The organism is Streptomyces sp. H27-H1 (genome assembly GCF_026627445.1).
Taxonomy (GTDB): Bacteria; Actinomycetota; Actinomycetes; order Streptomycetales; family Streptomycetaceae; genus Streptomyces.
Genome location: NZ_JAPNLJ010000028.1, coordinates 1 through 105,594 on the forward strand (window position 1 = coordinate 1; position 105,594 = coordinate 105,594).

Annotated in this window: 102 protein-coding genes, 4 tRNA genes, 1 pseudogene and 1 riboswitch; of the genes and pseudogenes, 67 read left to right on the forward strand and 40 right to left on the reverse strand. The window is 71.3% G+C overall.

All coding sequences use genetic code 11. The features are described 5' to 3' along the window. The first annotated feature begins 97 nt into the window (after window positions 1–97). The 5 genes from OTB20_RS26525 to OTB20_RS26545 all read left to right on the forward strand — a co-directional run bounded on the left by OTB20_RS26525 (window position 98) and on the right by OTB20_RS26545 (window position 5,991). Entirely contained in the window at window positions 98–1,555 is a 1,458-nt protein-coding gene (locus OTB20_RS26525) for an MFS transporter (RefSeq protein WP_267821167.1), read from the forward strand. 356 nt (window positions 1,556–1,911) lie between these two features. Further along, window positions 1,912–2,115 (forward strand): type II toxin-antitoxin system death-on-curing family toxin, encoded by a 204-nt coding sequence (locus OTB20_RS42885; RefSeq protein WP_420716495.1) that lies wholly within the window; start codon window positions 1,912–1,914, stop codon window positions 2,113–2,115. 168 nt (window positions 2,116–2,283) lie between these two features. Continuing rightward, window positions 2,284–4,068 carry a DEAD/DEAH box helicase gene (locus OTB20_RS26535; protein WP_267758415.1) on the forward strand — a complete coding sequence of 595 codons (1,785 nt, stop codon included), beginning with the start codon at window positions 2,284–2,286 and terminating at the stop codon, window positions 4,066–4,068. A 392-nt stretch (window positions 4,069–4,460) separates the two neighbouring features. Further along, window positions 4,461–5,102, forward strand: coding sequence for an IclR family transcriptional regulator (locus OTB20_RS26540; RefSeq protein ID WP_054222485.1), 642 nt, complete (start codon window positions 4,461–4,463; stop codon window positions 5,100–5,102). A 91-nt stretch (window positions 5,103–5,193) separates the two neighbouring features. Then, window positions 5,194–5,991: a S16 family serine protease gene (locus OTB20_RS26545; RefSeq protein WP_267821169.1), complete on the forward strand. Its 798-nt coding sequence runs from the start codon at window positions 5,194–5,196 to the stop codon at window positions 5,989–5,991. Here OTB20_RS26545 and OTB20_RS26550 read toward each other — a convergent pair. The 8 genes from OTB20_RS26550 to OTB20_RS26585 form a co-directional block, all read right to left on the reverse strand. Then, window positions 5,921–7,213 carry an MFS transporter gene (locus OTB20_RS26550; RefSeq protein ID WP_267821171.1) on the reverse strand — a complete coding sequence of 431 codons (1,293 nt, stop codon included), beginning with the start codon at window positions 7,211–7,213 and terminating at the stop codon, window positions 5,921–5,923. The genes OTB20_RS26545 and OTB20_RS26550 overlap by 71 nt on opposite strands. Beyond that, the gene (locus tag OTB20_RS26555; RefSeq protein ID WP_267821173.1) at window positions 7,210–7,455 is read right to left on the reverse strand and encodes a hypothetical protein; all 246 of its coding nucleotides are present in this window, start codon (window positions 7,453–7,455) and stop codon (window positions 7,210–7,212) included. The genes OTB20_RS26550 and OTB20_RS26555 overlap by 4 nt, the downstream gene beginning before the upstream one ends. 37 nt (window positions 7,456–7,492) lie before the next feature. Continuing rightward, window positions 7,493–8,125, reverse strand: coding sequence for an ArsR/SmtB family transcription factor (locus tag OTB20_RS26560; protein WP_267821175.1), 633 nt, complete (start codon window positions 8,123–8,125; stop codon window positions 7,493–7,495). Window positions 8,126–8,211: 86 nt separating this feature from the next. Beyond that, on the reverse strand, window positions 8,212–9,195 hold the full coding sequence (locus OTB20_RS26565) for a glycine betaine ABC transporter substrate-binding protein (protein ID WP_267821177.1): 984 nt from the start codon (window positions 9,193–9,195) through the stop codon (window positions 8,212–8,214). Next, window positions 9,196–10,062, reverse strand: a complete 867-nt coding sequence (locus OTB20_RS26570) for an ABC transporter permease (RefSeq protein ID WP_267821179.1) — start codon at window positions 10,060–10,062, stop codon at window positions 9,196–9,198. Continuing rightward, window positions 10,059–11,351 (reverse strand): betaine/proline/choline family ABC transporter ATP-binding protein, encoded by a 1,293-nt coding sequence (locus OTB20_RS26575; RefSeq protein ID WP_267821181.1) that lies wholly within the window; start codon window positions 11,349–11,351, stop codon window positions 10,059–10,061. The genes OTB20_RS26570 and OTB20_RS26575 overlap by 4 nt, the downstream gene beginning before the upstream one ends. Next, window positions 11,344–11,991 carry an ABC transporter permease gene (locus OTB20_RS26580; protein WP_266908411.1) on the reverse strand — a complete coding sequence of 216 codons (648 nt, stop codon included), beginning with the start codon at window positions 11,989–11,991 and terminating at the stop codon, window positions 11,344–11,346. The genes OTB20_RS26575 and OTB20_RS26580 overlap by 8 nt, the downstream gene beginning before the upstream one ends. Window positions 11,992–12,039: 48 nt before the next feature. Beyond that, on the reverse strand, window positions 12,040–12,510 hold the full coding sequence (locus OTB20_RS26585) for an Lrp/AsnC family transcriptional regulator (protein WP_214951228.1): 471 nt from the start codon (window positions 12,508–12,510) through the stop codon (window positions 12,040–12,042). A gap of 133 nt (window positions 12,511–12,643) precedes the next feature. Here OTB20_RS26585 and hppD point away from each other — a divergent pair, with 133 nt between their 5' ends. Further along, complete coding sequence (hppD, locus tag OTB20_RS26590) at window positions 12,644–13,792, forward strand: 4-hydroxyphenylpyruvate dioxygenase (RefSeq protein WP_267821187.1); 1,149 nt, start codon at window positions 12,644–12,646, stop codon at window positions 13,790–13,792. 109 nt (window positions 13,793–13,901) lie between these two features. On the opposite strand, the gene OTB20_RS26595 is transcribed toward hppD, so the two are convergent. Beyond that, the gene (locus OTB20_RS26595) at window positions 13,902–15,401 is read right to left on the reverse strand and encodes a tetratricopeptide repeat protein (RefSeq protein ID WP_267821189.1); all 1,500 of its coding nucleotides are present in this window, start codon (window positions 15,399–15,401) and stop codon (window positions 13,902–13,904) included. Between the two features lie 96 nt (window positions 15,402–15,497). Here OTB20_RS26595 and OTB20_RS26600 point away from each other — a divergent pair, with 96 nt between their 5' ends. Continuing rightward, window positions 15,498–16,952 carry an FAD-binding oxidoreductase gene (locus tag OTB20_RS26600; protein WP_267821190.1) on the forward strand — a complete coding sequence of 485 codons (1,455 nt, stop codon included), beginning with the start codon at window positions 15,498–15,500 and terminating at the stop codon, window positions 16,950–16,952. Window positions 16,953–17,007: 55 nt separating this feature from the next. On the opposite strand, the gene OTB20_RS26605 is transcribed toward OTB20_RS26600, so the two are convergent. Continuing rightward, the gene (locus OTB20_RS26605; RefSeq protein WP_267821191.1) at window positions 17,008–17,487 is read right to left on the reverse strand and encodes an SsgA family sporulation/cell division regulator; all 480 of its coding nucleotides are present in this window, start codon (window positions 17,485–17,487) and stop codon (window positions 17,008–17,010) included. Window positions 17,488–17,764: 277 nt separating this feature from the next. Between OTB20_RS26605 and OTB20_RS26610 the strand changes: the two genes are divergently transcribed. Together OTB20_RS26610 and OTB20_RS26615 are read left to right on the forward strand one after the other, a co-directional pair. Then, a complete protein-coding gene (locus OTB20_RS26610) occupies window positions 17,765–19,219 on the forward strand; it encodes an RDD family protein (protein ID WP_267821193.1) in 1,455 nt (484 codons plus the stop codon). Between the two features lie 98 nt (window positions 19,220–19,317). Continuing rightward, complete coding sequence (locus tag OTB20_RS26615) at window positions 19,318–20,082, forward strand: RDD family protein (protein WP_267821194.1); 765 nt, start codon at window positions 19,318–19,320, stop codon at window positions 20,080–20,082. A 67-nt stretch (window positions 20,083–20,149) separates the two neighbouring features. Here the strand turns inward: OTB20_RS26615 and OTB20_RS26620 are convergent, their stop codons facing one another. Then, the gene (locus OTB20_RS26620; protein WP_267821196.1) at window positions 20,150–20,437 is read right to left on the reverse strand and encodes a hypothetical protein; all 288 of its coding nucleotides are present in this window, start codon (window positions 20,435–20,437) and stop codon (window positions 20,150–20,152) included. Between the two features lie 515 nt (window positions 20,438–20,952). On the opposite strand from OTB20_RS26620, the gene OTB20_RS26625 reads away from it, so the two are divergent. Both OTB20_RS26625 and OTB20_RS26630 read left to right on the forward strand, forming a co-directional pair. Then, window positions 20,953–23,358, forward strand: a complete 2,406-nt coding sequence (locus tag OTB20_RS26625) for an immune inhibitor A domain-containing protein (protein ID WP_267821198.1) — start codon at window positions 20,953–20,955, stop codon at window positions 23,356–23,358. A 111-nt stretch (window positions 23,359–23,469) separates the two neighbouring features. Continuing rightward, window positions 23,470–23,793 carry a hypothetical protein gene (locus OTB20_RS26630; RefSeq protein ID WP_267821201.1) on the forward strand — a complete coding sequence of 108 codons (324 nt, stop codon included), beginning with the start codon at window positions 23,470–23,472 and terminating at the stop codon, window positions 23,791–23,793. 60 nt (window positions 23,794–23,853) lie between these two features. On the opposite strand, the gene OTB20_RS26635 is transcribed toward OTB20_RS26630, so the two are convergent. The 3 genes from OTB20_RS26635 to OTB20_RS26645 form a co-directional block, all read right to left on the reverse strand. Further along, entirely contained in the window at window positions 23,854–24,216 is a 363-nt protein-coding gene (locus tag OTB20_RS26635; RefSeq protein WP_267821203.1) for a hypothetical protein, read from the reverse strand. A gap of 167 nt (window positions 24,217–24,383) precedes the next feature. Next, window positions 24,384–24,983: a nicotinamidase gene (locus tag OTB20_RS26640; RefSeq protein ID WP_267821205.1), complete on the reverse strand. Its 600-nt coding sequence runs from the start codon at window positions 24,981–24,983 to the stop codon at window positions 24,384–24,386. Between the two features lie 160 nt (window positions 24,984–25,143). After that, complete coding sequence (locus tag OTB20_RS26645) at window positions 25,144–26,472, reverse strand: nicotinate phosphoribosyltransferase (protein WP_267821207.1); 1,329 nt, start codon at window positions 26,470–26,472, stop codon at window positions 25,144–25,146. An 81-nt stretch (window positions 26,473–26,553) separates the two neighbouring features. On the opposite strand from OTB20_RS26645, the gene clpS reads away from it, so the two are divergent. The 7 genes from clpS (at window position 26,554) to OTB20_RS26675 (ending at window position 31,348) form a co-directional block, all read left to right on the forward strand. After that, window positions 26,554–26,868, forward strand: coding sequence for an ATP-dependent Clp protease adapter ClpS (gene clpS / locus OTB20_RS26650; RefSeq protein WP_267821209.1), 315 nt, complete (start codon window positions 26,554–26,556; stop codon window positions 26,866–26,868). Continuing rightward, window positions 26,868–27,482, forward strand: a complete 615-nt coding sequence (locus OTB20_RS26655; RefSeq protein WP_267821211.1) for a DUF2017 domain-containing protein — start codon at window positions 26,868–26,870, stop codon at window positions 27,480–27,482. Before clpS ends, OTB20_RS26655 begins: the two co-directional genes overlap by 1 nt. 317 nt (window positions 27,483–27,799) lie before the next feature. Further along, the gene (locus tag OTB20_RS26660; RefSeq protein WP_267821213.1) at window positions 27,800–29,227 is read left to right on the forward strand and encodes an amino acid permease; all 1,428 of its coding nucleotides are present in this window, start codon (window positions 27,800–27,802) and stop codon (window positions 29,225–29,227) included. Between the two features lie 155 nt (window positions 29,228–29,382). After that, window positions 29,383–29,805 carry a M67 family metallopeptidase gene (locus OTB20_RS26665; protein ID WP_267758384.1) on the forward strand — a complete coding sequence of 141 codons (423 nt, stop codon included), beginning with the start codon at window positions 29,383–29,385 and terminating at the stop codon, window positions 29,803–29,805. 99 nt (window positions 29,806–29,904) lie between these two features. After that, on the forward strand, window positions 29,905–30,012 hold the full coding sequence (locus OTB20_RS42535) for a putative leader peptide (protein WP_323182362.1): 108 nt from the start codon (window positions 29,905–29,907) through the stop codon (window positions 30,010–30,012). Window positions 30,013–30,110: 98 nt separating this feature from the next. Further along, a complete protein-coding gene (locus OTB20_RS26670; RefSeq protein ID WP_267758383.1) occupies window positions 30,111–30,398 on the forward strand; it encodes a MoaD/ThiS family protein in 288 nt (95 codons plus the stop codon). Next, on the forward strand, window positions 30,398–31,348 hold the full coding sequence (locus tag OTB20_RS26675) for a PLP-dependent cysteine synthase family protein (protein WP_267821215.1): 951 nt from the start codon (window positions 30,398–30,400) through the stop codon (window positions 31,346–31,348). Before OTB20_RS26670 ends, OTB20_RS26675 begins: the two co-directional genes overlap by 1 nt. A gap of 243 nt (window positions 31,349–31,591) precedes the next feature. Here the strand turns inward: OTB20_RS26675 and OTB20_RS26680 are convergent, their stop codons facing one another. Both OTB20_RS26680 and OTB20_RS26685 read right to left on the reverse strand, forming a co-directional pair. Continuing rightward, window positions 31,592–31,969: a DUF488 domain-containing protein gene (locus tag OTB20_RS26680; protein WP_267821217.1), complete on the reverse strand. Its 378-nt coding sequence runs from the start codon at window positions 31,967–31,969 to the stop codon at window positions 31,592–31,594. Next, window positions 31,924–32,346 (reverse strand): hypothetical protein, encoded by a 423-nt coding sequence (locus OTB20_RS26685; protein ID WP_267821218.1) that lies wholly within the window; start codon window positions 32,344–32,346, stop codon window positions 31,924–31,926. Before OTB20_RS26685 ends, OTB20_RS26680 begins: the two co-directional genes overlap by 46 nt. 228 nt (window positions 32,347–32,574) lie before the next feature. Between OTB20_RS26685 and OTB20_RS26690 the strand changes: the two genes are divergently transcribed. After that, the gene (locus OTB20_RS26690; RefSeq protein WP_267821221.1) at window positions 32,575–33,327 is read left to right on the forward strand and encodes an MBL fold metallo-hydrolase; all 753 of its coding nucleotides are present in this window, start codon (window positions 32,575–32,577) and stop codon (window positions 33,325–33,327) included. An 85-nt stretch (window positions 33,328–33,412) separates the two neighbouring features. On the opposite strand, the gene OTB20_RS26695 is transcribed toward OTB20_RS26690, so the two are convergent. Together OTB20_RS26695 and OTB20_RS26700 are read right to left on the reverse strand one after the other, a co-directional pair. Continuing rightward, entirely contained in the window at window positions 33,413–34,678 is a 1,266-nt protein-coding gene (locus tag OTB20_RS26695; RefSeq protein ID WP_267821223.1) for a PTS transporter subunit EIIC, read from the reverse strand. Between the two features lie 345 nt (window positions 34,679–35,023). Further along, a complete protein-coding gene (locus OTB20_RS26700; protein ID WP_267821224.1) occupies window positions 35,024–36,325 on the reverse strand; it encodes a PTS transporter subunit EIIC in 1,302 nt (433 codons plus the stop codon). A gap of 278 nt (window positions 36,326–36,603) precedes the next feature. Here OTB20_RS26700 and OTB20_RS26705 point away from each other — a divergent pair, with 278 nt between their 5' ends. From OTB20_RS26705 to rdgB, 4 genes are all read left to right on the forward strand, one after another. After that, a complete protein-coding gene (locus OTB20_RS26705; protein WP_267758374.1) occupies window positions 36,604–36,837 on the forward strand; it encodes a PTS glucose/sucrose transporter subunit IIB in 234 nt (77 codons plus the stop codon). A 144-nt stretch (window positions 36,838–36,981) separates the two neighbouring features. After that, window positions 36,982–37,713: a ribonuclease PH gene (gene rph / locus OTB20_RS26710; RefSeq protein WP_267761955.1), complete on the forward strand. Its 732-nt coding sequence runs from the start codon at window positions 36,982–36,984 to the stop codon at window positions 37,711–37,713. A 107-nt stretch (window positions 37,714–37,820) separates the two neighbouring features. Continuing rightward, entirely contained in the window at window positions 37,821–38,252 is a 432-nt protein-coding gene (locus OTB20_RS26715; RefSeq protein ID WP_267821226.1) for a hypothetical protein, read from the forward strand. 29 nt (window positions 38,253–38,281) lie between these two features. Then, on the forward strand, window positions 38,282–38,908 hold the full coding sequence (rdgB, locus tag OTB20_RS26720) for an RdgB/HAM1 family non-canonical purine NTP pyrophosphatase (RefSeq protein WP_267821229.1): 627 nt from the start codon (window positions 38,282–38,284) through the stop codon (window positions 38,906–38,908). A 49-nt stretch (window positions 38,909–38,957) separates the two neighbouring features. On the opposite strand, the gene OTB20_RS26725 is transcribed toward rdgB, so the two are convergent. The 3 genes and pseudogenes from OTB20_RS26725 to bcp form a co-directional block, all read right to left on the reverse strand. Then, a tRNA-Leu gene (locus tag OTB20_RS26725) sits at window positions 38,958–39,041 on the reverse strand. A gap of 49 nt (window positions 39,042–39,090) precedes the next feature. After that, window positions 39,091–39,165, reverse strand: a pseudogene (locus tag OTB20_RS26730) (HNH endonuclease); the annotation flags it as partial. A 124-nt stretch (window positions 39,166–39,289) separates the two neighbouring features. Continuing rightward, window positions 39,290–39,757, reverse strand: a complete 468-nt coding sequence (gene bcp, locus OTB20_RS26735; RefSeq protein WP_267753936.1) for a thioredoxin-dependent thiol peroxidase — start codon at window positions 39,755–39,757, stop codon at window positions 39,290–39,292. Window positions 39,758–39,877: 120 nt separating this feature from the next. Between bcp and OTB20_RS26740 the strand changes: the two genes are divergently transcribed. The 3 genes from OTB20_RS26740 (at window position 39,878) to OTB20_RS26750 (ending at window position 41,096) form a co-directional block, all read left to right on the forward strand. Further along, complete coding sequence (locus OTB20_RS26740) at window positions 39,878–40,195, forward strand: DUF3618 domain-containing protein (RefSeq protein ID WP_267821335.1); 318 nt, start codon at window positions 39,878–39,880, stop codon at window positions 40,193–40,195. Between the two features lie 46 nt (window positions 40,196–40,241). After that, on the forward strand, window positions 40,242–40,586 hold the full coding sequence (locus tag OTB20_RS26745) for a GroES family chaperonin (RefSeq protein ID WP_267821231.1): 345 nt from the start codon (window positions 40,242–40,244) through the stop codon (window positions 40,584–40,586). A gap of 93 nt (window positions 40,587–40,679) precedes the next feature. Further along, window positions 40,680–40,744, forward strand: a riboswitch (guanidine-III (ykkC-III) riboswitch). Window positions 40,745–40,775: 31 nt separating this feature from the next. Next, window positions 40,776–41,096, forward strand: coding sequence for a DMT family transporter (locus OTB20_RS26750; protein ID WP_030026576.1), 321 nt, complete (start codon window positions 40,776–40,778; stop codon window positions 41,094–41,096). Window positions 41,097–41,163: 67 nt separating this feature from the next. Here the strand turns inward: OTB20_RS26750 and OTB20_RS26755 are convergent, their stop codons facing one another. Continuing rightward, complete coding sequence (locus tag OTB20_RS26755; RefSeq protein WP_420716492.1) at window positions 41,164–43,653, reverse strand: transglycosylase domain-containing protein; 2,490 nt, start codon at window positions 43,651–43,653, stop codon at window positions 41,164–41,166. A gap of 197 nt (window positions 43,654–43,850) precedes the next feature. On the opposite strand from OTB20_RS26755, the gene OTB20_RS26760 reads away from it, so the two are divergent. The 5 genes from OTB20_RS26760 (at window position 43,851) to OTB20_RS26780 (ending at window position 49,055) form a co-directional block, all read left to right on the forward strand. Beyond that, window positions 43,851–44,675 carry an ABC transporter permease gene (locus OTB20_RS26760; RefSeq protein ID WP_267821338.1) on the forward strand — a complete coding sequence of 275 codons (825 nt, stop codon included), beginning with the start codon at window positions 43,851–43,853 and terminating at the stop codon, window positions 44,673–44,675. 106 nt (window positions 44,676–44,781) lie between these two features. Then, the gene (locus tag OTB20_RS26765; RefSeq protein WP_267821236.1) at window positions 44,782–45,612 is read left to right on the forward strand and encodes an ABC transporter permease; all 831 of its coding nucleotides are present in this window, start codon (window positions 44,782–44,784) and stop codon (window positions 45,610–45,612) included. 6 nt (window positions 45,613–45,618) lie between these two features. After that, complete coding sequence (locus tag OTB20_RS26770) at window positions 45,619–46,596, forward strand: ABC transporter ATP-binding protein (RefSeq protein WP_267821238.1); 978 nt, start codon at window positions 45,619–45,621, stop codon at window positions 46,594–46,596. Between the two features lie 112 nt (window positions 46,597–46,708). After that, the gene (locus OTB20_RS26775) at window positions 46,709–47,503 is read left to right on the forward strand and encodes a DUF1707 SHOCT-like domain-containing protein (protein WP_324290420.1); all 795 of its coding nucleotides are present in this window, start codon (window positions 46,709–46,711) and stop codon (window positions 47,501–47,503) included. A 196-nt stretch (window positions 47,504–47,699) separates the two neighbouring features. Further along, entirely contained in the window at window positions 47,700–49,055 is a 1,356-nt protein-coding gene (locus OTB20_RS26780) for a DUF445 domain-containing protein (RefSeq protein WP_267821240.1), read from the forward strand. Between the two features lie 98 nt (window positions 49,056–49,153). Here OTB20_RS26780 and OTB20_RS26785 read toward each other — a convergent pair whose 3' ends face one another. Together OTB20_RS26785 and OTB20_RS26790 are read right to left on the reverse strand one after the other, a co-directional pair. Next, window positions 49,154–49,453, reverse strand: a complete 300-nt coding sequence (locus tag OTB20_RS26785) for a hypothetical protein (RefSeq protein WP_267821242.1) — start codon at window positions 49,451–49,453, stop codon at window positions 49,154–49,156. A 55-nt stretch (window positions 49,454–49,508) separates the two neighbouring features. After that, a complete protein-coding gene (locus OTB20_RS26790) occupies window positions 49,509–49,685 on the reverse strand; it encodes a hypothetical protein (RefSeq protein ID WP_267821243.1) in 177 nt (58 codons plus the stop codon). Window positions 49,686–49,902: 217 nt separating this feature from the next. On the opposite strand from OTB20_RS26790, the gene OTB20_RS26795 reads away from it, so the two are divergent. Together OTB20_RS26795 and OTB20_RS26800 are read left to right on the forward strand one after the other, a co-directional pair. After that, window positions 49,903–50,445 carry a GNAT family N-acetyltransferase gene (locus OTB20_RS26795; protein WP_267821245.1) on the forward strand — a complete coding sequence of 181 codons (543 nt, stop codon included), beginning with the start codon at window positions 49,903–49,905 and terminating at the stop codon, window positions 50,443–50,445. Between the two features lie 1,029 nt (window positions 50,446–51,474). Next, window positions 51,475–52,494, forward strand: coding sequence for a hypothetical protein (locus OTB20_RS26800; RefSeq protein ID WP_267821247.1), 1,020 nt, complete (start codon window positions 51,475–51,477; stop codon window positions 52,492–52,494). Here the strand turns inward: OTB20_RS26800 and OTB20_RS26805 are convergent. Beyond that, window positions 52,491–52,826, reverse strand: a complete 336-nt coding sequence (locus tag OTB20_RS26805) for a hypothetical protein (protein WP_267821249.1) — start codon at window positions 52,824–52,826, stop codon at window positions 52,491–52,493. The two genes, OTB20_RS26800 and OTB20_RS26805, sit on opposite strands and share 4 nt — an antisense overlap. Window positions 52,827–53,585: 759 nt before the next feature. Here OTB20_RS26805 and OTB20_RS26810 point away from each other — a divergent pair. The 4 genes from OTB20_RS26810 (at window position 53,586) to OTB20_RS26825 (ending at window position 58,941) form a co-directional block, all read left to right on the forward strand. Next, a complete protein-coding gene (locus OTB20_RS26810; RefSeq protein ID WP_267821251.1) occupies window positions 53,586–54,269 on the forward strand; it encodes a hypothetical protein in 684 nt (227 codons plus the stop codon). A 100-nt stretch (window positions 54,270–54,369) separates the two neighbouring features. Continuing rightward, window positions 54,370–55,788 carry a transcriptional regulator gene (locus OTB20_RS26815; RefSeq protein ID WP_267821253.1) on the forward strand — a complete coding sequence of 473 codons (1,419 nt, stop codon included), beginning with the start codon at window positions 54,370–54,372 and terminating at the stop codon, window positions 55,786–55,788. Further along, window positions 55,785–57,617 carry a DEAD/DEAH box helicase gene (locus OTB20_RS26820; RefSeq protein WP_267821254.1) on the forward strand — a complete coding sequence of 611 codons (1,833 nt, stop codon included), beginning with the start codon at window positions 55,785–55,787 and terminating at the stop codon, window positions 57,615–57,617. Before OTB20_RS26815 ends, OTB20_RS26820 begins: the two co-directional genes overlap by 4 nt. Window positions 57,618–57,735: 118 nt before the next feature. Further along, window positions 57,736–58,941: a DNA cytosine methyltransferase gene (locus OTB20_RS26825; protein WP_267821255.1), complete on the forward strand. Its 1,206-nt coding sequence runs from the start codon at window positions 57,736–57,738 to the stop codon at window positions 58,939–58,941. Here OTB20_RS26825 and OTB20_RS26830 read toward each other — a convergent pair. From OTB20_RS26830 to OTB20_RS26840, 3 genes are read right to left on the reverse strand one after another with little or no spacing between them, the layout of a single operon-like run. Further along, complete coding sequence (locus OTB20_RS26830; RefSeq protein ID WP_267821257.1) at window positions 58,938–59,396, reverse strand: very short patch repair endonuclease; 459 nt, start codon at window positions 59,394–59,396, stop codon at window positions 58,938–58,940. The two genes, OTB20_RS26825 and OTB20_RS26830, sit on opposite strands and share 4 nt — an antisense overlap. Then, window positions 59,389–60,291: a NaeI family type II restriction endonuclease gene (locus tag OTB20_RS26835; RefSeq protein ID WP_267821259.1), complete on the reverse strand. Its 903-nt coding sequence runs from the start codon at window positions 60,289–60,291 to the stop codon at window positions 59,389–59,391. Before OTB20_RS26835 ends, OTB20_RS26830 begins: the two co-directional genes overlap by 8 nt. Beyond that, window positions 60,288–61,307: an SEC-C domain-containing protein gene (locus OTB20_RS26840; protein ID WP_267821262.1), complete on the reverse strand. Its 1,020-nt coding sequence runs from the start codon at window positions 61,305–61,307 to the stop codon at window positions 60,288–60,290. Before OTB20_RS26840 ends, OTB20_RS26835 begins: the two co-directional genes overlap by 4 nt. A gap of 56 nt (window positions 61,308–61,363) precedes the next feature. Here OTB20_RS26840 and OTB20_RS26845 point away from each other — a divergent pair, with 56 nt between their 5' ends. The 6 genes from OTB20_RS26845 (at window position 61,364) to OTB20_RS26870 (ending at window position 66,286) form a co-directional block, all read left to right on the forward strand. Next, the gene (locus OTB20_RS26845) at window positions 61,364–62,182 is read left to right on the forward strand and encodes a class E sortase (protein ID WP_267821264.1); all 819 of its coding nucleotides are present in this window, start codon (window positions 61,364–61,366) and stop codon (window positions 62,180–62,182) included. A 24-nt stretch (window positions 62,183–62,206) separates the two neighbouring features. After that, window positions 62,207–62,404, forward strand: coding sequence for a DUF3311 domain-containing protein (locus OTB20_RS26850; RefSeq protein WP_267821266.1), 198 nt, complete (start codon window positions 62,207–62,209; stop codon window positions 62,402–62,404). A gap of 38 nt (window positions 62,405–62,442) precedes the next feature. Then, on the forward strand, window positions 62,443–63,969 hold the full coding sequence (locus tag OTB20_RS26855; protein WP_267821342.1) for a sodium:solute symporter family protein: 1,527 nt from the start codon (window positions 62,443–62,445) through the stop codon (window positions 63,967–63,969). Between the two features lie 68 nt (window positions 63,970–64,037). Next, window positions 64,038–64,418, forward strand: coding sequence for a DUF6412 domain-containing protein (locus OTB20_RS26860; RefSeq protein ID WP_267821268.1), 381 nt, complete (start codon window positions 64,038–64,040; stop codon window positions 64,416–64,418). A 117-nt stretch (window positions 64,419–64,535) separates the two neighbouring features. After that, window positions 64,536–65,306 (forward strand): YidC/Oxa1 family membrane protein insertase, encoded by a 771-nt coding sequence (locus OTB20_RS26865; protein WP_267821269.1) that lies wholly within the window; start codon window positions 64,536–64,538, stop codon window positions 65,304–65,306. 122 nt (window positions 65,307–65,428) lie between these two features. After that, window positions 65,429–66,286 (forward strand): fumarylacetoacetate hydrolase family protein, encoded by an 858-nt coding sequence (locus OTB20_RS26870; protein WP_267821271.1) that lies wholly within the window; start codon window positions 65,429–65,431, stop codon window positions 66,284–66,286. An 86-nt stretch (window positions 66,287–66,372) separates the two neighbouring features. Here OTB20_RS26870 and OTB20_RS26875 read toward each other — a convergent pair whose 3' ends face one another. Further along, on the reverse strand, window positions 66,373–67,476 hold the full coding sequence (locus OTB20_RS26875; protein ID WP_267821273.1) for a Gfo/Idh/MocA family oxidoreductase: 1,104 nt from the start codon (window positions 67,474–67,476) through the stop codon (window positions 66,373–66,375). Between the two features lie 116 nt (window positions 67,477–67,592). On the opposite strand from OTB20_RS26875, the gene OTB20_RS26880 reads away from it, so the two are divergent. The 13 genes from OTB20_RS26880 (at window position 67,593) to OTB20_RS26940 (ending at window position 80,997) form a co-directional block, all read left to right on the forward strand. Continuing rightward, the gene (locus tag OTB20_RS26880) at window positions 67,593–68,645 is read left to right on the forward strand and encodes an ROK family transcriptional regulator (RefSeq protein ID WP_420716493.1); all 1,053 of its coding nucleotides are present in this window, start codon (window positions 67,593–67,595) and stop codon (window positions 68,643–68,645) included. Window positions 68,646–69,321: 676 nt separating this feature from the next. Further along, window positions 69,322–70,095: a hypothetical protein gene (locus OTB20_RS26885; RefSeq protein WP_267821278.1), complete on the forward strand. Its 774-nt coding sequence runs from the start codon at window positions 69,322–69,324 to the stop codon at window positions 70,093–70,095. A gap of 120 nt (window positions 70,096–70,215) precedes the next feature. Next, complete coding sequence (locus tag OTB20_RS26890; protein WP_267821280.1) at window positions 70,216–70,998, forward strand: GntR family transcriptional regulator; 783 nt, start codon at window positions 70,216–70,218, stop codon at window positions 70,996–70,998. Window positions 70,999–71,145: 147 nt separating this feature from the next. Next, window positions 71,146–72,279 (forward strand): TIGR03364 family FAD-dependent oxidoreductase, encoded by a 1,134-nt coding sequence (locus OTB20_RS26895; protein ID WP_267821281.1) that lies wholly within the window; start codon window positions 71,146–71,148, stop codon window positions 72,277–72,279. Between the two features lie 5 nt (window positions 72,280–72,284). After that, window positions 72,285–73,007 carry a phosphonatase-like hydrolase gene (locus OTB20_RS26900; RefSeq protein WP_267821283.1) on the forward strand — a complete coding sequence of 241 codons (723 nt, stop codon included), beginning with the start codon at window positions 72,285–72,287 and terminating at the stop codon, window positions 73,005–73,007. Continuing rightward, on the forward strand, window positions 73,004–74,053 hold the full coding sequence (locus OTB20_RS26905; RefSeq protein ID WP_267821285.1) for an ABC transporter ATP-binding protein: 1,050 nt from the start codon (window positions 73,004–73,006) through the stop codon (window positions 74,051–74,053). The genes OTB20_RS26900 and OTB20_RS26905 overlap by 4 nt, the downstream gene beginning before the upstream one ends. Next, a complete protein-coding gene (locus OTB20_RS26910) occupies window positions 74,046–75,023 on the forward strand; it encodes a 2-aminoethylphosphonate ABC transporter permease subunit (RefSeq protein WP_267821288.1) in 978 nt (325 codons plus the stop codon). The genes OTB20_RS26905 and OTB20_RS26910 overlap by 8 nt, the downstream gene beginning before the upstream one ends. Then, window positions 75,010–75,807, forward strand: a complete 798-nt coding sequence (locus OTB20_RS26915; RefSeq protein ID WP_267821290.1) for an ABC transporter permease — start codon at window positions 75,010–75,012, stop codon at window positions 75,805–75,807. Before OTB20_RS26910 ends, OTB20_RS26915 begins: the two co-directional genes overlap by 14 nt. 83 nt (window positions 75,808–75,890) lie before the next feature. Further along, the gene (locus tag OTB20_RS26920; protein ID WP_267821292.1) at window positions 75,891–76,973 is read left to right on the forward strand and encodes a 2-aminoethylphosphonate ABC transporter substrate-binding protein; all 1,083 of its coding nucleotides are present in this window, start codon (window positions 75,891–75,893) and stop codon (window positions 76,971–76,973) included. A 156-nt stretch (window positions 76,974–77,129) separates the two neighbouring features. Next, window positions 77,130–78,656 (forward strand): alkaline phosphatase family protein, encoded by a 1,527-nt coding sequence (locus OTB20_RS26925; RefSeq protein ID WP_267821295.1) that lies wholly within the window; start codon window positions 77,130–77,132, stop codon window positions 78,654–78,656. 137 nt (window positions 78,657–78,793) lie between these two features. Next, window positions 78,794–79,573, forward strand: coding sequence for an HAD-IIA family hydrolase (locus OTB20_RS26930; protein WP_267821297.1), 780 nt, complete (start codon window positions 78,794–78,796; stop codon window positions 79,571–79,573). Window positions 79,574–79,665: 92 nt separating this feature from the next. Then, complete coding sequence (locus tag OTB20_RS26935; protein WP_267821299.1) at window positions 79,666–80,322, forward strand: hypothetical protein; 657 nt, start codon at window positions 79,666–79,668, stop codon at window positions 80,320–80,322. 12 nt (window positions 80,323–80,334) lie between these two features. Beyond that, window positions 80,335–80,997, forward strand: a complete 663-nt coding sequence (locus OTB20_RS26940; protein WP_267821300.1) for a class F sortase — start codon at window positions 80,335–80,337, stop codon at window positions 80,995–80,997. Between the two features lie 57 nt (window positions 80,998–81,054). Here OTB20_RS26940 and OTB20_RS26945 read toward each other — a convergent pair. Next, window positions 81,055–81,128, reverse strand: a tRNA-Lys gene (locus tag OTB20_RS26945). A 248-nt stretch (window positions 81,129–81,376) separates the two neighbouring features. Between OTB20_RS26945 and OTB20_RS26950 the strand changes: the two genes are divergently transcribed. The 5 genes from OTB20_RS26950 (at window position 81,377) to OTB20_RS26970 (ending at window position 87,996) form a co-directional block, all read left to right on the forward strand. Beyond that, a complete protein-coding gene (locus tag OTB20_RS26950; protein WP_267821345.1) occupies window positions 81,377–82,669 on the forward strand; it encodes a peptidoglycan-binding protein in 1,293 nt (430 codons plus the stop codon). 11 nt (window positions 82,670–82,680) lie between these two features. After that, complete coding sequence (locus tag OTB20_RS26955) at window positions 82,681–85,272, forward strand: SPFH domain-containing protein (RefSeq protein ID WP_267821302.1); 2,592 nt, start codon at window positions 82,681–82,683, stop codon at window positions 85,270–85,272. Window positions 85,273–85,506: 234 nt separating this feature from the next. Beyond that, complete coding sequence (locus OTB20_RS26960) at window positions 85,507–86,121, forward strand: lytic polysaccharide monooxygenase auxiliary activity family 9 protein (protein WP_267757190.1); 615 nt, start codon at window positions 85,507–85,509, stop codon at window positions 86,119–86,121. A 58-nt stretch (window positions 86,122–86,179) separates the two neighbouring features. Then, window positions 86,180–87,859 carry an AMP-binding protein gene (locus OTB20_RS26965; protein WP_267821304.1) on the forward strand — a complete coding sequence of 560 codons (1,680 nt, stop codon included), beginning with the start codon at window positions 86,180–86,182 and terminating at the stop codon, window positions 87,857–87,859. A gap of 63 nt (window positions 87,860–87,922) precedes the next feature. Then, a tRNA-Lys gene (locus tag OTB20_RS26970) sits at window positions 87,923–87,996 on the forward strand. Window positions 87,997–88,097: 101 nt separating this feature from the next. Here the strand turns inward: OTB20_RS26970 and OTB20_RS26975 are convergent. Next, window positions 88,098–88,856, reverse strand: coding sequence for an IclR family transcriptional regulator (locus OTB20_RS26975; protein ID WP_267757188.1), 759 nt, complete (start codon window positions 88,854–88,856; stop codon window positions 88,098–88,100). A 238-nt stretch (window positions 88,857–89,094) separates the two neighbouring features. Here OTB20_RS26975 and OTB20_RS26980 point away from each other — a divergent pair, with 238 nt between their 5' ends. The 3 genes from OTB20_RS26980 (at window position 89,095) to OTB20_RS26990 (ending at window position 93,393) form a co-directional block, all read left to right on the forward strand. Then, window positions 89,095–90,261: an LLM class flavin-dependent oxidoreductase gene (locus tag OTB20_RS26980; protein ID WP_267821306.1), complete on the forward strand. Its 1,167-nt coding sequence runs from the start codon at window positions 89,095–89,097 to the stop codon at window positions 90,259–90,261. 274 nt (window positions 90,262–90,535) lie between these two features. Next, a complete protein-coding gene (locus OTB20_RS26985; RefSeq protein WP_267821308.1) occupies window positions 90,536–92,227 on the forward strand; it encodes a glycosyl hydrolase family 18 protein in 1,692 nt (563 codons plus the stop codon). 305 nt (window positions 92,228–92,532) lie between these two features. Next, window positions 92,533–93,393, forward strand: coding sequence for a poly-gamma-glutamate hydrolase family protein (locus OTB20_RS26990; protein WP_267821310.1), 861 nt, complete (start codon window positions 92,533–92,535; stop codon window positions 93,391–93,393). A gap of 14 nt (window positions 93,394–93,407) precedes the next feature. Here the strand turns inward: OTB20_RS26990 and OTB20_RS26995 are convergent, their stop codons facing one another. After that, entirely contained in the window at window positions 93,408–95,369 is a 1,962-nt protein-coding gene (locus tag OTB20_RS26995) for a putative bifunctional diguanylate cyclase/phosphodiesterase (RefSeq protein WP_267821347.1), read from the reverse strand. Window positions 95,370–95,768: 399 nt separating this feature from the next. Between OTB20_RS26995 and OTB20_RS27000 the strand changes: the two genes are divergently transcribed. After that, window positions 95,769–97,004, forward strand: coding sequence for a M6 family metalloprotease domain-containing protein (locus tag OTB20_RS27000; RefSeq protein ID WP_267821313.1), 1,236 nt, complete (start codon window positions 95,769–95,771; stop codon window positions 97,002–97,004). A gap of 110 nt (window positions 97,005–97,114) precedes the next feature. Here OTB20_RS27000 and OTB20_RS27005 read toward each other — a convergent pair. The 4 genes from OTB20_RS27005 to OTB20_RS27020 all read right to left on the reverse strand — a co-directional run bounded on the left by OTB20_RS27005 (window position 97,115) and on the right by OTB20_RS27020 (window position 99,067). Continuing rightward, window positions 97,115–97,188: transfer RNA gene (locus OTB20_RS27005), tRNA-Lys, on the reverse strand. Between the two features lie 18 nt (window positions 97,189–97,206). Further along, window positions 97,207–97,761, reverse strand: a complete 555-nt coding sequence (locus tag OTB20_RS27010) for a bifunctional DNA primase/polymerase (protein ID WP_420716494.1) — start codon at window positions 97,759–97,761, stop codon at window positions 97,207–97,209. A gap of 121 nt (window positions 97,762–97,882) precedes the next feature. Next, window positions 97,883–98,221, reverse strand: coding sequence for a hypothetical protein (locus tag OTB20_RS27015; protein ID WP_267821315.1), 339 nt, complete (start codon window positions 98,219–98,221; stop codon window positions 97,883–97,885). 276 nt (window positions 98,222–98,497) lie between these two features. Next, the gene (locus OTB20_RS27020) at window positions 98,498–99,067 is read right to left on the reverse strand and encodes an NADPH-dependent FMN reductase (protein ID WP_267821318.1); all 570 of its coding nucleotides are present in this window, start codon (window positions 99,065–99,067) and stop codon (window positions 98,498–98,500) included. A 143-nt stretch (window positions 99,068–99,210) separates the two neighbouring features. On the opposite strand from OTB20_RS27020, the gene OTB20_RS27025 reads away from it, so the two are divergent. Further along, window positions 99,211–99,693, forward strand: coding sequence for a MarR family winged helix-turn-helix transcriptional regulator (locus tag OTB20_RS27025; RefSeq protein WP_267821320.1), 483 nt, complete (start codon window positions 99,211–99,213; stop codon window positions 99,691–99,693). Between the two features lies 1 nt (window position 99,694). Here the strand turns inward: OTB20_RS27025 and OTB20_RS27030 are convergent, their stop codons facing one another. Genes OTB20_RS27030 through OTB20_RS27045 form a run of 4 tightly spaced genes read right to left on the reverse strand, consistent with a single transcriptional unit; the run spans window position 99,695 to window position 104,670 of the window. Beyond that, window positions 99,695–101,029, reverse strand: coding sequence for an AAA domain-containing protein (locus OTB20_RS27030; RefSeq protein ID WP_267821322.1), 1,335 nt, complete (start codon window positions 101,027–101,029; stop codon window positions 99,695–99,697). Continuing rightward, on the reverse strand, window positions 101,026–102,606 hold the full coding sequence (locus OTB20_RS27035) for a hypothetical protein (RefSeq protein WP_267821325.1): 1,581 nt from the start codon (window positions 102,604–102,606) through the stop codon (window positions 101,026–101,028). The genes OTB20_RS27030 and OTB20_RS27035 overlap by 4 nt, the downstream gene beginning before the upstream one ends. Next, window positions 102,594–103,784: a hypothetical protein gene (locus tag OTB20_RS27040; RefSeq protein ID WP_267821327.1), complete on the reverse strand. Its 1,191-nt coding sequence runs from the start codon at window positions 103,782–103,784 to the stop codon at window positions 102,594–102,596. Before OTB20_RS27040 ends, OTB20_RS27035 begins: the two co-directional genes overlap by 13 nt. Next, the gene (locus OTB20_RS27045) at window positions 103,720–104,670 is read right to left on the reverse strand and encodes a phosphatase PAP2 family protein (RefSeq protein ID WP_267821329.1); all 951 of its coding nucleotides are present in this window, start codon (window positions 104,668–104,670) and stop codon (window positions 103,720–103,722) included. The genes OTB20_RS27040 and OTB20_RS27045 overlap by 65 nt, the downstream gene beginning before the upstream one ends. 147 nt (window positions 104,671–104,817) lie before the next feature. On the opposite strand from OTB20_RS27045, the gene OTB20_RS27050 reads away from it, so the two are divergent. Then, entirely contained in the window at window positions 104,818–105,414 is a 597-nt protein-coding gene (locus tag OTB20_RS27050; RefSeq protein WP_267821331.1) for a histidine phosphatase family protein, read from the forward strand. The last annotated feature ends 180 nt before the right edge of the window (window positions 105,415–105,594 follow it).

The window sequence follows — 105,594 nt, forward strand, 5'->3', positions numbered from 1 at the left end:
GGGGGTGGGCGGTACCTTTGGCCTAGGGCTGGGGGAGGGGGTGGGATCCGCCTAAATGACAGGGTCGATCTGCAGGTACGGGCCTTACTCTGGGGCGATGAGCGCCCTCCCGCAGCGAACCACAGCGCCCGCCCCGATACCGGATCAGCCGGGGGGCGGGATTCTTGGGTCCGCGTACCGGACGCTCAGCATCGGGATCATCTCCGTTATTTTTCTGATCGCTTTCGAGGCCACCGCCGTCGGTACCGCCATGCCCGTGGCGGCCCGGGAGCTGGACGGGATCGCGCTCTACGCCTTCGCCTTCTCCGCCTACTTCACGACCAGCCTCTTCGGGATGGTGCTCTCCGGGCAATGGGCCGACCGGCAGGGGCCGCTCCGGCCGCTGACCGTGGGGATCGTGTCCTTCGCCACCGGGCTGGTGTTCTCCGGGACCGCCGGGGCGATGTGGATGTTCCTGTTCGGCCGGGCCGTGCAGGGGTTCGGCGGCGGGCTCGTGATCGTCGCCCTCTACGTGGTCGTCAGCCGGGCCTACGAGGAGCGGCTGAGGCCCGCGATCATGGCGGCCTTCGCCGCGAGCTGGGTCGTGCCGTCGATCGTCGGACCGCTCGCGGCGGGCACGGTGACCGAGCACCTCGGATGGCGCTGGGTCTTCCTCGGGATACCCGCGCTGGTCTTCGTACCGCTCGCGGTGGCGCTGCCGGCGATACGCCGGAGCGCCTCCGGGCCGGTGGACCCCGAGGCGCCGCCCGTGGCGTTCGACCGGCGGCGGATCCGGCTCGCCCTCGGAATCTCGGCCGGTGCGGGGCTGCTGCAGTACGCCGCCCAGGACCTGAGGTGGCTGTCGTTGCTGCCCGGACTCGCGGGTGCGGCCCTGCTGGTGCCCGCGGTGCTCGGGCTGCTGCCGCGGGGGACCTACCGGGCTCGGCGCGGGCTGCCGTCGGTGGTGCTGCTACGGGGCGTGGCGGCGGGGTCCTTCATCGCGGCGGAGAGCTTCGTGCCGCTGATGCTGGTCACCCAGCGGGGGCTGAGCCCGACCATGGCCGGATTCTCGCTCGCGCTGGGCGGAGTGACATGGGCCGCGGGCTCGTGGGTGCAGTCGCAGGGGCGGGCGGCGCCGTACCGGGAACGGCTGATGGTGCTGGGCATGGTCATGGTCGCGGCGGCCATCGCCGGGGTGCCGGCGGTGCTCGTAGAGTGGGTGCCGGTGTGGATCCTGGCGCTGGTGTGGGCGCTGGGCTGCCTGGGGATGGGGCTCGTCATCGGCTCCACGAGCGTGCTGCTGCTGAAACTGTCGGCGCCGCGGGAGGCGGGGGCGAACTCCGCCTCGCTGCAGATCTCGGACGCGCTGGCGAACGTGGTGCTGCTGGCTGCGGGAGGTGCGGCGTTCGCTGCGCTGGGTGGGGGTGCGGTGGGCTCCGCGGTGCACTCCGTGGGTGGGGCGGGTGTCGGCTCGCACCCTGGTGCCTTTGTCGTGGTGTTCCTGCCGATGGCCTGCGTGGCGTTGGTGGGGGCGTGGGTCGCTACGCGGGTGGACGCGGAGGGGCGGCTGGGCTGAGACCGGTTCCGCCGGTGGTTCGGCGCGGCGCCGTTGCGGGGGGCCTGCCCCCGGACCCCCGCGCCTCAAACGCCGGCGGGGCTGGATTGGACCCGGTGGGTGGTGCCGTGCGGCGCCGTTGCCGGGGGCCTGCCCCCGGACCCCCGCGCCTCAAACGCCGGCGAGGCTGGATTTGGCCCCGTGCGTCAAGCATCGGCGTGGCGCAATGTGGCCCCCGCGTTGCGTGCGCCCGGGCTGCTGGAGTCCGCCGTGCACCGGCCGCGGGCCCCGGGGGCCCCTCCCGGCGGTAGCTGGGGGCGTTCGGGACCTCGGCTTATGAGGACACCTACGATCAGGCGGCCGCCCTGCTGCACGGGATCGCGACGAACCATCCCCTCGTCGACGGCAACAAGCGCACGGCGTGGCTCGCCGCCGCCACCTTCCTCGCCCTCAACGGCGTCGATCTCGGTGATGCCGATCAGGACGTGGCGTACGACCTGGTCATCGACGTGGCGGCCGGTCACGAGGAGGACACCGGGCGGATCGCGGAGCGGCTGCGGGGCCTCGCGCGGGGAGTGTGACGCTCGCCGCACGCGCCGAGGTCACGGGCCTGTCCCTCCGCGAGGGGCGGGCACGGGCCGGTAAGGTGGCCCGGTTGTCCTACGTACGACTGCCCGTACCGCTGCCCGTACCGCTGCCCGGAATGCCGCCCGGCACGGATACGACGCCGAGAGCCCGAACCGGAGACCGTGACTACTACCGCCTCCCACCACCTCTCACCCGCCTTCCCCGGCCGCGCGCCGTGGGGTACCGCCAGCGCCCTGCGAGCTTGGCAGCAGGGTGCGCTGGACCGGTACCTGGAGACCCAGCCGCGCGACTTCCTCGCCGTCGCCACCCCCGGCGCCGGCAAGACCACCTTCGCGCTGACCCTCGCCTCCTGGCTGCTGCACCACCACGTGGTGCAGCAGGTGACCGTCGTCGCACCGACCGAGCACCTGAAGAAGCAGTGGGCGGAAGCCGCCGCCCGGATAGGGATCCGGCTCGACCCGGACTACTCCGCCGGTCCGCTCAGCAAGGACTACCACGGGGTCGCCGTCACGTACGCGGGTGTCGGCGTCCGGCCGATGCTGCACCGCAACCGGTGCGAGCAGCGCAAGACCCTGGTGATCCTCGACGAGATCCACCACGCCGGTGACTCCAAGTCCTGGGGAGAGGCCTGCCTCGAGGCCTTCGACCCGGCGACCCGGCGCCTCGCGCTCACCGGCACGCCCTTCCGGTCCGACACCAATCCCATTCCCTTCGTGGCCTACGAAGAGGGCAACGACGGGATCCGGCGTTCGTCCGCCGACTACACCTACGGCTACGGGAACGCCCTCGGCGACGGAGTCGTGCGGCCCGTCATCTTCCTCTCCTACAGCGGCAACATGCGCTGGCGCACCAAGGCGGGCGACGAGATCGCCGCACGCCTCGGCGAGCCGATGACCAAGGACGCCATCTCGCAGGCCTGGCGTACGGCGCTGGACGCGCGCGGCGACTGGATGCCGAACGTGCTGAGCGCCGCCGACCGGCGGCTGACCGAGGTCAGGAAGGGCATCCCGGACGCCGGCGGGCTCGTCATCGCCGCCGACCAGGACTCGGCGCGCGCCTACGCCAAGCTGATCCGCGAGATCACGGGAAACAAGGCCACCGTCGTACTGTCCGACGACACGGGCGCCTCGAAGCGGATCGACGAGTTCGCCGCGAGCAACGACCGCTGGATGGTCGCCGTCCGCATGGTGTCCGAGGGCGTCGACGTACCGCGGCTCGCGGTCGGTGTGTACGCCACCACCATCTCGACCCCGCTGTTCTTCGCGCAGGCCGTCGGGCGCTTCGTGCGCTCGCGCAGGCGAGGCGAGACGGCCTCGGTGTTCCTGCCGACCATTCCCTACCTGCTGGGCTTCGCGAACGAGATGGAAGTCGAGCGCGACCACGTCCTCGACAAGCCGAAGAAGCAGGGCGAGGAAGACCCGTACGCCGACTCCGAGAAGGAGATGGAGGAGGCGAACAAGCAGGAGGACGAGGACACCGGCGACGAGGAGCAGATGTCCTTCGAGGCGCTGGAGTCCGACGCCGTCTTCGACCGGGTCCTCTACGACGGCGCCGAGTTCGGCATGCAGGCGCACCCGGGCAGCGAGGAGGAGCAGGACTACCTCGGCATCCCCGGGCTGCTGGAACCCGACCAGGTGCAGATGCTGCTCCAGAAGCGGCAGTCCCGGCAGATCGCGCACAGCAAGCGCAAGCCGGACACGGAGGCGGACCTGCTGGAGCTGCCGGCCGACCGGCGGCCGGTGGTCTCGCACAAGGAACTGCTCGAGCTGCGCAAGTCCCTGAACACGATGGTCGGCGCGTACGTCCACCAGAGCGGCAAACCGCACGGGGTGCTGCACACCGAACTGCGCCGTGTGTGCGGCGGACCGCCGAGCGCGGAAGCCACCGCGGGACAGCTGCGCGAGCGCATCAAGAAGGTCCAGGAGTGGGCCACCCGCATGCGGTGATTTCCTACGGAATGCGACGCGGGGGGCGGGCGGAGATTCGTACGGCCCCCGCCCGCCCGGGCGCCGTAGCGGTGGCAAGGCGCCCGTGGTGAGGGGCGTGCGGGGCCGGGCTGGGCCCAGAGGCGGCACCAGGGCCCGGAGGTCACGAATTGACGGCGATGTGTGTTTTCAACCGGCATAAATCGACAGTAGGCGCCCGGATTCTGGACGAGCCCTTCCGCTGAGCGAACCCGCTCGCTACTGTCCCCGCATCGAACGCCCCGTGGCAGCGCCGCCGCGGGAGCGCAGCCGGTGCCATGGCCGCTACCGGCGGCCTCTCCGTGCGTCGCCGAGGGACCGGCGGCGCTATCCCCAGAGAGTCACCGCCGCCCACCGAAAGAGGGAGAGGCGTCGTGACCGCGGAAACCTCCCAGACTCTCGACCGAGGACTCCGAGTTCTCAAACTGCTCGCCGACACCGACCACGGTCTGACCGTCACCGAGCTCTCCAACCGCCTCGGTGTGAACCGCACCGTGGTCTACCGCCTCCTGGCCACCCTCGAACAGCACGCCCTGGTCCGCCGCGACCTCGGCGGCCGTGCCCGCGTCGGGCTCGGCGTACTGCGCCTGGGCCGTCAGGTGCACCCGCTCGTGCGCGAGGCGGCGCTGCCCGCGCTGCGTTCCCTGGCCGAGGACATAGGCGCCACCGCGCACCTGACCCTCGTGGACGGAACCGAAGCGCTCGCCGTGGCGGTCGTGGAGCCGACCTGGACCGACTACCACGTGGCCTACCGGCCCGGCTTCCGCCATCCGCTGGACCGCGGGGCCGCCGGCCGGGCCATCCTGGCCGCCCGTCAGGGCACGCTCATCGAGCCCGGGTACACGCTCACCCACGGGGAGCTCGAAGCGGGCGCCAGCGGGGCCGCGGCGCCCCTCGTGGGCATCACCGGGCTGGAGGGCAGCGTGGGCGTCGTCATGCTGGCCGACGCCGTGCCCGAGCGGGTCGGCCCGCGCGTGGTGGACGCCGCCCGCGAGGTGGCCGACGCCCTGCGCTGAGCCGCCGAGCACATCCGGACACCGAGCCGCGCCCCCGCCTGCAGGGGGCGCGGCTCGACCCGTCGCAGGGCGCCCGCGCTAGATTGGCCCGGTGCTCTCTCGCCTCACACGCCTGCCGCGTCCCGCCGCCCTCGCCGTCTGCGCCGTGCCCGCGCTCGCGCTGTTCGCCGTCGCGGCCCTCGCACCGCTGCCCTTCGTGATCGCGCAGCCGGGCCTCACGGCCGACGTGCTCGGCTCCCGCGACGGCAAGCAGGTCATCACCGTCACCGGGGCCCCCACCCGCGAGACCACGGGCCAGCTGCGGATGACCACCATCCAGGCCACCGGCCCCTCCACCTCCGTGACCTTCCCCGAACTGCTCGGCGACTGGTTCGACACCGCCCGGGCGGTCATGCCCAGGGAGTCGGTGTACTCGTCGGGCGGAAGCGACAAGGACATCGAGGAACACAACCTGGAGGAGATGACCAAGTCGCAGTCGACGGCCTCCGAGGCCGCCCTCGGCTACCTCCACAAGGACCCCGCGAAGGTGAAGGTCGAGCTGAACCTCGCCGACGTGGGCGGTCCGAGCGCCGGCCTGCTCTTCTCCCTCGGCATCGTCGACAAACTCGACGGGAACGGCAACGGCGGCGATCTGACCGGCGGCAGGACCATCGCCGGTACGGGCACCATCAGCGCGGACGGCGAGGTCGGCGCCGTCGGCGGGGTGGCCCTGAAGACTCAGGCCGCGCGGCGGGACGGGGCGAGCGTGTTCCTCGTACCGGCGGCGGAGTGCTCGGACGCGAAGTCCGAACTCCCCGAAGGGCTCCGGCTGGTCCCCGTCACCTCGCTGACGGATGCGGTGAACGCGCTGCGGGCTCTGCAGAAGGGCCAGTCGGTTCCGTCTTGCTGATCCGCGCCGGCTCCAGGCCCCGCCAGGACGGGAACACCAGCGGTGAGAGCGTGACGAGGAAGTACACCCCGCCGAACACCAGCAGCGCCCGCGTCACCCCGAACCCGTCGACCAGCAGCCCCGCGGCCAGCCCGCCCAACGGCATGGTCAGCTCGCAGCCCGCCTGGGTCACTCCCGCGACCCGGCTGCGCAGTTCGTCGGGGACCTTCTCCATGATCGCGGTGGTCAGGATCGGGTTGAGCACGCCCGCGCCCAGCCCCGACAGGGCCATGGTCACCGCGAGCGGCAGAGGGGTGTCGCTCCAGGCGGCGACCACGTAGCGCGGGGCTCCGCACAGCAGGAAGGCCGCGGCGAACAAGGCCCTACGGGGGAACCGCTCGCCCCAGGCTCCGTAGAGCAGGGCGCCCAGCAGCGCGAACCCGCCGAAGACGGCGATCAGCAGGCCGAGCGCGGTGGCCCCGCCGAGGGCTTCGCGGCCGTGGACGGGCAGCAGGACCGAGGACCAGCCCTGGTCGAGGCCGTTGGTCATCATCACCATCACCGTGATGCCCAGCAGCAGCCGGGCGCGGGTCAGGAACCGCCAGCCCTCGGCGAGTTCGGCCCGGTAGCCGGCCAGCGACACCTTCCCGGCGGCGCGCTGCGGCTCGGCGGCCGGTATCCCGCGCAGGAACGCGGTGACCAGCAGCGCGGACCCGCCGAAGGTGGCCGCGTCGAGGAGCAGGACCGACTCGGCGCCGACCGTGGCGATCAGTACGCCGGCCAGCGCGGCCCCGAGCATGCGGGCTCCGCGCGAGACGGCGTCGTAGAGGCTGGCGGCGCGGGCGACGGTGGTGCCGGCGTGCTCGGCGAGATGGGGGAGCAGGACGTAGCGCGCGGCCAGTCCGGGGGTGTGCACGAGCCCGCCGACGGCCATCAGCGCGCACAGCATCCAGAACTCGAGCAGCCCGGAATAGTGCAGCAGCGGGATCGCGCCCACGGACAGCCCGCAGATCAGGTCGGAGACGGCGGAGACCCGGCGGCGGCCGAGCCGGTCGATGACCGGGCCCCCCACGAGGGCGGCCACGGCGACGGGCAGGGTGGCGCAGAAGGCGACGATTCCGGCCCGGCCGGCGCTGCCCGTGGTCTGGAGCACGAACCACGGGACGCCGATGAGGGTCAGCGAACTCCCGGCTATCGAAATGGTGTTGGCGAGCAGGACGGCGGTGAAGGGGCGACGGCTCACGTGAGGCCGCCGTACGGGCGGGCGCCGTGCGTGCCGCGGGCGATGCGCGCGTGCAGGTGGGCGGGCTGGATCAGGTGGATGCCGGCGGCGATCAGGGCCTCGCCGACCCGGTTGCGCAGGGCGGAGGCGGGCCGGGGGCAGAGATGGGGAGCGGCCTCCCGGGCACGGCGCCAGGCGGCGGCCTCGGCGGTGCGGGTGGCGTGTGTTCCGGCATGGATTTCGGCATGGCTGAAGGCGTGCACGGCAGGGCTCCTTCTGCGAAATGGGTGGGGAAGGCGGCTACTTGGTGCGGACCGGGAAGGCGTGCGTGTGGAAACGGACCGTCTCCGTGCCTTCCGCGGGCGGCAGGTCGCGGTAGCTGTTGATGAGGTCGTGGACCTTGAGGATCAGCTCGTGGCTCTGCGCGGCGGTCAGTTGCAGCGAGAAGTCGCTGAGCTCGGAACTGCGCCGCCATTCCACCGACCAGGTGTGCGCGTCGCCCAGCCAGCCGGACAGCTCCTGCTCGTGGATCTTCACGATCTCCGCCAGGAAGACCTCCGCGGCGCCGCGCGTGGCGGGGTCGGCGTCGTAGATCAGTGCCTCGTCGAACGTGGTGCCGTCATGGGCGGGCCGCCACCAGCGCTCGCGGCCCTTGCCGTGCTCGGGGGCGTCCTCGACGAACCCGTACGCGGCGAGCTGGCGCAGGTGGTAGCTGGTGGCCCCGCTCGATTCCCCGAGCTGCTCCGCGAGCTGCGAGGCGGTGGCCGGCCCGTGCAGGCGCAGGTTGCCCAGCAGCCGGATGCGCAGCGGGTGGGCCAGGCCGCGCAGGGAGTGGGCGTCGAGCTGGCGGAGCTGGGGCTCGGCAGGCTGCTCCGGTCGCTCCGGCTGCTCTGGCGCCACCGGCTTCTGGGAAGGGTCGTTCTTCTCGGGCATGCCTCAACAGTAGAGTTGCAAAGAAGTCTCTGCAAGGGTTTCTTTGCAACGTCTTCTTTGGAACTTCCGGGCCGACTCGCCGCGGCTCACCCCTCCTTGATGAACCCCTCCGCCACCAGCCACTCCTTCGCCACGTCGTGCGGGTCCCGGCCCTCCACGTCCACCAGCGCGTTGAGCCGCTGCGCCGTCTCCGTCGTCAGCCGCTTCGACAGGGGGTCCAGGAGGCCGGCGATCGCCGGGTACTTCTCCAGCGTCTTGGCGTGCAGCTCCGGCGCCGCGTTGTAGTTGGGGAAGAAGTGCCGGTCGTCGGCGAGGGTGTCCAGGTCCATGGCCTTGATCCGGCCGTCCGTGGTGAAGGCCTCGCCCAGCAGGCAGGAATCGGACTTCGAGACCTGCGTGTAGATGATCCCGGCATCCATCTTCATGACGTTGCCCGCCGGGATCCTCATCCCGTACGCCTTCTCCATCCCCAGCAGCCCGTCCTCCCGCGAGGCGAACTCGTTCTCCACGCAGACCGTCACCGCCGAGGGATCGCGCTGCGACAGCGCCGCCACGTCCGACATGGTCTTCAGCTTGTACTTGGCGTTGTTCTTCTTGCTGATGGCGAGCGTGTACGTGTTGTTGAGCGTGGACGCAGGCAGCCAGGCCACGCCGTTCTTCACGTCCGCGTTCCGTACCGCCTCCCACTGCGCGTACGGGTCCGCGATCGGCTTGTCGTTGCCGAGGTAGGTGATCCACGCGGTGCCCGTGTACTCGTACATGGCGTCCGCGTCGCCCTGGATGATCGCCTCGCGGGCGCTGATCGAACCGGGCAGGTTGGTGCGGTCCAGCACCTCCGCGCCGGCCGCCTTGAAGATCAGGCCGATCATCTGGCCGAGCACGATGTTCTCGCTGAAGTTCTTCGAAGTGACCGTGAGCGAGGCGTCCTTGAGGGGCATTCCCTGGCCGACCGAGCCCGGCACCACGTCGTCCACCATCGGGGAACCGCTCTTGAGCCCGCAGCCGGCGAGCGCCAGCAGCGGCAGCAGGGCGGCGCAGGCCGCGACCGTCCGTACGGCGAGCTTGCCCATCTACGCCTCCAGCCCGCGCGGGGTCAGGACCGTCTCGGCCAGTGAGGCCAGCCAGTCCACGAACAGCGCCAGTGCCACCGTCAGCACCGAGCCCAGTACCAGTACCGGCATCCGCTGCGTCTGGATCCCGGAGGTGATCAGGTCACCCAGGCCCCCGCCGCCGCCGAAGGTGGCCAGGGTCGCGGTGCCGACGTTGAGGACGAGGGCCGTCCGTACGCCCGCCAGGATCAGCGGGACGGCCAGCGGCAGCTCCACCTTCAGCAGGGTTCCCATGGAGGACATGCCGATCCCGCGCGCGGCCTCCACCAGCTGCGGGTCGATCCCGCGCAGCCCCGCGACGGTGTTGGACAGCACGGGCAGGACGGCGTAGGCGACCATGCCGATGATCGCCGTCGAGGGGCCGATGCCTAGCCAGATGACCAGCAGGGCCAGCAGTCCGATGGCCGGGGTGGCCTGGCCGATGTTGGCGATGGCGGTGACCAGCGGGGCCGCCCGGCGCAGGCCGCTGCGGGTCAGGGCGATGCCGAGCGGGATCGCGATGATCAGCACCCAGAAGGTGGAGATCGCGGTGAGCTGGATGTGCTGCCACAGCCGGAGCTCGACGTTGCCGTCCGCGAGGGAGTTCTTGGCGATCGTGTCGAGGGTGGCGTTGGTGATCCACAGGTACGTGGCCAGCAGCACCAGCGCCAGCACGATGGGCAGGGTCACCAGCCGGGTCCAGGTCAGCCGGCGCGCGGGGCGGGCCGGCTGCGCGGCGGAGCCCGCGCCCTCGTCCGGCTCGGGCTGCTCCGGATCGTGGAAGGCGTGGCCCTTGACCTCGTGCTCGCCGGGCGGGCGTTCGGGGGAGACGGGATTCCTCGGGCTCATGAGCCGTCCGTACCGTCCAGCAGCCCTTCCAGGTCCCGCTCGACGCGGTGGTGGCGCAGCTCTTCCAGGTCGTGCGCGTGCTCGGCGGCCGTCAGCCGGTCGGCTTCCAGCATCTCGTGCACGGAGTTCATCAGGGTCTCCATGTCCACGACGCCGATGTACTCGCCGCGCCGCCCGGTGACGGCCACCCGGCCGCCGCTGTCGGTGAGCACCGCCTCCAGGGCGTCGTGCAGGGTCGCGTCCCGGGTCACCGTGTCGTGCACGAGCTGGCCGGCCCGGGCGAGGGAGCCCTTGGCGCGCATCAGGTCGCCGCGGCGCAGCCATTTGTACGGGCGGCCGCGCCGGTCCAGCATCAGCAGTTCGTTGCCCTGGCCGGCGCGCAGGGTGTTGAAGATCTGCTGGAGCGGGTCGTCCACGGACACGGTCGGGAACTCGGCGATCTCCACGTCCCGCACGCGGGTGAGGTTGAGCCGCTTGAGGGCCGCGCCGGCGCCGACGAACCCGGAGACGAAGTCGTCGGCGGGGTTGGTGAGGATCGCCTCGGGGGTGTCGAACTGGGCGATGTGCGAGCGCTCGCGCAGGACGGCGATCCGGTCGCCCAGCTTGATGGCCTCGTCGAAGTCGTGGGTGACGAAGACGATGGTCTTGTGCAGCTCGTGCTGGAGCCGGATCAGCTCGTCCTGGAGGTGGTCGCGGGTGATGGGGTCGACGGCGCCGAAGGGCTCGTCCATCAGCAGGACGGGCGGGTCGGCGGCGAGTGCCCGGGCCACGCCCACCCGCTGCTGCTGGCCGCCGGAGAGCTGGCGCGGGTAGCGGCCGTGGAACTCGCGCGGGTCCAGGCCGACCAGGTCGAGCATCTCCTCCACCCGGTCCTTCACCCGGGACTTGGACCAGCCGGTCATCTTCGGGACCAGGGCGATGTTCTCGGCGACCGTCATGTGCGGGAAGAGCCCGGAGGACTGGATCGCGTACCCGATCTTGCGGCGCAGTTTGACCGGGTCCATGTCGGTGACGTCCTCGTCGCCGATGCGGATCCGGCCCGAAGTGGGCTCGATCAGCCGGTTGATCATCTTGAGGGTGGTGGACTTCCCGCAGCCGGAGGGGCCGACGAAGACCACCAGCTCGCCCGCCTTGATCTCCATGGAGACGTCGTCGACGGAGGGGTTGGGGTTGCCCGGGTAGCGCTTGGTGAGGTTCTCCAGCTGGATGGTCGCGCCGGAGGTGGCGGCCGGCTGCGGGCTCTCGGCCGGCTGCGGGCCCTCGGTCGGCGCGGACGTCGGCTCAGACACGGATTCCCCTCGGGATGGTGAGACGGCCGAGCAGGACGTACGCGGCGTCGAAGAGCAGGGCGAGGATGACGACGCCGAGCGTTCCCGCCAGGACCTGGTTGATGGCGTTGGCGCTGCCGAGCGAGGCGATCCCGCGGAAGATCTCGTTGCCCAGGCCCGGCCCGGAGGCGTAGGCGGCGATGGCCGCGATGCCCATCAGCATCTGCGTGGAGACCCGGATGCCGGTCAGGATCGGAGGCCAGGCGAGCGGCAGCTCCACCTTCAGGAGCTGGGCGCCGCGCGACATCCCGATGCCCTTGGCGGCATCGACCAGGGCCGGATCCACCCCGCGCAGCCCCACGATGGAGTTGCGGACGATGGGCAGGAGCCCGTACAGGGTCAGGGCGATCACGGTCGGCGCGACACCGAGGCCCACGATCGGGATCAGCAGGCCGATCATGGCGAGGGAGGGGATGGTCAGCACCGTGGAGGTGGAGGTGACCGCGAGGTTCCCGGCCCAGCCGCTGCGGTAGGTGAGGACGCCGATGGCGACGCCGAGCGCGGTCGCGATCAGCATGCACTGGAAGACGGCGCTGGCGTGCTGGAAGGCGTCGGTGAGGAGCTGCTGGTGGCGGTTGGACAGGTAGGCCCAGAAGCTCACGCCACGTCACCTCGTCCGTCGATTCCGGGGGCCGGTCGATCCCTCGGATCAGTCGTCCTCGGCCGCTTGTTCGACCAAGGGGATGATCCGCAAGGGTACGGGATTCTCCATGACAATCGCTGTCGAAGCCCGAACGATCCCATCAAACGCGACAACTCGGTCGATCACCCGTTGAAGGTCCGCGTTGGACCGGGCCACGAGCCGGCACAGCATGTCCCCGTGGCCGGTCGTCGTGTGCAGTTCCAGCACCTCCGGTACGCCGCCCAAGTGCGCCCGTACGTCCGCCCCTTGGCCCTGTTTGATCTCCAGCGTGGCGAAGGCCGTCACCGGGTACCCCAGGGCCGCCGGATCCACCTGCGGACCGAATCCCCGGATGACTCCGTTCGACTGAAGCCGGTCCAGCCGGGCCTGCGCCGTACCACGTGCCACACCGAGCCGGCGCGAGACCTCCAGAACCCCGATCCGGGGCTCGCGGGCGAGCAGGACGATGAGCCGGCCGTCGAGCTCGTCGATTCCCATGGGTGCCTCCGGGGTGGTCGGTCGGTGGTCATAGTGCACAGATATCCCAGCCATGGTGGGCTGAGAGTGGGCAGTCTGTACAGCGTAAATGGAAACTATTGCGCAGCTTGTAAAACGGCGGGACTCTGCGGTCATGACTGAGACCCAGCCGCTCGACGCCCCGCGTACCGCCGCCAAGGCCGATCCCTTCCCCGTCAAGGGCATGGACGCGGTCGTCTTCGCCGTAGGCAACGCCAAGCAGGCCGCGCACTTCTACTCGACCGCCTTCGGCATGAAGCTCGTCGCCTACTCCGGACCGGAGAACGGCACCCGTGAGACGGCCAGCTACGTCCTGACCAACGGCGCCGCGCGCTTCGTCCTCACCTCGGTCATCAAGGCGTCCACCGACCGTGGCCGCTTCCTCGCCGAGCACGTCGCCGACCACGGCGACGGGGTCGTCGACCTGGCCATCGAGGTCCCGGACGTCGAGGCGGCGTACGCCTACGCCGTCGAGCACGGCGCGCGCGGCCTGGACGAGCCGTACGAGCTGAAGGACGAGCACGGCACGGTGCGGCTGGCGGCGATCGCCACCTACGGCCAGACCCGGCACACGCTGGTCGAGCGCGGCGACTACTCCGGCCCCTACCTGCCCGGCTTCGTCTCCGTCGAGCCGATGGTCGCGCCCCCGGCCAAGCGCACCTTCCAGGCCATCGACCACTGCGTGGGCAACGTCGAGCTCGGCCGGATGAACGAGTGGGTGGCGTTCTACAACAAGGTCATGGGCTTCACGAACATGAAGGAGTTCGTGGGCGACGACATCGCGACCGAGTACTCGGCGCTGATGTCGAAGGTCGTCGCGGACGGCACCCTGAAGGTGAAGTTCCCGATCAACGAGCCGGCGATCGCGAAGAAGAAGTCGCAGATCGACGAGTACCTGGAGTTCTACGGCGGCGCCGGCGTCCAGCACATCGCGCTCGCCACGAACGACATCGTCGCCACGGTCCGGGCGATGCGCGCGGCCGGTGTGGAGTTCCTGAACACCCCGGACTCCTACTACGACACCCTCGGCGAGTGGGCGGGCGAGACCCGGGTCCCCGTCGAGATCCTGCGCGAGCTGAAGATCCTCGTCGACCGCGACGAGGACGGCTACCTGCTGCAGATCTTCACGAAGCCGGTCCAGGACCGCCCGACGGTCTTCTTCGAGATGATCGAGCGGCACGGGTCGATGGGCTTCGGCAAGGGCAACTTCAAGGCCCTGTTCGAGGCGATCGAGAGGGAGCAGGAGAAGCGCGGCAACCTCTAGGAGGTTGCGGGAACCGGCGCGGGCGCCTCAAACGCCGGCGGGGCTGAAAGATCGCCTCAAACGCCGGCGGGGCTGGAATTTCCAGCCCCGCCGGCGTTCCTGTGCGGGCTCAGCGCCCCGACGGCTTCGGCTTCGGCTTGGCCACCGGCTTCGCCTTCGGGAGTTCCGGGGCCACCCACGGGGTGGTGGGCTGCATGTTCTCCGGCCCGCCGGCCGCCGGCTTCCCGATCGCCGCCAGCGCGTCCTTCGCCAGCGGCCCCCGCACCGGCGAGAACCGCGGGTTCGTCCGCAGCGCCTCCTCCAGGTGCCGCCGCGCCCCGGCCTCGTCGCCGAGGCCCCGCTCGATCACCGCCCGGTGGTACGAGAACTCCGCGAGCCGCAGCCCCTGCTCCGTGGCCTTCTTCGCGTACTCCAGCGCCGCCGTGTCATCGCCCGTCCTGTGCAGCGCCCAACCCAGCGCGTCCGCCACCTGCATGTTCTTGTGCCGGGCCCACTCCGCCGTGAGGCGCCGTACGGCCGCCGCCGCGTCGCCGTGGTCCGCCTCGAACCGGCCCAGGAGCAGTTCCTCGCTGACCCCGCTCCGGGCGGCCTGCGCCGCGAGCCCGTCGTACACCACCTTGGCCTCCTCGCCCCGGCCCAGCGACTCCAGCAGCTCGCCCAGCTCCAGCGACAGCGACGCCGCCGGCGCCCGTCCCAGCGCCAGCCGGTAGTCCCGTACCGCCTCGCCGCCCCGTCCCAGCGCCGCCAGCACCCGCGCCCGCCCGCCCTGCGCCTGCGCCTGCGCCGGATCGGTGCGCAGCGCGGCCTCGTACTGCCGCAGCGCCTCCGCCTCGTCGCCGCGCTCCCACGCCAGCTCCCCGAGCCGGAACAGCACGTACGCCTTCTCCGCCGGGGCCTTCGCCGCGCCTCCCGCGTGCTCCATGGACATGGTCGCGTCCTCGCGCCAGCCCCGGTCCCGGTACACCTGCGAGGCCTTCATGAACGCCGCCAGCCCCGGCCGCAGGTCCACCAGGCGCTCCATCGCCTTCTCCGCCGCCTTGTAGTCCCCGAGTCCGGCGTACGCGTCCACGAGCACCGGGTACGCCGTCCACCGCTTCGGCGCCTGGGCCCGTACGAGCTCGCCCCACTTCTTCCCGGTCCCGAAGTCCCCCCGGGCGTTGGCCAGCGTGCCCATGCCCGTCATCGCGTCGAAGTTGCCCTTCTCGACGGGGCGGAGCTCCAGCGAGCGCTTCAGCGCGCTCTGCGCCTTCGGGTACCAGGCGGGATCGGCCGTGCGCCGCGCCTGCTCCAGGTACGCCGATCCCAGCACCGCCCACGAGGCATCGTCGTCCGGGTGCCGCGCGACCCACTTCTCCCGGTCCGCGACCAGCGCGGACAGGTCCACCCCCGCCACCGGCGCACCCATCCCGACCGCCGCACGGGCCCGCTCACTGGGCCCCGGCGGGCGCGCGTCGTCGCCCGTGCGGGCCGGCCGGATCAGCAGGGCCCCGGCGATCAGGACCACCAGGGCCGCCGCCGCGACGAGCGTCTTGCGGCCGGTGAAGGTCACGGGCGGGGCAGCCTGCTGCTGCCTTTCCTGAGAGACGGGCGCCTCACGCATTAGGTCCATGGGGTCACTGTGCGTCAATATGAAGAGCTCGCCGAGGTGTCCGAAGGGCGTCGCGGGCGTGTTCACACCGATGGCCCCGACTGTCACCCTGGCACCATGGTTGACGACGTTTCCGCCCCGGACCACGCCCCGGACCACGCCCCGGACCACGCCCCGGGCCATGCCCCGCTCGACGCCCCCCTCGCCCCGCGGCTCCACGCGCTGCTCCTGGAAGGCCTCCCGCCCGAGGCCCTGCTGACGGACCCGCAGGTGACCGCCTCCTATGCCACCGACATGGCCAGCTTCTGCACCGCCGGCACCCCGGCCGCCGTGGTCCTGCCCCGGACCGTCGAACAGGTCCAGCACGTCATGCGCACCGCCCACGCGCTCCGCGTCCCCGTGGTCCCCCAGGGCGCCCGTACGGGCCTGTCGGGCGCGGCCAACGCCTCCGACGGATGCGTCGTGCTCTCCCTCGTGAAGATGGACCGGATCCTGGAGATCGACACCGTCGAGCGGATCGCCGTCGTCGAACCGGGTGTCGTCAACGCCGTCCTCTCGCGCGCCGTCGCCGAGCGCGGCCTGCACTACCCGCCGGACCCCTCCAGCTGGGAGCAGTGCACCATCGGCGGGAACATCGGCACCGCCGCCGGAGGTCTGTGCTGCGTCAAGTACGGGGTCACCGCCGAGTACGTCCTCGGCCTCGACGTGGTCCTCGCCGACGGCAGGCTCCTGAAGACCGGCCGGCGCACCGCCAAGGGCGTCGCCGGGTACGACCTCACCCGCCTCTTCGTCGGCTCCGAAGGCAGCCTCGGCGTCGTCGTCCGGGCCGTCCTCGCGCTGCGCCCGGCCCCACCCCGCCAACTCGCGCTCGCCGCCGAGTTCCCCTCCGCCGCGGCCGCCTGCGCAGCCGTCTGCGCCGTCATGGAGGCCGGCCTGACGCCCTCGCTGCTCGAGCTGATGGACCGTACGACCGTCCGCGCCGTCAACGCCCTCGGCAAGATGGGCCTGCCCGAGACCACCGAGGCCCTGCTGCTCGCCGCCTTCGACACCCCGCACGCGCCGGAGGACCTGGCCGCCGTGGGGGAGCTGTGTGCCGCCGCCGGGGCGAGCGCCGTCGTACCGGCCGAGGACGCGGCCGAGTCCGAACTGCTGCTCCAGGCCCGCCGGATGGCGCTGCCCGCCCTGGAGGCCCTGCGGCCCGCGACGATGATCGACGACGTGTGCGTACCGCGTACCCGGCTCGCCGAGATGCTGGACGGGACCGCGGCCATCGCCCGCGCGCACGACCTGCTCATCGGGGTCTGCGCGCACGCCGGTGACGGGAACACCCACCCCATCGTCTGCTTCGACCCGGCCGACGAGGACGAGACCCGGCGGGCCCGCGCGTCCTTCGAGGAGATCATGGCCCTGGGTCTCGAACTGGGCGGGACCATCACGGGGGAACACGGGGTCGGAGTCCTGAAGAAGGAGTGGCTCGCCCGCGAACTGGGCCCCGTGGGCCTGGAGATGCAGCGCGCCGTCAAGCACGCCTTCGACCCGGAGGGACTGCTCAACCCGGGCAAGCTCTTCTGATCCGGCGGCAGGCCGCGTACGGGCAGCCCGCGTACGGGCTCCCGCGCGCGGGCCGTCACAGCTCCCCGTCCGCCGACTCGTCCGACGGCCAGGGGCCGCGCATCCACAGCTCGTCGGCCGGTGTCGGGGCGAGCAGTTCGGCCAGCGCCGCGTCCAGGCCGAGCCGGTCGGCCTCGGTGCCCGGCGGCACGATCCGCAGGGTCCGTTCCAGCCAGGCCGACACCGATACGGCCGGGGCCTCCAGCAGGGCGTCGCCGTCGGGGGAGCTGAGCGCCATGCACAGGACGGCCTGCTGGCCGACCTTCGTGGGCCAGATCCGCACGTCCCCGTGGCCGCACGGGCGGAACACCCCCTCGACCAGCAGCTCGCGGGCGAAGGTCCAGTTGACCGGGGTGCTGGAGCCGGTGTGGAAGGTGATGTGCACGGCGTACGGGTCGTCCGTGAGGTACAGCAACCGGGCGGGCACGGGGACGCTGCGCTCGGGGGACAGGACCAGCTTCAGTTCCAGCTCGCGCTCGACGACGGGGTGGTGCATGGCGGCCTCGCTTCGGTACGGGGTACGTGCTCGGGCGGTGCGGGGGGCGACGAAGCCGCCCCACACCGGGAGAGAGCGGCGAAGTGCCCAGGTATGACGCGACTTCGCGAGACGTATCGAGGATTGGCCGGAATCTGTCGGCTGACCGGAATCGTGCGTAGGGGACCGCGTTCGCCCGAACGCTTGGATTCTCCCGTTACCGGACCTGTCGGGGGGCGGTTCTTGGCTATGGTCCACCCCTGCAGAAGCCTCAAACCAACGATCGGAGTTGGGGACATTGACGGCCTCCCCTGGTGACGGCGAGCACGCTGCCCGCGAGGGCTACTACCCCGATCCGTCCATCCCCGGGTACGTCAGGTTCTGGAACGGCCTGAACTGGGTTCCCGGTACGAGCCGCCCCGCGGTCCCGGCCGACGAGACGGGTCCCGTGTTCCTCGACCAGACCGGCGTGTCCGAGGCGCTGCGCGAGCCGGAACGATGGCCGGAGCCCGCACCCGAACCGGCCCCCCGCCCGGCCCCCGAGGTTTGGCCGGAGCCCGCCGCCGCCCGGCCGGAGCCCGCTCCCCGGGCGGAGCCCGAGCCCTGGTGGCAGTCCGATTCCTGGCGGGAGCCCCTTCCTCCGGAGGATTCCGGTCCCCGGGGCGACGGCGCTCCTCGCGCCGGGTCCGGCCCGTGGGGCGAGTCCGTCCCCGGGTCCGAGCCCGTGGAATGGCAGGCCGACCCCCTCCACCAGGCCGGTTTCGGCGGGCCGCGCGACCACCGGGTGCTGTGGGGCCACGAGCCGCCCGCGACCGCCCGCCCCGCCGGCATCTCGCTGGCCCGCACGCCGGTCCCGGCCCCCGCTCCGGCCCCCGAACCCCGGCCGGCCCCGGCCCCCGTGGCCGCCGCCCTGCCCGCGCAGGTGTCCGGCTCCGCCGCCCAGGGCGCCCTCGGCATCCTGTCGGCACCCTCCCCGGTCGCCGCGGCCGCGGCTTCGGCCCACGCGCCCGCTCCGGCCCCCGTGTGGCCCGCCGCCCCCGGTTCGCCGGGCGCGGACGCCGATCCGGTGGAGCGCCCGGCGGCGCCCGCTGCGGCCTCCGCCGCTGCGGCCTCCGCCGCTTCGGCTCCGGCCCCGGCCCCCGCCCCGGCCGTCCGGGCGGAGCCCGCCCGGCGCGTGACGCCCGTAACGCCGTCGGACCGCGCCGAGCGGCCTGCCGCCGCCGAGCGGCCCGCCGCGCGCCCCGTGGGGACCGGGCGGGCCGTGTTCGAGCGGATGGCGGAGCGGGCCGTGCGCCCCGCCGGGCTCCTGCGCCGCGCGACGGCCCGGCTGCTGGACTCCCTCGTGTACGCGGCCGTCGCGGCCGGCGTCGCGCTGCCCCTCCTGCCCGGGGCGACCGCGCACATCGAGGCCAAGGTGGACGCCGCCCGGGTGGGCGGCCGGACCACCACCGTGTGGCTGCTCGACGGGACCACCGCGGGCGGACTGGGCCTCGTACTGGGCGCCGTACTCCTCTTCGGCGTCTTCTACGAAGCCCTGCCCACCGCCCGTTGGGGCCGCACCCCGGGCAAGAAGCTGCTCGGCGTACGGGTCCTGGCCACCGCCACGCTGCGCCCGCCCGGCTTCGGCGCGGCCCTGCGCCGCTGGCTCGTGTACGCCCTCCTGGGGCTCCCGGGGGCCCTGTGGGCCCTCGGGGACCGTTCGCGGCGCCGGACCCTCCACGACCGCGCCGCACGGACGTACGTGGCCCGCTAGGCCATCCCTTCGCGGTCGGGCGTGCCCGGCCGCGATCGCGTCCCCCGAATGGACGCGCCCCCGTTGCGGACCGCTCCGGGCCGGGTTCGACTCGGGCCATGAGCACCGACCAGCCGCCGCCGGGCCAGCCGCCCGAGGACGACCCGTTCCTCAAGAAGCCCCAGGAACCGACGCCTCCGCCGTCGGGTGGTTCGCCGTACGGCTCACCGCCCGCAGGCGCCGGTGGAGCATTCCCGCCGCCCCCGCCCGGTGGCGGCGGGGGCTATCCACCGCCGCCCCCGCCCGGAGGAGGCGGCTACCCGCCCCCGCCGCCCCCCTACGGCGGAGGCGCGGGCGATCCGTACGGCGGTGGTGGCGGCCACGGCATGCCCGACCCGCTCGCCGGGATGCCGCCGCTCGCCGACTTCGGCAAGCGGCTCGCCGCGCGCGTCATCGACCTGCTGATCGTCGCCGTGCCGCTGTTCGTCCTCCAGCTGCTCGTCGGTGACCGCAACCGCTACACGGTCAAGACGAACGACGGCGAGGACGTCACCGAGGTCATCACCAAGTCCTACAGCGGCAGTGGCCTGGTCATGACCCTGATTTCGATCGTCGCCTACGTCGGCTACGACTGGTGGTTCGTCAAGAAGAACGGCCAGACCTTCGGCAAGAAGTGGATGGGCCTGCGCGTCGCCATGCTCAACGACGGCAGCGTCCCGAAGTCCAACGCCGCCCTCGGCCGCGCCGCGGTGCTCTGGCTGCCGACGCTGATCTGCTGCTTCTGCCTGTGGCCGATCGCTCTCGTCATCTCGATGCTCGTCGACAAGCCCTACAAGCAGGGCCTGCACGACAAGGTGGCCAAGACCGTGGTGGTCCAGGCCTAGCGGTACCCGGTCCGGCGCGCGGGCGGTCTCCCCACGGGGGAGGCCGCCCGCCGTGCTGTGCGCGCGCTCAGTGGTGCACCGGATGCTCGACCGGGGCCGGGGCGCCCGCCGCCACGTCCTGGGGGACGGTGTCGGGCACCGGCGAAGCGGTCCTCGTGCGGGTCGCCGCGTGCCGTCCGCGCCGGCGCGGCAGCGGGACGGTGAGCGCGACGAGGAGCCCGAGGGCGAGGGCGGCGGCGGAGATGACCGCGACGCCGAGTCCCGTACTCGTCTGCGAGAGCAGCAGCATGGCGATCGTCGACACGATGACGGTGGCGGACCCGTAGGCGAGCTGTGCGGCAGTCGGACGCGGCATGGCGATATCCGTCCTCGAGGCGGGAGGGGGAGTCTGCTCGACCCGGTCTGGCGCCGAGTGACTCTACGACGGTGGATGCCCGAGGGGAACTGTCAGTAAGCGCGACCTAACCCATGTGACGGGAAGCAGCGGAGCACAGGGGGCGCACGGGGGTCACCCCTGGGGCTCGGGTGTCGGCGAGGGGCGGGTGGGGAGGCCGATGGAAATCGGGCGGGTGGCCGGAGGGGGATCGAGGCGGATCGAGGCGGATCGCGTCGGATCGAGGGGGAATTGCGGGGAATCGAGAGGGATCGACAGAGGGCCGGAAGTGCCGTTCGTCCCCTATGGCCGTGGAACGTCCGAATAGCGGAACTCGTTGACCGCATAGTGCAGTTGTAAGGAACAAGTCAAGGTCTGTCTTTTCTTGCGACTCTCCGGTCAAATGTCGTCACTTGAGACGCGCGCCGCACGGAACCCCCCACTCCTTTGGAGACGTTCCGCACCACTTCGCGGCCGCGGGAGGGGAACGACTTCAAGTGACCAGCAACTCCGTCAGACGGCGTGCCCTGCGCGCCGCCGCAGTTGGCGTGACCTTGGCAGCGACGGCGGCCACCGGCGCCGCTTTCACCATGGCCCAGGCAGACCCCGGTGCGAAGGCGCCTGCCGCGGACCGCCAGGACCCGACCACTCCCTCCAAGGAGCAGGTCGAGCACGACCTCGAAGGCCCGTTCAGCAAGCAGCAGGAGCAGGCCAAGAAGGCTGCCCTGGAGCAGGTGCTCAGCGGGAAGAAGGGCGTCGAGCAGCGGGGCGCCTCCAAGGTCGTCAAGCTCGACGACAAGAAGTACGTCGAGCTCGGCCGCGAGAAGACCGACAAGATCTTCACGATCCTCGTCGACTTCGGCGACCAGGTGGACAACACCACCATGTTCGACCCGGACGGTGCGGGCCCCAAGCCCGCCGTGCCCAAGTACGGCGGCACCCCGGGCCCGATGCACAACCAGATCGCCCAGCCCGACCGTGCGACGAACAACAGCACGGCCTGGCGCAAGGACTTCAACCGCGCGTACTTCCAGGACCTGTACTTCGGTACCGGCGCCGGCAAGAACTCGCTGAAGACCTACTACGAGAAGACCTCCTCGGGCCGCTACTCGGTCGACGGCGAGGTTGCCGACTGGGTCAAGGTCCCGAGCAACGAGGCCCGCTACGGCTCGAACTACTGCGGCCAGAGCAACTGCGCCAACGTCTGGGACACGGTCAAGGACGGCGTGACCGCCTGGGCCGAGGGCCAGAAGAAGGCCGGCAAGACCGACGCCCAGATCAAGACGCAGCTGGCCCAGTACGACCTCTGGGACCGCTACGACTTCGACGGCGACGGCAACTTCAACGAGCCCGACGGCTACATCGACCACTTCCAGATCGTCCACGCGGGCGAGGACGAGTCGGCCGGCGGCGGCGTGCAGGGCACCAACGCCCTGTGGGCGCACCGCTGGTACGCCTACGGCACCGAGGCCGGCAAGAACGGCCCGGCCGACAACAAGGCCGGCGGCACCCAGATCGGCAGCACGGGCATCTGGGTCGGCGACTACACGATGCAGCCCGAGAACGGCGGCCTCGGCGTCTTCGCGCACGAGTACGGCCACGACCTGGGCCTGCCGGACCTCTACGACACCTCCGGTGGCGGCGAGAACTCGGTCGGCTTCTGGTCCCTGATGTCGGCGGGCTCCTGGCTCGGCAACGGCAAGGACTCCATAGGCGACCTCCCGGGCGATATGACCGCCTGGGACAAGTTCCAGCTGGGCTGGCTGAACTACGACGTGGCCAAGGCCGCGACGAAGTCCACCCACAAGCTGGGCGTGTCGGAGTACAACACGAAGGACAAGCAGGCGCTCCTCGTCGAGCTGCCGAAGAAGAAGGTCACCACCGAGATCGTCGCTCCCGCCGAGGGTTCCTCGCAGTGGTGGAGCAACATGGGTGACGACCTCAAGAACACCCTCACCCGCTCGGTCGACCTGACCGGCAAGTCCTCCGCGGCCCTGTCGCTTAAGGGCTGGTGGGACATCGAGGCGGAGTACGACTTCCTGTACACCGAGGTCTCCACCGACGGTGGCGCCACCTGGACCGCGCTGGCCGGCACCGCCGACGGCGTGAACATCCCGGTCGACGCCTCCAACAGCCCGTCGCTCACCGGCGTCTCGGGTGCCTGGAAGAACCTGAACTACTCGCTGAACGCCTACGCGGGCAAGAAGGTCGACCTCCGCTTCCGCTACCAGACGGACGGCGGCGCGGGCGGCAAGGGCTTCACGGGCGACGCGCTCAGCATCACGGCGGACGGCGCCACGCTGTTCACCGACGGTGCCGAGGCCGGCGACAACGGCTGGACCGGCAAGGGCTTCTCCCGCGTCGGCAGCGGCTTCACCAAGGAGTACGCGCAGTACTACCTGGCCGAGAACCGCCGCTACGTCTCGTACGACAAGACCCTCAAGGTCGGTCCGTACAACTTCGGCTTCACCAACACCAAGCCGAACTGGGTCGAGCACTACGCCTACCAGGACGGTCTCCTGATCTGGCAGTGGGACACCTCCCAGAAGGACAACAACACCAGCCAGCACGCCGGCTCCGGTCTGATCCTTCCGATCGACGCCAACGCCAAGCCGATGAAGTGGTCGGACGGCACCCTGCTGCGGAACAAGATCCAGCCGTACGACGCCGCCTTCAGCGCGTACAAGACGGATGCCTTCACCCTGCACAAGAACGGTGAGGCGCTGTTCCTCAAGCCGAAGCCCGCGAACCTGGTCTTCGACGACCACAAGGGCAAGTACTACTACGACGAGAACCCGACCGGCTCGGTGAAGGTCACTGACACCAACACCAAGATCAAGATCGTCAAGGAGACCTACGACGGTCTCGTCATGACGATCGAGGTCGGCCCCTCCGTCAAGTAATTCGGTAAAATCGCAGGTCAAAGCATGATCGGCCGTCGCCCTCTAGCGGGCGGCGGCCGTTCGCGTTTAGATGCGTGGGCTGAGTTCCTTATTGACGGGGGAGATGAAGACATGCCCGGTGGAGGTTTCGTCCGATTGCCAGGCGGCAGCGTGGTCGTCGCGCTCACGCTGCCCAGACCGCCCGCGGAAGGCGTCGTCGAGGGCGCCATCGAAGGCGGAAACGTCCGCGTGCTGGTGCACGCGGTGAACCGGGCCCGCGCCCTGACCAGGCTGCGGAACCTCGGAATGCGCGCCGTCTACCTGCGCGGCAACGCCCAGCCGCCCACCCCCGACGAGATCACCGCCGTCCTGCATCACCCCGACGGCCTGCTGTGGCGCTGCGCGCCGGACCGGGCGGCGGAGCTGTGGCACCCGATCAGGGCGCTGCTGGGGTGAGGTGACCGGCCCGGGGCTACCGGGCGGCCCAGACCGGGCGCGGGGGCCGCGGGAGGGGGCTCAGCCGAGCTCGAAGCCGAAGCTTCCGCCCACCCGTACGCCGTCCTCCTCGCGGACCGTCCACCAGCGCACGTTGTAGGCGCCCGCCGGGATCCGCTCGCCGCGGGTGTGCCCGAAGCTGTACGCCGGCGGCAGGGTCCGGCGCATCCGGAACTCCAGGAGCGGTTGGCCCGCCCGGGTGAGGACGTCGGCCCCGGCCCGCAGGGCCAGGCCCCCGGCGGGGTGGGCGGGCTCGCCCCGGCCCGACCAGACGAAGGTCGGCTGCCAGCCGCCTTCGGCGGGAGAGACACTGATCGTGCCGTGACCCCGCAGCGAGTGGCCCGGCGGGGTCCCGTCATCCGCCGGTCCGCTGAAACTGAACATCACAGATCGCCTCCTGTGGCGGGTGGTGCCGAGGTGGTGCCGGACGGTGCCGACCCCGGGCACGCTGCCACGTGGCGCGCTGCTCCGTACGTCTCCTTCGTACCGTTGACGGGATATCGCCCCCTGGTGTCCGGAGTGCCCCGGTGGCGCCCCGCCGGGGCCCGGTGTCAGCCGGCCACCACCGGGGTCCCGCTCAGCTCCACCCCGGCCTCCCGGAGCTCGGCCAGCGCGCGGGTCGTGGTGTGCGGGGCCACGCCGGCCGTCAGGTCCAGCAGTACGTGGGTACGGAACCCCGCGCGGGCCGCGTCCAGGGCGGTGGCCTTGACGCAGTGGTCGGTGGCGATGCCGACCACGTCGACCTCGGTGACCTGCCGGTCGCGCAGCCACTCCTCGAGCCCGCGGCCGTTCTCGTCCGCGCCCTCGAAACCGCTGTACGCGGCCTCGTACGCCCCCTTGTCGAAGACGGCGGCGACGGCTCCCGAGGCGACGGAGGGCGCGAAGTTCGGGTGGAAGCCCACCCCCTCGGTCCCGGCGACGCAGTGGACCGGCCAGGAGGTCTCGTAGTCCGGCTGGGCCGGGGGGTGCGCGAAGTGGGACCCGGGGTCGACGTGGTGGTCGCGGGTGGCCACGACGTGCCGGTACCCGGCGGTGGCCTGCCCGATGAGTTCGGTGATGGCGGCGGCGACGTCGGATCCGCCGGTGACCGCGAGGCTGCCGCCCTCGCAGAAGTCGTTCTGGACGTCGACGACGATCAGTGCGCGGTGCATGTCCGGTGCCCTTCGGCTTGGAGTGTGGTGCGACGGGGATCCCGCGGGGGCTCTTCCCCCGCCCCGCCCCTTCCCGAAACTGGGGGCTGCACCCGGGTGCGGACGCGCCGCCCCCGCACCCCGGGCCTCGACCGCGGCCGGGATCGCCCGGGGCGGGCGGCTACACGTACTCGGTCGGGATCACGGCCTCGCCGCGGGACAGCTGCGTGGCCGAGAGGGGGAGGCCCGTCAGGGCCTCGCGGTGGCGCTCCCGGGCCGCCTCCAGGGACTCGCGGGCCACCACCTCGCCCGCCTTCACCAGCTGGACGAGGAGCTGCGTGTCGGCCAGCGCGGCCGGCACCGGCCCGGTGCCGAGCACCTCGGCTTCCGCGACCCCGTCGGAGCCGGTCCGCCGGGCCGCCCACTTGCGCCCGCCGACGGAGGTCTTGCCGCCCGAGGACTTCTTCGCCACCGACACCAGCGGTGCCTTCGGGTCGGCGGAGGCCGCCCGCGCCACCAGCTTGTAGACCATCGAGCACGTGGGGTGCCCGCTGCCCGTCACCAGCTGGGTGCCGACCCCGTACGCGTCCACCGGAGCGGCCGCCAGCGAGGCGATCGCGTACTCGTCCAGGTCCGAGGTCACCACGATCTTCGTCTCCGTCGCCCCCAGCTCGTCCAGCTGGTCGCGCACCCGGTGCGCGACCAGCAGCAGGTCCCCGGAGTCGATCCGGACGGCGCCCAGGCCGGTCCCGGCGACTTCCACGGCCGTCCGGACCGCTTCCGCCACGTCGTAGGTGTCCACCAGCAGCGTGGTGCCGCCGCCCAGCGAGGCGACCTGGGCGGTGAAGGCGTCCCGCTCGCTGTCGTGCAGCAGGGTGAAGGCGTGCGCGCTCGTACCGACCGTGGGGATCCCGTACCGGAATCCGGCCGCCAGGTCCGAGGTCGAGGTGAATCCGCCGACGTACGCGGCGCGCGCCGAGGCGACGGCCGCCAGTTCGTGCGTGCGCCGGGCGCCCATCTCGATCAGCGGCCGGCCGCCGGCGGCCGAGGACATCCGGGAGGCGGCCGCGGCGATCGCGGAGTCGTGGTTGAGGATCGACAGGATCACGGTCTCCAGCAGCACGCACTCGGCGAAGCTGCCCTCGACGCGCAGGACCGGCGAGCCGGGGAAGTAGACCTCGCCCTCCGGATATCCCCAGACGTCGCCGGAGAAGCGGTACGAGGCGAGCCAGTCGAGGGTGCGGGCGTCGACGATGTTCCGCTCGCGCAGGAACTCCAGTACGGCGCCGTCGAAGCGGAAGTTCTCCACCGCGTCGAGCACCCGCCCGGTCCCGGCGATCACCCCGTAGCGGCGCCCCTCGGGGAGCCGCCGGGTGAACACCTCGAAGACGGAGCGGCGGTCGGCGGTGCCGTTGGCCAGCGCGGCCTGCAACATGGTGAGCTCGTAATGGTCCGTGAAGAGCGCTGTCGACGGCACGTCCACCGGCAGGCCCAGGTCCGCAGGGTTCATGCGACGGATGCTAGCGCACATCTCGTCAAAGTGACGAGATGTAGGGGCCCGTTTGTGCGACGGGCCACTGTCAGTGGCAGCATGGGACAAGTGAGTGTTGCTCCCGTTGAGATCGAACGCACCGAATCGTCCGAAGAGGCCTTCGCGGTCCCCGAACCCGACGTCCCGTGGGTGACCCTGGTGCACAACGACCCGGTCAACCTCATGAGCTACGTGACGTACGTGTTCCAGGCGTACTTCGGCTACTCCAAGGACAAGGCGAACAAGCTGATGATGGACGTCCACCACAAGGGTCGGGCGGTCGTCTCCAGCGGCAGCCGTGAGGAGATGGAGCGGGACGTGCAGGCCATGCACGGCTACGGCCTCTGGGCGACCATGTCCCAGGACCGCAACTGATGGGCGGCGTGTTCGAGCCCCTGAAGGGCGGCGGCGCCGGCATCGCGCTGGAAGAGGTCGAGGTCTCGATCCTGCGCTCGCTGGCCGTGCAGCTGCTGGAGCTCATCGGCCCCGGCGATCCGGAGCCCGAGCCGGACGCCGACCCGCTGGCCGCGCTCTTCGCCGCCTCCGACGGCCCGACCGAACCCCCTTCCGACCCGGCCCTCGCCCGGCTCTTCCCCGACGCCTACGGCGGCCCGGAGACCGGACCCGGCGCCGACGCGGAGGAGCTGCGGGCCCACTCGGCCGAATTCCGCCGCTTCACCGAGAACGACCTGCGCACCCGCAAACGGGAGGATGCGCTCGCCGTCGTACGCAGCCTGGACGGGCTCAGCCCGGCCGGTGACGGGGTGGCCGTCCTCGAGGTCGACGGAGAGCTGCGGCTGCGCTGGCTGGGCGCCCTGAACGACCTGCGGCTCACCATCGCGGCCCGCCTCGACATCACGGAGGACGACGAGAGCGCCGTGCTGTTCCGGCTGCCGGACGACGATCCGCGCAAGCCGATGGTGATGGCGTACCTCTGGCTCGGCGGTCTGCAGGAGACCCTCATCGAGACGCTCACCGGGACCCTCTGAGGATCCTCAAGCGCATGGGCCGTTCGCTCAGCGGACGCTCAAATCCGGATAACGATCAGATCACCACGGTGTGGTGATCTGATCTGTTTCAGGACCTCTGTCCTGTTTTTTTTGCGCCCTGCGTCACATTTTCTTCCCTCAAGCACCCGTAAGCACGTGATAAATCTTCACGACCGCCGACGGGGCGCCACCCATGCCCCCGGCCTGCTTGAACCGGCTGACCGCCGGCGTGCAACTCCATCCGTATCCGGGGGGATCGAGGACCCGATCCGCAGCCAGTCATGGCGCGGGTCGGCGTGGAGAAAGGCGCACCAGACATGACCTCCGTACAGGTCGACGAGCAGCAGCACGACACGACCGAGGGCAGCGGCGAGGGGTACCACCGCACCCTCGGCGCCCGCCAGATCCAGATGATCGCGATCGGCGGCGCCATCGGCACCGGCCTCTTCCTGGGAGCCGGCAAGGCCATCTCCAAGGCCGGCCCCAGCCTGATCCTGGCCTACGCCATCGCGGGCCTGGTCATCTTCTTCATCATGCGGGCCCTGGGCGAACTGCTCATGTACCGCCCGGTGTCCGGCTCCTTCTCGGACTACGCCCGCGAGTTCCTCGGGCCGTTCTGGGGCTACGTCACCGGCTGGACGTACTGGCTCTTCTGGGTGGTCACCGGCATCGTCGAGGTGACCGCCGCCGCGCAGTACATGGCGTACTGGACCCACGACAGCTTCCCGCAGTGGGCGTACGCGCTGATCTTCACCTTCGTCCTCTACGCCGCGAACCTGATCTCCGTGAAGCTCTTCGGCGAGCTGGAGTTCTGGTTCTCCATGGTCAAGGTCACCGCCATCGTCGGCATGATCCTGATCTGCGCCGGCATCCTCACCATCGGCTTCTCCGACGCCGCCGACACGGCGACCGTCTCGAACCTGTGGAACGACGGCGGCTTCTTCCCCAAGGGCCTCGGCGGCACGCTGATGACCCTGCAGATCGTGATGTTCGCCTTCCTCGCGGTCGAGCTGGTCGGCGTCACCGCCGGGGAGTCCAAGGACCCCGCGAAGACCCTGCCCAAGGCCATCAACACCGTGCCGTGGCGCATCGCCGTCTTCTACGTCGGCGCGCTGATCATGATCCTGTCGGTCGTCCCGTGGCACGAGTTCCAGCCCGGCGTCAGCCCCTTCGTCGCCGCCTTCGAGAAGATGGGCCTCGGCGTCGGCGCCGCGGTCGTCAACTTCGTCGTCCTGACCGCAGCCCTGTCCTCCTGCAACTCGGGCATGTACTCCACCGGCCGCATGCTGCGCGACCTCGCGCTCAACGGCCAGGGCCCGAAGGTCTTCACCAAGCTCACCAAGAGCGGCACCCCGCTCGCCGGCACCACCTTCTCCGCCGCGCTGATGCTGGTGGGCGTCTGGATCAACTACGTGGCCCCCGGCAAGGCCTTCGACTACGTCGTCTCCTTCGCCACCATCTCCGGCATGTGGGCCTGGATCATGATCCTGGTCTGCCAGATCCGCTACCGCGCCGCCTCCGACCGCGGCGACCTGCCGAAGTCGACCTTCCGCGCCCCCGGCGCCCCGCTCACGAGCTACTTCGCCCTGGCCTTCATCGGCATGGTGATCGTGATGATGGGCATCGACAAGGACGCCCGGGTCTCGCTCTACTGCGCCCCCCTGTGGGGCCTGCTGCTGGGTGTCTCCTACCTGGTGATGAAGTCCCGCGACCCGCGCGGAGCGGCCTTCACCAAGGTCTCGTAGCGCCCCCGAAACCGTGAGTCCCGGCCGCCTGCCACGGCCGGGAACCACGCGGCACATCGGCCACCGGCCCCCGGAACACGGGCCCGTGTCCACGATCCGGGCCCTCCCGTACCACTCCTCGGTACGGGAGGGCCCGTCTGCTTATCCTGTCGCTCATGCTGACCCTCACCCAGGCCCTCCACGACCAGATCGTCGCGCACGCCCGCCAGGACCACCCCGACGAGGCCTGCGGCGTGGTGGCCGGCCCGGCCGGTACGGACCGCCCGGAGCGGTTCGTACCGATGCTGAACGCGGCCCGGTCGCCCACGTTCTACGAGTTCGACTCGAAGGACCTGCTGAAGCTCTACCGCGATCTTGACGACCGGGACGAAGAACCCGTCATCGTCTACCACTCGCACACCGCGACCGAGGCCTACCCCTCGCGCACGGACGTCACCTACGCGAACGAGCCCGGCGCGCACTACGTCCTGGTCTCCACGGCGGACAAGGACGGTCTCGGAGAGTTCCAGTTCCGGTCGTACCGGATCGTCGAAGGTGTGATCACGGAGGAAGAAGTGCAGGTCGTAGCGGCCTACTGAGGCACCGGTATGGGGCTACTGCTCAGTATGTGAGCGATATTCGTCCACGATGTGGGATCACACTCCAAACCAGGGACCGGGAATCGTTAACATGACCGCATGGTTTCCCACGACGTGAGCATCGAGACGCCCGGCAGGCTGCTGCTCGTGGCGCGGCTGCACGTCGACCTGTGCCGCCTCGCCAGCGCCATCTGTACTGCCGCCTGAGCCCCGTCGGCCCCTGGCGGGCCGCGCGCTCACGCCCGCCTCAGCTCCGCCCGCGTTCGCTTCGCCCGCCCTTCCTCACCACCTGACTGGAGCCTGCCATGGCCATCGAGGTCCGCATCCCCACCATCCTCCGCACCTACACCGACGGCCAGAAGGCCGTCTCCGGTGAGGGCGCGACCCTGTCCGAGCTGTTCTCCGACCTGGAGAGCCGCCACAAGGGCATCCAGGAGCGCATCATCGACGAGGCCAAGGGCGGCGAGCTGCGCCGCTTCGTCAACGTCTACCTCAACGACGAGGACGTCCGCTTCCTCGACGGCATCTCCACCGCCCTCAAGGACGGCGACAACGTCACCATCCTCCCGGCCGTAGCCGGCGGATCGAAGTAATGCGCTACGACTCCCCCCTGGCCGCGGTCGGCAATACGCCGCTGGTGCTCCTGCCCCGGCTCTCGCCCTCGGACGACGTCCGCATCTGGGCGAAGCTGGAGGACCGCAACCCGACCGGCTCGATCAAGGACCGCCCCGCGCTCCACATGGTCGAGCAGGCCGAGAAGGACGGCCGGCTGTACCCCGGCTGCACGATCCTCGAGCCCACCTCGGGCAACACCGGCATCTCCCTGGCGATGGCGGCGAAGCTCAAGGGCTACAAGATCGTGTGCGTCATGCCGGAGAACACCTCGCAGGAGCGGCGCGACCTGCTGGCCATGTGGGGAGCCGAGATCGTCCCGTCGCCGGCGGCGGGCGGCTCGAACACGGCCGTCCGCGTCGCGAAGGAGCTCGCGGAGCAGAACCCCTCCTGGGTGATGCTCTACCAGTACGGAAACCCGGACAACGCGGGCGCCCACTACGCCACGACCGGCCCCGAGATCCTCACGGACCTCCCCTCGATCACCCACTTCGTGGCGGGCCTCGGCACCACGGGCACCCTGATGGGCGTCGGCCGCTACCTGCGGGAGCACGTGCCGGGCGTCAAGATCGTGGCGGCGGAACCCCGCTACGACGACCTCGTCTACGGTCTGCGCAACCTCGACGAGGGCTTCGTCCCCGAGCTGTACGACGCGTCGGTCCTCACGACCCGCTTCTCGGTCGGCTCGGCGGACGCGGTCACCCGCACCCGGGAACTGCTCCAGCAGGAGGGCATCTTCGCGGGCGTCTCCACGGGCGCGGCCCTCCACGCGGCGATCGGCGTGGGCCGCAAGGCGGTGGCCGCGGGCGAATCGGCCGACATCGTCTTCGTCGTGGCCGACGGCGGCTGGAAGTACCTGTCGACGGGCGTCTACACGGCGGCGACGACGGAAGAAGCGATCGAAGCCCTCCAGGGCCAGCTCTGGGCGTAGCCCGAGAGGCACCTCAAACACCGGCGGGGCTACTTATAGCCCCGCCGGTGTTTGAGACGCGGGGTCCGGGGGCGGAGCCCCAGGAGCACTTCAGCCCGTCCGGCGTTTGAGGACCGGGGTCCGGGGTCCGGGCAGCGCCCGGGGAACAGCGGAACCGGGGCCCCCGGACGGAGCCTGGGGGAGGGTAGGGGACTTCGCCCCGCGCAGCGGCACACCGCACCCCGACGACCACCCGCACAAGGGTCAGGCCAACAGCGCGGCCAGCACACCGGCGTGGCTGCCCGCCGGATCCGTGACGGCCGTCAGCAGCGTGACCGGCCCGCCCGAGGCCACGCCCCGCAGCCGCTCCAGCTCGGCCACCGCCGCCTCCGCCCCCAACTCCACGGCATACCGCTCCCGGAACTCCTCCACGGACCCACCCCCGTGGAACCACTTCCGCAGCTCCGTCGACGGGGCGACCGCCTTCGCCCACTCGTCGATCCCCGCCGCCTCCTTGGACAGTCCCCGCGGCCACAGCCGGTCCACGAGCACCCGGAGCCCGTCCAGCTCCGGCTCGCAGGGATCGTAGACCCGCTTCAGCCGGACGGTCCGAGTCCGCCGAGCCCCTTCACCTCGTCCCACACCGCCGGATCCACCGTGCCCAGCCGCCGCGCCCGTGCGAACTCCCATACCGACACCTCCAGCACCCGGTCCGCCTCCAGGAACGCACCCCCCGCCCCCACCACTCCCGGGGGCAGCGGGATGACCCCGGCGCGCCGGTCGTCGTACTTTCCGGTGATCCACGCGATCCGCGCCAGGTGGCCCCGTACGCCCAGCACCAGGCAGGGCCGCCCGCCGGGCCGGCCGCCGGCCAGGGACCACAGCTCTCCGGCCTCCGGCCGCGGCGGCGGTCCCGGTCCGTGCGGAGGATCCGCGGCCCGCCGTGCCCGCCGGGGGAGGAGCACCAGCAGGATCACGGCCACCACCGCGGCGGCCGCCGGCCACCAGGACGTGTCCATACTCCGACCGTAGCCGTGGACGCACGTCCCGGCACCGCAGCCGCACCAAGCCCGTACCGCACCCGGATGGCAACCCGCGTCCACCCCGTCGCTCCCCCGGGTGACAGCTCAGGTGATTCGCCCCACAACGGCCCGCCGCGGAGGAGCGACCGGACGTTTCGCGCCTTACGCTCGACCCACGCACGGCCCGCATTCCGTCCACGGACCGTCCACGGAGGTTCACGCTCCATGAAGCTCACCGTCGTCGGCTGTTCGGGCTCGTTCCCGTCCGCGGAATCGGCCTGTTCGAGCTACCTCGTCGAGGCCGACGGCTTCCGGCTGCTCCTCGACATGGGCAACGGCGCCCTCGGCGAGCTCCAGCGGCACATCGGGCTCTACGATCTCGACGCGATCTTCCTCAGCCACCTGCACGCCGATCACTGCATCGACATGTGCGGGTACTTCGTCGCCCGCTACTACCGCCACGAGGGCGGCCGCTGCGGCACCATCCCCGTGTACGGCCCCGAGGGCACCGAGAAGCGGCTGTCCACGGCCTACGAGGACGTCCCCGACGAGCGTTCCATGAGCGAGGTCTTCGACTTCCGGACCCTGAAGTCCGGCAGCTTCGAGATCGGCCCGTTCCAGGTCCGCACGGAGAAGGTCTGCCACCCGGTCGAGTCCTACGGGATCCGCGTCGAGCACGGCGGCCGCTCGCTGACGTACTCCGGCGACACCGGCGTCTGCGCCGAGCTGGGGCTGCTCGCCGAGGACACCGACCTGTTCCTGTGCGAGGCCTCCTTCACGCACGGCAAGGAAGACATCCCGGACCTCCACCTCAACGGCCGCGAGGCCGGCGAGTTCGCCCGCAGCGGCCGGGCCGGCCGGCTCGTCCTGACCCACATCCCGCCGTGGACGGACGCCGAACGGAACCTGGCCGACGCCCGCGCGGTCTACGACGGCCCGGTGGACCTGGCGTACGCGGGCGCGGTGTACGAGGTCTGACCCCCGCCGCGCGCCCCTCCGTACGACGAAGCCCCGCCCTCCCTTCCGGGAGAGCGGGGCTTCGTCGTGGTGTGGCGCGGGAGACCTACTTGGCCTCGGCCTTCTCCATCTCTGCGAGCTCCTCGTCGGACTCGCGGCCCGGCGTCGGAAGGTTGAACTTGGTGATCGCGAAGCGGAAGCCGAAGTAGTAGACCGCCGCGAAGACCAGACCGATCGGCAGGATCAGCCACGGAGAGGTGGCCTTGTTCCAGCCGAGGCCCAGGTCGATCAGGCCGGCGGAGAAGGTGAAGCCGGCGTGGACACCGAGGGCCCACGTGACGGCCATGGACACGGCCGTCAGCACCGCGTGGATGGCGTACAGCACCGGCGCGATGAACATGAAGGAGAACTCGATCGGCTCGGTGACACCCGTGACGAACGAGGTGAGGGCGAGCGAGACCATCATGCCGGTGACGGCCTTGCGGCGCTCCGGGCGGGCGCTGTGGGCGATGGCCAGGGCGGCGGCCGGCAGGCCGAACATCATGATCGGGAAGAAGCCGGTCATGAACTGTCCGGCGCTGGCGTCGCCGGCCCAGAAGCGGTTCAGGTCACCGTGCACGACCGCGCCGGCGGCGTCGGTGAAGTCACCGATCTGGAACCAGGCGACGGTGTTGACGAACTGGTGCATGCCGATCGGGATCAGCGCGCGGTTGATGAGGCCGAAGATGCCCGCACCGATGGAGCCGAGACCGGTCATCCACTCGCCGAAGTTGGCGATGAGCTCGCCGATCGGCTCCCAGGCCAGACCGAAGAAGACGCCGACGAGGACGCCGACGAAGGCCATGACGATCGGGACCAGGCGGCGGCCGTTGAAGAAGCCGAGCCAGTCCACCAGCTTCGTGCGGTGGAAGCGCTGCCACAGGACCGCGGCGAGCAGACCCATGATGATGCCGCCGAGGACACCCGGGTTGTTGTACGTCGCGGCGACGTCCACACCCTTGTTCTCGGTGGTGTTGATGACGGCCTCGGTCACCGGGAAGGCGGTGAGGACGTTCTTGTAGACCAGGTACCCGACGAGTGCCGCGAGGGCGGTGGAGCCGTCCGACTTCTTGGCGAAGCCGATCGCGACACCGATACAGAACAGCAGCGGCAGGTTGGCGAAGACGGCGTCACCGGCGGTGGCGAACACCGTGGCGACCTTGCCCCAGCCGAGGCCGTCGGCGCCGAAAACGTCGGGCTGGCCGAGGCGCAGCAGGATACCCGCGGCCGGCAGGACGGCGATGGGCAGCTGAAGGCTGCGGCCGACCTTCTGCAGACCCTGGATCAGGCCGGAGCCCCGCTTCTTGGCGGGAGCGGCGGTGGCCGTACTCATCAACTTCCTCCAGTGGACAAGGCGCTGCCTGGGGACATGGAAAAGGGGGTGGCGGCGTCTCAGGAAAGGGGAGGACCTCGGGGCCGAAAGACCCACGTGGTCTACACCACTCAGTGGTGTAGACCAGTTGTAGCACGGTGTGGTCTGCGTAAGGAACCCGTCATTTCCGTGGGGGAGGACACAGTTGGGCATACATGACAAAGGCCTTCGGACCCTGGGGGTCCGAAGGCCTCGTGTGCCGCGAGGTGCTTCGAGCGGGGCTTCCGGCGCCCTGCGGTGATGCCGTTCGGCATGTCCTTCCGAGGGGCGTTCGCCCACCCTCCGCAAGGGCTCAAGCCCCGAACGTCACGCCTTGGTGTTCTCCGCCTGCATCACCGCGATCTCCTCGTCGGACTCCCGGCCGGGAGTCTTGATGTCCCACTTGGTGATCGCGAAGCGGAAGATGCCGTAGTAGACGACCGCGAAGCAGAGTCCGATCGGAATGATCAGCCAGGGCTTCGTCGCCAGGCTCCAGTTGATGAGGTAGTCGATCAGCCCCGCCGAGAAGCTGAAGCCGTCCTTGACCCCGAACGCCCACGTCACCGCCATCGACACACCCGTCAGCACCGCGTGGACCGCGTACAGCAGGGGTGCGAGGAAGAGGAACGAGTACTCCAGCGGCTCGGTGATGCCGGTGACGAACGAGGTCAGGCCGACCGACAGCATCAGGCCGCCGACCTCCTTGCGCCGGGCCGGCTTCGCGCAGTGCGTGATGGCCAGCGCCGCCGCCGGGAGGGCGAACATCATGATGGGGAAGAAGCCGGTCGTGAACTGCCCGGCGTTCGGGTCGCCCGCCAGGAACATCGGGATGTCGCCGTGGACGGTCTGCCCGTCCGGCTTGGTGTAGCTGCCGAACTGGAACCACACCGGCACGTTCAGGAACTGGTGCAGGCCGATCACCAGCAGCGCGCGGTTCGCGAGACCGAAGATGCCGGCGCCCAGCGAGCCCAGGCCCACCAGCCAGTCCGAGAAGCTCTCCAGTGCGTTGCCGATCGGGGGCCAGATCCACAGGCAGAGCACGGCGAAGACGATCGCCACGAAGGTCATGATGATCGGGACCAGCCGCCGGCCGTTGAAGAAGCCCAGCCAGTCGACCAACTTCACGCGGTGGTAGCGCTGCCAGAACCAGGAGGCCAGCATGCCCATGATGATGCCGCCGAACACCCCCGGATTCTGGTAGGTGTACTCGACGAAGGCGTCGCCCGCGCCCAGGCAGGCACCCTTGATGTCCCTGGTCCCCGCCGGGCAGGTTTTGGGGAAGGCGTGCAGCACGCCCCGGTAGACGAGGAAGCCGACCACTGCCGCGAGCGCGGTCGAGCCGTCGGCCTTCTTGGCCATGCCGATCGCGACGCCGATGCAGAAGAGCAGCGGCAGGCCGATGTCGGCGCTGAGCAGGGCGCCGCCCGCGGACGCCATGACCTTGGCGACGTCCGTCCAGCCCAGGCCGTCCTTGCCGAAGACGTCGTCCTGGCCGAACCGGTTCAAGATGCCTGCCGCGGGCAGCACGGCGATCGGCAGCTGGAGGCTCCGGCCCATCTTCTGCAGCCCTTGGAACAAGCCGTTCCACCACTTCGGCTGTGGCACTGCTGCGGCGCTGCTCGCGCTCATCCGCGTCCTCCCTGACCGGCCCGTTTTTGGCAGCCGCGACACTTGCGGCACACTGGTGTAGACCACTTGTGTTGCGGTCGCATTTCACCCGCCCCAGGGCAGGTTGGTGCTGATCGTTATCATTCGTCAGAGACCGGGCATGTGCCCGCGTAGCTGGGCCAATCGTGGGTTACCGTGACGAAGCGGACCATCTTGGTCGGTCGGGCGTCAGGTGTGCAGACGCCCGGCGCCGGATGTCAGTCGAGACTCGTTCTTCGTAGAACTCAGGGAGAAACACCATGGCCACCAAGGCTGAGAAGATCGTCGCCGGGCTCGGCGGCATCGACAACATCGAAGAGGTCGAGGGCTGCATCACCCGCCTCCGCACCGAGGTCAAGGACCCGAGCAAGGTCGACGAGGCCGCGCTGAAGGCCGCCGGCGCCCACGGCGTCGTCAAGATGGGCACCGCGATCCAGGTCGTCATCGGCACCGACGCCGACCCGATCGCCGCCGACATCGAAGACATGATGTGAGCTGAGCCCACCGGCTCGCACGGGTACCCCCACGGGCACCCGTGCGGGCACTCGCGCACGAGTGCCCGCACGTACGACAGGACCCCGACCGGACGCACCCGGACGGGGTCTTCTCGTTCCCCCGTACCGGCTAGGCTCGCTGCCATGTCTCGCATCGACGGCCGTACGCCCGAACAGCTCCGCCCGGTCACCATCGAACGCGGATGGAGCAAGCACGCAGAGGGCTCCGTCCTCGTCTCCTTCGGAGACACCAAGGTCTTCTGCACCGCCTCCTTCAGCGAAGGCGTCCCGCGCTGGCGCAAGGGCAGCGGCGAAGGCTGGGTCACCTCCGAGTACTCGATGCTGCCCCGCGCCACGAACACCCGCGGCGACCGTGAATCCGTACGCGGCAAGATCGGCGGCCGCACCCACGAGATCTCCCGCCTGATCGGCCGCTCGCTGCGCGCCGTCATCGACTACAAGGCGCTCGGCGAGAACACCATCGTCCTGGACTGCGACGTCCTCCAGGCCGACGGAGGCACCCGCACCGCCGCCATCACCGGCGCCTACGTGGCCCTGGCCGACGCCATCACCTGGGGCCAGCAGAAGAAGCTGATCAAGGCCGGCCGCAAGCCCCTGACCGGCACCGTCGCCGCCGTCAGCGTCGGCATCGTCGACGGCGTCCCGCTCCTCGACCTCTGCTACGAGGAAGACGTGCGCGCCGAGACCGACATGAACGTGGTCTGCACCGGTGACGGCCGCTTCGTCGAGGTCCAGGGCACGGCCGAGGGCGAGCCCTTCGACCGCAAGGAGCTCAACGCCCTCCTCGACCTGGCCACCGGCGGCTGCGCCGACCTGGAGGCCCTGCAGCTCGGCGCCCTGGAGCTCACGCGTTAGCTCACGCGGCAACCGCGCGGCACGTCCGCGCGTCTCTTGGCATACGGGTGCACGGCGTCGAAGCCGTGCACCCGTCCACGTACCCGTATCCGGGTACCTGCGCATCCGTGGATCCGAACGCTCGTATCCACACCATCCTCCTGGGGGCCGAAGTGAAGCCGAAGTACCGCCTGGCAGCCGTCGCCCTGACGGCAGCCCTAGCCATACCCGCGATCACCTCCTGCGACGCGATCTCGACGGCGATGGACTGCGCGAGCACGGCCGTCGCCATCACCGACGGGGCGAACGACCTCCAGGCAGCTGTCTCGCAGGCGGGCAACAGCCCGCAGGACGCCCAGAACGCGCTCAACGCGATCGAGACCAACCTCAAGAAGGTCGGCGACCAGACGGACAACGCCGACCTGAGCAAGGCCATCTCCTCGATGAACACGGCCGTCTCGAACGTCCGCACCTCACTGGAGAGCGGCACCACCACCCCCGACGTCACTCCGGTCGCGGACGCTGCCAAGGAAATCTCGAAGGTCTGCACCCCGGGCTGAGCCCCCCGGCGGCCCGAGATAATGGGGCCATGACCTCGACGCCCCCTCCCAGCCCCAGCCGCCTGATCCTCGCCACGCGCAACGCGGGCAAGGTCGGCGAACTCCGCGCCATCCTGTCCGACGCCGGCCTGCCGCACGAGCTGGTCGGCGCGGACGCGTACCCGGAGATCCCGGACGTCAAGGAGACCGGCGTCACCTTCGCCGAGAACGCCCTCCTCAAGGCCCACGCCCTCGCCCAGGCCACCGGCCTGCCCGCGGTCGCCGACGACTCGGGCCTGTGCGTGGACGTCCTGAACGGCGCCCCGGGCATCTTCTCGGCCCGCTGGGCCGGCGCCCACGGTGACGACTCCGCGAACCTCGCACTGCTCCTGGCCCAGCTCGGGGACATCGACGACCCCCACCGCGGCGCCCACTTCTTCTGCGCCGCCGCCCTCGCCCTCCCGGACGGCACGGAACGCGTGGTCGAAGGCCGCCTCCTGGGCACCCTGCGCCACACCCCGGCCGGCACGGGCGGCTTCGGCTACGACCCGATCCTCCAGCCCCTCGGCGAGTCCCGCACCTGCGCGGAACTCACGGCGACGGAAAAGAACGCCATCTCCCACCGAGGCCAGGCCTTCCGCGGCCTGATCCCGGTGGTCCGGGAGCTGCTGGGCTGAGGCAAGATACGCCGAAGGCCCGGCTCTGCGAGCCGGGCCTTCGTGTGTGTGCGGCCGGGGGGATTCGAACCCCCACGGGATTTCTCCCACGGCGTTCTAAGCGCCGCTCGGCTGCCTGTTACGACACGGCCGCGAGGTGCTGTCATGGTAGCGGGCCGGTGCCGACCGCGGCGAAGGGCATTTCATTCAGCCCGGCGGGAGCCTCCCCGGCACCACGTGCTGGTGATCGCGTGACAGTTGGGGCACAGCAGCCGCAGGGTCCCGGCCGCGCGTTCGCAGCCTCGTACGGGCTAACGAACCGGTGCGCATACGGTTGCGTCCCGTAAACGGAACTGCCCGCACCGGTTGGCGGTGCGGGCAGGCGTGGTGGGGAGGGCGGGGTCAGATGCCCAGGTCCTTGATGATCTTGGCTACGTGGCCCGTGGCCTTGACGTTGTAGAAGGCGTGCTCGATCTTGCCCTCCTCGTCGACGACCATCGTGGAGCGGATGACGCCGGTCACCGTCTTGCCGTACAGCTTCTTCTCGCCGAACGCCCCGTACGCCGTCAGGACCTCCTTCGAGGGGTCGCCGACCAGGGTGACCTTCAGGTTCTCCTGCTCGCGGAACTTCGCCAGCTTCTCCGGCTTGTCCGGCGAGACGCCGATGACGTCGTAGCCGGCCGTGGCCAGGACCGCCAGGTTGTCCGTGAAGTCGCAGGCCTGCTTCGTGCAGCCCGGCGTCAGCGCGGCCGGGTAGAAGTACACGATGACCTTGCGGCCCTTGTGGTCGGCGAGCGAGACCTCGTTGCCGTCCGCGTCGGGCAGGGTGAAGGCGGGGGCGATGGCGCCCGGCTCAAGTCGCTCGCTCATATCAACAGTCTCCTCAAGAGGGGATCGGTAAGGTCCGAGACTAAGCTGCTGACAGACTGTTCATGGTGGGCTACGCCCCCTGTGAGCGACCACGACCACGATGACGACGGAGGCAGCGCGGTGCCGGAAGCCAGGACCCCCGCACAGATCGAGGCGGACATCGTCCGCCGCCGCGAACAGCTCGCCGAGGCGCTCGACGAGATCGGCGTGCGCTTGCACCCCAAGACGATCGTCGGGGACGCCAGGGCGAAGGTGGTCGGCACCGTCGACCAGACCGTCGGCCGTGCGGTGGCGACGGTGAACCGCCTCGTCACCGACGCCCGCGACGGGCTGCGCCACGAGGACGGTGCCCCGCGCGTCGAGCGGATCGTGCCGATCGCGCTGCTCGCGGTCGGTGTCGTGGGCCTGCTGGTGCTGTCGGCGCGCCGCAAGCGCTGATGACCCTGCGGGGTGCGGCGCGGGCGCGGGCGGGTAGGTTCGGGGCGTGAGCGAGAACACCACCACCCACGACAAGCTGCCCATCCGCATGCTGCACGATCGCGTGCTCGTGAAGTCGGACTCGCCGGAGGGCGAGCGGCGCTCGGGCGGCGGCATCCTGATCCCGGCGACGGCCGCGGTGGGCAAGCGGCTGGCCTGGGCCGAGGTCGTCGCGATCGGGCAGAACGTACGAACGGTCGAGCCGGGGGACCGGGTGCTGTACGACCCCGAGGAGCGGGCCGAGGTGGAGGTGCGCGGGGCTACGTACCTGCTGATGCGGGAGCGGGACCTGCACGCCGTGGCCGCCGAGCGGCTGGAGGGGTCCGAGGACTCCACGGGGCTGTATCTCTAGATCGAAGACGCATTGACGGCGTATCGACGACGTATCGAAGACGCGTCGAAGATGTGGGGCCGGTGACCATCGTCACCGGCCCTTTTCGTTCGGTTTTGCTACGGTGGTGGAGAACCCCGACGAGACGCGCCGTACCGGGTCTGACAAGACGACGCACCCCGTACCGCTCTCGTTCCGGAGGTGCCTGTCATGGCCTGGGTTCTGCTTCTCCTCGCCGGTCTGCTCGAAGTCGGCTGGTCGATCGGTATGAAGTTCACCGAAGGGTTCACGCGGCTGTGGCCGAGCGTCTTCACGGGCGCCGGCATCGTGGCGAGCATGGTGCTGCTGTCGTACGCCGCCAAGACCCTGCCCATCGGTACGGCGTACGGCGTGTGGGTCGGTATCGGGGCGGCCGGGGCGGCGGTGCTCGGTATGGCGGTGCTGGGTGAGCCCGTCACCGCCGCCCGGATCTTCTTCATCTGTCTGCTGCTGGTCGCCGTGGTGGGGCTGAAGGCGACCTCCGGTCACTGAGCCACTGAGCCACTGATTCACCCAGTCACTGGGTGACCGTTCCAGTGGTTCACTCCAGTCCAGTGGTTCACTCCAGTAGGTCCGCCGGTGGGCGCACGCCCTCGGTGGCGCCGCCCTGGTTGCCGGCCGTGGTGTCGGCGCCGCCGTCCGTCTGGCCGCCGGTGGTCTGGCCGCCCGTGGTCTGACCACCTGTGGTCTGGCCTCCGGTGGTCTGGCCTCCGGTGGTTTGGTCGCCGCCGGTGGTCTGGCCCCCGGTGTTCTGCCCGCCCGTGTTCCGGCCGCCCGTGTTCTGGCCCCCGGTGTTCTGGCCGCCGGTCGTGCGGCCTCCGTTCGTCTGCCCGCCCTGCGTCTGCCCGCCCGTCGGCGGGGTCCGCGTGGGGCGGGCCGGCGGGCCCGAGGGGCGCTCGCTCGGGGTCTGCTGCGGGTCGGGGTCCACGGGCGGGGGCGCCGGAGGCTGGTTCGCTCCCGGCATGAGCTCCAGGTCGAAGTCCACGGGGTCGCTGTCGGCCAGGGCCGTCTTCGTGTACTGGGCCCAGATCCGGGCCGGGTAGCCGCCGCCCCCGATGCGGGCCTCGCCGAGGGCTCCGTAGAGGGGCTCCAGGGAGCCGGTGTCCGGGTCCTGACCCATCATCGACACGACCGTGACCAGGTCCGGGGTGTACGCCGCGAACCAGGCCGAGCGGTCCAGTTCGCCGGTCCCCGTCTTGCCCGCGGCCGGGTGGCCGGCGGCCAGGGCGGCCGTACCGGTGCCGTTGTCCACGACGCTGACCAGCATGGACGTGGTGGTGTCGGCGGCTTCGCGACTGACGGCTTGGGACGGGTCGCGCTGGGGGAGCGGGACGGTGTCCCCCTCCTTGGCGATCTTCTCCACGAAGGTGTGCGGCGTGTGCCGCCCGTGGGCGGCGAGGGTCGCGTAGGCCTGGGTCATGTCCAGGACGCTGGCCTGCATCGTGCCCAGCGCCATGGCCGGTCCCGCGTCGAAGTTCGGGGTGTTCTCGGGGATGCCGAGGGCGATGGCGGTCTGCTTGACCTTGTCGGTGCCGGCGTCGATGACCATCTGGGCGAAGACGGTGTTGACGGAGAGGTCGGTGGCGGTGTTGACGGTGATGTTGCCGTAGCTGATCTGCCCCTCGTTCTCCGGGGCGTAGGGGATGCGGGTGCCGACGACGCGCCGCTTGTTGTCGCCGTTGTAGATCGTGTACGGGGTGATCGTGCGGCCGTCCTGGGTGCGGGAGTCGTTCTGCACGGCGGAGGCGAAGACGAACGGCTTGAAGGTGGAGGCCACTTGGTAGTCGTGCCGGGTGGCGTTGTTGACGAACTGCTTGGTGTAGTCGATGCCGCCGTACATGGCGACGACCTTGCCTGAGGCCGGGTCGATGGAGACGGCCCCGGTGCGTACGACGCGGTCCGCCTTGCGCTTCTCGGGGTCGAGCTCGCTGACCATCTTGTCGTCGACGGCGTCGACCATGGCGCCCTGGCGGGTCTTGTCGATGGTCGTGGTGATGCGGTAGCCGCCCTCGGCGAGGGTCTTGTCGGCGAGGATCTTGTTCTCGACGATGTAGTCCTTGATGGCCTCGACGAGGTAGCCGCGCTGTCCGGAGAGGCCGGCGGCGGGGCGGACCTTGCCGGGTTCGGGGAACTGGGTGGTCGCGCGTGCGGCGGCGGTCATCCAGCCCTTCTTGACCATGCCGTCGAGTACGTAGTTCCAGCGGGCGAGGGCCCGGGCGCGGCCCTGGGGGTGGGCGACGACGTCGAAGGCGCTGGGGGAGTTGAGGAGGGTGGCGAGGTAGGCGCCCTCGGCGGTGGTGAGCCTGCCGACGTCCTTGCCGTAGTAGGCCTGGGCGGCGGCCTGGATGCCGTAGGCGTTCCGGCCGAAGTAACTGGTGTTCAGATAGCCCTCGAGGATGTAGTCCTTCGACTTCTCACGACCGAGTTTGATCGCGATGAAGAACTCCTTCACCTTCCGCTTGATCGTCTGTTCCTGGCCCAGGTAGTAGTTCTTGACGTACTGCTGGGTGATGGTCGAACCGGACTGGGTGCCCTTGCCGGTCGCGGTGTTCCAGGCGGCGCGCAGCATCGCCGTGGGGTCGACCGCCCGTTCGGAGTAGAAGTCGCGGTCCTCGGCGGCCAGTACGGTCTCCTGGACGGTCCGGGGGATCTGGGAGAGCGGCACGTTGACGCGGTTGACCTCGCCGTCGCGGGCGAGCTGGGAGCCGTCGCTGTAGAGGTAGAGGTTGGACTGGGCCACGGCGGCCGCGTTGGCGGGCGGGATGTGCACCAGCAGGTAGCCGGCCACGAGGGCGCCGCCGAGGAGCAGGGCGAACAGCAGGAACGCCCCCAGGACCATGCGCCAGGTCGGCAGGATCCGGCGCCAGCCGGTGCGCTTGCGCCTGGCCTTCTTGGCCGCCTTCGCCTGCTCCTTCTGCGCCTTCTTGGCTTCTCTTGCGGTCGCCGGCGGCCCGGGTCGCGGGGGTGCTCCGGCGCCCGTCGCCTGCTGTCCGTCGGGGGTGTCGGGATCGCGAGGCGTCCATCCGGGCGGTGGTGACGGGTCGCTCATCTCCGGGACTCCTCGGCGCCGTACGAAATATCCACATCTGTACCTCATGCTGTCTACCCGATGGCCGCCGGTTCCGCTCCGGACGGGCGTAAATCGTTCGCGTGGATCGCCCCTCCGCACTAAGCTCGCGCGCTTTGGCCGACGTAGGAACGACGCAGCAACGACGTGGGAAACGGAGGGATGCGGTGCGCCAGCCGGTGGTTCGGAGATCCGGGCTCTACGGAGCGGTCGCGGCCGGGGGTTTTCGCAGGTACGCGACCTACGGGACGGCTACCGCGGCCGGGGTGTTCACCAACACCGCGTTCGGTTTCATCCTCGCCTACACGTACATCGCGCTCTGGGACGAGCGGCCCGGACTCGGCGGCTACGACCAGTCCGAGGCCCTCACCTTCATGTGGGTCAGTCAGGCGCTGCTCGCCGCGGGCGCGTTGATCGGCGGCGGCTTCCAGGAGGAGTTCCAAGAACGCGTCCGTACGGGTGACATCGCCGTCGACCTGTACCGTCCGGCCGATCTGCAGCTGTGGTGGCTCGCGGGCGATCTGGGCCGGGCGGCGTTTCAACTCCTGGGCCGGGGCGTAGTACCGCTGGTGGTCGGCGCTCTCGCCTTCCAGCTGGCGCTGCCCACCGCTCCGCTGCGCTGGCTCCTCTTCCTGGTCTCCGTGTTCCTCGGGCTGGTGGTGAGCTTCGCGCTGCGCTACCTGCTGGGGCTGGCGGCGTTCTGGCTGATGGACGGGGCCGGGATCAACATGATGGCCACCGTCGTCTCCATCTTCTTCTCCGGGATGCTGCTGCCGCTGACCGTGTTCCCGGGCGGCTTCGGGGAGTTCGTCCGTGTCCTGCCCTGGGCGGCGATGCTCCAGGTGCCGGTGGACGTACTGCTCGGCGGGGGCGCCGGAGGCGCCGGGGCCGCGAGTACGGCGGGCGCGATGGGTTTCCAGGCCGCGTGGGCGGTGGTGCTGCTCGGGCTGGGCCGGCTGCTGCAGGCGGCCGCGACGCGGAAGGTGGTGGTTCAGGGTGGCTGAGCGGGTCGTGGAGGGGCCGGCCGCAGGTTCTGCCGGGAGAGGGCCGGGCACCGCAGGAGCGGCCGGGACGACTGCCGTACGTGACCCGGCGGCCGCCGCTCCGCCCTTGGCCGTCCCGGAACGCAGCCGGCTCCTGGAAGGGCTGCGCGGCTACGGCCTGATCGTCGCGATGTGGATCCGGTCGACGATGACGTACCGCACGTCCTTCTTCCTCTCCACCTTCGGCAACGCGGCGATCACCCTCCTGGACTTCGTCGCGATCACCATCATGTTCTCCCACGTCGACGAGCTGGGAGGCTTCACGCTGCCCGAGATCGCCCTGCTGTACGGGTCCTGCTCGGCCTCCCTGGGCCTCGCCGACCTGCTGCTCGGCAACACCGACCGGATCGGCTCCCGGATCCGTGACGGCTCTCTCGACACCATGCTGGTCCGCCCGGTCCCGGTGCTCGCCCAGGTGGCGGCCGACCGGTTCGCGCTGCGCCGGCTGGGGCGGATCGCGCAGGGACTCGGAGTGCTGGGGTGGGCGATCTCGGACCTGGACCAGCTGCACTGGACCGTCGCGAAAGTACTGATGGTGCCCGTGATGATCACGGCCGGGGCGGCGATCTTCGGCGCGGTGATGGTGGCCGGGGCGTCCTTCCAATTCCTCGCCGGGGACGCCGCCGAGGTGCAGAACTCCTTCACCTACGGCGGCTGCACCATGCTCCAGTACCCGCCGACCGTCTTCGCGAAGGACCTGCTGCGCGGGGTGACCTTCATCGTGCCGCTCGCCTTCGTCAACTGGCTGCCCGCGCTGTACGTGCTGGGCCGACCCGATCCGCTGGGGCTGCCGGAGTGGGTGGCCTTCGCCAGCCCGCTGGTGGCCTTCGTGGTGTTCCTCCCCGCGTCGCTGGCCTGGCGCGCGGGGGTCCGTTCGTACCGCAGCACCGGGAGCTGAGCAGACGTGTCGGATGCGCTGATTTCATTGGACGGGGTCGAGAAGGTCTTCGACGTACGGCGCCGGGTGGGCCTGGTACGCCGGGAGAAACGTCAGGTCAGGGCCGTGGACGGGATCAGCTTCGAGGTGGCTCGGGGCGAGATGGTCGGCTACATCGGACCCAACGGCGCCGGTAAGTCGACGACCATCAAGATGCTGACCGGGATCCTCACCCCGAGCGGCGGCCGGCTGCGCGTCGCCGGCATCGATCCCTCGCGGGAGCGGCTGCGCCTCGCGCACCGGATCGGCGTGGTGTTCGGACAGCGCACGACGCTGTGGTGGGACCTGCCGCTGAAGGACTCCTACGGGCTGATGCGGCGGATGTACCGGATCCCGGCGGCCCGGTTCGCGCAGAACATGGAGCGCTGCGTGGAGCGGCTCGACCTCGCCGAGCTGCTCGACGTACCCGTACGGCAGCTGTCGCTGGGGCAGCGGATGCGCGGGGACATCGCGGCGGCGCTGCTGCACGACCCCGACGTGCTGTACCTGGACGAGCCCACGATCGGGCTGGACGTGGTGAGCAAGGCGAGCGTACGGGGCTTCCTGCGGGAGCTGAACGAGGAGCTCGGCACCACGGTGCTGCTGACCACCCACGATCTCCAGGACATCGAGCAGCTGTGCGAGCGGGTGATGGTGATCGACCACGGGCGGCTGGTGTACGACGGCTCACTGGGCGGGCTGCACACGGCCGACGGTGCGGACGGTGCGGTGGTGAGCGAGCGGACGCTGGTGGTGGACCTGGAGCGGGAGCTCCCGCCGATCGAGGTGGCGGGGGCGCGGGTGGTGAAGGTGGAGGGTGCGCGGCAGTGGCTGGCATTCCCGGCGCGTGCTTCGGCGGCTCCGCTGGTGGCCGCGGTGGCGGCGGAGTACCCGCTGCTGGACCTGTCGGTGCGGGAGCCGGACATCGAGGACGTGATCGCGCGGATGTACGCGGGGCGGGGTTAGGGGGCGGAGTTGAGGGGCGGGTGAAGGGGCGGGGTTAAATCAGGGACAACCCTGAGCCGGAGCGGGGTCGGGGCCGTACCGCTCTCCGGGGTGACTGCATAGGCTGGTCCACATGAGTGACGAGCGGCCTGAGAAGCCCTTGCCCGAGAAGGCGTTGTCCGAGAAAGCGGTGTCCGAGCAGGCGTCGCCCGCGGGACCGTCGCCGCAAGGACCGCCGGCCGAAGGGCCGCTGCCGGCGCTGAGGGCGTCGGACGCGGACCGCGAGCGGGTGGTGGACCGGCTGCGGGACGCCGTCGCCGAGGGCCGGCTCGACATGGACGAGTTCGAGGAACGACTGGACGCGGCCTACCGGTCCCGTACGTACGCGGAGCTCGAACCGCTGACGAGGGATCTGCCCGCGCTCGGCGCGACGGCCCCGCTGGCGGCCGCGCCGACTGCTCCGGGCGGGCTGACCAAGGCGGTGCCGGCGGGGTCGGACGCGGCCTGGCCGGCCCGGATCGTGGGCGGCGGCGGAGCGGCGGGCGGCCCGGCCATGGCCGTGGCGGTCATGTCGGGCTTCCAGCGCAAGGGCAACTGGACCATGCCCGCCCGTTTCCACGCGGTGGCGTTCTGGGGCGGCGGTGAGATCGACCTGCGCGAGGCGAACTTCGCGCAGCGGGAGGTCGTGATCAACTGCGTCGCCATCATGGGCGGCATCCAGATCACCGTGCCGCCGGGCGTCGAGGTCGACGTGCGCGGCATCGGCGTGATGGGCGGCTTCGACCAGCGCGACAGCCCCGGCCCGGTGGAGCCGGGGGCTCCGCGGGTGGTCGTGACGGGCCTCGCCTTCTGGGGCGGGGTCGAGGTGAAGGTGAAGCCGCCGAAGCAGCGGTCGGTCTCGAAGCAGAAGCCGCGCAAGGAGCTGTAGGGGACACGTTCCAGGGGCTTGGCTCCCGGGACCCTGCCCGGGGCTCGGTTCCCGGGCAGGGTCCCGGGGCAGACGGGGGACGCAGACGGGCGACGAGTACGGCGCGCCGGGAACTCCCCGGGCGCCCCGGGAGTCGGATGCTAGGGAGTCGGACGCATCGCGGACGAAACCGTCGCCCGGGGGAAGGCAGGAGCACGTGGAGCAGGGCAGCACGACGGCTACGGCTGAGGCGCAGGCTTCGTCGACGGCGCAGGACGCGTCGGCGAAGGCTGCCGCGGCGGCACGGGGCGGCTTCGTGTTCAGCGAGGCGGACGAGGAGCGCCGGCGCGGAGTCCGCCGGATGAAGCGGACCGCCACCGGCCTGCTGATCCTGGTCGCGCTGATCTACGTAGCGGCGAAGTGGGCGGAGCACGCGGGCGCGGGCGGCTGGACCGGGTACGTCGCGGCCGGGGCCGAGGCGGGCATGGTCGGCGCGCTCGCGGACTGGTTCGCCGTCACCGCCCTCTTCCGGCGGCCACTCGGCCTGCCCATCCCGCACACCGCGATCATCCCGACCAAGAAGGACCAGCTCGGCGTCTCGCTCGGGGAGTTCGTCGGGGAGAACTTCCTCTCCGCCGACGTGGTGCGTACGAGGCTGCACGCCCTCGGCATCGGCGGCCGGCTCGGCGCCTGGCTGGCCGAGCCCGCGCACGCCGACCGGGTCACGGCGGAGCTGGCCACGGCCCTGCGCGGGGCGCTGACAATCCTGCGGGACTCCGATGTGCAGGCCATCGTGGGCGAGGCGATCACGCGGCGGGCCGAGACGGCGGAGATCGCGCCGGGGATCGGCAAGACACTGGAGAAGGTCGTCGCGGACGGCGGCCACCGCCGGGTCGTGGACCTGGTGTGCGCGCGGGCGTACGACTGGCTGGTCACCCACGCCGAGTCGGTGGAGGCGGCGGTGCAGGGCGGGGCCCCCGGCTGGACCCCGAGATTCGTGGACCGCAAGGTCGGCGACCGCGTCTACAAGGAACTGCTCCGCTTCGTCCAGGAGATGCGGGACATGCCCGAGCATCCGGCGCGCGGGGCGGTGGACCGCTTCCTCGCGGACTTCGCGGCCGACCTCCAGTCGGACACGCAGACGCGGGCGCGGGTGGAGCGGCTGAAGTCGGAGATCCTGCAGCGGGAGGAGATCCAGGACGTGATCGCCTCCACCTGGACGGCGGTCCGCTCCATGATCATCTCGGCGGCGGAGGACGAACGGAGCGCACTGCGCATGCGGGTCCGCTCCTCGCTGATGTCCCTGGGGGCCCGGCTGGCCACGGACGGCAGGCTCCAGGACAAGGTGGAGGGCTGGATCGAGGGCGCGATGGTGTACGTCGTCACCACGTACCGGACGGAGATCACCTCGCTGATCACGGACACGGTCGCGGGCTGGGACGCGGCGCACACCTCCCGCAAGATCGAGGCCCACATCGGCCGCGACCTCCAGTTCATCCGCATCAACGGCACGGTGGTGGGCGCCTTGGCGGGTCTCGTGATCTACACGCTGTCGCGGGCGTTCGGCGCGTAGGGCGGCCTCCGGGCCGAGGCGTGCCGGTACGGGTACTCGTAGCGGCGCCGGGCGGCCGGCTGGGCAGGGGCGGGGGTGGCGGCAGGGGCGTCCGGGGGTCAGCCGCGGTCGGCGACGGCCCAGGACGCGGCGGCCACCACGCCCGCGGCCCCGATGACCGCCGGCCACGCGCCGACCTTCTTCGCCAGCGGGTGCGCCCCGGCGAACCCGGCGAGGTACAGCGCTCCGAGCCCGGCCGCGGCGGGGGCGCCGCCGCGCTTGTGCCACTCCCGCCCGGCCACGATGCCCGCGGCGCCGAGTACGACACCGCCGAGCGGCCGCTTCTTGGTCCACCGGGCGACGGCGTACCCGCCGACCAGACCGGCGGCCGCCACCACAGAGCTCGGAACCCGTGCCATGCCCAACTCCTCCACGTCATAAGCTCGTGCGAACGCCAGTCCTCGTCCCACGAGGCTAACGCGGTCCCCTGACCAGCCGTCGGGCACCCAGTGCACCGAGCACCAGCACGGCTCCACCGATCACCGGGGCCGGCACGGAGTCCCGTACGGTGCGAGGCAGGGCGGCCACCACACCCAAGACGAGCAGAAACGCGAGTGCGCACACGCCGCCGGTCCGAAGCAGTCTGTCCACGTGCTGCTCAACGCGGCCGCCAGGCCGCCCGACACGGACCGCCCCGAGGGGATTTGTCGCACACTCGCCGGATCCGTGCGATGTCTGCGCGGGGAACCTGATGGGCATAAATTCAATCTCCCACCCAAAGGGGCAAACCACCTCGGCCCCTTCCGCCCCTTTCCCCTCCCTCTTCCCCCTCTCTCACTCCCCAATCAACACCAGGAGCAAGGACAACGTGATCTGCTACGGACAGGCCGTCCTCGACCTCGCGGACGAACTGGTCGACGCCTACGCCGACGTCTTCTCCGCCCCGCCGTGGAACGAAGACGAAGAAACCATTCGCCAGTTCGCCGCCCGCCTCCCGGCCGACGCCCGGCGCCGTGGATTCCGTACGGCCCTCGCCCAGTCCGCCACCGGCATCGACGGCTTCGCGACGGGCTGGATCACCCCGGCGGCCTTCCCGAAGAACCGTGGATACGCCCAGGTCGCGGCGCAGCTCGGGTCGGCCCGGGTAAAGGAACTCCTCTCCGGGGCGCTGGAGATAGACGAACTCGCCGTACGCCCCCACGCGCGCGGCCGCGGCACCGGCCGGGACCTCCTCACCGAGATCACCGCCGACGCCCCCGACCGCCGAGCCTGGCTGCTGACCAGCCGACTGGCCAAGGAGACGGTGGCCACGTACCGCCGCCTGGGCTGGCACGAGGTAGAGCCCCTGCCGGGCACAAAGACGGGCGTCATCGTCTTCCTGTCCCCGGAGCACCCGAACCGGGCGGCGTAGGCGACCCCTTCGGGATTGCCCGGCATGCACTGTGCCCTGCATACACGGGGCCCGGCATGCACGGGGCTTGGCACGCGCTGCGCCTGGCATGCACTGCGCACTACCGCCCGGCATGCACTGCGCCCGGCATGCGCTACCCACTGCGCTCGCCGCCCACCGCGCCCAGTGCCCACCCGCGTGGAGCTGCCGGGGTACTGGAGCCCGCCGAGCATGCGGCCGCCCGGTTCACCCGGCACCAGCCGCTGCGCGCCCGGCCGACAGCTCCGAAGGGGCCGGCCCTGGCCCGGCCTTGCCGGAGGGAGAGCGGCGGCAACCATCCGCCGCGTCAGGGGCACGCATCCGTCGTGCCGGGCGTACGCCACCGTCCCTGACAGGGGTCACGCCTCAGCCGCGTCAGGGGTACGCCCCCGCCCGTGCGATGGGCAGGGCACCACACGGCGCGGGCCCCGGCTCCGGGGCGCCCGGAGGTAGTTCCCAAACCGAGCCCGGCGGGGAGTTCAGCAGGAGGCAGCCTCAGCGCGCCCGTGCCCGCGGAGAGCGGCGGCGCGCCCCGCCAGGCCGAGGGTACGCCTCGGCCCGTGCCGGGGGTACGTCCCCCCGGAGAGCGCCGCGCGCCCCGCCAGGCCAGGGGTATGCCTCGGCCCGTGCCGGGGGTACGGCCCCCGCCGTGTGCTGAGGCACACACCGGACGGCGCGGACCGTGCCTTCGGTGCACCAGACGGCAGTTCCAACACAGCGCCCGGCGGGGGAGTTCGGACCGTCCGGGCGGGGCATACCGCGGCCATGAACCCCCACACGCGCACCACGCACCCGACCCACTCCACCCCCGCCAAGCAATCCACCCGCACAACTCCCACGGGCCGCACAACTCCCACGGGCCGCACGACACCCGCGGTCGGCCCCACACGCGGGGCCCGCACTACGCCTGCGGTCCTCGGGACATCCGCGGTCCGCACCACTTCCACAGCCCGCACCACCTCCACAGCCCGCACTACGCCCGCGGGCAGCCCTACAGCCGGGGCCCGCACTATGCCCGCGGTCCGCACCGCACCCCCCACCTCCCGCTCCACCCCCACGGCCCGTCGGCAGCTCAACCTCGCCACGCGCCACCAACTCACCACCACCGCAGGCATCCCGCCCGGCACGATCACCTCCCGCACCCGCCCCGGCGGCCCCTGGCAGCGCCTGCTGCCCCGCGTGTACCTCCTCCAGACGGGCCCTCCGGACCACCGCCAACGCGCCCTCGCCGCCGTCCTCTACGCCACCGAGCCAGGCTCCGACCCGCTCTCCGGCGACACGGCCGCCCTCACCGGCGGCGCCGCCCTCGCCCTCCTGGGCATCCGCGAAGCCCCGTACAGCCCTGCCGACGTCCTGATCCGCGCCCCGCGCAGGCTCGCCGGGTCACCGGAGGTGCGCCCCCTCCCGACCACGCGCTGGCCCCGCACCATCACCGTCTCCGGCATTCCGAGCACCCGCCCGGTCCGCGCGGCCGCCGACTTCGCGGCCCGGACCGAAGAGCCGGCGGACCGGATCCGCTCCGTCCTGGCCCACGTCGTCCAGTCCGGCTGGTGTCACCCGCAGGACCTGCACACCGAACTGCGCGCCTCCCGCCTCCTGACCCGCCCCGCGATCCGCGAGGCGGCGGAAGAACTGGTCGCCGGCGTCCGCTCCATCGCCGAGGCCCAGGCCCGCGACACCCTCTCGGCCACCGACCTCCCGACCCCCCTGTGGAACGCCCGCCTCCACACCCCGGACGGCACGTTCCTGGCGAGCCCGGACGCGTACTGGCCCGACGAGGGCGTGGCCCTGGAGATCGACTCGGCGGAGTACCACTACAACCGCGACTCCTGGCACGCGACCCTCCACCGCCGCCTCCGCCTGGAATCCCACGGCATCCTCGTCGTCAGCGCGACCCCGTCGATGATCCGCGACACCCCAGCAGAAGTCATCGCAGCCCTCCGCACCCTCCTCACCCTCACCACCACCCGCCCCACCCCACCCACGGCCTTGGCCCGCGGCCACCAACAGCTGTTGCTTCCACTGACCTAGGGGGTGGCGGCCGACAGCAGCAAGCCCACTTCTCCGGACTGGCCGGCCTGCTGGAACGCCGCAGCGATGTTCAGCACAGCTTGTTTGTCGGCCCGTTCGCCGACACTGGTCAGCACGGATTCGGCGGCCTCGTGGAATCCGGCCGTCCGGCACGAGTGCACTACTTCCAAGACCTCCGTTGCGGAAAGTGTGGTCCCGGCCCGCCACAGGAGCAGACCCGCGTCCCGGTTCCTGCCGGCGGCCATGAAGCCGGCCAGTGTTTCCAGCTCCGTCCAGCCCGCCGCCAAGGAGCCTGCGGGTAGCCGGTCCCCCTCTTCGGGGGGTACCGGCATCCGCGACCGAGCCACGGCAGTGTCTATGGCGGCGCGGGAGAGTGCCCTGGAACGGGACCGAAGGCTCGGGTTGGGCCGCCTTTGTATTCCGAGGCGCCGGTCGGCTCGCCTGACTGGCCCTCGCTCGGGGCGCCTTGGAGCCGGCGCTCCGTCGTCTGCCCGGGAGTCTGCCTCCTCCTGGGGAGCTTTGGTGTCGTTCTCGGAATGTGGCATGCAGTCACAGTGCTGGGCGCGGGCCAGCAGCCGCAGTTCCAGCAGTTCTTCCAGGGTGCAGGGCCATGGTGTGTCATCTTCCGCTCCCGGCGCGGACACTTCGTCCTGGATGGCCTTGAAGAAGGATCTGACCTGTGGTTCTGCCGGGATGCGGGCGCCGTTGAGGTGGTTGGACAGGCTGGTCGCCACGAGAAACCCTGCACTGGCGATCTCGGCCTGCGTCCGTGCGCTGCAGTCGCGCAAGCGACGCAGCATCATGACGAACTTCCGGTGGCTCCCGGTGAGATCCGGAGGCAGTTCCTTCCACTTCCTGGTCCGTCGCGGCACCGTAACTCCGTTCTCTCTGGCTGACGTAATCCCTCCGAAGTGTTCCGGTAAATGGTGCCGGGGTGAACTGCCTGAAGTTTTCATCTGACCTCTAAATCCCGTGCGGCCTGGCCTTGTGCAGGGCCCCTGCGTAAGAGTTGTGCCGTCCGCTGAAGCTGCCGGTGGGGGGACTCCGGCTCGCAGTGACCATTCAAGGCTGACCGGAATAAGGAGATGGCAATGGGTCTTCCGTCCTGGACGGATGAGAAGCTCGGCACGATGAAGCGTGCCGCGCTGTGGCTGGTCACGGTGGTGGGGGAGGGGAACGTCTTCACCAAGGAGGATGTGAAGGAGGCGTTCCCTGGCGTGAGTCAGGCCGACCGCCGGGTGCGTGACCTGAGGGACTTCGACTACAGGATTGACACGAACAGGGAAGACCTCACCCTCGGCACGCACGAGCAGCGTTTCGTTTCCCAGGGCCAGCCCGTGTGGGAGAGGGGCAAGGGCACCAAGCCGGCCACGGCCATTACGGATACCAAGCGCCGCGAGATCCTGGCGCGAGACGGTCATCACTGCCGTTCCTGCGGTATCACCCCCGGTGAGACCTTCCCCGGCACCTACGAATCCGCTCAGCTCGACATCGCGAGGCGCCCGGTGCTGAAGCCGGACGGAACGGCTTCTGTGGAGCCTGTGGCTGAGTGCAACCGTTGTCGTATCGGGGGCCGGGGCCTGACGGCTGAGCTCAGCACGGTCCTTGACCGGGTCGCCAAGCTGGGCGGTATGGACCTTAAGACGCTCGCGGACTGGGTGGGCGCGGACGCCCGGGACTTTGCGGAGGTCGAGCGCCTGTGGGCGGACTTCCGCACGCTGCCGGCTGAGGCCAGGAACAAGGTCCGCGAGGCTCTCTCCCTCCCGCCGGTCTGACAATAGTCAGACCTTCGGTATCCGGCGGGGGCCATCCAGCAGAGCGGCCCCCGTCGTGCTCCACCACAGACCTGTCCCACGCAGTCAGAGGAGAAACACCGTGAGCATCGACTTCGGCCGCCCGCCCCGCGCTGATGAGAACAGAGCGCAGGTCGAGAAGCGGCTCGAGGAGATCAGCGCCGGCGGCGGGCTGCAGGAGACGTTGACGGTTGAGTGGCGGACGAAGCCGATCGTGGTCGAGGTCATCGATATGCCGATCGACCAGGTGTACTTCAATCCTGCGACCCACCGGATCCGTGCCCAGCGGAGCTTCGATCCGGAGCAGGACAGGCTGCTCACGGAGAACCCCTGGGGTGAGGCGGGCCAGGGATACCTCCGCTACCTGCTCCAGGCGCTGCCTTCCAGCCCGGACAAGCGGGATCCCGATTTCGACGAGCTCAAAAAGAGCCTTGAAGACTACCGGCAGAACGAGCCCGGACTCATCACGCGTGACGGGATCCTCGTCAACGGCAATACCCGGGTCGCCGCACTTCGCCTGCTCGGCGTTCGCAGTGTCCGGGTCGGGGTGCTGCCCGAGACGTGCGACTGGGATGACATCAACGCCGTCGAGCTGTCACTCCAGCTCCGCCACGACACGCGCCGGCCGTACTCCTACATCAACAGGCTGCTCACGATCGAAGAACAGATCAACAGCGGCCGGCCGCTCGCCGCCATCGCGAAGGACTTCCGGATCCGGGAGGAGACCGCGGAACAGGACCGCTGGGTTCTGGCCACGCTCAGAGATCTGGTGACCCGTTCGAAGACCGGTACGGTGCAGCTCCGTCTCATGGACTTCGAGGACCAGCAGGAGAAGCTCCGTGAACTCCACCGGGTCTACGCGAAGACCGTGCGGCAGAATCCGGCACAGGCTGACCTGCTCAAGGAGAACAGGCTCGCTCTGATCGTGCTGGACTTCTCAAAGACCGACGTACGTCTTGCCGATGTGGACTTCCGTGCCAGGTACCTGCAGCGGCATCTCCCGGAACAGTTGCAGCAGGCTCCCGCGGAGGCCATGGGAGGGCGGGTGATTCCCGGGCTCAACCGGCCCGTGCGGGGTGACAGCCCGCAGGTGGCGGCGGCCAAGGCGTTCACCAATGCACTGCTGCAGGCGAAGGCGGTGGAGCGGGATCCGGAGTCGGTGAGCAAGGAGCAGTCCGCAGAGGCGGGCGCGCTCTGGAAGCAGGCGCGCGATGCGGTGGAAGAAGCCCTGGTGCCGGCAGGTAAGGACGCCCGCGTGCGCAAGCGCAAGCAGGCGGCGCCGGACCGGCTTCACGACGCGGTCCAGAACATTGACCAGTGCGTGACGGACATGACGCTTGCCCGCGCCTCACGGAACCTGGACGACGAGGCGTTGGACGAGGCCGTGCTGGCGCTCAAGGCCAGTCTGCTGAAGCTGGCGCGTGAGGCGGCACGGATCGAGGAGCCCGGCGACGGCGTCGTGTGGCTGCTCGCCGCTCTGCAGCAGCAGGAGGGAATGTGAGAGGGCCGGCCGAGCCGTCGCTCCGTCTGGCGTTCGACGTATCGCGGACCAAGGCAGTGCTCTGGGCAGCGGAGGAGTTCCGCGCCGACCTCACGCATCTGGCCGCGAGCTTCCCCGTGGGCGGGCAGCAGGGTCCGCTGACTCTGGAAGTACCGCTCGACGACTTTCTGTCGGGTCTGCAGGTGCTGTCGGACTGGCCGGCGGCCGAGTCCGTGGAATGGGAGGAAGACCTCCTGGCCCTGGTCGGAGATGTCCTTGACGACGCGGACCAGGCGGAGCAGTACCTGGAACAGGACCCGCGGACACCTGGCACGGAGGGCGATGTCCCGCTGCCGTCTGCTCTCGGTGCGAGCTGGCGGGCGGACCTGACTGGCTTCCAGCGCAGGGACATCTCCCGGCTCCTCTCCATGCGGCACGGTGCGAACTTCAGCGTCCCCGGCGCGGGAAAGACCCGGGTCGGGCTTGCCGTCTACGCGGCGATGAAGGAGCGGGGCGCAGCGCGGCGGCTGCTCGTCGTCAGTCCCAAGTCGGCTTACGAGGCGTGGATTTCGGAGAGCCGGGAGTGCTTTGACGAGGTTCCAGTGACCAAGGTGATGGGCCGGGTTCCAGATCCGCACGCCGAGATCCTGGTGGTCAACTACGAGAGGCTGGACCGCTCCCTCACGGGACTCGCGGGCTGGCTGCGTGCGGCTCCGTCCATGGTGATCCTGGACGAGGCGCACCGTATGAAGCTCGGTTCGGAGGGTACGTACGGGAGCGCGTGTATGGCACTCGGCCCCCTGAGCCGCCGCCGGCTGATCCTGACGGGCACACCGGCTCCGAACGGTGCCCGCGATCTGGAGAACCTGCTGTCGTTCGTCTGGCCCGGTCACGGCAAGCGGGTGGTGACCCAGGCGGTGGCCGGCGGCGACCTCGCCTACGCGAGCTCCGTCCTGCGCCCGCTCTTCACCCGTACGACGAAGAAGGAGCTGGGGCTGCCGCCCTTCCAGCCGGTGATCCGCACGGTCCCGTTGGTGGGACTCCACCGGGAAATCTACGACGCCCTCGTCGGGCGGTTCACGGCGAGGGCTGAACTCTCCAGGGAGAATTTCGACGCCTTGGGGAAGGCGATGCTCCGGCTGCTGATGGCTGCGACGAGTCCCGCACTCCTCGCAGAAGGAAGCAGCAGGTACGAGCCTCTGAGTTTCCAGGTGCCGCCCCTGGAAATCCAGGAGGGGGATTCGCTGTTTCAACTGCTGCAGAAGCTCCCCCAGTACGAGATGCCGCCGAAGTACCGGGCAGTCCAGGAGATCGTGGCCCGCAATGCTCTCGCGGGCCGGAAGACCCTTGTGTGGTCGACGTTCGTCCGGAACATCACGAGCCTGGCGCTCCTGCTGGACGAGTTTCAGCCCGCGGTCGTTCATGGCGGTACACCCGAGCGGGACGAGGAGATCAGACGGTTCAGGGAAGATCCGGACTGTTCCGTGCTGATCTCGAATCCGGCCACGCTGGGTGAGGGCATCAGCCTTCACCATGACTGCCACGATGCGGTCTATGTTGACAGGGACTTCATGGCCGGACGGTTCCTGCAGAGCCTGGACCGGATCCACCGCCTGGGGCTGGCTCCGGGGACTGAGACCCGCGTCACGGTGCTGGCCTCAGCGGGGACGATCGATGAGGTCGTTGCCATGAGACTCGCGGAAAAGCTGGAGTTCATGGGGAGCATTCTTGATGATCCTTCGGTGCGGCAGCTCGGGGACCTGCAGGAGGAGCAGCCTGTAGCCGCCGGTATGGACGCTGCTGACATGCGTGCACTGCTGGAGCACGTTGGAGCGGCGGGAGCACCCTGACGCGTGCGGCGGGTGTGCCGCCTGAGGGCCAGCGCACCCGCCCGGGCCTGGGTGACGCCGGTTGTCAGTGGCAGATGCGACACTTGCCTGTCTGTATCTGCCACACCAGGAGGACTCGATGGGTGCCAGCGATGACACGCTGACCTCGATTGAGATTTGCGCCGGCGCCGGGGGGCAGGCCATCGGCCTCCATCAGGCTGGGTTTCGTCACCTCGCGCTCGTCGAGATCGATCAGTACGCCGCGGCGACGCTTCGGCGCAACATCGCGCAGCGGGATGGCTGGGAATTCGAGCGCGAGTTTTGCGACATCATTCACAATGATGTGAACGACTTCAAACCCCTGGTCGAGCTGGACAAGCCGCTTGGCTATCTCGGGCGCGAGCTGAGGCGCGGTGAGCTCGGCCTGCTGGCGGGCGGAGTGCCGTGCCCTCCGTTCTCGCATGCAGGCAAGCAGCTGGGCAAGGATGATGAGCGAGATCTCTTCCCGCGGATGCTGGACCTGGTTGACGAACTGCACCCGCAAGCGGTCATGATCGAAAATGTCCGGGGAATCAAGGACGATAAGTTCGCGGATTACCGTGACTGGGTGGTGGCGCGTCTCGAGGGCGGGGTTGCCAAGGATCCGCAGACCGGAATCGAGCGCACCCACGAGGGTGCGGACTACAAGGTCTGCGGCTGGAGGGTGCTCGAGGCGAGTGACTTCGGTGTCCCGCAGCTCCGGCCGCGCGCGATTCTCGTAGCCATCCGCAAGGACGTCCTGGGTAGCCAGTCGTTCCAGTGGCCGAAGCCCCAGCGGGACATCGTCACCGTACGTGAAGCCCTCGACGCAAGTATGAAGGCCCGGTACCGGCCGTTCCTGAAGCAGGGCGGGCAGACTGGCCAGTCTGCGAAGGACGCGCTGAAGCGCTGGCAGGACATGAGTGGCAATATCGCACCGACGCTGGTGGGTGGCTCAAAGAAGCACGGGGGTGCGGACCTCGGGCCCAGTCGTGCCAAGGCAGCCTGGGGGCTCCTGGGGGTCAACGCACTCGGTGTCGCGAATTCGCCGGCGGACATGGACCAGAAGAACAGCGCGGAACGTGACCTGTTCCGGCCCGCGGGCCCGATGATCACGGTCGCCCAGGCCGCGATCATCCAGGGCTTCCCCCCGGAGTGGGACTTCGAAGGGGACAGAAAGACTGAGAGGACCGGCAAAACCGCTCAGTACCGTCAGGTCGGCAACGCCTTCCCGCCGCCCGTCGCGCACGCTGTCGGAGAAGCGATCGCTCAGGTGCTGACTGCCGGTCGCATCAGCAGGCGGAGCCCCCAGGACCCCGTGAGCTAAGGCGCCGGACTGTGAGAGCGGCGTTCCTGGACGGCGGAGGCAATCCTCGCCGCACAGACGTCGGACGGCTCGTGCTCCCAGAACCGGAGCACGAGCCAGCCTGCTTCCTCCAGCTGCTCGTCCGTGTTGCGGTCCCTCGCGATGTTCCGGGCCACCTTCTCCGACCAGTAGCCCGGGTTCGTCTTCGGCGAGACGTAGTGTTCAGGGCATCCGTGCCAATAGCAGCCGTCCACGAAGACAGCCACTTTCGCCGGCCGGAATACGAGGTCAGCGGTCCGGCGCAGATCAGGCAGAGGGCGTGCAGCCACCCGGTAACGCAGCCCCTTTGCGTGTACGAGGCTCCTGATGACCCGCTCTGGCTTCGTATCGCGGCTGCGGATCGCCTGCATGTTGCGTCGGCGGGCCGCTGAGGATGCCCAGGAGCCCTCGGGGGGCTGCCACTGGCCGTCAGACATCGGCCCGGTCCTCTTCGAGCCGCAGGGCGATCCAGTCTTCCGGCCCCAGCGTGATCTTATGCGCGGCGGCGATGTCTCTCTGGTCAGGGAACTTGCCACAGAGCAGAGTGAGGCCGTCGCGGGCGAGAACCTTCCTGACATTGCGGGTCCGCCGCACCGGGTCATGGTTTCCGGCGCCAACCGTTGAGATTACGCTGCGCGGGATGATGTGCCCCTCGAGGAAGCTGAACATCATTGCGAACCTCAGCTCCTGCCCGGGCTGCTTCGCGAGCACCTGGCCGGCTTGCTCCGCCGTGAGGAGGGTCAGTGGATTCATCCGCAGCGGTGTCCAGTCGTACAAGGGCGTGCTCCAACGGTCACGTGCCTCCACAGCGAGACCCCGTTTGCCGTCCCGGTTGCCGGAACCACGGTAGAGCCACGAGCGGTGCGCGCGGACCAGCCAGGATTTGTGCACGCCCTGACCGATTTTGATCTGCGTGCAGACACAGAGCTGGCAGTGACCCTCCGCCGGGATGGACCAGTTCGCGCCGACCGTCGCTTTGATATCGACTGCGATACCCGAGATTCGGGTATCGAGCGGAGGCACCTTCGGGAGGCCGAAGGAGTTCAGTACTTCGTATTCCAGCTTGGCGCCCACCGAAGCCTTCTCGCCGGGATGGACGTCGGGTGCGAGCAAGTCGTAGCGCCCTGTGCGCGGTCCGTCGAGCACGTAGTCGATCGCGTTGGCAATGGCCCCCGTGTAGAGGCCGGCGGCGTCGTGAGAACGAAGCCAGGCGAGGACTGCCTGGGCCTCGGCATCCTCCGCCGGCGCGCGCAGCGGGTGCTCTCCGGCGGTTGTGTTCGTGCAGACCTCGCCAGGCCCTTGCAGGACGAGGCGTCCTCTGCCTCTGCTCACGGACGAGCCGGATCCACGCTGCGTCCGTGGCACTCCCCGTAAGGCCGGCCCGAGGTGCACCAGCACGGGTTGGTGGCGGTCGGGGGCCAGGGGGTGGCTTTGCCTCGGGCGGCCAGGGTGGTGGCGTATTCCGCGAGGAGGGACGGGGAGGACGGGGAGGTCTTCTCCGAGGCGGCGAAGGCTTCGTACGAGGGGACGCTGGCCGTGACGATGCCGAGGTTCGTCGTGCCCGAGGCGGCCAGGGCGCGGAGGGAGGCTTCGACCTGGGCCAGGTGGGCGTCGTGGGAGGGGTACTCCGCGGACAGGGTGGGGTACGAGGTGAGGAGTTCCGTGAGCTCGCGGGCCGGCCAGTGGAGGATGGCCACCGGGAACGGGCGGGAGAGGGCGGCGCGGCGGTCGCCGAGTTCGGCGCGCAGGCGGGCGATCTCGGCGCGGAGTTCGGCGGGGTCGTCGGAGCCGAGGGCCCAGATCCGCTTGGGGTCGTGGAGTTCGTCCAGCGGGATCGGGCCGATGTGGCGGGTGTCCGCGACCATGTCCCAGTCGTCGTGGGGGAGGGCCAGCAGGCGGCGTACGCGGTGGCGGCCCGTGAGGAGCGCGGTCGTGGCCCGGGTGAGGGGGGTGTTGTCCGGGGCCAGGAGGGTGGCTGCCTCGGTGAAGCACTCGTGGGAGGCTTCGAGTTCGTCGTGGGCCTCCAGGGCCTCGGCGATGACCTCCCAGGGCGCGGGGTCCTTGGGGGCCGACGCGCGGATGCCCTGGATGAGGGCGCGGGCCTCGGGCTCGTGGCCGTACTCCCAGAGGTTGGCCGCCTGCAGGGCCTTGATGAGGGACGGGTCGTCGACCGTGTCCGCGGCCAGGAGTTGGTCGTATAGGGTGCTCGCCCGTTCGCGTTCGTCGGCCAGTTCGAGGTGGGCCGCGGCCTGGAGGAGCAAGGGCTCCTGGTCCTCGGGGTAGCGGGTCGCCGTGCGGATGAGGCGCTCGGCTTCGGCGATGTGCTCGGCAGGCGTGTCGGGGCGCATGGTTCACACCGTACTGCCGCTGGTCAGTTGACGGGGGAGGACTTAAGGTGCCGCCCGTGCGGGATCACGTGCGGGTCGTGGTGCAGGGGCAGGGCCGGCGGTCGCGCCGGGCCGGTCTCGCGCAGGTGCTGTGGGCGGCCGGTGAACTGGCCGTGACGGTGGGCGTGGTGGTGTTGTTGCTGGTGGTGCACCAGGTGTGGTGGACCAACCGGCAGGCCCTCAACGCCGCCCACGCGCAGGTGCGGGAGCTGGAGAGCGAGTGGTCCTCCGCTCCGGCCTCCGTCGAGCCTCCCTCCGCCGATGCTCCGGCCGGTGACGAGGTCGCGTCCGGGGGCGATCGGCCGTCCGACGGCTCCCCCGAAGGCTCTTCCGAAGGATCCCCCGAGGACTCCTCCCGCGGTACGCGGACCGGCCCCGCCGCCAAGAAGCCGCCGCGGGAGGGGACCTACGGGATCCTGCGCATCCCCCGCCTCGGCGTCGCCGTGCCCGTCGCGCAGGGCGTGGACAAGCGGTCCGTGCTCGACAAGGGCTACGCCGGGCACTACCCGGGGACCGCGCAGCCCGGAGCCGAGGGGAACTTCGCGCTCGCCGGACACCGCAATACGCACGGGGAGCCCTTCCGCCACATCAACCGGCTGAAGGCCGGCGACGAGCTGATCGTCGACGTGAAGGGGAAGCGGTACGTGTACGTGGTCGGCCAGACGCTGGGGGAGACGACCGAGCGCGATACCGGGGTGATCGCGCCCGTCCCGCGCAGCGTCGTGAAACCGGAGGCCGGGTACGGCGAACCCGGGGCGTACATCACGCTCACCACCTGCACGCCCGAGTACTCCTCCAAGTACCGGCTCGTGGTGTGGGGCACCCTGAAGGGGTGACGGGCGCACCGTAATGTGGGGGCGGTGCGTCAGAAATGGGTGAAACGTCCGCAGTTGTTGTGGCTCGCCGCGCCGTTCGTGCTGTTCGTCGGAGCACTGCCGTTCGCGAACCGGGCACAGCCGGCGCTGGGAGGCGTACCGTTCCTGCTCCTCTGGCTCCTCGGGGCGACCCTGCTGACCCCGCTCGCGGTGTGGCTGACCTGGCGCGGTGATCACAGGTGAGCGCGGCGGCCGTCGCGACCACCGTCTTCGCCGTGTTCATGGTGGCGACCGTCGCGCTCGGGCTGCTCGCGGTGCGCGGGCGCGGCGGAGGCGGCGGCGGGCTCGCCGAATGGTCGGTGGGCGGACGCTCGCTCGGCACCGTGTTCATCTGGGTCCTGATGGCTGGCGAGGGGTACACGAGCTTCAGCTACCTCGGCGCGGCCGGCTGGGGCTACAACTACGGCGCCCCCGTGCTGTACGTGATCGCGTACATGTCCTGCGGCTACGCGCTCGGTTACCTCGTCGGGCCCGTGCTGTGGGACTACGCGCGCCGCCACGGCCTCGTGGGCATCACCGACATGGTGGCCCACCGCTACGGGCGCCCCTGGCTCGGCGCCGTGGTCGCGGTACTCGCGACCGTCTTCCTGCTCCCCTACATCCAGCTCCAGATCACCGGCATGGGCGTGGTGGTCTCGACGGTCACCTACGGGGCGGTCTCCCTGGAATGGGCGTACTTCATCGCCTTCGCCGTCACCACCGGCTTCGTCGTCGTCAGCGGGCTGCGCGGCAGCGCGTGGGTGTCGGTGCTCAAGGACGTGCTGGTCATCGGCACGCTCGGGTTCCTCGCCGTGTACGTGCCGCTCCACTACTTCGGCGGCTACGGAGAGCTCTTCGATCGGCTCGCGGCCGAGCACCCGCAGTGGCTGACGCTCCCCGGCGCCGGGAACGCGGAAGGCGGCCGGGGCCAGCTGGGGGTGGGGTGGTTCGCCTCCACCACCGTGCTGAACGCGCTGACCGTCGTCATCTTCCCGACCACCGTGGCCGGATACCTGGGCGCACGCAGCGCCGACACGCTGCGCCGCAACGCCATCCTGCTGCCCGCCTATAACGTGCTCCTCTTCGTGCCGATGCTGCTGGGCATGGCCGCGCTGTTCGTGGTACCGGGGCTGACGGGCGCCGATTCCAACCTCGCGCTGTTCAAGCTGGTCGTGGACTCGCTGCCGGCGTGGGCGGTGGGTGTGATCGGGGTGGCGGCGGCTCTGTCCTCGATCGTGCCGATGGCGGTGTTCATGCTGGTCATCGGCACCATGTGGGGGCGCAGCGTGCTCTCGGCGGTGCCGCGTTGGAGCTCGGGCGAGCGGCAGAAACTCGCCTCGCAGCTGGTCGTGGTGGCGGCCGGGGCGATCGCGCTCGTGATGGCGTACACGGCGCCGAACACTCTGGTGAGGCTCTCGCTCGTCTCCTACGAGGGCATGGCGCAGCTCGTGCCGATGCTGCTGCTGGGGCTGGTGTGGCGCAAGCTCACGACTGCGGCGGCGGTGTGCGGACTGGCCGCGGGGGTCGCGGTCGTCTGCGGGCTGGTCTTCACGGGCAACGACCCGGTGTGGGGCCTGAACGCGGGCATGGTCGCCCTCGCGGTGAACCTGGCGGTCGCGGTGACGGTGGCCCGGTTCGGCCCGGGTGAGGCGGCGGGGAGCGGGGCGGGGGATCCACGGCCGGACGACGAGGTGCTGGCGCGTGATCCGCTGCACTCGCCGCCCGGGGATCAAAACGAGGTCCTGTCCGTTGTCAGTGAGCGCGGTTAACATCGATCGCGAGTAGCGGTTCTCGTACGAGAGTTCGTGCGCGGCGGGTGGGGGAGGGGGCGGTTCGCATGGCAGAGCACAGCGGGCTTCGCCCTGGGCGGTGGACAGCACGCTCCGCGCTGTCCACGTCCTCGGCGCCCTCCGCGCCGGCCGTGCGGCCGGCGCGATTGCTGGCCTTGCTGGCCTCGCTCGTGGTGTTCGGCGGCTTCCTCGGGCTGTTCGCCGGAGAGGGCGGCCTCGGCGCGGTCGTGGTGGTCCTCGCGGCGAGCTTCGCGGTGGGCGCCTCGGCCCTGGCCGCCCGGCTGGTGCGGCCCGTGCCGCCGCACCGAATACGTACCGCGATCCGTGATCGCGAGCAGCGCACGGCGTTCTTGCCGCAGCGCGATCCCGACGCTTCGGGCCGGTCGCGGCCCAGGGCGCCCGGCCGTCCCCTTCCGACGGCCGCGTAGGGGCGCGCAGCTCCTCCTTCTGATCGCTTCCGATCGCCTGACCTTGCCGCCCCTCGCGGGTCGTCACGCCGAAACGCATCTCTTTCGACGTTCGACGAGTCCCCTCGGAGGGCCCACGTGTCCGTTTTCATCGATCTTGTTTCTCTGCTGGGCCGGCTCCTGGAACCGGTGCTGGCCGAGTCCGCGACCGCTGCCGCGATCGTGCTGTTCACCGTGCTCGTACGGCTCGCGCTGCACCCGCTGAGCCGGGCCGCCTTCCGCGGGGCGACCCCGGTGGCCGGCTGCCTGCCGGTGCTGCTCCAGCTGCCGGTGTTCTTCCTGATGTACCGGGCGTTCTCCTCGGCGGAGATCGGCGGGGCCGCCAACGAGCTGCTCGGCCACCGGCTGCTCGCCGCGCCGCTCGGCGGCCGGTGGGGTGAGGCGCTCGGGGAGGGCGGCCTCTTCGGAGAGCAGGGGCTGGTGTTCCTCGGGCTGTTCGCGGTCGTCTCGGTGGTGGCCGCGTGGAGCGCGGTACGCGGACGCAAGGCCGCGGCGCTGGCGGCTGCCACGGCCGGGGCCGGGACCGCGGGGGCCAAGGCCGGTGGGGGCAAGGCCGGTGGGGCCAAGGCCGGTCGCGCCAAGGCCGGGGCTTCGGCGGCCGGTGCTGCCGGTGGGGTCGGTGTCATCAGCGCCGAGCAGCAGGAGGTCATGCGCAAGCTGGGCGGCGTACTGCCCCTGCTGTCCTTCGGGACGCTGATCACGGCCGCCCTGGTGCCGTTGGCGGCCGGGCTGTACCTGGTCACCACCACCGCGTGGTCGGTGGCCGAGCGCGCCTGGCTCCAGCACCGCAAGGACCGGGCGGAGCGTGCCGGGCTCCCGGTCAGCGGAGCAGAGCGTTCCGTCATGTGAACAGGGTCTTGCGGATGAGGCCGACATCTTGGAGGATCGGCCAATCCTCCGATGGCCGCAACCCATCGGCCGGCCCGTGGCACGCCCATGGGCCGACCACCCTCGACCACGGGAGAATGCCCATGAAGCTGCTGCGTGTAGGACCCCTCGGGTCGGAGCGCCCCGCGCTGCTCGACCAGGACGGGACCCTGCGGGACCTGTCCGGCCTGATCACGGATGTGGACGGCGCGCTGCTCGCCGACGACTCCGTGCTGTCCCGAGTACGGGACGCGGCCGGATCCGGTGAGCTCCCGGTGCTGGACACCGCGGGTCTGCGGATCGGGTCCGCCGTCGGCCGCATAGGCAAGGTCGTGGGCATCGGCCTGAACTACCACGGGCACGCGGCCGAGGTGGGCGCGGAGGCGCCGGCCGAACCGATCCTCTTCCTCAAGGCCCCGGACACCGTGGTCGGCCCCGACGACACCGTGCTGATCCCGCGCACCAGCGTCAAGACCGACTGGGAAGCCGAGCTCGGCGTCGTCATCGGTGCCACCGCCCGCTACCTGGCCTCCCCCGAGGAGGGCCTCGCGCACGTCGGCGGGTACGTGCTGGTCAACGATGTGACCGAGCGCGCCTTCCAGACCGAGCGCGGCGGCACCTGGGACAAGGGCAAGAACTGCGAGACCTTCACCCCGCTCGGCCCCTGGCTGGTCACGGCCGACGAGATCCCGGACCCGCAGCAGCTGGACGTGAAGCTCTGGGTCAACGGTGAGATCAGGCAGGACGGCCACACGTCCGACCAGATCTTCCCGGTCGGCGAGGTCGTCCGGTACGTGAGCCAGTTCATGACCCTGCATCCGGGTGACGTCATCGTCACCGGCACCCCGGCCGGTGTGGCCGCGGGCCAGCCGGAGCCGAAGCCGTTCCTGCGGGCGGGCGACGTCGTGGAGCTGGAGATCGACGGGCTCGGCCGCCAGCGCCAGGAGTTCAAGAGCGCTTAGTCGCGCGCAGTACGCGGGAGGGGCGGTGCCGTCACGGACGGCGCCGCCTCTTTTCCCGTCGGGCTCCCGGCTCGCCCCCGAGCGCGTCAGGCCTTCATGGTCACCGTCACCCCGTCCCTCGACGACCTGCGCGCCGCCTCCAGTACGTCCAGGCAGCGCGCCGCCTCCAGCGCCGTGACGGGGGCCGGACCGCCGTCCCGCAGAGCCGCCGCCACGGCCGCGTAGTACGCCGGGTAGTCGCCCGGCACGGTCCGTACCGGCGTGCCCCCGCCGGTCAACGGCGATTCCCCGGAGCCCAGCCGCCCCCACAGGCACTCGGGCTCCTCGCCCCAGGTCCGCTCGGCGTCGCCGGGGCGCAGGCCGTCGCGCAGCGCCCCCTCCTGCGGGTCCAGGCCGTATTTGACGTAGCCCGCGCTGGAGCCCAGTACGCGAAAGCGCGGGCCGAGTTGGGCCGTGGTGGCGCTGACGTAGAGGTGGGAGCGGACCCCGCTCGCGTGGGTGAGGGCGATGAAGGTGTCGTCGTCGGCCTCGGCGCCCGGGCGGCGCACGTCGGTCTCCGCGTAGACCTGCACGGCCGGTCCGAACAGGACCAGTGCCTGGTCCACGACGTGGCTGCCGAGGTCGTACAGCAGTCCGCCGATCTCCTCGGGCGCGCCGGACTCGCGCCAGCCGCCCTTGAGCTGCGGGCGCCAGCGCTCGAAGCGGGACTCGAAGCGCTGGACCTCGCCCAGCTCGCCGTCGGCGATGAGGCGGCGCAGGGTGAGGAAGTCGTTGTCCCAGCGGCGGTTCTGGAAGACCGACAGGAAGGTTCCGGTCCGGTCGGCGAGCGCGGCCAGTTCACGGGCTTCGGCGGAGGTGGCGGCCAGCGGCTTGTCCACGACCACCGGGATGCCGGCGGTGAGGGCGGCGGTGGCGAGCGGGACGTGCGTCTTGTTCGGGGAGGCGATGACGACGAGGTCGGGGGCGGGGCTCTGCTCGAGCAGCTCGGTGGCGGTGGCTGCGATCCGGACGCCCGGGTGGGCCTCGCGGGCCTGGGCGGCGCGGCCGGGGTCGGAGGTCACGACGGTGTCGAGGACGAGGCCCTCGGTCGCGGACACCAGCGGGGCGTGGAAGACCGAGCCGGCCAGTCCGTAGCCGACGAGTCCGACGCGGAGGGGGGCGAGGGGGGTGGTGGGGGCGGTGGCGTTCATGGGAACCACTTTGGCAACAGTGTTGCCTAAGTGCAAGGAGGGTGGACAATGGCCAGGTGGACAGGGGTAGCAGGGGCGACAGGGGTGACGGCGACGACCGAGGTCGTGCGGGCGGTGTGAATCTGCCGCTGCTGCGCGGGCACAACGACGCGCTGGTACTGGACCTCCTGCGCACAGCCGGCCCCGCCGGGCTCGGCCGGGGCGACCTCGCCGCGCGTACGGGGCTCACCCCGCAGGCGGTCAGCAAGATCGCGGCGCGGCTCCGGGACGAAGGCCTGGTGGCCGACGCCGGACGCGAGGCGTCCACAGGCGGCAAACCGCGCACGCTGCTGAGGCTGGTGCCGCAAGCGCGGTACGCGGTCGGGGTGCACCTGGACCGCGACGAACTCACGGCGGTACGGGTGGACCTCGCGGGCCGCGTCGTCGCCGACGGCCGGGGCCCGCTGGACTTCGGCGCCGGTCCGGACGCGGTGGTCGAGGAGGCCGTACGGGCCGTCGCGCGGGTATGCGGTGACCGGCCACTCCTAGGCGTCGGCGTGGCCGCGCCGGGGCCGCTGGACTGGCGGACCGGGGTGCTGGGGCGGGTAACGGGGTTCCCGGAATGGGAGGGGTTCCCGTTGCGGGAGGTGCTGGAGCGGCGCTTGGGGCTTCCCGTCCGGGTGGACAAGGACACCAACGCGGGCGTCGCGGGAGTCGCCTCGGCGGACGCCGCATTCGGGGAAGCCGTGGCGTACGTGCACGTCGGCACCGGACTGGGGGCAGGCCTCCGGCTGGCCGGCGGCGGCGAGGTCTACCGGGGGCGCCGCTCGGCTGCGGGGGAGTTCGGACACCAGGTGCTGCGACTGGACGGGCCGGCCTGCCGTTGCGGGGGGCGCGGCTGCGCGGAGGTGCTGTGCCTGGACGCGGTGGCCGGGGGCCGGCTGGAGGAAGCGGCGCAGATCGTCGGGGAGGCGGCGGCGAACCTGGTCGCGCTGCTGGATGTGGACCGGGTGCTGCTCGGCGGCCGGGTGGTGGCGGCTGCGCCGGAGGTGTTCCTGGCGGGGGTGCGGGGGGTGGTGGGGGCGCGGTCCTTCGTGGGGGGTGCGGTGGGGGTGGACCTTGCGGAGAGGGGTGTGGCGGAGGGGGCGGCGGAGCTGGTGCTCGGTCCGCTGTTCGGGCGCGGAGCCTGAGGGAACTCAGGCCTTGGCCCTTGGCCCCCGGCTCCCAGCCGCCTGGCTCCTTGGCCTCGGGTGTGGCCCCTGCCCCCGCCCCGGCTCCGGCCCGGGTGTGACTCGTACGTGCCGCAGGGCAGGGTGCCCCCGCCCGGGCGGGGCGGCCCATGGTCGGCCCTGCGGGGCGGAGTCCCCTACCCTCCCCCAGACTCCGTCCGGGGGGACCCCCGGTTCCACCGTTCCCGGGCGCTGCCCGGACCCCGGTCTTCGAACGCCGGGCGGGCTGAACAGACCCGGGGGCTCCGCCCCAGACCCCGGTCCTCAAACGCCGGACGGGCTGAAGGGTCCCGGACCCCGGTCTTCGAACGCCGGGCGGGCTGAAGGGTCCCGGAGCCGGGTCCTCGGGCGTCGGGCGGCTGGAAGTGGCTCCGCCGAGTCAGCCTCGCCGGCGTTTGAGGCGTGGGGGTCCGGGGCGGGCGCCCGCCCCTCCGGTGGTCAGGGTCCCCGGTGCCGGAACGGGGCATCGGCCGAACGGGCGGAAACCAGAATAAGTCGGGCGTGGTGCTGGACAAGGGGTCGCGGGTGCGTGGGAGGGTGCGGGCAAGGCCGAGGTGATTGTCGCCTTGTCTGGTAATCGGTTTTCTGTGTGCGTTCGGGTGTTCGTTTTGTCGTCGGCGAGTAGCGAGGGTCATCCATGCGACTGCGCAAAGCCCTTGCCCTGACCGCTCTCCTCGTGGGCACGGCCGCCTCCGGCGCGGCCACCGCCTCCGCGGACATCGGGACCGGCGGCGGCGCCCGCCCCGCGCCGGCGTTGCCCTCGCGGGTGGAGGCCACCTGCGGGGACGGGAAGAGCGCGCAGTTCCCCATCGGGGCCCGCATTCGGGGTGGGCCGGCCGTGTACCGCACCGGCGGCGAGGCGCAGACCTGGTACCTCGACCTCACCAACACCACCACCGGCGAATGCACGGGCATCCACCCCGTCGTCGTCTTCACCGACACGGCCCGCGCTCTGCGCCCCGCCCATTTCCGGATGGAGTTCGATGCCCCCGGCGCCTTCCCCGTCAGCCTGGAGGGCACCGACCGGGACGAGATCGTCGCCGTGTTCGACGGCGGTGACGCCTTCTCCGGCTTCACCATCGGCGCCGGCGGTTCCGTGACCGTCACCGTCCGGCTCGCCTTCGCACCCGGAACCCCGCAGGGCGAAGCCGTCGCCGACGCGGCCCTCGTCCAGCGCAAGGGCGACGACGGCGACTGGATCGGCGAAGCGGGCGGCTACCGGTTCGACATCCAAGGACCGGAGGCGGAGACCGGCGACGCCGGAGCGCTGGCCCACACCGGCCGCGGCGGTTCGGCCTGGGCGTACGGGGCCGGCGCCGCCGCAGCCCTGGCCGGCGGCGGCGGACTGCTGCTCGGCGCCCGCCGGTTGCGCGCGGGGGCCCCGCCCTCCACGCCCCCGGCTCGCGTCTGACCCCGCACCTCCTCGCGTCTGACCCCGCACCTCCTCGCGTCTGACCCCGCCCTCGGCTCGCGTCTGTGACCCTGCCCCGGCTCGCGTCTGACCCGCGGCCGGTCCACGTAGAGTCCGAGGGTGGAAGAACCGACCGCCTACGCGCACCACCACCAGCCCGGCCTGCCCGTCCGCTCCGGGATTCCCGAGCACGGCCGCATCCCCAAGTACTACGCCGTCAAGGCGCGCATCTCCGGGCTGCTCGACGAGCTCGACGAGCTGGGCGAGGGCCGGCCGCTGCCCACCGAGCGCGATCTCGCCGAGCAGTACGAGGTCTCCCGCGAGACCGTCCGCCAGGCCCTGCGCGAGCTGCTGCTCGAGGGCCGGCTGCGCCGCTCGGGCCGCGGCACCGTCGCCGCCGGGCCGAAGCTCGAACAGCCCCTGTCGCTGGCGAGCTACACCGAGGGCGTACGCCGCCAGGGCCGTACGCCCGGCCGTCATCTCATCGGCCTGGAGCGCTTCGCCTGCCCGGCCGCCGTGGCCCCCGGCATCGGCGCCGAGCCCGGCGAACCGGTCTGGCACCTGGAGCGGGTGCTGCTCGCCGACGAGGAACGGGTCGGGCTGGAGAGCACGTACCTCCGGGTCGCCCGCGCCCCCCGCCTCGACGTCGATTTCCAGCCGGACTCCTCCTTCTACGGATACCTCCACGACAGCCTCGGCATCTCCTTCGGCGACGCCGACGAGAAGCTCGAAACGGTCCTCGCCACCCCCCGCGAGGCCCTGCTGATCGGAACCCCGCCGGCGCTCCCGATGCTGCTCATCCACCGTTTCTCCAGGGACCGGGACGGCAGGCCGCTGGAACGGGTGCGTTCGCTCTACCGTGGTGACCGGTTCAGCTTCACGACCCACCTGCGGCCCGAATAGTCCCGCACAAAGCACCTGTAGAACCTGAAAACGGACCAATTCGCATCACGGAACGGTAACGGGTCTAGTCCAAGCGTCGGAGGCTGTTCACCGGGGCGTCGCCCGGGCGATCCTCCCGGGTCACGGGCCCCCGTCACCTTGGACCACGTGAGAGTCATAGTCGTCGGAGGCGGCGTGGTAGGCACCATGCACGCCTGGCAAGCAGTGGAACGCGGCCACGAGGTCGTCCAGATCGAGCGAGAGACGGAGGCCCGCGGCGCGTCCCTGCGCAATTTCGGCCAGATCTGGGTCAGTGGACGGGCCGGGGGCGAGGAGCTCGACACCGCCCTGCGGGCCCGCGAGCTCTGGGAGCGGATCGGCGAGCGGGTGCCCGGCCTGGGCTTCCGCGCCATCGGCTCCCTCACCCCGGTACGGGGCGCCCGCGAGTACGCCGTCGCCGAGGCCGCCGTGGCCCGCCCCGACGCCGCCGCCCGCGGCTACAAGCTGATCACCGCCGAGGAGGCCAGGGCGGTCAACCCCGCCCTGCGCGGCGCGTTCGAGGCCGCCCTGTGGTGCGAACGGGACGCCGCCGTCGAGCCGCGCACCGCCCAACTCCACCTGCGCGAAGCCCTCAAGGCCTCGGGCCGCTACACCTTCCTCCCCGGCCGGGAGGTCCGCGAGGTCACCGGCTCCGCCACCGGCCCCGCCACCGTCCGCGACGACCACGGCGACACCCACCGCGGCGACGCCGTCGTCCTGGCCACCGGCGCCTGGCTCTCCGGCCTGGTCCGCGAGCTCGCCCCCGACCTGCCCGTACGCCGCGTCCGGCTGCAGATGATGCAGACCGCCCCCCTCGGCGAGACCCTGACCACCTCGGTCGCCGACGCCGACAGCTTCCGCTACTACCCCGCCTACAAGAGCGAAGCCCTCGACGAACTCGACGCCGAGCAGCCCCAGGCCCCGATCGCCGCCGCGCACAAGATGCAGCTCCTGATGGTGCAGCGGCAGGACGGCGGACTGACCATCGGCGACACCCACGAGTACGAGCACCCCTTCGCGTTCGACACCCTCGAAGACCCCTACGCGCACCTCACCGAGGTCGTCGAATCCTTCCTGGGCCGCCCGCTGCCGCAGATCCGCCGCCGCTGGGCGGGCGTGTACGCGCAGTGCACCGACACCACCCGCGTCGTCCACCGCCAGCAGGTGGCCGACGGCGTCTGGCTGGTGACCGGACCCGGCGGCCGGGGCATGACCTGCTCGCCCGCCATAGCCGAAACCACCGCGAACGAACTGGGCTGGTAAGAGCGATGACCGACAACACCCCCCACCGCACCACCTCCGCCAAGCTGATCGTCCTGGACATGGCCGGCACCACCGTCGCCGACGGCGGCCTCGTCGAGCGCGCCTTCGAGCGGGCCGCCGAACGCCTCGGCGTCGAGCCAGGCAGCGCCGACCACACCGCGAAGCTGCAATACGTCCGCGACACCATGGGCGAGTCGAAGATCTCCGTCTTCCGCCACCTCTTCGGCGCCGAGGACCTCGCCCAGCGCGCCAACTCCGCCTTCGAAGAGGCCTACGGGGAACTGGTGCAAGGCGGCCTCATCGCCCCGCTCCCCGGCGCCCGCGAAACCATCGAGAAGCTCCGCGCCGAGGGTCGCACCGTGGTCCTGACCACCGGTTTCGCCCGCATCACCCAGGACGCCATCCTCGACGCCCTCGGCTGGCAGGGCCTCGCCGACCTCACCCTGTGCCCCGCCGACGCGGGCGGCCGCGGCCGGCCCTACCCGGACATGGTGCTGGCCGCCTTCCTGCGCACCGGGGCCGTGGCCGACGTACGCGAGAGCGTGGTCGTCGGCGACACGGCGTACGACATGCTCAGCGGCGTCCGCGCCGGCGCCGGGATCGTGGCGGGAGTCCTCACCGGCGCCCACGACGGCGCGACCCTGCGGGAGCACGGCGCCACCCACGTCCTGGCCTCCGTCGCCGACCTCCCCGCAGCCCTGGAGCCGCAGCGGGAGCCCGGCGCGTGAGCGGCATCCGCTTCGACTCCGTCTCGGTCGCCTACGGCGGCAACACCGTCCTGGACTCCCTCGACCTGACCGTCGAGCCCGGCGAGGTCATGGCACTGCTCGGTCCCTCCGGCTCCGGCAAGACCACCGCGCTGCGGGCCGTCGCCGGTTTCGTCCGGCCCGCCTCGGGCCGGGTACTGATCGGCGGCCGGGACGTCACCGCGCTCCCGCCCCACAAACGCGGCATCGGCATGGTCGTCCAGCAGTACGCGCTCTTCCCGCACATGCGCGTCGCGGACAACGTCGCCTTCGGCCTCAGGGCGCAGAAGGCGCCCAAGGCCGAGATCCCCGGCCGCGTCGCCGAGGCCCTGGAGATGACCGGGATGGCGGCCTACGCCGAGCGCTACCCCCGGGAGCTCTCCGGCGGGCAGCAGCAGCGCGTGGCCATCGCCCGCGCGCTCGCCATCCGCCCCGGGGTGCTGCTGCTGGACGAACCGCTGTCCGCGCTCGACGCGCAACTGCGCTCCGGCATGCTCACCGAACTGGCCAGGCTGCACCGCGAACTGCCCGACGTGTCCATCCTCTACGTCACCCACGACCAGGTCGAGGCGTTGACCCTGGCCGACCGGATCGCCGTCATGGACCGGGCCCGGCTGCAGGACTGCGGCACCCCGCAGCAGCTGTACCGGGCCCCGCGCACCGAGTTCACCGCCTCCTTCGTCGGCAACGCCAACCTGCTGCCCGTCACCGTGGCCGACGGGGGCGCGCTCTTCGCCGGGCACCCCCTCGCCCTCGACCCGGGCCGCGCGGCCGTCGGCGCGGCCGCGACCCTGTGCGTACGGCCGCACCTGCTCGGCCTCGGCGCCGGCCCCAACGCGCTGAGCGGCACCATCACCGAGGTGCAGTGGCGCGGTTCGACCCATCGCCTCTACGTCGACGTCGAAGGACACCGGGTCAAGGCGGACCTGCCGGAACTGCGCGAGACCCCGGCGCTGGGCGACCACGTCACCCTGCACTTCGAGCCGCGGGACGCGGTGCTCCTGGCCGCGGGAGTCTGTGATGACTGAGGCCACGGACCGGCGCGCACCCCGGCCGGAGTCCGCGCCCGACGCTCCGGCCATTGCCCACCAGCCGGTACGAGGCCTTGCCCCGGGCGCCCCCGAAGGCCCGGCCGCAGCTCCTGACGGCCCGGCGGCCAGGCCCGGACGTGCGCCCCGTACCGTACCCGGCTGGCTGTGGACCGTGCCTCCCGTCGCCGTGCTCGCGGTGGTCTTCCTCTACCCCCTCGCGCTCGTCGTCCGGCAGTCCCTGACCCTCGGGAACGGGGGCGGCGCGTTCGACGCCTACGCCTCCGTCTTCGCCTCGTACTCCTTCCGCGAAGCCCTCGGCACCACCGTCTGGCTGGCCGTCGGAGCCACCGCCGGCTGCCTGCTCCTCGGCTTCGCGCTCGCACTGGTCATCGCCTTCGTACCCTTCCCCGGGGCGCGGGCCGTGGCCAAGTTCATCGACGTCTTCCTCTCGTTCCCCTCCTTCCTCATCACCCTCGCCCTCCTCTTCGTCTACGGCACTGTCGGCATGGCCAACGGCCTGTGGACCGACACCTTCGGCGTCGCCGAAGGACCCTTCCACTTCCTGACCACCCCGTGGGGCGTCCTCCTCGCGGAGATCACCTACTTCACGCCCTTCGTGATGCGCCCCCTGCTCTCCGCCTTCTCCCAACTGGACACCGCCCAACTGGAAGTGGCCTCCTCGCTCGGCGCGAAGCCCGGCCGCATCATCCGGCGGGTGATCCTCCCCGAGGCCCTCCCGGCCCTCGCCGCCGGAGGCAGCCTCGTCCTCGTCATGTGCCTCAACGAGTTCGGGATCGTCCTGTTCACCGGAGCCAAGGACGTCACCACGCTCCCGATGCTCATCTACGGCAAGGCGATCCTCGAATCCGACTACGCGGCCGCCTGCGTGGTCGCCGTCGTCAACATCGTGATCTCCGTCGGCCTGTTCGGCCTCTACCGGGTGGTGAGCAAGCGTGCTGGTGCATAGCAAGAGCGGCCGCTGGGCCGCCTGGAGCGTCTTCGGCATCCTCTTCCTGCCGCTCTTCGCCCTGCCCCTGCTCGTCGTGGTGGCCGCGTCCTTCTCGACGCACTGGTCCGGGGCCTTCCCCTCGGGCCCCACCACCGAGAACTACGCCGCGGCCGTACGCGGCGAGTCCCTCCAGGCGCTGACCACCTCACTGCTCACCGCCCTGGCCGCCAGTCTGCTCGCGCTGACCGCCGGCACCTGGGCCGCGCTCGCCGCCGCCGGGCTGAAGAAGCGCGGAAAGAACTCCCTGGACGCGCTGTTCATGCTGCCGGTCGCCGTGCCGTCCGTGGTCGTCGGCCTCGCCGTGCTCGTCGCCTTCAGCAAACCGCCGCTGCTGCTCAACGGCACCAGCTCGATCGTGATCCTGGCGCACACGATCCTGGTCACGGCGTTCGCCCACCAGTCGGTGTCGGCTGCCATCGTGCGGCTCGACCCCGCCTACGAGCAGGCGGCCGCCTCCCTGGGCGCCTGCCCCGCGTACGTGCTGTGGCGGGTCAAGCTCCCTCTCCTGCTGCCTTCGCTCACCGCTGCCGCCGGGCTCTGCTTCGCCCTGTCCATGGGCGAGCTGAGCGCCACGATGATGCTCTACCCGCCGGACTGGATGCCCCTGCCCGTCCGCATCTTCACCGCCACCGACCGCGGATCGCTCTTCAGCGGCTCCGCCGTCGCCGTGGTCCTGATGGCCACCACCCTGCTGGTCCTGCTGGCCGTCTCCCGGGTCCGCACCAGGGCCGCGTACCGCTGAGATCCCTCCACCGCACCGCCCCGCGCAGCCTTGTACCGCCTGCCGGTTCTCCCACCGACTCCCTTTCGCCGTAAGGAAGTTCCATGCCCAGCAACAAGTACCTGCGCACCGCCGCCGCCACCGGCTGCCTCGCCCTGGCCACCGGCCTCACCGCCTGTGGTGGCTCGTCCTCCGCCGACTCCACCGGCGGCAAGGGCGGCGGCGAGAAGGTCGTCACCGTCTACAGCGCCGACGGCCTCAAGGGCGACAAGGGCGACGGCTGGTACGACAAGGTCTTCGCCGACTTCACGAAGAAGACCGGCATCGAGGTCAAGTATGTGGAGGGCGGCTCGGGCGAGATGGTGCAGCGCGCCGTCCGCGAGAAGACCAACACGCAGGCCGACGTGCTGATCACGCTGCCCCCCTTCATCCAGCAGGCCGACGGCAAGGGGCTCCTGCAGGCGTACACGCCACAGGGAGCCGAGAAGGTCAACGGGGCGAACAAGTCCTCCGACGGCAAGTGGACCTCGGTCGTCAACAACTACTTCGGCTTCGTCTACAACAAGAAGGAACTGCGCTCGGCCCCCAAGACCTGGGAAGAGCTGCTGGACGCCAAGTACAAGGGCAAGATCCAGTACTCCACCCCGGGCGTCGCGGGCGACGGCACCGCCGTGCTCATCAAGTCGATGCACGACTTCGGCGGCAAGGAGCCGGCGATGGAGTACCTGAAGAAGCTCCAGGCCAACAACGTCGGCCCGTCCTCCTCCACCAGCAAGCTCGCGCCGAAGACCGACAAGGGCGAGATCCTCGTCGCCAACGGCGACGTCCAGATGAACTTCGCGCAGTCCAAGTCCATGCCGAACCTCGGCATCTGGTTCCCCGCCAAGGAAGGCGGCAAGCCCACCACCTTCTCCCTCCCGTACGCGGCCGGCCTCGTCGCCAAGGCCCCGCACACCGAGAACGGCAGGAAGCTCCTCGACCACCTGCTCGGCGAGGACGCCCAGAAGCTGGTCAGCGGGGTCGGCGGCGGCTTCCCGGCGCGCACGGACGTCAAGCCCACCGACGCCAACGCCGTCGAGCTCACCCAGCTCATGGCCGGAGTCGAGGTCTTCGAGCCGGACTGGGCCGACCTCGACGAGAACCTCACCGGCTACGTCGACGCGTGGAAGTCGGCCACCGGAAGCTGACAGGTCGCCTCCCGGCCACCCGCGACCGAAAGAGTGACACCCGGATAACGGGTCTGGACCGACTCTCGCCTTCGGCCCCGGCCCGCCGTACGCTCGTGCGCCCGCACGCCCCGTAAGTCCCCTGCGCCTTCCCCACGATTACTCCCGGAGGAGTACGTGCCCACTGTCCTGTCCGGACGGACCCTCGCCGTGGCGGCCACCGCCACCGCCCTGCTCGCCACCGGCCTCGCCGCCCACGCCGCGACGGCCGAAGAAGCCGCCGCGGCCACGAACAAGGTGCTCGTCATCGGCATCGACGGCACGGTCCTGGACCGCGTCAAGGCCGCCAACGCCCCCAACCTGAACGGCCTGATGGCCCAGGGCCTGACCGCCCGCAGCACCCTGTACGCGAACCCGATGGCCGCCACCTCCTCCGGCCCCGGCTGGTCCACCATCGCCACCGGCGTCTGGCCCGACAAGCACGGCGTGAAGGACAACTCCTTCACCGGCAAGAACTACACGGCCCACCCGGACTTCCTGACCCGCATCGAGAACGCCAAGCCGGCGCTCAACACGTACGCGGCCGCCGACTGGGAGCCCATCACCTCCACCGACCAGAACGGCCCTATCTTCTCCGCCAAGGTCGACAAGAGGCTGAACCTCAAGGGCGACCGGGACGGTTACGGCAGCGAGGACCCGAAGATCGCCGCGGCCGCCTCGGCCGAACTGCGCGACCAGAACCCCGACGCGGCCTTCGTCTACCTCGGCGAGATCGACCACGCGGGCCACACCTCCGGCGCCGCGAGCCAGGAGTACCTGAACGCCATCGCCCGCGTGGACAAGCTGGTCGGCCAGCTCCTGACCGCCGTCCAGTCGCGTCCCACGTACGGCCAGGAGAACTGGAAGGTCCTGGTCACCACCGACCACGGACACACCGACTCCGGTGGCCACGGCGGCTCCAGCATCCAGGAGCGCGGCACCTTCGTCATCGCCAAGGGCACGGGCATCCCCGCCGGTTCGGTACGCGGCGACGTGAAGCTCGTCGACGTCGCGGCGACCGCGCTCGCCCAGGTCGGGGTCGCGGCCGGCTCCGCCGTCGACGGCATCGCGCTGGACGCCCCGGACGACGGCGACGCCTTCGACACCCTGCGCCCCAACCTCCAGGCGCGCGTGGATGAGACGGGCATCCCGGCCGCCACCAAGGGCTTCACGCACACCCCGCCGGCCGGCTGGTCGGTCGACAACTCCAAGATGGGCACCGGCGGGGTCACCGAGTGGGCCGGATGGGCCTTCGCGACCGACGAGTTCTGGAGCCAGGCGCAGCGCGACCAGTGGCGCGAGCTGAACGTCCGCTCCCGTGACGTGTTCGCCGTCGCCGACTCCGACGAGTGGGACGACAAGAGCCACACCGGCTCCTACGACTCCACCCTCATCACCCCCAAGTGGGCGGTCAGCGGCGGGACCACGAAGAACCTGACCTTCCAGACCCACTACCGCCACGAGGCCGGCCAGACCGCCCAGGTCCTGGTCTCCTACAACGCCGCCGCCCCGGCGGTCGTCAAGAGCTACACCGCCGACGCGGTCGCCGGGTCCGAGTCGATCGCGCTCCAAGTCCCGGCCGGCGCCACCGACGTCCAGGTCCGCTTCCGCTACAGCGGCAGCAACAACTGGTACTGGACCGTGGACAACGTGCGCCTGGGCTGACAGGCCCTTCGGACCCCTGCGTTCCGCTGTGCGGTCCGGGCCGTGGACGCCCCACGCGTCCGCGGTCCGGCCCGGATAAGGTGGCAGAGACCAGAGGTCACCATGGTCAGACGCCACCGAGAGCGGAGAACAGTCCAGTGGCAGAGCGCAAGCCGATCGAATCCTGGCTCACCGACATGGACGGGGTCCTCATCCACGAGGGCACTCCGATCCCCGGCGCCGACGCCTTCATCAACCGGCTGCGCGAGTCCGGCAAGCCCTTCCTGGTGCTGACCAACAACTCCATCTACACCCCGCGCGACCTCCAGGCCCGCCTCAGCCGGATGGGCCTGGAAGTCCCGGTGGAGAACATCTGGACCTCGGCGCTGGCCACCGCGAAGTTCCTCGACGACCAGCGTCCGGGCGGCACCGCCTACGTCATCGGCGAGGCCGGCCTGACCACCGCCCTGCACGACATCGGCTACATCCTCACCGACCACGAGCCGGACTACGTGGTCCTGGGCGAGACCCGGACGTACAGCTTCGAGGCCATGACCAAGGCGGTCCGCCTGATCAACGCGGGCGCCCGCTTCATCTGCACCAACCCGGACGAGACCGGCCCCTCCGCCGAGGGCCCGCTGCCGGCCACGGGCGCGGTCGCCGCACTGATCACCAAGGCGACGGGCAAGAAGCCGTACTTCGCAGGCAAGCCCAACCCGCTGATGATGCGGACCGGCCTGAACGCCATCGGGGCGCACTCCCACAGCAGCGCGATGATCGGCGACCGGATGGACACCGACATCCTGGCCGGGCTCGAGGCGGGCATGCAGACCTTCCTCGTACTGACCGGTCTGACGTCTGCCGCGGACACCGAGAAGTACCCCTACCGGCCGACCACGACGGTCAAGTCCATCGCCGATCTGGTCGATCTGGTTTAGCGCTTTCGGCTGACACGTACGGGCCAAGCGGGCGCCGCTCCGGATGCGGAGCGGCGCGCCGCGCGTGAATCTCCTTGTTGAGGAGGTTCACCATGCGCAGCGATCTGATCGCTTTCCGTATCACCGGGGTGGCCGTCGCCCTGACGGCCCTGTCCGCCGTGACCGCCCCCTTCGCCTTCGCGGAGGAGTGGAACCGCGGCAGCGTGTCGGCCGAGCCCAGTCCGGCGGAGCCGGGGGCGCAGGTCAAGCTGCGCGTCCGCGGCTGTGACGAGGACTGGGCCATCGCCCAGTCGTCCGTGTTCGTCTCCGAGGTCCGCCTCTCCACTGGCCGCGACGACCGCCGCACCCTGTGGGGCGACGCGATGATCCGCTCCTGGGCGGAGCCGGGCCGCCACGACATCCGGGTCAAGTGCGGCGGCCGGGGCGGCGAGCGCGAATGGGGCTCGATCGAGATCGAGCGCCGCAGGGAACACCACCCCAATCCCCATCACACCCCGGTCTGGCCGGTCCACGCGGGCGGCGGCGGCATGTCCGAGGAGATCGCCGCGAAATCGAAGTCGGTGGACGCGGCCGAGGCCGCCGGACCGGCCGCAGACTCCGCGCAGCTCGCCGCGACGGCGAAGAAGAGCCACGGGGGCGACGGCCCCGGTCTGCCGCACACGGTGATCGGCGCCGTGCTCGCCGCCGCCGCCACCCTCGCGGTCGCCGGCCGGGCGCTGACCCTGCGCCGCCGCCGCAGCGGCGAGTGACCGGGTGATCGGATGAGCGGGCAGTCGAAGGATTCCGGCGGCTCCCGGCTGCTGACCTTCGCCGCCTGGTCGGTGCTGGTCCTCGGCCTGTGGCTGTGGGGCCGCGAGATCACCGGTGTGGCGATACCCCTGCCCGGCCAGGCCGGGGGACCGGCCGCACCGGGCCTGCCCGCGGCGCACTCCCCGCTGGGTCCTGCCGCGCCCGCGCGGATCGACGTACCGTCCCTGGGCGTCCAGGCCCCGGTGATCGTCCGGGACCTGGACGCGAAGGGGGCGATCGAACCGCCCCCGTACGAGAACCCGGGCACGGTGGGCTGGTGGCGCGGCGGCGCCCAGCCCGGCACGGCCGGGACCGCGCTGCTGGTCGGGCACGTGGACACGAAGGCGAAGCCGGCGGTGTTCTTCGGCCTGAGCTCGGCGAAGGCGGGCGACAAGGTGCGCGTGGTGCGGGCCGACGGATCGGTGGCGGAGTTCACGATCGAGGACGTACGGGTCCACGAGCGCGAGGGCTTCGACCCCGCCGCGGCGTACGGGCCCAAGGTCCGGGGCCGGGCCGAGCTGAGGCTCGTGACCTGCGGCGGAACCTATGACAAGGCGACCAAGGAGTACACGGCGAACGTGGTGGTGTCGGCGTACCTGACGGGCGTCGGAGTCCGCCCGGGAACGGCGGCTTGAACCGGAAAACGAAGAAGCCCCTCGCAGTTTTCACTGCGAGGGGCTTCTTTGCGTCTGTGCGCCGCCAGGGACTCGAACCCCGGACCCGCTGATTAAGAGTCAGCTGCTCTAACCAACTGAGCTAGCGGCGCTTGGTGACAGGCAAAACTCTACCCCACCGGTGTGGGTGCTCGTGACAAGCCGCGCCCGCGTTGTCCGGTTAACCCATGTTTGGGGGTTTTGTCGTGCACGATATGTCTGTGCCCGGCCGGATCTGATGCCCCGCCAGATGCGGTCCCGGCCGATCAGTGACGAGTAGGGGAGTGGACGGAACCGCATGGCGATGCAGCCTCCGACGCATGTGTACGAAATGACGCCGACGGCCGAGGCGGTGCCGCCGATGCCGCTGCCCGCCTTCGAGGAGTACGAGCCCTCCGGCGACTGCCCGTGCCAAGGCTGCGCCCAGCGCCGCCGCACGCTCGCGCGCGCCCGGGCCATACCGCTGCGCGACGGGGGACACCCCGCCGCGCGCGGAGCCCGCCGCGCGCTGGTCCTGGCCACCGCCGCGGGGGTGGTCCTCGGCGGCGGCAGCGCCGGCGTGGCCTCGGCCACGCCGGGCCCCGGCGGCCGGGTGGCACAGGACGACCCGGGATCCCCGCAGGGCGGCCGGGCCCCGCTGCACGGCCCGAAGGGGGCCAAGGGCACCCCGGCGAAACCGGCCGGGGTGCCGGGAGCGCCCTCGGCGGTCAAGCGCACCGACCGCGCGACGATCATCAACCGGGCGAAGCTGTGGCTGGACGCGCAGGTCCCGTACAGCATGTCCGAGTACTGGTCGGACGGGTACCGGCAGGACTGCTCCGGCTACGTCTCGATGGCCTGGAACCTCGGCACGAACGAATGGACCGGCAGTCTCGACAAGTTCGCGACCCGGATCACGAAGGACGAGCTGCTGCCGGGAGACATGCTGCTCTTCCACAACCCGGCCGATCCCAACAAGGGCTCGCACGTCGTGCTCTTCGGCGGCTGGGGGGACGAGACGCGGACGCACTACGTCGCCTACGAGCAGACCCGGCCGACGACGCGGCGGCTGGCCACGCCGTACGGCTACTGGAACAACTCGGTGAAGTACATCCCCTACCGGTTCAACGGGGTGGCGGGGGGAGTCGTTCCCAACCCGCCGGTCACCGATCCGCCCGCGCCGGGCGGCACTCCGGTCGTCTCGGCCACCTTCCCTGGTGCGTCGAAGTTCGGGCCGGGCGCGGACAACCCCTACGTCACCCAGCTCGGCCGGATGCTGTCCGACCGCGGCGGCATGCGCTTCTACCCGCGCGGCATCGGCTCGAAGTGGTCCGACGCCGACGGCATCCCGGGCGCGCACACCTGGCGGATGCTCGCCCGGCACGAGGGCAAGGACATCCCGCCGGCCCCGCCCGGCTCGCCCGGCCCGGCGGGCAAGCCCGCCTTCCCCGGGGCGTCCGTCTTCCGCACGGGCACGTCCCACCCGTCCATCACCGCCCTTGGACGCCAGCTGGTGAAGAAGGGCTTCGGCAAGTACTACACGTCCGGACCGGGCCCCCGCTGGGGCGAGGCCGACCGCCGCAACGTCGAGGCGTTCCAGCGCGCCCAGGGCTGGCGCGGCGCCGAGGCCAACGGCTACCCGGGCCCGGAAACCTGGCGCCGGCTGTTCGCATGACGGAGGTAACGATGTACCCCACGCGCACGACATCGACCACGGGCACCTTCGAGGTCCCTCCGTACCCGGCCCCCGGGGCGGCGGCCCCGGCCCCGACAGCGGCCGTCCCCCAGCGGACCGCGACGACCGCGAGCACGCAGACGGAGGCGGAGCCGGCCACACCCGCGGCAGCCGGGCCCGTCTGGGCCGAGTCGGTGCAGGCCGAGCCCGTCTGGGCCGAGGCTGTCCGGGCCGAGCCCGTCAGTGCAGAGCCTGTTGGTGCCGAGACCGTCCGGGCCGAGACCGTCCGGGCCGAGCCCGTTCGTGCAGAGCCTGTTCGTGCCGAGGTCGATCGGGGCGCACCCGCGTCGGCCGAACACGTCCGGTCCGAGCCCGTGCCGGTTGAGGCCGGCCGGGCCGAGACCGAGTGGGGCGCACCCGTCCAGGCCGAGCCCGAGCAGGTCCTGCCGGTGCCGGCCGCACCCCTCCGGGCCGAGGCCGAGTGGGCCGCACCCGTGCCGGCCGCACCCGTGCCGGCCGCACCCGTCCAGGCCGAGCCCGACCGGGTCCTGCCGGTGCCGGCCGCACCCGTGGCGTTCACGGTGGCGCCGGTCGCCGCGGGGTGGGCCGGAGTCGGGGCCGCGTCCTCCGAGGGGGCGTCGGTCGCGGCGGTGCCGGTCGCGGCCTCCGCGCCCTCCCTGGTCGCGGCGGCCGCCACCGAGTGGGCCGCGCCGATCGGTTGGGCACTGGCGCCGGAACCGTCCGGGCCCGTGCACGCCGAAGACGCGGACCGGCCGGCGGCGGGCACGCCCGGCGGGGGCCCGGAGGCGGGCGGGTTCGTCGCCGTTGGCACTATGGGCGCGGCGGCGCAGGCCACGGCCGAGACCCCGTACGAGCCCACGGGCCGGGCGGGGGAGGCCGCGCGCAGCGACGTACCGGCGGCGCGGTCCCAGGCCGAGCCGGGCGTGGACATCCCGCACCCCCAGGACGAGGCGGCCCATGCCGGTGCGGCCACGCTCCGCCTGCGCAACCTCGAGACCGAAACCGCCCGCCCGCACCCGCAGGACGAGGCATGGCCCCCGGCGGCCGCCCCCGCCCCGGGCGTCCACCGCGCCGCCGCGGCCCGCACGGCGCCCGGCGGCGCGTACGCCGAGGCGGACCCGGCACCCCGGCACGCGGGTCCGCCCGCCGTACGGGACCTGCCCGAACAGGGCGGCTCGTCCGCCGAGGAGGGCCGCGCACCGCAGTCCACGGTCCCGGGTCCGGCCCCGGAGACCGAGTACGCGGATCCGTACCCCGTACGGGACCTGCCCGAGCCGGGAGACGCCGCTCCGGGCGACCCGGTCGGCGGGTGGGAGCCGACGTGGTCCGTACCCGCTCCGGGCGCCGCCGATGTCGGCGTACCGGGACCGCAGGGCGCAGGCGGCGAGTCCGCGCCCGAGGCCGGTGCCGGCGCCGTCGTGCCCGGGCCCGGCGTCGTCGAGGTCGTCGCGCGGGCCGTGGCGCGGATGGCGGAGGACGACACCCAGGACCTGCCCCGGGTCGCTCCGGCGCGCGGGGTCGCGGTGACCGAGGTGCCGGTGCACCTGCCGTTCCGGGGCGCCGCCCAGCCGCAGCAGCCACAGCGGCAGCACGAGCCGCAGCGGCCGCAGCGGCCGAGGGGTGTCACCCCGGCCAAGGCCCGGACCCACGCCGCGGCCCGGGCCACCCCCGGTCGCCGCGTACCCCGCGGAGACGACCGGCTCCACGAGCACCGCGGCCCGGTACTGCCCGGCTGGATCGCCGTGACCGTCGGCGGGATCGCGCTGGCCGGCTGCGCGATCGTGCTCTGGCGGGCCGGGGCCGTCCCGGACTCCCTCGCGGTGGCGTTCGGCGCCGAGCCCCGCCCCTACCTCGGGCTGCAGGCACGGTTCTGGCCCCCGCTCGCCTTCCTCGGGATCGTCGCCCTCCTCGCCCTCGGCGGGCTGGGCCGGGGCCGGGCAGGCCACGCCTGGGTGCTCACCCTGTTCGGCCGCTACCGGGGCACCGTCCGCCGTTCCGGCCTGACCTGGATCAGCCCCCTCCTGCTGCGCCGCCGGGTCGACGTCCGACTGCGGCACTGGCGCAGCGACCCGATGCCCGCCGTCGACTCCGGCGGCCTCGCCCTCCAGGTCGTCGTCCAGGTGGTCTGGCAGGTCAAGGACACCGCCCGCGCGACCCTGGCCGTGGCCGATCACGTCGACTACCTCGCCGAGCAGGTCGAATCGGCCATGGCCCGGGTGCTGTCCCAGCTCCCCGCCGACGCCTTCCACGAGGACGCCCCGACCCTGCGCGACGCCGAAGCCGTCGGTGACGCGCTGACCCGGATGCTGGCGGCCGAGACCGAAGCGGTCGGAGTGGAGGTGTTCTCGGCGCAGCCCACGCGGATCGAGTACGCCCCCGAGGTCGCGGACGCCATGCGCCGGCGCCGGGTCGCGGCGATCGACGCCAAGCACCGGGACACCGTCCTGACCTCGGTCGTCGACGCGGTGGACGACACCGTCCACCGCCTCACCTCGCGCGGGCTCGTCGAGCTCGACGACTACGAGCGCAAGGCGCTGGTGAAGGACCTGACCGTCGCCTTCTACACGGGCCGAGCCGAGTAGCGCGCACCGACCGACGCGCAGGGCGGTGCAAGAACGGGTGGATCCGGGCTGGACCGGACCACCCGTTCTTCCGTTGGTCTGGACATGGCCAACTCGCGTCAATACTGTGGGACTTGGTCTAGACCTAAACCACAGCTCGTGAACGGGCCGTGCCGCCGACACCGGTACGGCCCATCCCCACGCGTGCGCACGCTCTCTCCGGACATCCCCCCACGTTCAAGGAGCATCAGCATCATGCGTTCCTTCCGCATGCCCAGAACCAAGCAGGCCGCCGCGACCGCCGTCGGCCTCGGAGTCGTCGCCGCCCTCGCGCTCGTCACGGCCCCCACCGCGAGCAGCCACGGCTACACCGACACCCCCATCAGCCGCCAGAAGCTCTGCGCCAACAAGACCGTCTCGGACTGCGGCCCCATCCAGTGGGAGCCCCAGAGCGTCGAGGGCCCCAAGGGCTTCCCGGCGGCCGGTCCCGCCGACGGCCGCATATGTTCGGCCAACCACACGGAGTTCGCCCAGCTCGACGACCCGCGCGGCGGCGCCTGGCCGGCCACCCCGGTGACCAGCGGGCAGAGCTACAGCTTCCGCTGGCAGTTCACCGCGAACCACTCCACCACCGACTTCCGCTACTACGTCACCAAGAACGGCTGGAACCCGAACAAGGCGCTCACCCGCGCCGACCTCGACCCGCAGCCCTTCCTCACGGTCGCCTACAACGGCGCCCGCCCCGCCATGACCACCGTCCACCAGGGCGCCATGCCGAGCGGCAAGACCGGCCGCCACCTGATCCTCGCCGTCTGGACGGTCAACGACACCCCGATGGCCTTCTACTCCTGCTCCGACGTCCAGTTCTGACCACCGGCTCCCGGCGCGGCGTTCATTTCTGACGGGACGTCAGCTATCCTCCGGCGGCATGCGGACGACGACACCCGAAACCGTCGCGGAGCTCATCGCGAGCCAATGGGGCGACCACCGGCCCGGTCTGAAGTACGCCGACGGCGTCCTCAGCCACCACCGGGTCGCCCGGGAGGCCGCGGCGCGCGCCGCGCTCCTCGTCGACCTGCTGCCGCCGGGGGCGGAACCCCACATCGGGGTGCTGCTCGACAACACCCCCGAGTTCCCGTTCTGGCTCGGCGCGGCGGCCCTCGCCGGGGCCGCCGTCGCCGGGATCAACCCCACCCGGCGCGGTCCCGAACTGGCCCGCGACATCCTGCACACCGACTGCCGGATCCTGGTGACCGAGCGGACCCACCTGCCGCTCCTGCGCGGCCTCGACCTGCCCGGCGTACGGCTCCTGGTGGTGGACGAGGAGGGAGGGGAGTACGAGGCCCTGCTCGCCCGGTACGCCGGCGCGAAGCCCGGTGACGCCACCCTGGGCGCAGGCCCGGGCCCGGACTCCCGGCTGCTCCTCTACTTCACCTCCGGTTCCACCGGCGCCCCCAAGGCCGCCATCTGCACCCAGGGCCGCCTGGCCGCCGCCGGGGCCTCGCTCGCCCGGCACTTCTCCGTCACCCCGGACGACGTCCACTACATCTGCATGCCCCTCTTCCACGGCAACGCCGTCATCGCCGACTGGCTCCCGGCCCTGGCGGGCGGGGCCGCCGTGGCGCTGCGACGGCGGTTTTCGGCCTCCGCGTTCCTGGACGACGTACGGGCCTACGAGGCGACGTACTTCACCTACGTCGGCCGGGCAGTCCAGTACGTCCTGGCCACCCCGCCCCGCCCCGACGACCGCGCGCACACCCTGCGCCTCGGCTTCGGCACCGAGGCGGGCGCGGTCGACGCGGCGCGGTTCGCGGAGCGCTTCGGGGTCCGCCTCGTCGAGGGCTACGGGGCCACCGAGGGCGGCGCCTCCGTCCAGCGCACCCCCGACACCCCGCCGGGCGCCCTGGGCCGCGCGGGCGCCGACGGCGACCTGGCCGTCATCGACCCGCAGACGGGCCTGGAGTGCCCGCCGGCCGTACTGGACGAGCGGGGCCGGCTCCTCAACGGCGCCGAGGCCATCGGTGAGCTGGTCAACAAGGGCCGCAGCCTCTTCGAGGGCTACTGGCGCAACCCCGACGCGGAAGCGGCCCGCACCCGCGACGGCTGGTACTGGACCGGGGACCTCTTCTTCCGCGACCCCGACGGCTTCCTCTACTTCGCCGGCCGCACCGACGACCGGCTGCGCGTCGACAGCGAGAACCTGGCCGCCGCGGTGATCGAGAACATCCTGGCCCGCTGGACGCGGGCGGCCGCCGTGGCCGTGTACGCCGTACCGGACGAGGTGGCGGGCGACCAGGTCATGGCCGCCGTGGCCCTGCACGAAGGTGCCGTGTTCTCCCCGCAGGGTTTCGCGGCCTTCCTCGCCGCCCAGCCCGACCTCGGCACGAAGATGGCCCCGCGCTACGTGCGCATCGTCAAGGCCATGCCGACCACGGCGACCAACAAGGTCCACCGGGTCTCCCTGCGCGGCGAGGCCTTCCACACCTGCGACCCGGTCTGGTGGCGCCCGGCGGGCGAGGAGGCGTACCGGAGGCTGGAGCCGGCGGACCTGACAGCCCTCCTGGCCTCCTACGAGGCCCAGGGGCGGGCCGGTCTGGTGGGGCGCTGAGGGCGGCTCCGGAATCGGTTTTGAGCACTCCGGGGGAGCGGGTAGTATTTTCTCTGTCAGCAGGCGCCGCTAGCTCAGTTGGTTAGAGCAGCTGACTCTTAATCAGCGGGTCCGGGGTTCGAGTCCCTGGCGGCGCACCTGTCCTTCGGGCGGTTTCCGGTTCACCGGGGACCGCCCGAAGTGTTTTCCGGGCCGGGCCGGCCCCCACCGACCGGGCCCCCACCGACCGCCACCCGCCTCAGAGGGCGAGCGACAGCAGCAGTGGCGCGGCCTTCCGGTTCAGTACGTCGGCCGCGGCCCGCAACCGGTGGGCGTGCTCGACGGGCAGGGACAGGGCGAGGCAGCCCACCGAGGCTCCCGCGGTGATCGGGACGGCCGCGCAGACCGTGCCCACCGCGTACTCCTGGAGGTCGAGCATGGGCACCGTGGCCGGCTGGCTGTCCAGCTTCGAGAAGAGGATCCGCTCGTTCACGATGGTCTTCGACGTCAGCCGGGCGATCTTGTGCCGGGACAGGTGGTCGCGCCGGCCGTTCTGGTCGAGCTGGGTCAGCAGGCACTTGCCCACCGCGCTGGCGTGCGCCGCCGAGCGGAAATCGACCCACTCGTGGACCTTGGGGGTGCGCGGACTGTCCGCGAACTGGGTGATGCGGACCTCGCCGTCCACGTACCGGCTTATGTAGACCGCCGCGCCGACCGAGTCCCGCAGCCGGTCCAGGGTGTCCTGGAGCTTGTCCTGCAGCGCCTGCTGGCGGTCGACCCCGGAGCCGAGGAGGACGAGGGAGTCCCCTATGGCGTAGGCGCCGTCGGACACCTGCAGTACGTACCCCTCCCGGCGCAGCATGAGAAGCATGGGGGCGAGATGGACCGCGGGCAGGCCGGTCTCACGCGCGATCTGTATGTCGGTCACGCCGCCGCTATGGCGGGCGACCGTTTCGAGTACGCGCAGGGCGTACTGCACCGAGTGGAACGGCGCGGTCGGCTCGGGCTTCAGCGCCACGGTTTCCCCCTAGCAGGTTGTTACCGCTTGCTCTCACACGATAGCCACGAAGGGGCCCTTGTGGAGCGCCTGTTGAGGAGATTGATGGCTCAATTACATCGCTCTGCCTGGATCTACTCCTGTGGCATATGCCAAGGTCATGAGCCGTGTCCGAGAGTGCCGGGAATGCCCGGACCGGCCGCGCGGTTTGGTTTCTTCGTACGCACGGGACGGACGGACGAGCGGAGCGGGAGAGACGATGAGTGAGCCCAGAGGCGTGGGGGACGCGGGGCGGCAGGGGAGCAAGGGCTCCGGCGGCGGACCGGGATCCGGATCCGGATCCGGATCCGATGGTGGCGGCGGCGGAATCCACGGGACGGCCCTCGGCCGGGCGCCGGTACCGCTCTCGGTGCTCGACCTCGTCACCGTCGGCGCCGGCAGTACCGCCCACGCCTCGCTGCGCACCAGCGTCGACATCGCCCGGCTCGCCGAGACCCGCGGCTACCACCGCCACTGGGTCGCCGAACACCACTCCATGCCCGGAGTCGCCAGCTCCTCCCCGGCCGTGATCCTGGCCCACCTGGCGGCCCACACCTCCCGGATCCGGCTCGGCTCGGGCGGGGTCATGCTGCCCAACCACGCCCCGCTCGCCGTGGCCGAGCAGTTCGGCACCCTGGAGGCCCTGGCCCCGGGCCGCATCGACCTCGGCCTCGGCCGCGCGCCCGGCACCGACGGGAACACGGCCGCGGCCCTGCGCGGGCCCGGCCGCCGCGACGAGGCCGTGGACGAATTCCCCCGGCAGCTCGCGGAGCTGATCCGCTTCCTCGACGACGACTTCCCCGACGGGCACCCGTACGCCCGCGTACACGCGGTGCCGGGTCCCGTGCAGGGTCCCGCCGGGCGGCCGCCGGTGTGGCTGCTCGGCTCCTCCGGCTTCAGCGCCCGGCTGGCCGGCGGACTCGGGCTGCCCTTCGCCTACGCGCACCACTTCTCCCCGGCCGGGACCGTGCCCGCCCTCGACCTCTACCGCCAGTCGTTCCGCCCCTCGGCCGTCCTGGACGCCCCCTACGCCGTCATCGGCGTCGCGGCCCTCGCCGCCGACACGGCCGGGGAGGCCCGCGCGCAGGTGCTGACCGGCGCCCTGTCCATGCTCCGGCTGCGCAGCGGGCGCCCGGGCCTGGTCCCGACGCCCGAGGAGGCGGCCGCGTACCCGTACACGCCGCTGGAGCGGGAGTTCGTCGACGACCGGCTCGCGAGCGTGGTCCACGGCACCCCCGACGAGGTGCGTGCGGGCCTCGACGACCTGGCGAAGCTGACGGGCGCGGACGAGCTGATGCTGACCGCCAACGCCCACTCCGGGGAGGCCCGGTTGCGCTCGTACGGGCTCGTCGCGGATGCGTACGGGATGCCGGACACCGAGGGCTGAACCGGCCGGCGGGGCTGCTCGGGCCGACATCCGGAGTTTGGCTGGTTTGTTGCCAAAACCTTGCCGAAGCATGAATGAAGCCAGCCTTAAATCGCTCGTCACCCTGGGTGGCGGGCGATTTTTGGTATGCCCTCAAGTCCCTGACGTGGGGTTCTGGGTGGTGAGTGGTCTAGTCCTTCTTTGGTCCAAACCATTGACTCGGGCCTGGAGTGATCGCTATCACTACTCCCACCTGAAGTCTTGCCTTCCCCTCCCAGCCCCCCGGAGGCAGTTCATGCACATCCGTAAATCTCTCATCGCGGCCGCCGCCACGGCCGCGCTGGCCGGCGGAACGCTCGCCGCCTTCGCGGGACTCACCACCGCCTCCGCGGCCGAGGCGTCGACCACCGCGACGGCCGGCAACGTCAAGATCGCTTACTACGACCAGTGGAGCGTGTACGGGAACGCCTTTTACCCCAAGCACCTCGATACCCGTGGCATAGCGAGCAAGTTGGACGTCATCAACTACTCGTTCGGCAACATCCACCCCACCAACCTCACCTGTTTCGAGGCGAACAAGGCGGCGGGCGACGACAACAACGCCAGCGCCGGTGACGGTGCGGGCGACTCGTACGCCGACTACCAGAAGTCCTTCAGCGCGGCCGACAGCGTCAGTGGCGTCGCCGACAAGTGGGACCAGCCGATCGTCGGCGTCTTCAACCAGTTCAAGCAGCTCAAGGCCAAGTACCCGAACCTGAAGATCAACATCTCGCTCGGCGGCTGGACCTACTCGAAGTACTTCAGCGACGCGGCCAAGACCGACGCTTCCCGCAAGAAGCTGGTCTCCTCCTGCGTCGACCAGTACATCAAGGGCAACCTGCCGGTCGAGGGCGGCTACGGCGGCGCGGGCAGCGCGGCCGGCATCTTCGACGGCATCGACATCGACTGGGAGTACCCGGGCTCGTCGGGCGGCCACCTCGGCAACCACTACGCCCCCGAGGACAAGCAGAACTTCACGCTCCTGCTGAAGGAGTTCCGCACCCAGCTCGACGCGTACGGCGCGGCCAACGGCGGCAAGAAGTACCTGCTCACCTCCGCCCTCCCGGCCGGCCAGGACAAGATCAAGTACATCGAGACGGACAAGATCGGCGCGTACCTCGACTACGCGAACATCATGACGTACGACATGCACGGCGCCTGGGACGCGGACGGTCCGACGTACCACCAGTCCCCGCTGCTGCCCTCGTCCTCCGACCCGACCGACGTGATCGCTCCGGGCACCGAGAAGTACAGCATCAAGAACGCCATCGACTCCTGGATCGACGGCAACGCGGCCTACGGAATCACCGGCGGCTTCCCCGCCAACAAGCTGGTCCTGGGCTACGAGTTCTACTACCGCGGCTGGAAGGGCGTGCAGCCCGGCGCCACCAACGGTCTCGCCCAGCCCGCCACCCTGGCCTCCGCCGCCCGTCCGACCAGCCAGCAGGCCGGCATCGCCCTCTACAAGGAGCTCGGCGGCATCGTCGACAACCCGGCGACCACCTTCTGGGACGACCGGGCCAAGGCCTCGTACTTCTTCAAGGACGGCGAGTTCTTCACCGGCCTCAACCAGAAGTCCATCCAGGCCCGGGTGGACTACGGCAAGCAGCGCGGCCTGGCCGGCGCGATGATGTACTCCCTGCTCGGCCTGGACGCCAACGCGACCCTGCTGAACCAGATCTCGGACTCCCTGGGCGGCACCACGCAGCCTCCGGCCACCCCGACCGCCACGCCCACCGCGACCCCGACGGCCACGCCGACGGCGACCCCGACCGCCACGCCCACCGCGGGCTGTACGGCTCCGGCCTACGTCCACGGCACCGTCTACACCGGCGGCAGCGAGGTCTCGTACAACGGCCGCAAGTACAAGGCCCAGTGGTGGACCCAGAACGAGGTGCCCGGCACCACCGGTGAATGGGGTGTCTGGAAGGACCTCGGCGCCTGCTGATTTCCCCCCACCCCGCGCCGAGCGCCGACAGCCCCCGCCCTCTTCGGAGGTCGGGGGCTGTCGTGTCGCACGGGGGAGGGATTCCCTGTACCGGAGCCGTCCGACCAGCGCGGACAGGGCGCCGAGAGCTCCTCGCCCGTATTCGCCGGCTCGGATCGGCCGCTACAATTCCGGCCATCGGAAGGGGGGATCCGACTCTTCAGTCGCGCCATCGTGTGGCTTGCGCGGTCTATCCCGCCTCCGTGCCGGACACCCGGCATCGCACACATCCGCGGGCCGGCCCGCGCAGCACTGAAGGAACAAGAATGTCCCAGCCCCACGCCAGTCGCAGGACCGTCCTCGCCTCCCTCGTGGCCGCCGCCGCGGGTGGCCCGCTCCTGACCGGCCTCGCCGCAGGCCCGGCCGCCGCTGCCGGCGGTGACATCTACACCGCGAACTCGGACCTGTACACGAAGGCGATCGAGGGCCAGGACTTCGCCCGCCGGTTCAAGCGGCACGAGGCCTTCGACAACGACAAGGCCACCACCCCGTCTCCCCGTCTGAGCAGCGTGCTGGCCATCCACGGCGGCGGCATCGAGATGGGTACGTCCGAGCTCTGCCTGGGCATAGCCGGTTACCTGCCCGACACCCTCGCCCCCGTCACGGCGGGCGCTCCGGTGTACGACTACTGGATGCTCGAAGGCATGCGCTCCTCGGGAAACACCGACTTGCACGTCACGGCATCGCACTGCGACGACACGGTCGCGCGGTCCATGGCCGCGGGCAGCGCCAACGTCCTCAGCCTGCACGGCTGCACCGCGGCCCAGGCCGGCGCGCCCGCGGGTCAGCCCAAGGCGGTCGTGGTAGGCGGTCTCAACGCCCGTTTCCGCCAGCTGCTGTCCACGAAGCTGACCGCCGCCGGCTTCCAGGTGCTCGGCGGCAACCCGGAGGACCTCAACGGCGACCTGCCGGAGAACATCTGCAACCGCACTCTGACGGGCGAAGGCGGCGGCCAGTTGGAGATCACCACCGAACTCCGGCAGAGCCTGTTCGGCAACTTCAGCGGTGCGGGCAACCGCGCGGCCACCACCAACGCGGAGTTCTGGAAGTTCGTCGATGCCTGCCGCGACGCCATTGCGGCGATGGAGGCCGAACAGCTGGCCCGCAAGAGCCTCTTCGCCTACTGAGCCGTAGCCCCCGCTCAGACCGGGGGGTGCGGGGCGGGCCCCTCCGGCTGGCCGGTGTCCGCTCCCGCACCTGTACTCACTCCGGCACCCGCACTCACTCCCGCACTCACTCCCGCACCCGCGGCCGCCGCGGCGGCCTGGCGGCCGATGATGAGGGCGATCGCGTCCGGGGCCACCGCCCGGGAGTAGAGCCAGCCCTGACCGGTGTCGCAGCCGACGCGGCGCAGCCGGGCCGCCTGCCCGGCGGTTTCCACGCACTCGGCCGTCACCGTCAGGCCCAGCCGGTGCGCGAGCTGCACCAGGGCCTCGACGATGGTCTCGTCGGCGGGGTTCGGATGCGCGCCGTCCTCGTAGCGGAATCCGCGTACGAAGGAGCCGTCCAGTTTGAGGACGGAGACCGGCAGACGGCTCAGGTAGGCGAGGTTGGAGTATCCGGTGCCGAAATCGTCGATGGCGATCCGCACCCCCATGTCGCTCAGCGCCTGCAGGGCCTGGAGCGGCCTGCCCGCCGAGCCCATCACGGCCGACTCCGTCAGCTCCAGCTGGAGCAGCTGGGGCGCCAAGCCGGTCTCCGCCAGGATCTCGGCCACGTCGCCGACCAGGTCGGAGTCCCAGACCTGGCGCACCGCCACGTTGACGGACACGAAGACGGGGGAGTCGCTGGGCTGCTCGATCTGCCAGCGCCGGGCCTGCCGGCAGGCCGTCTGCAGCACCCAGCGGCCCAACTGGACGATGGACCCGTCCTCTTCGGCAATTCCGATGAACCGATTCGGCGTCAGTGTGCCGAACTGCGGGTGGTTCCAGCGCACCAGGGCCTCGACCCCGCGCACCGCCCCGCTCTCCAGGTCCACCAGCGGCTGGTACTCGAGGGTGAACTCCCCGCGCTCCACCGCCGGCCGCAGCGTCGAGGACAGGGCCTGGCGGGTCATCCGGTGCGCGTTGCGCTCCGGGTCGAAGAGGGTCCAGCGGGCCTTGCCGTCCTCCTTGGCCCAGTACAGCGTGGTGTCCGCGGCCTGCATCAGCCCGGTCGCCGAGGTCCCGGCCGCCGCCCGCTCCACCACCCCGATCGACGCGGAGACCGACAGCCGCTGACCGGCCAGGTCGAAGGGCTCCTGTACGGCGGCCAGGACGCTCCGCGCCAGGTCCGCGAGCTGCTCGGTGCCGGTGGACTCCTCGACGAGCAGGGCGAACTCGTCGCCGCCGAGCCGGGCCACCAGGTGCCCTCCGGTGCGCCCGTAGCCGGACTGGTCGGCGCACTGGGTCAGCCGTTTGGCGACGGCGGTCAGCAGCCGGTCGCCGACCCGGTGGCCCAGGGTGTCGTTGACGGCCTTGAACCCGTCGAGGTCCAGGTAGCACAGCCCGATCCGGCCGGTGCCGCCCTGCTCGTACGAGGAGGCCTCCAGGGCGGCGGAGAGCCGCTCGAAGAACAGGGCCCGGTTGGGCAGCCGGGTCACCGGGTCGTGCATCTGGAGGTGGCGCAGGCGGGCCTGGAGGTCCCGCCTGTCGCTGATGTCGGCGACGGACAGCAGGACGTCGCTCGTCCCGGGGACGGGTCCGAGGGTGATCTCGGTCCACAGGGAGTGGCCGTCGGGGTGCTTGAGGCGCCGGGTGCAGCGGAGCCGGGCCTGCCGGCCGCGCAGCACCTCCTGGTAGGCCTGCCAGGTGCGGGCCTCGGAGGCCAGGTCCACCAGGTCGGCGGCGCACTGGCCGGCGAGGGCGTGCGGCTCGGCGCCGAGGAGTCCTGCGAGGGCCTGGTTGGCGCTGGCGATGTGGCCGGTGCGGTCGATGACGGCCATGGGGAGGTGGGCGGCGTTGAAGGCGGCCCGGTAGTCGGCCTGCCGCTCGGCCAGTCGCTCGGCCTGATGACCGGCGGCCTGGAGGCCGGCCTGGTGATCGGCCTGATGACCGGCGGCCCGGTGCTCGGCGCGGTCCGGGGTTGCCGTCGTCGCCGGGGCTGCCGGGTGACGCTGCGTCATGGCCGGTCGGATGTTGTCGGCCGCCGAAGCGGTTCCGTCTGGGGTTCCGCTCACCGTTGGCTCCCGCAGTGCGTGTGAGTGTCCGTGCAGGAAAGTGTGCCGATCATAGAGGTTCCCGGAGGGCCCTATCCAGCGGCGACGCCGGGTGGGCGGCGGGAGTTCGGCGTGATGACGGATCGACGGCGTGATGACGCCTGATCGTTTCCGCACGACTGTGAGCGTGCGACGGCCACTGCTGATCTGACCTGACCAGTCGTGACTTTCCGTAGGTGAATGTGCGAAACCCGGCGTCACCGGCTTGCCCTAGCGCTCACTCGTGTGGGGCAGCGGAACAGGGCATTAGTAAGACAATCGCCCCAAAGTGGATGAAGAGGTACGAATCCACCACCGGAGGTCGATGTGCCGCGACAGCAGACACTCGGGGGAGTGGACCGCTCCCGCATGCGAACCACGGCGGCGGCGCTCACTTCCCTGACGGCGCTCGCCGCCATGTCGCTCGTCGCGGGACCCGCGGTCGCCGCACCCGGAGCCGGACCCTGCACGCTGACCCGTACCGCGGCCCACCACTCGCTGGGTCTGGACAGCTGGAACGGCGCCTATCCCAGGCCCGAGCGCACGCTCAACGCGGTCATGGTCTTCCTCTCCTTCCCCGACCACCACACCACCCTGACCACCGAGCAGCTCACCGCCGACTACTTCCCGGCGACCAGCGACTTCTTCGAGCGGGCCTCCTACGGCCGCTTCCGGCTGGTCCCGCACCCGCAGAAGCAGTGGATCGAGATGCCGAAGCCGTCCGCCGCGTACGGGATACAGCGCGACTGGGCCCCCGCGGACCGGGCGGCCTACCTGCGCGACGCGGTGGCCGGAGCCGATCCGGCGGTGGACTTCAGCCAGTACGACGTCGTCTACTTCGTCGCCGACCCGGAGGCTCCCGGGGTCGACTCCGATGCCACCAAGGTCGTCAACTTCGAGCAGCCGATCAGGGCGGACGGCGCCGACCTGCGCCGGATCGTCACGGTCTTCGAGAAGCACCCGCCGGACCGCAATGTGCTGGCCCACGAGACCGGGCACGTCTTCGACCTGCCGGACCTCTACCACCGGCCCTCGGACGGCAAGGGCGACTGGGACACCTACGTGGGCGACTGGGACGTCATGGGCAGCCAGTTCGGCATGTCCCCGGACCTCTTCGCCTGGCAGAAGTGGAAGCTCGGCTGGCTGGACGCCTCACAGGTGGACTGCGTGGGATCCGGCTCCTCCCTGCACACCCTCCAGCCGCTGTCCGCGGCCCCGCCCCCGGGCGGTACGGGCGGCACCCGGCTCGCGGTGATCCGTACGGGTTCCGGCAGCGCGATCGCCGTCGAGGCGCGGGGCTCCGCGGGCAACGACGGGGACACCTGCACCGAGGGGGTCCTCGTCTACCGGGTCCGCAACGAGGCGTCTTCGGGCGGCGGGCCGATCGAGGTCGTGGACGCGCATCCCGACACCGAGGCCTGCTGGGACCGGTCGGTGTACCCGCCGCTGGCGGACGCACCGCTGGAGGTCGGGGAGACCTTCACCGTGCCGGGCGAGCGGATCACCATCGAGGTGGCGGACCGCACGCAGTCGGGCGCCTACACCGTGAAGATCACGCGGTAGAGGTAGAGGTAGAGGTAGAGGTAGAGGTAGAGGTAGAGGTAGAGGTAGAGGTAGAGGCTCGGCCGCACACGAAAAAGACCCCCACTCGCGTGGGGGTCTTTTTCCGTCTGTGCGCCGCCAGGGACTCGAACCCCGGACCCGCTGATTAAGAGTCAGCTGCTCTAACCAACTGAGCTAGCGGCGCTTGGTGACGAGCAAGACATTAGCACCCCGACCGGGGATCGGAAAAATCGATATCCGCAGCTCGGGTGGCACGGACGAACGCCCACAGCAGGGCCTCCGGCCCGGGCAGCCAGGGCAGCCGCGTATCGGGCGCCACGAGCCAGCGCGAGGGCCCCCCGGCGGCGGCCAGCGGGGGCACGGTGACGGCGTCGCCGCGGCCGTGGCAGAGCGGGGCGGGCACGGGGGCGCTCCATTCCTCCCAGGCCAGCAGGGCCGGGAGCCGGTGGGCGGTGCCGGGGGCGGCGAAGAGCAGGGTCCGCCCGCGGTGCACGGCGGCCGGACCGGAGCCGGGGCCTTCGGCCCAGAGCAGGTCGAGCATCCGGCGCCCGAGGACGAGGGGGACGTTGACGACGTCGAAGGCGGTCCCGCAGGGCAGCACGGCGGGCGCGGTGGGCCGAGCCTGCCAGGCGGCCAGCGTGCCGCCGGGCTGGGCGGACGCCGAGGCCAGCCAGGCAGCGCCGGCCGGGGTGACGTGGGTCGCGGAGGCGGTCGTCGTCCGCACGTCGAGCGCGGGACAGCCGGTCAGGGTCGTCATGCGTCCAGGTCTACCCGCGGTAGCCAACCGATCTCCGGGAGTTACCGAAAACCGGGACAGGCCGGGTAGCGCTGGGGTATGTTGCGCACCGCATATGCCAGAGGTCGCGGCGGGGGTTCCGTCAGGCGCCCTCGGGAGTGGTGCCGCGCAGCAGGGACTCGCCGAACTCGATCATCTTGCGGGCGTAGTCCTCGGTCCACTCGGCCTGCTCCGCGACCGCCGCCGGGGACAGGCGGTCGAACCGCCGCGGATCCGCCAGCTGCGCCGCCGCCACCGCCTGGAACTCCACCGCCCGCTCCTGGGCGGCCCGGAAGGCCAGGGTCAGCTCCGTCGCCCGGACCAGCAGCTCCCGAGGGTCGTCGATCGATTCGAGGTCGAAGAAGTGCTCCGGGTCCGTGACGGTCTCCGACGGCTCGAAGAGCAACTGCGCGGGCCGCAGCCTCCGCTCGGGCTCTGCCATGCGTGTCCTCCTGCTGCGCGTGGGAAAAGCGGCCGACAAGCTATCGGACCACCGTCCATTGTCCAGCTTCGCGCAAGGGCGCCCGAGGGTCCCGGCGCAGGGGCGGGAACACGCGTACGGCCGATGGTGCGTACGAGGAGCCGAATCAGTTCCGTGACGGGTGTGTCGAGCAGGTGATCGGGTGCCGCCGTCATGTGCTCCGGGGCGGCGCCACACCGATCACGGGCGTACGGCCGCGCGGGCGCGCCGCATGCGACCGGCCGGCGGGGCCGCCCGTCACGCGCCGACCGGCGCCTTCGCCAGGGCCGCCACCTCGTCCAGAACGGCCGTCAGCTCGCCCGCGAGGCCTTGCGGCGCCAGGAATCCGTCGGGCGAGATCAGGTCGGTGATGCCGGGGACGGCCACCGAGGACTCGGCGGGCACCATGCCGACGGCCCGCAGCACCGGTCGCAGCATCCGGCCGGCCGGGGCGCCGCCGCTGCCGCCCGCGCTGTAGGAGACCAGGCCGGCCGGCTTGCCCTGCCATTCGCGGTAGAGGAAGTCGATGGCGTTCTTGAAGGGGGCGGTGAATCCGCCGTTGTACATCGGCAGGACGAGGAGGAAGGCGTCCGCGGAGTCGACCAGGGCGCTCCACTCCCGGGTGTGGGGGTGGGTGTAGATCCCGCTTGAGGCGTATTCGGGCTCGTCGAGGAAGGGCAGGGCGAGGTCGCCGAGATCGACGGCGGTGACCTCGAAGGCCCCGTGCTCGCGAGCCCGGTCGGCGACCCAGCGGGCGACGGGGCGGGCGGCGGAGGTGGGGCGGACGGAGGCGGAGATCACGTGCAGGTGGATCGGTTGGGAGTTCACGGCGGGGGCTCCTCGCGGCCTGGGCGATGTTGTTGACGTGTCACCTATTGAGTGACGCCCATGAAACCGTGAAGTTGGATGACGTGTCAACTATATAGGTGACGTGTCACTTACAGGTCCGGACTCAGGTCTAGACTCCGGACATGACCGAGAACGAGAGCGGGCCGCGCTGGCTCAGCACGCCCGAGCAGGAAGCGTGGTACGCCTGGCGGCGAATGTTTCCGCTGGTCAACGCCGATATCGCGCGGGACCTGACCCAGGACAGCGGGCTCTCCGAAGCCGACTACGACGTCCTGTCCGTCCTCGGCTCCACCGACGGCCACCGCATGCGCATCAGCGCCCTCGCGGTCCTTATGCGGTGGTCCCGCAGTCGGCTCTCCCACCAGCTCACCCGCATGGAGCAGAGGGGCATCGTCCGCCGCGAGGAAGTGGCCGGTGACGGACGCGGCGCCGAAGTGGTGCTCACCGAGCAGGGCGTGACCATGATCATGACGGCCGCCCCGCTCCACGTGGAATCCGTGCGCCGCCACCTGATCGACATCCTGACCCCGGAGCAGCTGCGCACCTTCGCCGAGGTGGGCGAACTGCTCCGGACCCGCCTCGGCGCCCCGCGCAAATCCCGCTGACTCAGGGCTTCCAGCTCACCCGGTGTTCCGCCAGGTGCGCGAGCACCGAGTGGTTGGCCTCCCAGCCGTCCGGGAACTTCATCGTCACGCCCAGCTGTACCGGTTCCGACGACGGGTGGGCGTCCAGGAGCTCCGCTATCCCCGCCCGGGCCACCACCACGCAGGCGTGCCGGTGCCGTGAGGCCAGTACGCACAGCCGGCCCGTCTCCAGGTGGAAGGCGGTCGCGTCCGGTCGGCCCGACAGGGGGTGCAGGACCACCGTGAGGTCGTACTCGCGGCCCTGCAGCCGGTTGGCCGTGTCCACCGTGACCCCCAAGACCCCGAGCGCGGACAGCGCCCCCCGGACCGCCGCCGCCTGGTCCCGGTGGGCGGTGCCGACCGCGATCCGGTCGGCCGTCAGCGGGGACGGGCCGCCCGGCTGCTCGTCCACCGTCACCGCACCCCGGTCCAGCGCCCGGCGCACCACCAGGGCCACCGCCCGCACCGCCTCCGGGTCGGTCCGGGGCGTGTGCCGGGCCGGCAGCTCCAGCAGACCCCACCCCGACTCGGCGGCCTCGTCCAGCACCCGGTCGGGGCCCGAGCCGTCGCCCGCGACCCCGTAGGACATCCGCCGCTCGCCCGGGCCCGTACCGCTGCGGAACTGCGTGTACGGGTAGAAGGCGCGGGAGACCAGCGGCGCGGCCGAAGCCGGCAGCCGCCAGGACACGGGCAGCCGGTGCTGCGGCAGGTCCGGGTTGTGCGCGAGGAGGGTGGACACCGCCGACGCCGAAGGGTCGTAGGACAGGCCCGCCCACTGCTCGGCCCCCACCACGCTGAAGGGGTCGAGCTGCCCCGGGTCGCCCACGAACAGCGCCCGGTCGAACAGCCCGGCCACGGCCAGCAGCGCGTCCGAGCGCATCTGGTACGCCTCGTCCACGATGGCGTGCTCCCAGGGCTCCACGTCCTTGACCCACGCCCACTTGGCCGCCGTCGAGATGGTGACGGGCAGCCCGGCGAGGTCGGCCGGCTTCGCCGAGAGGACCACCGAGTCCAGCTCGCGCAGGGCCGGATCGTAGGCATCGCCCTCGCTGCTGTGCAGCCGGCCCACCTTGAGCTCCGGATCCTTCGCGTGCAGCCGCAGCACCAGGTCGTCGACCTGCGCGTTGGTCTGCGCGACCACCATCAGCCGGCGCCCGGCCGCCGCGAGGTCCCGGGCCGCCCGCACCACCAGGGTGGACTTCCCGGCCCCGGGCGGGGAATCGACGACCACGCCCCGGGCCCCGCCGTGCAGGGTGTCGCGCAGGATGGCGTCGGTGGCCCGGCCGGCGGCCGCGCCCGGATCGAAAGCGGTGCTCACAGGAGGTCCTCGGCGGTCACGGGGTCGGGCAGCGGCAGCACGCGGGCGTCGCCGGTCAGGTGCGCGGGCGGGCCGCCGTGGGTCCACGGGGTCTGCTCGGGGTCCGGCAACTTCGGGCCGCCGCGCGCGTCGTGCTCGAACAGCGTCCAGCACACCCGGTCGCCCTTCTCCGGCACCGAACCCGGCTCCGGGTCCTTGCCGCGGCCCATTTTGTCGAGGAGGCGCAGCACGAGCCGGCCGTCCTCCTCCCAGCGCACGAACTGCGCGCTCTGCGGGCGCCCGTCCAGCGAGCGGTACACCTTCGCGCCGCCGTCGGTGAGCTGCGGCCGGTCCTCCGTGGCCACCGTCACCAGCGGGCGCGGGCTCGGCCGCTTCGACTCGGTCCACTCCATGAGCACTTCGGTGACTTCCCCGGCGAAGGCCTCGCCCGCGAGTCGCCGGCCCGCCATCACCAGGGCGTCGTCCAACGCCTCCTGGGCGTCGAGCCGCACCTGCTCGGTCTCCCGCGTCGCCAGCTTCTGCGCGGCCGTCACCGCGTCGTCACGGCGCGGCTGCGGCGGCTCGCCGGCCCGGACCCGGTCCCGGTGGCCGGTGTACGACCAGCGGTCACGGGTCCAGCGCTCCTCGGCCCGCTCGCCGGCCGGCAGCTCGCGCAGCAGGTCCAGCGCCTGCCACGTCGCCCACCAGGTGTTCTGCATCTGGGCCACGACGAGCCGGTGGATCGCCTGCTCGGCGAACCGCGGACCGTCCCCGTCCCGGGGCTCGGTCACCCGCGCCGCGTCGAACTTCGCGATCGCCGGGGCCAGCAGCTTGTTGTCGAAGGCCGGATCGGTGGCGGGACCGGCCGGCGGGAGCAGCAACTGGCCCTCCCCGTCCCGGCCGAGCTCCGCACGCAGTGCCCGCTCGGCGCCGGAGGTCCCCTCCGGCGGGTCGATCCACGCCAGCAGCGCGCCCAGGTGCTGGTCCTCCAGACTGCTCTGGCCGGTCGCCCAGTGACGGGACAGCAGGTCGGTCGCCGACAGCAGCATCGAGGAGCCGGGCACCCGGGAGCGCTCGGCGAGGTGCGTGAACCAGCGCCCCAGCAGCGGCACCCGCGTGGGCACCGGATACGGGTTCTCGGGGTCCTCCTCGGCGGTCCGCCGGAACCGCATGGACCGCCCCAGCAGCCGTACGTACTCGATGCCCGCGCGGCTCGGCACGATCAGCTGCGGCGCGTCCAGGCACAGCTCGGCCTCCACCTTGACCCGCTTGCCCGTCTCCGGGTCGGTCTCGGTGCGCTCCACCGGCTCGACGGCGTCCGCGTACCCGTCGATGTACGGCACCACGTGCCCGGCGAGCTCCGCCAGGAACTCCCACCGCATGTCCCGGTCGCGCGGCTGCGGTATGACCAGGATCCGCGGCTCTTCCCGGTCGGTGCCGAACATCGCGCCGAGCGGAGCCCCGGCCTCGCCCGCCGTCGTCAGCGGTACGAAGACCAGTGGGCGCTCGCTCAGATGCCGGTGCCGTACGGTCGCCAGCGGCTGGGCCCGGCCCGCGCGGACGGCCTCCAGCCGGGCCAGGGTGCTCAACAGGGACATGCGGAGGCCTCCGTGCGGACGCGGGCGGGGGCCTGCTCCAGCGCCTCGGCGCGCAGCCGGGCGGCGTAACGCAGCGCGACCGCGGTGGGGTCGTCCGGGTCGGGGGCGGGGCCGCAGCCGCCGCCGGCCGCCGCCGCGAGAGCGGCCCCGACGGTGGTCAGCGCGCCCAGCTCGCCCCGTACGGAGCGGCCCAGCGCGGTCACCTCGTCGGCCCCGCGCGCCCGGCCCCGGCAGTGGAAGGCCAGCTCGCAGGCGGCCAGGCACTCGGGGGCGTAGGAGGCGGACACGGCCGAGACGGCCTCGGTCAGCTCTTCGGCGGAGCGCTCCGGATCGAAGCTGAGCCCGGCCGGCAGGGCCTCGGCCAGTTCCTCGACCCGGGTGAGCCGCTCCAGCTGGCGCCGGGTCACGGAGCGCTCGCGGCGGACGTCGACGGGGGCCGCGGTGGGCAGGTTGGAGAAGTCCTTGGGGCAGACGAGCAGCACGGTGTGCCCGACCTCGGCGCCGGCCACCTTCGCGGCCGTCGTCTCCAGCGCCAGGACGTAGACGGTGGCCTGGCGGGCGGCGGCCCCCACCTTCGCGGCGTCGGCGGACCCGTCGATCACCGGGAACGATTTGATCTCCACCACGGTCCAGCGCCCGTCGGGGTGCACGACGACCGCGTCCGGCTCCAGGTAGGCGGGGGAGCCGGCCACCTCCAGCGCGAGCATGGGGTGGTCGAGCAGGGTCCAGGCCCCGGCGGCGGTCGCGTCGCGCAGCGCGAGCGCGGTGCGGGCGGCGCGGCCCTGGGGTCCGGCGGCGGTGAGGTCGGGCGTGAGGGCGTCCGGCCCGGGTGGCTCGGCCGCGCCGCCCGGCCCCGCGCCGAGGTGCTCGTACACCAGCCGCAGGAGTTCGGCTCCGCCGTCGGCCTTGACCTTGGCCTCGAAGGAGTTCCCGCGCACGATGGCGAACTGCGACTGGCCGAAGGCGGCGGGTGAGCCGAGGGCCGCCGCGAGGACGGTCTTGTCCACGCCGGCGCCGTCGAGCAGGGCGCGTCTGCCGCAGCCCGGGTTGGCGGCGAGGGCCGCCAGCGCGCGGGCGTCGAGCGGGCGGGGTGCGACGGCGGGGCCGCGCAGGTCAGCGAGCCGTTGCCGCAGAGTCTTCGGGGGCGGCGTCGCCGGCTGCGTGGTCCGCCACGCCATCGGCTGCGCCGTCGGCCCGGGGGACGGCGGCGGGGTCTGCGGCGGCTGACCGTTGGACGGGTAGGAGCTCACCCGCGGAAGTCTCCCATCCGCCACCGACAATCGTGGACTTACCACGGAAACCGGCTGTTCGGGCGATAGGCGGGAAGGACCCGGCGGGCGCGCTGGGACCGGCGGGCAGGGCGCGGGCGGCGAGGTAGCCGGCGCCCATCACGGCGGCCCCGGCGACGGCGTCGAGGAAATAGTGGTTGGCCGTTCCCATGACCACGAGCGTGGTGACGGCGGGGTACGCGGCCCCGAGCGCCCGCACCAGGGGCCGGCGCGCGCAGCACCACAGCATGACCCCGCACCACAGGGCCCAGCCCACGTGCAGGCTGGGCATGGCCGCGAACTGGTTGGTGAAGGAGCCGAGCCCGCGCGGGGCACTGGCCTCCCCTCCCCACCAGCCGTAGGCGCTGTACCGGGCCATCGTGTCGGTGAACCCGTACGAGGCGTCGAGCAGCCGGGGCGGGCAGGTGGGGACCAGGGCGAAACCGACGAGCCCGAGGAGGGTGGAGGTCATCAGCCAGCTGCGGGCGAATCGATACTGCCGGGGGCGGCGCCGGTAGAGCCAGACCAGGACCGCCGGGGTGACGAGGTAGTGCAAGGAGGCGTAGAGGAAGTCGGCGGGTATGCCGAGGGCCGCCCGGCGGGTGAAGAGGCGGTTGAGCGGCCGCTCCAGGTCGAGGGCCAGCAGCTCCTCCAGGCGCAGGATCGCGAGCCCGTGCTCGACGGCCAGCTGGGCATCGCCCCGGACGAGGAGTCTGCCGCCCGAGTACGCCGCGTAGACGAGTCCCAGGAGCAGCAGTTCGGCCCACCAGCGCGGAGCCTGCCGCCTATTAGTCATACGGCCTATGACGTGTGTGAAGAGACAAGGGTTGCGTGCCGTTCATCTGATGGATGATGGAGCGACGACGCAATCCCCGCAAAGCCGTGCGAATGGTCGGGGCCGTCGCTGTGCCTCCATCTCGCCCCCTCGACCGGGAGAACTCATATGGCCCCCCGCATCCTGCTGGCCCGCCACGGCCAGACGGCGTGGTCCCAGCTCGGCAAGCACACCGGACGCACGGACGTGCCCCTGCTGGAGGAGGGGAAGCGAGGCGCGAAGCTGCTCGGCGAGCGCCTCGCCCGCGATCCGTGGGCGAGCCTGCGCGGACTGGAAGTGCGCACCAGCCCCCTGGTGCGGGCCAGCGAGAGCTGCGACCTGGCCGGCTTCGGCATCCAGGCGGAGCCGTGGGACGCGCTGATGGAATGGGACTACGGCGACTACGAGGGCATGACCCCGGCCGAGATCCAGGCGGTCCGGCCCGGCTGGCTGATCTGGCGCGACGGGGTCCCGGGCGGTGAGTCCCTCGCGGAGGTCTCGGCCCGCGCCGACGAGGTCGTCACCTGGGCCCGCTCGGCCGAACGCGACGTCCTCGTCTTCGCGCACGGCCACATCCTGCGCACCCTGGCCGCGCGCTGGCTCGGCTTCGAGGCCTCCTTCGGCGCCCGCATCCGCCTGGACCCGACCTCGCTGTCGGTCCTGGGCTGGGCGTACGGGGCGCCCGCGCTGGAGCGCTGGAACGATACGGGCCACCTGGACGCCTAGTGCTGTGACCGGAAAGGTTCACCGCGTCGCGGCATACCTTTCCGGCCATAGCACTAGTAGGACTCCGTTAGGTGTGGTCTGGTCTTGTGCGTTCGCGCTGGTGGCGGGGTTTGGGTAGGGGTCGGTGGCAGGTGGTGCAGACGCCGGTCCAGCAGTTCAGCAGGCTCTGGATGGTGTCCA

Coding starts and splice junctions, on each gene's coding strand:
- OTB20_RS26855 (WP_267821342.1), top strand. CDS start 62,443: ATGGTGGCGACCGTCGCGCTCGGGCTGCTCGCGGTGCGCGGGCGCGGC.
- OTB20_RS26960 (WP_267757190.1), top strand. CDS start 85,507: ATGCGTTCCTTCCGCATGCCCAGAACCAAGCAGGCCGCCGCGACCGCC.
- rph (WP_267761955.1), top strand. CDS start 36,982: ATGTCTCGCATCGACGGCCGTACGCCCGAACAGCTCCGCCCGGTCACC.
- hppD (WP_267821187.1), top strand. CDS start 12,644: ATGACTGAGACCCAGCCGCTCGACGCCCCGCGTACCGCCGCCAAGGCC.
- OTB20_RS27015 (WP_267821315.1), bottom strand. CDS start 98,221: ATGGCAGAGCCCGAGCGGAGGCTGCGGCCCGCGCAGTTGCTCTTCGAG.
- OTB20_RS26595 (WP_267821189.1), bottom strand. CDS start 15,401: ATGGACCTAATGCGTGAGGCGCCCGTCTCTCAGGAAAGGCAGCAGCAG.
- clpS (WP_267821209.1), top strand. CDS start 26,554: ATGGGACAAGTGAGTGTTGCTCCCGTTGAGATCGAACGCACCGAATCG.
- OTB20_RS26695 (WP_267821223.1), bottom strand. CDS start 34,678: ATGAGTACGGCCACCGCCGCTCCCGCCAAGAAGCGGGGCTCCGGCCTG.
- OTB20_RS26525 (WP_267821167.1), top strand. CDS start 98: ATGAGCGCCCTCCCGCAGCGAACCACAGCGCCCGCCCCGATACCGGAT.
- OTB20_RS26800 (WP_267821247.1), top strand. CDS start 51,475: ATGCCCGCGGTCCGCACCGCACCCCCCACCTCCCGCTCCACCCCCACG.
- OTB20_RS27035 (WP_267821325.1), bottom strand. CDS start 102,606: ATGTCCCTGTTGAGCACCCTGGCCCGGCTGGAGGCCGTCCGCGCGGGC.
- OTB20_RS26875 (WP_267821273.1), bottom strand. CDS start 67,476: ATGAACGCCACCGCCCCCACCACCCCCCTCGCCCCCCTCCGCGTCGGA.
- OTB20_RS42535 (WP_323182362.1), top strand. CDS start 29,905: ATGGTTTCCCACGACGTGAGCATCGAGACGCCCGGCAGGCTGCTGCTC.
- OTB20_RS26920 (WP_267821292.1), top strand. CDS start 75,891: ATGCCCAGCAACAAGTACCTGCGCACCGCCGCCGCCACCGGCTGCCTC.
- OTB20_RS26570 (WP_267821179.1), bottom strand. CDS start 10,062: ATGAGCCCGAGGAATCCCGTCTCCCCCGAACGCCCGCCCGGCGAGCAC.
- bcp (WP_267753936.1), bottom strand. CDS start 39,757: ATGAGCGAGCGACTTGAGCCGGGCGCCATCGCCCCCGCCTTCACCCTG.
- OTB20_RS27025 (WP_267821320.1), top strand. CDS start 99,211: ATGACCGAGAACGAGAGCGGGCCGCGCTGGCTCAGCACGCCCGAGCAG.
- OTB20_RS26995 (WP_267821347.1), bottom strand. CDS start 95,369: ATGACGCAGCGTCACCCGGCAGCCCCGGCGACGACGGCAACCCCGGAC.
- OTB20_RS26825 (WP_267821255.1), top strand. CDS start 57,736: ATGGGTGCCAGCGATGACACGCTGACCTCGATTGAGATTTGCGCCGGC.
- OTB20_RS26980 (WP_267821306.1), top strand. CDS start 89,095: ATGAGTGAGCCCAGAGGCGTGGGGGACGCGGGGCGGCAGGGGAGCAAG.
- OTB20_RS26805 (WP_267821249.1), bottom strand. CDS start 52,826: ATGCCGGTACCCCCCGAAGAGGGGGACCGGCTACCCGCAGGCTCCTTG.
- OTB20_RS27010 (WP_420716494.1), bottom strand. CDS start 97,761: ATGACGACCCTGACCGGCTGTCCCGCGCTCGACGTGCGGACGACGACC.
- OTB20_RS26950 (WP_267821345.1), top strand. CDS start 81,377: ATGCCGCTGCCCGCCTTCGAGGAGTACGAGCCCTCCGGCGACTGCCCG.
- OTB20_RS26585 (WP_214951228.1), bottom strand. CDS start 12,510: ATGGGAATCGACGAGCTCGACGGCCGGCTCATCGTCCTGCTCGCCCGC.
- rdgB (WP_267821229.1), top strand. CDS start 38,282: ATGACCTCGACGCCCCCTCCCAGCCCCAGCCGCCTGATCCTCGCCACG.
- OTB20_RS26660 (WP_267821213.1), top strand. CDS start 27,800: ATGACCTCCGTACAGGTCGACGAGCAGCAGCACGACACGACCGAGGGC.
- OTB20_RS26665 (WP_267758384.1), top strand. CDS start 29,383: ATGCTGACCCTCACCCAGGCCCTCCACGACCAGATCGTCGCGCACGCC.
- OTB20_RS26785 (WP_267821242.1), bottom strand. CDS start 49,453: ATGGCACGGGTTCCGAGCTCTGTGGTGGCGGCCGCCGGTCTGGTCGGC.
- OTB20_RS26645 (WP_267821207.1), bottom strand. CDS start 26,472: ATGAACCCTGCGGACCTGGGCCTGCCGGTGGACGTGCCGTCGACAGCG.
- OTB20_RS26700 (WP_267821224.1), bottom strand. CDS start 36,325: ATGAGCGCGAGCAGCGCCGCAGCAGTGCCACAGCCGAAGTGGTGGAAC.
- OTB20_RS26560 (WP_267821175.1), bottom strand. CDS start 8,125: ATGCCCGAGAAGAACGACCCTTCCCAGAAGCCGGTGGCGCCAGAGCAG.
- OTB20_RS26860 (WP_267821268.1), top strand. CDS start 64,038: ATGGCAGAGCACAGCGGGCTTCGCCCTGGGCGGTGGACAGCACGCTCC.
- OTB20_RS26655 (WP_267821211.1), top strand. CDS start 26,868: ATGGGCGGCGTGTTCGAGCCCCTGAAGGGCGGCGGCGCCGGCATCGCG.
- OTB20_RS26955 (WP_267821302.1), top strand. CDS start 82,681: ATGTACCCCACGCGCACGACATCGACCACGGGCACCTTCGAGGTCCCT.
- OTB20_RS26900 (WP_267821283.1), top strand. CDS start 72,285: ATGACCGACAACACCCCCCACCGCACCACCTCCGCCAAGCTGATCGTC.
- OTB20_RS26605 (WP_267821191.1), bottom strand. CDS start 17,487: ATGCACCACCCCGTCGTCGAGCGCGAGCTGGAACTGAAGCTGGTCCTG.
- OTB20_RS27045 (WP_267821329.1), bottom strand. CDS start 104,670: ATGACTAATAGGCGGCAGGCTCCGCGCTGGTGGGCCGAACTGCTGCTC.
- OTB20_RS26600 (WP_267821190.1), top strand. CDS start 15,498: ATGGTTGACGACGTTTCCGCCCCGGACCACGCCCCGGACCACGCCCCG.
- OTB20_RS26615 (WP_267821194.1), top strand. CDS start 19,318: ATGAGCACCGACCAGCCGCCGCCGGGCCAGCCGCCCGAGGACGACCCG.
- OTB20_RS26685 (WP_267821218.1), bottom strand. CDS start 32,346: ATGGACACGTCCTGGTGGCCGGCGGCCGCCGCGGTGGTGGCCGTGATC.
- OTB20_RS27040 (WP_267821327.1), bottom strand. CDS start 103,784: ATGGCGTGGCGGACCACGCAGCCGGCGACGCCGCCCCCGAAGACTCTG.
- OTB20_RS26965 (WP_267821304.1), top strand. CDS start 86,180: ATGCGGACGACGACACCCGAAACCGTCGCGGAGCTCATCGCGAGCCAA.
- OTB20_RS26630 (WP_267821201.1), top strand. CDS start 23,470: ATGCCCGGTGGAGGTTTCGTCCGATTGCCAGGCGGCAGCGTGGTCGTC.
- OTB20_RS26635 (WP_267821203.1), bottom strand. CDS start 24,216: ATGTTCAGTTTCAGCGGACCGGCGGATGACGGGACCCCGCCGGGCCAC.
- OTB20_RS26940 (WP_267821300.1), top strand. CDS start 80,335: ATGAGCGGGCAGTCGAAGGATTCCGGCGGCTCCCGGCTGCTGACCTTC.
- OTB20_RS26990 (WP_267821310.1), top strand. CDS start 92,533: ATGTCCCAGCCCCACGCCAGTCGCAGGACCGTCCTCGCCTCCCTCGTG.
- OTB20_RS26620 (WP_267821196.1), bottom strand. CDS start 20,437: ATGCCGCGTCCGACTGCCGCACAGCTCGCCTACGGGTCCGCCACCGTC.
- OTB20_RS26775 (WP_324290420.1), top strand. CDS start 46,709: ATGAGTGACGAGCGGCCTGAGAAGCCCTTGCCCGAGAAGGCGTTGTCC.
- OTB20_RS26910 (WP_267821288.1), top strand. CDS start 74,046: ATGACTGAGGCCACGGACCGGCGCGCACCCCGGCCGGAGTCCGCGCCC.
- OTB20_RS26565 (WP_267821177.1), bottom strand. CDS start 9,195: ATGGGCAAGCTCGCCGTACGGACGGTCGCGGCCTGCGCCGCCCTGCTG.
- OTB20_RS26985 (WP_267821308.1), top strand. CDS start 90,536: ATGCACATCCGTAAATCTCTCATCGCGGCCGCCGCCACGGCCGCGCTG.
- OTB20_RS26690 (WP_267821221.1), top strand. CDS start 32,575: ATGAAGCTCACCGTCGTCGGCTGTTCGGGCTCGTTCCCGTCCGCGGAA.
- OTB20_RS26840 (WP_267821262.1), bottom strand. CDS start 61,307: ATGCGCCCCGACACGCCTGCCGAGCACATCGCCGAAGCCGAGCGCCTC.
- OTB20_RS26935 (WP_267821299.1), top strand. CDS start 79,666: ATGCGCAGCGATCTGATCGCTTTCCGTATCACCGGGGTGGCCGTCGCC.
- OTB20_RS26830 (WP_267821257.1), bottom strand. CDS start 59,396: ATGTCTGACGGCCAGTGGCAGCCCCCCGAGGGCTCCTGGGCATCCTCA.
- OTB20_RS26675 (WP_267821215.1), top strand. CDS start 30,398: ATGCGCTACGACTCCCCCCTGGCCGCGGTCGGCAATACGCCGCTGGTG.
- OTB20_RS26750 (WP_030026576.1), top strand. CDS start 40,776: ATGGCCTGGGTTCTGCTTCTCCTCGCCGGTCTGCTCGAAGTCGGCTGG.
- OTB20_RS26885 (WP_267821278.1), top strand. CDS start 69,322: ATGCGACTGCGCAAAGCCCTTGCCCTGACCGCTCTCCTCGTGGGCACG.
- OTB20_RS27050 (WP_267821331.1), top strand. CDS start 104,818: ATGGCCCCCCGCATCCTGCTGGCCCGCCACGGCCAGACGGCGTGGTCC.
- OTB20_RS26640 (WP_267821205.1), bottom strand. CDS start 24,983: ATGCACCGCGCACTGATCGTCGTCGACGTCCAGAACGACTTCTGCGAG.
- OTB20_RS26755 (WP_420716492.1), bottom strand. CDS start 43,653: ATGAGCGACCCGTCACCACCGCCCGGATGGACGCCTCGCGATCCCGAC.
- OTB20_RS26705 (WP_267758374.1), top strand. CDS start 36,604: ATGGCCACCAAGGCTGAGAAGATCGTCGCCGGGCTCGGCGGCATCGAC.
- OTB20_RS26810 (WP_267821251.1), top strand. CDS start 53,586: ATGGGTCTTCCGTCCTGGACGGATGAGAAGCTCGGCACGATGAAGCGT.
- OTB20_RS26670 (WP_267758383.1), top strand. CDS start 30,111: ATGGCCATCGAGGTCCGCATCCCCACCATCCTCCGCACCTACACCGAC.
- OTB20_RS26870 (WP_267821271.1), top strand. CDS start 65,429: ATGAAGCTGCTGCGTGTAGGACCCCTCGGGTCGGAGCGCCCCGCGCTG.